At 69.5% G+C, this 114,468-nt stretch carries 106 protein-coding genes and 2 pseudogenes (1 of these 108 running past the window's edge); 61 read left to right on the forward strand and 47 right to left on the reverse strand.

Annotated elements, in window-relative coordinates; translation table 11 throughout:
- Positions 1-278, reverse strand: a 278-nt coding sequence (locus tag C8D87_RS48110) for a hypothetical protein (RefSeq protein WP_233442399.1), incomplete at its 3' end; no start/stop codon positions are given.
- Between the two features lie 714 nt (positions 279-992).
- Between C8D87_RS48110 and arc the strand changes: the two genes are divergently transcribed.
- A complete protein-coding gene (gene arc / locus C8D87_RS32400; RefSeq protein WP_109640238.1) occupies positions 993-2,789 on the forward strand; it encodes a proteasome ATPase in 1,797 nt (598 codons plus the stop codon).
- Positions 2,790-2,841: 52 nt separating this feature from the next.
- Here the strand turns inward: arc and C8D87_RS32405 are convergent, their stop codons facing one another.
- Positions 2,842-3,468 carry a response regulator gene (locus C8D87_RS32405; protein ID WP_112229528.1) on the reverse strand — a complete coding sequence of 209 codons (627 nt, stop codon included), beginning with the start codon at positions 3,466-3,468 and terminating at the stop codon, positions 2,842-2,844.
- The gene (locus C8D87_RS32410; RefSeq protein ID WP_112229529.1) at positions 3,465-4,532 is read right to left on the reverse strand and encodes a sensor histidine kinase; all 1,068 of its coding nucleotides are present in this window, start codon (positions 4,530-4,532) and stop codon (positions 3,465-3,467) included. Before C8D87_RS32410 ends, C8D87_RS32405 begins: the two co-directional genes overlap by 4 nt.
- A gap of 111 nt (positions 4,533-4,643) precedes the next feature.
- Between C8D87_RS32410 and C8D87_RS32415 the strand changes: the two genes are divergently transcribed.
- From C8D87_RS32415 to C8D87_RS32435, 5 genes are all read left to right on the forward strand, one after another.
- Complete coding sequence (locus C8D87_RS32415) at positions 4,644-5,345, forward strand: ABC transporter ATP-binding protein (protein WP_112229530.1); 702 nt, start codon at positions 4,644-4,646, stop codon at positions 5,343-5,345.
- Positions 5,342-6,097: an ABC transporter permease gene (locus C8D87_RS32420; protein WP_112229531.1), complete on the forward strand. Its 756-nt coding sequence runs from the start codon at positions 5,342-5,344 to the stop codon at positions 6,095-6,097. Before C8D87_RS32415 ends, C8D87_RS32420 begins: the two co-directional genes overlap by 4 nt.
- Positions 6,098-6,194: 97 nt before the next feature.
- Entirely contained in the window at positions 6,195-7,244 is a 1,050-nt protein-coding gene (locus C8D87_RS32425; protein WP_109640233.1) for a glycoside hydrolase family 5 protein, read from the forward strand.
- 159 nt (positions 7,245-7,403) lie between these two features.
- The gene (locus C8D87_RS32430) at positions 7,404-8,438 is read left to right on the forward strand and encodes a glycoside hydrolase family 5 protein (protein WP_112229532.1); all 1,035 of its coding nucleotides are present in this window, start codon (positions 7,404-7,406) and stop codon (positions 8,436-8,438) included.
- Between the two features lie 15 nt (positions 8,439-8,453).
- On the forward strand, positions 8,454-9,332 hold the full coding sequence (locus C8D87_RS32435) for an aldo/keto reductase (protein WP_112229533.1): 879 nt from the start codon (positions 8,454-8,456) through the stop codon (positions 9,330-9,332).
- Here C8D87_RS32435 and C8D87_RS32440 read toward each other — a convergent pair.
- The gene (locus C8D87_RS32440; protein WP_112229534.1) at positions 9,319-9,816 is read right to left on the reverse strand and encodes an NUDIX domain-containing protein; all 498 of its coding nucleotides are present in this window, start codon (positions 9,814-9,816) and stop codon (positions 9,319-9,321) included. The two genes, C8D87_RS32435 and C8D87_RS32440, sit on opposite strands and share 14 nt — an antisense overlap.
- A gap of 107 nt (positions 9,817-9,923) precedes the next feature.
- Between C8D87_RS32440 and C8D87_RS32445 the strand changes: the two genes are divergently transcribed.
- The 5 genes from C8D87_RS32445 to prcA all read left to right on the forward strand — a co-directional run bounded on the left by C8D87_RS32445 (position 9,924) and on the right by prcA (position 15,857).
- Positions 9,924-12,317 carry an FtsX-like permease family protein gene (locus C8D87_RS32445; RefSeq protein WP_112229535.1) on the forward strand — a complete coding sequence of 798 codons (2,394 nt, stop codon included), beginning with the start codon at positions 9,924-9,926 and terminating at the stop codon, positions 12,315-12,317.
- 72 nt (positions 12,318-12,389) lie between these two features.
- A complete protein-coding gene (dop, locus tag C8D87_RS32450) occupies positions 12,390-13,883 on the forward strand; it encodes a depupylase/deamidase Dop (protein ID WP_109640228.1) in 1,494 nt (497 codons plus the stop codon).
- Positions 13,884-13,962: 79 nt separating this feature from the next.
- Positions 13,963-14,157, forward strand: a complete 195-nt coding sequence (locus tag C8D87_RS32455; RefSeq protein ID WP_109640227.1) for a ubiquitin-like protein Pup — start codon at positions 13,963-13,965, stop codon at positions 14,155-14,157.
- A gap of 49 nt (positions 14,158-14,206) precedes the next feature.
- Positions 14,207-15,055, forward strand: coding sequence for a proteasome subunit beta (gene prcB / locus C8D87_RS32460; RefSeq protein WP_109640226.1), 849 nt, complete (start codon positions 14,207-14,209; stop codon positions 15,053-15,055).
- Between the two features lie 34 nt (positions 15,056-15,089).
- A complete protein-coding gene (prcA, locus tag C8D87_RS32465) occupies positions 15,090-15,857 on the forward strand; it encodes a proteasome subunit alpha (RefSeq protein ID WP_112229536.1) in 768 nt (255 codons plus the stop codon).
- Between the two features lie 232 nt (positions 15,858-16,089).
- On the opposite strand, the gene C8D87_RS32470 is transcribed toward prcA, so the two are convergent.
- The 4 genes from C8D87_RS32470 to C8D87_RS32485 are packed head-to-tail and all read right to left on the reverse strand — an operon-like array spanning position 16,090 to position 20,611.
- Complete coding sequence (locus tag C8D87_RS32470; RefSeq protein WP_112229537.1) at positions 16,090-16,722, reverse strand: alpha/beta fold hydrolase; 633 nt, start codon at positions 16,720-16,722, stop codon at positions 16,090-16,092.
- A 9-nt stretch (positions 16,723-16,731) separates the two neighbouring features.
- Positions 16,732-19,368 (reverse strand): FtsX-like permease family protein, encoded by a 2,637-nt coding sequence (locus C8D87_RS32475; protein ID WP_112229538.1) that lies wholly within the window; start codon positions 19,366-19,368, stop codon positions 16,732-16,734.
- A complete protein-coding gene (locus tag C8D87_RS32480) occupies positions 19,365-20,069 on the reverse strand; it encodes an ABC transporter ATP-binding protein (RefSeq protein ID WP_109640222.1) in 705 nt (234 codons plus the stop codon). Before C8D87_RS32480 ends, C8D87_RS32475 begins: the two co-directional genes overlap by 4 nt.
- Positions 20,066-20,611, reverse strand: a complete 546-nt coding sequence (locus C8D87_RS32485; RefSeq protein WP_112229539.1) for a PadR family transcriptional regulator — start codon at positions 20,609-20,611, stop codon at positions 20,066-20,068. The genes C8D87_RS32480 and C8D87_RS32485 overlap by 4 nt, the downstream gene beginning before the upstream one ends.
- 192 nt (positions 20,612-20,803) lie before the next feature.
- Here C8D87_RS32485 and C8D87_RS32490 point away from each other — a divergent pair, with 192 nt between their 5' ends.
- A complete protein-coding gene (locus C8D87_RS32490) occupies positions 20,804-21,355 on the forward strand; it encodes a GNAT family N-acetyltransferase (RefSeq protein ID WP_215732553.1) in 552 nt (183 codons plus the stop codon).
- Here the strand turns inward: C8D87_RS32490 and C8D87_RS32495 are convergent.
- Positions 21,352-21,960: a maleylpyruvate isomerase family mycothiol-dependent enzyme gene (locus C8D87_RS32495; RefSeq protein ID WP_112229541.1), complete on the reverse strand. Its 609-nt coding sequence runs from the start codon at positions 21,958-21,960 to the stop codon at positions 21,352-21,354. The two genes, C8D87_RS32490 and C8D87_RS32495, sit on opposite strands and share 4 nt — an antisense overlap.
- Positions 21,961-22,038: 78 nt before the next feature.
- On the opposite strand from C8D87_RS32495, the gene C8D87_RS32500 reads away from it, so the two are divergent.
- Entirely contained in the window at positions 22,039-22,458 is a 420-nt protein-coding gene (locus C8D87_RS32500; RefSeq protein ID WP_112229542.1) for a MarR family winged helix-turn-helix transcriptional regulator, read from the forward strand.
- 73 nt (positions 22,459-22,531) lie between these two features.
- On the opposite strand, the gene C8D87_RS32505 is transcribed toward C8D87_RS32500, so the two are convergent.
- From C8D87_RS32505 to C8D87_RS32520, 4 genes are read right to left on the reverse strand one after another with little or no spacing between them, the layout of a single operon-like run.
- Positions 22,532-24,064 carry a glycerol-3-phosphate dehydrogenase/oxidase gene (locus tag C8D87_RS32505; RefSeq protein WP_112229543.1) on the reverse strand — a complete coding sequence of 511 codons (1,533 nt, stop codon included), beginning with the start codon at positions 24,062-24,064 and terminating at the stop codon, positions 22,532-22,534.
- Positions 24,057-25,526, reverse strand: coding sequence for a glycerol kinase GlpK (gene glpK, locus C8D87_RS32510; protein WP_325049738.1), 1,470 nt, complete (start codon positions 25,524-25,526; stop codon positions 24,057-24,059). Before glpK ends, C8D87_RS32505 begins: the two co-directional genes overlap by 8 nt.
- A gap of 50 nt (positions 25,527-25,576) precedes the next feature.
- Entirely contained in the window at positions 25,577-26,332 is a 756-nt protein-coding gene (locus C8D87_RS32515) for an IclR family transcriptional regulator (protein WP_109640215.1), read from the reverse strand.
- Between the two features lie 41 nt (positions 26,333-26,373).
- The gene (locus C8D87_RS32520) at positions 26,374-27,738 is read right to left on the reverse strand and encodes a bifunctional phosphatase PAP2/diacylglycerol kinase family protein (protein ID WP_112229650.1); all 1,365 of its coding nucleotides are present in this window, start codon (positions 27,736-27,738) and stop codon (positions 26,374-26,376) included.
- A gap of 116 nt (positions 27,739-27,854) precedes the next feature.
- Between C8D87_RS32520 and pafA the strand changes: the two genes are divergently transcribed.
- The 10 genes from pafA to htpG all read left to right on the forward strand — a co-directional run bounded on the left by pafA (position 27,855) and on the right by htpG (position 37,598).
- Positions 27,855-29,213: a Pup--protein ligase gene (gene pafA / locus C8D87_RS32525; protein ID WP_109640214.1), complete on the forward strand. Its 1,359-nt coding sequence runs from the start codon at positions 27,855-27,857 to the stop codon at positions 29,211-29,213.
- Between the two features lie 146 nt (positions 29,214-29,359).
- Positions 29,360-30,361 carry a WD40/YVTN/BNR-like repeat-containing protein gene (locus C8D87_RS32530; protein WP_112229545.1) on the forward strand — a complete coding sequence of 334 codons (1,002 nt, stop codon included), beginning with the start codon at positions 29,360-29,362 and terminating at the stop codon, positions 30,359-30,361.
- Positions 30,362-30,400: 39 nt separating this feature from the next.
- Positions 30,401-31,246, forward strand: coding sequence for an alpha/beta fold hydrolase (locus C8D87_RS32535; protein WP_109640212.1), 846 nt, complete (start codon positions 30,401-30,403; stop codon positions 31,244-31,246).
- Positions 31,247-31,306: 60 nt separating this feature from the next.
- The gene (locus C8D87_RS32540; protein WP_109640375.1) at positions 31,307-32,272 is read left to right on the forward strand and encodes a helix-turn-helix transcriptional regulator; all 966 of its coding nucleotides are present in this window, start codon (positions 31,307-31,309) and stop codon (positions 32,270-32,272) included.
- Positions 32,269-33,249 (forward strand): helix-turn-helix transcriptional regulator, encoded by a 981-nt coding sequence (locus tag C8D87_RS32545; protein WP_112229546.1) that lies wholly within the window; start codon positions 32,269-32,271, stop codon positions 33,247-33,249. Before C8D87_RS32540 ends, C8D87_RS32545 begins: the two co-directional genes overlap by 4 nt.
- 9 nt (positions 33,250-33,258) lie before the next feature.
- Positions 33,259-33,462: a bacteriophage holin gene (locus tag C8D87_RS32550; RefSeq protein WP_112229651.1), complete on the forward strand. Its 204-nt coding sequence runs from the start codon at positions 33,259-33,261 to the stop codon at positions 33,460-33,462.
- 61 nt (positions 33,463-33,523) lie between these two features.
- Entirely contained in the window at positions 33,524-33,829 is a 306-nt protein-coding gene (gene tatA, locus C8D87_RS32555; RefSeq protein WP_112229547.1) for a Sec-independent protein translocase subunit TatA, read from the forward strand.
- Positions 33,830-33,941: 112 nt separating this feature from the next.
- The gene (gene tatC / locus C8D87_RS32560) at positions 33,942-34,856 is read left to right on the forward strand and encodes a twin-arginine translocase subunit TatC (protein WP_112229652.1); all 915 of its coding nucleotides are present in this window, start codon (positions 33,942-33,944) and stop codon (positions 34,854-34,856) included.
- Positions 34,853-35,713 carry a diacylglycerol kinase family protein gene (locus C8D87_RS32565; protein ID WP_112229548.1) on the forward strand — a complete coding sequence of 287 codons (861 nt, stop codon included), beginning with the start codon at positions 34,853-34,855 and terminating at the stop codon, positions 35,711-35,713. The genes tatC and C8D87_RS32565 overlap by 4 nt, the downstream gene beginning before the upstream one ends.
- A gap of 43 nt (positions 35,714-35,756) precedes the next feature.
- A complete protein-coding gene (gene htpG / locus C8D87_RS32570) occupies positions 35,757-37,598 on the forward strand; it encodes a molecular chaperone HtpG (RefSeq protein WP_112229549.1) in 1,842 nt (613 codons plus the stop codon).
- Positions 37,599-37,853: 255 nt separating this feature from the next.
- Here the strand turns inward: htpG and C8D87_RS32575 are convergent, their stop codons facing one another.
- A complete protein-coding gene (locus tag C8D87_RS32575) occupies positions 37,854-38,240 on the reverse strand; it encodes a hypothetical protein (RefSeq protein ID WP_112229550.1) in 387 nt (128 codons plus the stop codon).
- A gap of 400 nt (positions 38,241-38,640) precedes the next feature.
- On the opposite strand from C8D87_RS32575, the gene C8D87_RS32580 reads away from it, so the two are divergent.
- The 3 genes from C8D87_RS32580 (at position 38,641) to C8D87_RS32590 (ending at position 43,464) form a co-directional block, all read left to right on the forward strand.
- Complete coding sequence (locus C8D87_RS32580; RefSeq protein WP_112229551.1) at positions 38,641-41,379, forward strand: DEAD/DEAH box helicase; 2,739 nt, start codon at positions 38,641-38,643, stop codon at positions 41,377-41,379.
- A 108-nt stretch (positions 41,380-41,487) separates the two neighbouring features.
- Complete coding sequence (locus C8D87_RS32585; protein WP_109640205.1) at positions 41,488-42,165, forward strand: DUF4333 domain-containing protein; 678 nt, start codon at positions 41,488-41,490, stop codon at positions 42,163-42,165.
- A gap of 129 nt (positions 42,166-42,294) precedes the next feature.
- Positions 42,295-43,464, forward strand: a complete 1,170-nt coding sequence (locus tag C8D87_RS32590; protein ID WP_170166660.1) for a GNAT family N-acetyltransferase — start codon at positions 42,295-42,297, stop codon at positions 43,462-43,464.
- Here the strand turns inward: C8D87_RS32590 and C8D87_RS32595 are convergent.
- Complete coding sequence (locus C8D87_RS32595) at positions 43,461-44,405, reverse strand: 5'-3' exonuclease (RefSeq protein ID WP_109640202.1); 945 nt, start codon at positions 44,403-44,405, stop codon at positions 43,461-43,463. The two genes, C8D87_RS32590 and C8D87_RS32595, sit on opposite strands and share 4 nt — an antisense overlap.
- Positions 44,406-44,433: 28 nt before the next feature.
- Between C8D87_RS32595 and C8D87_RS32600 the strand changes: the two genes are divergently transcribed.
- Entirely contained in the window at positions 44,434-45,555 is a 1,122-nt protein-coding gene (locus tag C8D87_RS32600) for a M24 family metallopeptidase (RefSeq protein ID WP_112229553.1), read from the forward strand.
- Positions 45,552-45,998 (forward strand): Lrp/AsnC family transcriptional regulator, encoded by a 447-nt coding sequence (locus C8D87_RS32605; RefSeq protein ID WP_109640200.1) that lies wholly within the window; start codon positions 45,552-45,554, stop codon positions 45,996-45,998. The genes C8D87_RS32600 and C8D87_RS32605 overlap by 4 nt, the downstream gene beginning before the upstream one ends.
- Positions 45,999-46,002: 4 nt before the next feature.
- On the opposite strand, the gene C8D87_RS32610 is transcribed toward C8D87_RS32605, so the two are convergent.
- Positions 46,003-46,566, reverse strand: coding sequence for a hypothetical protein (locus C8D87_RS32610; protein ID WP_233440080.1), 564 nt, complete (start codon positions 46,564-46,566; stop codon positions 46,003-46,005).
- A gap of 27 nt (positions 46,567-46,593) precedes the next feature.
- Between C8D87_RS32610 and C8D87_RS32615 the strand changes: the two genes are divergently transcribed.
- Positions 46,594-47,061 (forward strand): winged helix-turn-helix transcriptional regulator, encoded by a 468-nt coding sequence (locus C8D87_RS32615; protein WP_233440079.1) that lies wholly within the window; start codon positions 46,594-46,596, stop codon positions 47,059-47,061.
- On the opposite strand, the gene C8D87_RS32620 is transcribed toward C8D87_RS32615, so the two are convergent.
- Genes C8D87_RS32620 through C8D87_RS32670 form a run of 11 tightly spaced genes read right to left on the reverse strand, consistent with a single transcriptional unit; the run spans position 46,988 to position 57,099 of the window.
- Positions 46,988-47,608, reverse strand: coding sequence for an ATP-binding cassette domain-containing protein (locus tag C8D87_RS32620; RefSeq protein ID WP_233440078.1), 621 nt, complete (start codon positions 47,606-47,608; stop codon positions 46,988-46,990). The genes C8D87_RS32615 and C8D87_RS32620 overlap by 74 nt on opposite strands.
- On the reverse strand, positions 47,584-48,183 hold the full coding sequence (locus C8D87_RS32625; protein ID WP_233442400.1) for an ABC transporter ATP-binding protein: 600 nt from the start codon (positions 48,181-48,183) through the stop codon (positions 47,584-47,586). Before C8D87_RS32625 ends, C8D87_RS32620 begins: the two co-directional genes overlap by 25 nt.
- Positions 48,180-50,624: an ABC transporter permease gene (locus tag C8D87_RS32630; protein WP_146771935.1), complete on the reverse strand. Its 2,445-nt coding sequence runs from the start codon at positions 50,622-50,624 to the stop codon at positions 48,180-48,182. The genes C8D87_RS32625 and C8D87_RS32630 overlap by 4 nt, the downstream gene beginning before the upstream one ends.
- Before the next feature lie 39 nt (positions 50,625-50,663).
- Entirely contained in the window at positions 50,664-51,305 is a 642-nt protein-coding gene (locus C8D87_RS32635) for a VOC family protein (RefSeq protein WP_109640197.1), read from the reverse strand.
- Complete coding sequence (locus C8D87_RS32640) at positions 51,306-52,172, reverse strand: hypothetical protein (RefSeq protein WP_109640196.1); 867 nt, start codon at positions 52,170-52,172, stop codon at positions 51,306-51,308.
- A gap of 17 nt (positions 52,173-52,189) precedes the next feature.
- The gene (locus tag C8D87_RS32645) at positions 52,190-53,182 is read right to left on the reverse strand and encodes a proline racemase family protein (protein ID WP_109640195.1); all 993 of its coding nucleotides are present in this window, start codon (positions 53,180-53,182) and stop codon (positions 52,190-52,192) included.
- Positions 53,179-54,072, reverse strand: a complete 894-nt coding sequence (locus C8D87_RS32650) for a dihydrodipicolinate synthase family protein (RefSeq protein WP_109640194.1) — start codon at positions 54,070-54,072, stop codon at positions 53,179-53,181. The genes C8D87_RS32645 and C8D87_RS32650 overlap by 4 nt, the downstream gene beginning before the upstream one ends.
- Positions 54,069-55,259 (reverse strand): NAD(P)/FAD-dependent oxidoreductase, encoded by a 1,191-nt coding sequence (locus C8D87_RS32655; protein WP_109640193.1) that lies wholly within the window; start codon positions 55,257-55,259, stop codon positions 54,069-54,071. The genes C8D87_RS32650 and C8D87_RS32655 overlap by 4 nt, the downstream gene beginning before the upstream one ends.
- Positions 55,256-55,450, reverse strand: coding sequence for a 2Fe-2S iron-sulfur cluster-binding protein (locus tag C8D87_RS32660; RefSeq protein WP_109640192.1), 195 nt, complete (start codon positions 55,448-55,450; stop codon positions 55,256-55,258). The genes C8D87_RS32655 and C8D87_RS32660 overlap by 4 nt, the downstream gene beginning before the upstream one ends.
- Complete coding sequence (locus C8D87_RS32665; protein WP_112229654.1) at positions 55,447-56,526, reverse strand: NAD(P)/FAD-dependent oxidoreductase; 1,080 nt, start codon at positions 56,524-56,526, stop codon at positions 55,447-55,449. Before C8D87_RS32665 ends, C8D87_RS32660 begins: the two co-directional genes overlap by 4 nt.
- Positions 56,527-56,553: 27 nt before the next feature.
- The gene (locus C8D87_RS32670; RefSeq protein ID WP_109640191.1) at positions 56,554-57,099 is read right to left on the reverse strand and encodes a helix-turn-helix domain-containing protein; all 546 of its coding nucleotides are present in this window, start codon (positions 57,097-57,099) and stop codon (positions 56,554-56,556) included.
- A 30-nt stretch (positions 57,100-57,129) separates the two neighbouring features.
- Here C8D87_RS32670 and C8D87_RS32675 point away from each other — a divergent pair, with 30 nt between their 5' ends.
- Positions 57,130-57,516 carry a hypothetical protein gene (locus C8D87_RS32675; protein ID WP_109640190.1) on the forward strand — a complete coding sequence of 129 codons (387 nt, stop codon included), beginning with the start codon at positions 57,130-57,132 and terminating at the stop codon, positions 57,514-57,516.
- A gap of 32 nt (positions 57,517-57,548) precedes the next feature.
- Here C8D87_RS32675 and C8D87_RS32680 read toward each other — a convergent pair whose 3' ends face one another.
- A complete protein-coding gene (locus C8D87_RS32680) occupies positions 57,549-58,418 on the reverse strand; it encodes a DUF4231 domain-containing protein (RefSeq protein WP_112229555.1) in 870 nt (289 codons plus the stop codon).
- A gap of 256 nt (positions 58,419-58,674) precedes the next feature.
- On the opposite strand from C8D87_RS32680, the gene C8D87_RS32685 reads away from it, so the two are divergent.
- Genes C8D87_RS32685 through C8D87_RS32705 form a run of 5 tightly spaced genes read left to right on the forward strand, consistent with a single transcriptional unit; the run spans position 58,675 to position 65,294 of the window.
- Positions 58,675-61,554: an alpha-L-fucosidase gene (locus C8D87_RS32685; RefSeq protein ID WP_112229655.1), complete on the forward strand. Its 2,880-nt coding sequence runs from the start codon at positions 58,675-58,677 to the stop codon at positions 61,552-61,554.
- A gap of 45 nt (positions 61,555-61,599) precedes the next feature.
- On the forward strand, positions 61,600-62,550 hold the full coding sequence (locus C8D87_RS48115; RefSeq protein ID WP_112229556.1) for an ankyrin repeat domain-containing protein: 951 nt from the start codon (positions 61,600-61,602) through the stop codon (positions 62,548-62,550).
- Positions 62,511-63,503, forward strand: coding sequence for an ankyrin repeat domain-containing protein (locus C8D87_RS48120; protein ID WP_233442401.1), 993 nt, complete (start codon positions 62,511-62,513; stop codon positions 63,501-63,503). The genes C8D87_RS48115 and C8D87_RS48120 overlap by 40 nt, the downstream gene beginning before the upstream one ends.
- Positions 63,500-64,456 carry an ankyrin repeat domain-containing protein gene (locus C8D87_RS32700; protein ID WP_112229558.1) on the forward strand — a complete coding sequence of 319 codons (957 nt, stop codon included), beginning with the start codon at positions 63,500-63,502 and terminating at the stop codon, positions 64,454-64,456. Before C8D87_RS48120 ends, C8D87_RS32700 begins: the two co-directional genes overlap by 4 nt.
- 7 nt (positions 64,457-64,463) lie before the next feature.
- Positions 64,464-65,294: an oxygenase MpaB family protein gene (locus C8D87_RS32705; protein ID WP_112229559.1), complete on the forward strand. Its 831-nt coding sequence runs from the start codon at positions 64,464-64,466 to the stop codon at positions 65,292-65,294.
- On the opposite strand, the gene C8D87_RS32710 is transcribed toward C8D87_RS32705, so the two are convergent.
- Positions 65,284-66,048, reverse strand: coding sequence for an alpha/beta fold hydrolase (locus C8D87_RS32710; protein WP_112229560.1), 765 nt, complete (start codon positions 66,046-66,048; stop codon positions 65,284-65,286). The two genes, C8D87_RS32705 and C8D87_RS32710, sit on opposite strands and share 11 nt — an antisense overlap.
- A gap of 96 nt (positions 66,049-66,144) precedes the next feature.
- On the opposite strand from C8D87_RS32710, the gene C8D87_RS32715 reads away from it, so the two are divergent.
- The 3 genes from C8D87_RS32715 (at position 66,145) to C8D87_RS32725 (ending at position 69,068) form a co-directional block, all read left to right on the forward strand.
- Positions 66,145-67,623 carry a chitinase gene (locus C8D87_RS32715; RefSeq protein ID WP_112229561.1) on the forward strand — a complete coding sequence of 493 codons (1,479 nt, stop codon included), beginning with the start codon at positions 66,145-66,147 and terminating at the stop codon, positions 67,621-67,623.
- 376 nt (positions 67,624-67,999) lie between these two features.
- Positions 68,000-68,587 (forward strand): hypothetical protein, encoded by a 588-nt coding sequence (locus tag C8D87_RS32720; protein ID WP_112229562.1) that lies wholly within the window; start codon positions 68,000-68,002, stop codon positions 68,585-68,587.
- A 127-nt stretch (positions 68,588-68,714) separates the two neighbouring features.
- Positions 68,715-69,068 (forward strand): FG-GAP repeat domain-containing protein, encoded by a 354-nt coding sequence (locus C8D87_RS32725; RefSeq protein ID WP_112229563.1) that lies wholly within the window; start codon positions 68,715-68,717, stop codon positions 69,066-69,068.
- 53 nt (positions 69,069-69,121) lie between these two features.
- Here the strand turns inward: C8D87_RS32725 and C8D87_RS32730 are convergent, their stop codons facing one another.
- Positions 69,122-69,763, reverse strand: a complete 642-nt coding sequence (locus C8D87_RS32730; protein WP_112229564.1) for a thiaminase II/PqqC family protein — start codon at positions 69,761-69,763, stop codon at positions 69,122-69,124.
- A gap of 69 nt (positions 69,764-69,832) precedes the next feature.
- Between C8D87_RS32730 and C8D87_RS32735 the strand changes: the two genes are divergently transcribed.
- Positions 69,833-70,174: a DUF6204 family protein gene (locus C8D87_RS32735; protein WP_112229565.1), complete on the forward strand. Its 342-nt coding sequence runs from the start codon at positions 69,833-69,835 to the stop codon at positions 70,172-70,174.
- On the opposite strand, the gene C8D87_RS32740 is transcribed toward C8D87_RS32735, so the two are convergent.
- Both C8D87_RS32740 and C8D87_RS32745 read right to left on the reverse strand, forming a co-directional pair.
- The gene (locus C8D87_RS32740) at positions 70,149-71,402 is read right to left on the reverse strand and encodes an amidase (protein ID WP_112229566.1); all 1,254 of its coding nucleotides are present in this window, start codon (positions 71,400-71,402) and stop codon (positions 70,149-70,151) included. The genes C8D87_RS32735 and C8D87_RS32740 overlap by 26 nt on opposite strands.
- 80 nt (positions 71,403-71,482) lie before the next feature.
- Complete coding sequence (locus tag C8D87_RS32745; protein ID WP_411711473.1) at positions 71,483-73,615, reverse strand: RICIN domain-containing protein; 2,133 nt, start codon at positions 73,613-73,615, stop codon at positions 71,483-71,485.
- Positions 73,616-73,691: 76 nt separating this feature from the next.
- On the opposite strand from C8D87_RS32745, the gene C8D87_RS32750 reads away from it, so the two are divergent.
- The 3 genes from C8D87_RS32750 (at position 73,692) to C8D87_RS32760 (ending at position 75,398) form a co-directional block, all read left to right on the forward strand.
- Positions 73,692-74,222, forward strand: a complete 531-nt coding sequence (locus C8D87_RS32750) for an ArsR/SmtB family transcription factor (protein WP_112229567.1) — start codon at positions 73,692-73,694, stop codon at positions 74,220-74,222.
- A complete protein-coding gene (locus tag C8D87_RS32755) occupies positions 74,212-74,775 on the forward strand; it encodes an SRPBCC family protein (protein ID WP_146231771.1) in 564 nt (187 codons plus the stop codon). Before C8D87_RS32750 ends, C8D87_RS32755 begins: the two co-directional genes overlap by 11 nt.
- Positions 74,776-74,933: 158 nt before the next feature.
- Positions 74,934-75,398 carry a CAP domain-containing protein gene (locus C8D87_RS32760; protein ID WP_215732554.1) on the forward strand — a complete coding sequence of 155 codons (465 nt, stop codon included), beginning with the start codon at positions 74,934-74,936 and terminating at the stop codon, positions 75,396-75,398.
- A 25-nt stretch (positions 75,399-75,423) separates the two neighbouring features.
- Here the strand turns inward: C8D87_RS32760 and C8D87_RS32765 are convergent, their stop codons facing one another.
- Positions 75,424-76,626: an FAD-binding protein gene (locus tag C8D87_RS32765; protein ID WP_112229568.1), complete on the reverse strand. Its 1,203-nt coding sequence runs from the start codon at positions 76,624-76,626 to the stop codon at positions 75,424-75,426.
- Positions 76,627-76,722: 96 nt separating this feature from the next.
- Between C8D87_RS32765 and C8D87_RS32770 the strand changes: the two genes are divergently transcribed.
- From C8D87_RS32770 to C8D87_RS32775, 3 genes are read left to right on the forward strand one after another with little or no spacing between them, the layout of a single operon-like run.
- Positions 76,723-77,496, forward strand: coding sequence for a methyltransferase family protein (locus C8D87_RS32770; protein ID WP_267899898.1), 774 nt, complete (start codon positions 76,723-76,725; stop codon positions 77,494-77,496).
- Positions 77,433-77,708: a methyltransferase gene (locus C8D87_RS48730; protein WP_267899900.1), complete on the forward strand. Its 276-nt coding sequence runs from the start codon at positions 77,433-77,435 to the stop codon at positions 77,706-77,708. The genes C8D87_RS32770 and C8D87_RS48730 overlap by 64 nt, the downstream gene beginning before the upstream one ends.
- A gap of 35 nt (positions 77,709-77,743) precedes the next feature.
- Positions 77,744-79,078, forward strand: coding sequence for a hypothetical protein (locus C8D87_RS32775; protein WP_112229569.1), 1,335 nt, complete (start codon positions 77,744-77,746; stop codon positions 79,076-79,078).
- Here the strand turns inward: C8D87_RS32775 and C8D87_RS32780 are convergent.
- Both C8D87_RS32780 and C8D87_RS32785 read right to left on the reverse strand, forming a co-directional pair.
- Positions 79,068-79,850 (reverse strand): siderophore-interacting protein, encoded by a 783-nt coding sequence (locus C8D87_RS32780; protein WP_215732555.1) that lies wholly within the window; start codon positions 79,848-79,850, stop codon positions 79,068-79,070. The genes C8D87_RS32775 and C8D87_RS32780 overlap by 11 nt on opposite strands.
- Complete coding sequence (locus C8D87_RS32785; protein WP_112229570.1) at positions 79,847-82,105, reverse strand: ATP-binding cassette domain-containing protein; 2,259 nt, start codon at positions 82,103-82,105, stop codon at positions 79,847-79,849. The genes C8D87_RS32780 and C8D87_RS32785 overlap by 4 nt, the downstream gene beginning before the upstream one ends.
- Positions 82,106-82,182: 77 nt before the next feature.
- On the opposite strand from C8D87_RS32785, the gene C8D87_RS32790 reads away from it, so the two are divergent.
- The 4 genes from C8D87_RS32790 (at position 82,183) to C8D87_RS32805 (ending at position 86,110) form a co-directional block, all read left to right on the forward strand.
- On the forward strand, positions 82,183-82,956 hold the full coding sequence (locus C8D87_RS32790) for a TetR/AcrR family transcriptional regulator C-terminal domain-containing protein (protein ID WP_112229571.1): 774 nt from the start codon (positions 82,183-82,185) through the stop codon (positions 82,954-82,956).
- Positions 82,957-83,002: 46 nt separating this feature from the next.
- On the forward strand, positions 83,003-83,389 hold the full coding sequence (locus C8D87_RS32795; protein ID WP_146771936.1) for a hypothetical protein: 387 nt from the start codon (positions 83,003-83,005) through the stop codon (positions 83,387-83,389).
- Positions 83,390-83,435: 46 nt separating this feature from the next.
- Entirely contained in the window at positions 83,436-84,488 is a 1,053-nt protein-coding gene (locus tag C8D87_RS32800; protein ID WP_112229573.1) for an alpha/beta hydrolase, read from the forward strand.
- A gap of 74 nt (positions 84,489-84,562) precedes the next feature.
- Positions 84,563-86,110 carry an outer membrane protein assembly factor BamB family protein gene (locus tag C8D87_RS32805; RefSeq protein ID WP_112229574.1) on the forward strand — a complete coding sequence of 516 codons (1,548 nt, stop codon included), beginning with the start codon at positions 84,563-84,565 and terminating at the stop codon, positions 86,108-86,110.
- Here the strand turns inward: C8D87_RS32805 and C8D87_RS32810 are convergent.
- Together C8D87_RS32810 and C8D87_RS32815 are read right to left on the reverse strand one after the other, a co-directional pair.
- Entirely contained in the window at positions 86,090-88,699 is a 2,610-nt protein-coding gene (locus C8D87_RS32810; RefSeq protein ID WP_146771937.1) for an AfsR/SARP family transcriptional regulator, read from the reverse strand. The two genes, C8D87_RS32805 and C8D87_RS32810, sit on opposite strands and share 21 nt — an antisense overlap.
- A 42-nt stretch (positions 88,700-88,741) precedes the next feature.
- On the reverse strand, positions 88,742-89,818 hold the full coding sequence (locus tag C8D87_RS32815) for an epoxide hydrolase family protein (RefSeq protein ID WP_112229576.1): 1,077 nt from the start codon (positions 89,816-89,818) through the stop codon (positions 88,742-88,744).
- A gap of 40 nt (positions 89,819-89,858) precedes the next feature.
- Here C8D87_RS32815 and C8D87_RS32820 point away from each other — a divergent pair, with 40 nt between their 5' ends.
- Together C8D87_RS32820 and C8D87_RS32825 are read left to right on the forward strand one after the other, a co-directional pair.
- Positions 89,859-90,800, forward strand: a complete 942-nt coding sequence (locus tag C8D87_RS32820) for a helix-turn-helix transcriptional regulator (RefSeq protein WP_112229577.1) — start codon at positions 89,859-89,861, stop codon at positions 90,798-90,800.
- Positions 90,801-90,868: 68 nt separating this feature from the next.
- Complete coding sequence (locus C8D87_RS32825; RefSeq protein WP_233442402.1) at positions 90,869-91,516, forward strand: PP2C family protein-serine/threonine phosphatase; 648 nt, start codon at positions 90,869-90,871, stop codon at positions 91,514-91,516.
- Positions 91,517-91,570: 54 nt separating this feature from the next.
- Here C8D87_RS32825 and ku read toward each other — a convergent pair.
- Positions 91,571-92,374: pseudogene (ku, locus tag C8D87_RS32830) on the reverse strand (non-homologous end joining protein Ku); the annotation flags it as partial.
- A gap of 71 nt (positions 92,375-92,445) precedes the next feature.
- Here ku and C8D87_RS32835 point away from each other — a divergent pair.
- A complete protein-coding gene (locus C8D87_RS32835; protein ID WP_109640165.1) occupies positions 92,446-92,967 on the forward strand; it encodes a metallophosphoesterase family protein in 522 nt (173 codons plus the stop codon).
- On the opposite strand, the gene C8D87_RS32840 is transcribed toward C8D87_RS32835, so the two are convergent.
- Genes C8D87_RS32840 through C8D87_RS32855 form a run of 4 tightly spaced genes read right to left on the reverse strand, consistent with a single transcriptional unit; the run spans position 92,859 to position 100,569 of the window.
- Complete coding sequence (locus C8D87_RS32840) at positions 92,859-93,653, reverse strand: alpha/beta fold hydrolase (protein ID WP_109640164.1); 795 nt, start codon at positions 93,651-93,653, stop codon at positions 92,859-92,861. The genes C8D87_RS32835 and C8D87_RS32840 overlap by 109 nt on opposite strands.
- 16 nt (positions 93,654-93,669) lie before the next feature.
- A complete protein-coding gene (locus C8D87_RS48125) occupies positions 93,670-95,136 on the reverse strand; it encodes a glycoside hydrolase family 88 protein (protein WP_233442403.1) in 1,467 nt (488 codons plus the stop codon).
- Entirely contained in the window at positions 95,129-98,011 is a 2,883-nt protein-coding gene (locus C8D87_RS32850; protein ID WP_112229661.1) for a discoidin domain-containing protein, read from the reverse strand. Before C8D87_RS32850 ends, C8D87_RS48125 begins: the two co-directional genes overlap by 8 nt.
- Positions 98,011-100,569, reverse strand: a complete 2,559-nt coding sequence (locus tag C8D87_RS32855; RefSeq protein ID WP_112229579.1) for a glycoside hydrolase family 97 catalytic domain-containing protein — start codon at positions 100,567-100,569, stop codon at positions 98,011-98,013. The genes C8D87_RS32850 and C8D87_RS32855 overlap by 1 nt, the downstream gene beginning before the upstream one ends.
- Positions 100,570-100,688: 119 nt before the next feature.
- Between C8D87_RS32855 and C8D87_RS32860 the strand changes: the two genes are divergently transcribed.
- The 5 genes from C8D87_RS32860 (at position 100,689) to C8D87_RS32880 (ending at position 105,596) form a co-directional block, all read left to right on the forward strand.
- Positions 100,689-100,970: a hypothetical protein gene (locus tag C8D87_RS32860; RefSeq protein WP_112229580.1), complete on the forward strand. Its 282-nt coding sequence runs from the start codon at positions 100,689-100,691 to the stop codon at positions 100,968-100,970.
- A gap of 1 nt (position 100,971) precedes the next feature.
- The gene (locus C8D87_RS32865) at positions 100,972-102,273 is read left to right on the forward strand and encodes a sensor histidine kinase (protein WP_233442404.1); all 1,302 of its coding nucleotides are present in this window, start codon (positions 100,972-100,974) and stop codon (positions 102,271-102,273) included.
- Positions 102,270-102,923 carry a response regulator transcription factor gene (locus tag C8D87_RS32870; RefSeq protein ID WP_109640160.1) on the forward strand — a complete coding sequence of 218 codons (654 nt, stop codon included), beginning with the start codon at positions 102,270-102,272 and terminating at the stop codon, positions 102,921-102,923. The genes C8D87_RS32865 and C8D87_RS32870 overlap by 4 nt, the downstream gene beginning before the upstream one ends.
- A gap of 61 nt (positions 102,924-102,984) precedes the next feature.
- Positions 102,985-104,451, forward strand: a complete 1,467-nt coding sequence (locus C8D87_RS32875) for an SLC13 family permease (RefSeq protein ID WP_170166661.1) — start codon at positions 102,985-102,987, stop codon at positions 104,449-104,451.
- Positions 104,452-104,456: 5 nt separating this feature from the next.
- Positions 104,457-105,596 (forward strand): glycerate kinase family protein, encoded by a 1,140-nt coding sequence (locus tag C8D87_RS32880; protein ID WP_233442405.1) that lies wholly within the window; start codon positions 104,457-104,459, stop codon positions 105,594-105,596.
- Here C8D87_RS32880 and C8D87_RS32885 read toward each other — a convergent pair.
- The gene (locus C8D87_RS32885) at positions 105,586-106,197 is read right to left on the reverse strand and encodes a hypothetical protein (protein ID WP_109640158.1); all 612 of its coding nucleotides are present in this window, start codon (positions 106,195-106,197) and stop codon (positions 105,586-105,588) included. The two genes, C8D87_RS32880 and C8D87_RS32885, sit on opposite strands and share 11 nt — an antisense overlap.
- Before the next feature lie 19 nt (positions 106,198-106,216).
- On the opposite strand from C8D87_RS32885, the gene C8D87_RS46310 reads away from it, so the two are divergent.
- Positions 106,217-106,378 (forward strand): hypothetical protein, encoded by a 162-nt coding sequence (locus tag C8D87_RS46310; RefSeq protein ID WP_170155202.1) that lies wholly within the window; start codon positions 106,217-106,219, stop codon positions 106,376-106,378.
- Here C8D87_RS46310 and C8D87_RS32890 read toward each other — a convergent pair.
- Together C8D87_RS32890 and C8D87_RS32895 are read right to left on the reverse strand one after the other, a co-directional pair.
- Positions 106,375-107,445, reverse strand: a complete 1,071-nt coding sequence (locus tag C8D87_RS32890; protein WP_112229582.1) for a Gmad2 immunoglobulin-like domain-containing protein — start codon at positions 107,443-107,445, stop codon at positions 106,375-106,377. The two genes, C8D87_RS46310 and C8D87_RS32890, sit on opposite strands and share 4 nt — an antisense overlap.
- A 67-nt stretch (positions 107,446-107,512) precedes the next feature.
- Entirely contained in the window at positions 107,513-108,880 is a 1,368-nt protein-coding gene (locus C8D87_RS32895) for an MFS transporter (protein ID WP_233442406.1), read from the reverse strand.
- Between the two features lie 124 nt (positions 108,881-109,004).
- Between C8D87_RS32895 and C8D87_RS32900 the strand changes: the two genes are divergently transcribed.
- The 3 genes and pseudogenes from C8D87_RS32900 to C8D87_RS48130 form a co-directional block, all read left to right on the forward strand.
- Positions 109,005-109,517, forward strand: coding sequence for a TetR/AcrR family transcriptional regulator (locus C8D87_RS32900; RefSeq protein WP_170155201.1), 513 nt, complete (start codon positions 109,005-109,007; stop codon positions 109,515-109,517).
- Positions 109,518-109,654: 137 nt separating this feature from the next.
- The gene (locus C8D87_RS32905; RefSeq protein WP_170166662.1) at positions 109,655-110,533 is read left to right on the forward strand and encodes an ArsR/SmtB family transcription factor; all 879 of its coding nucleotides are present in this window, start codon (positions 109,655-109,657) and stop codon (positions 110,531-110,533) included.
- An 856-nt stretch (positions 110,534-111,389) separates the two neighbouring features.
- Positions 111,390-111,593 (forward strand): annotated as a pseudogene (locus C8D87_RS48130) (BTAD domain-containing putative transcriptional regulator); the annotation flags it as partial.
- Positions 111,594-111,737: 144 nt separating this feature from the next.
- Here C8D87_RS48130 and C8D87_RS32910 read toward each other — a convergent pair.
- Both C8D87_RS32910 and C8D87_RS32915 read right to left on the reverse strand, forming a co-directional pair.
- Complete coding sequence (locus tag C8D87_RS32910; protein WP_112229585.1) at positions 111,738-113,561, reverse strand: hypothetical protein; 1,824 nt, start codon at positions 113,559-113,561, stop codon at positions 111,738-111,740.
- Positions 113,558-114,468: the 3' portion of a VWA domain-containing protein gene (locus C8D87_RS32915; protein ID WP_109640151.1), read on the reverse strand. 193 nt of this gene lie beyond the right edge of the window; the window shows 911 of its 1,104 coding nt (coding positions 194-1,104); its start codon lies off the right edge, out of view; the stop codon is at positions 113,558-113,560. Before C8D87_RS32915 ends, C8D87_RS32910 begins: the two co-directional genes overlap by 4 nt.

The following is a 114,468-nucleotide window of genomic DNA, read 5'->3' on the forward strand; positions in this document are numbered from 1 at the left end:
CCGAACCCGCCGTAGCCGGGCTGCTGGCCGTAGGGACCGGGCTGGCCGTAGCCCTGCTGCGGGAAACCACCGCTCTGCGGCCCCTGCTGACCGAACGGGTCCTGCTGGGGCTGGCCGTACGGACCCGGCTGCTGGCCGTAACCCGGTGGCGGCTGCTGGCCGTATCCGGGCGGCGGCTGCTGGCCGTAACCCGGCTGCTGCGGCGGCTGCTGCCCGTACGGCCCGCCGGGCGGCGGCTGCTGCCCGTAGGGCCCGGGCTGCTGCGGCGGGTAGGTCATCGAAACTCCCCCGATGCGGATGAGGTGATCTTTCGCTGGACATTGTGGTGCTTCGCGGACTAACGCGCGGGCGAATGGGGTCTATCGACACGCACGAGTGGTTATGCACACGATGTGCTGTTGCCATCCGGCAGCGCGAAGGCCGTGTCTGATAACGATTGCGGCAACTCCAGCGGGAATCGACCGCGATGCACTGCGCTGTCGGGGTGGTGCGCCGGTTGCGCCGGCAAGACCACCCGGTTGGCCGCACGGCCTCCGGTCGCACTGGAGCCCCGCCTGAGCGGGTCCTCCGACGAGCACGGGTGGGGTGCGTTGCGGTGCGTGACCACCGATCGGAGCAGCCGGTGGTCCACCTGGTGGGACGACGGCGGGTTGCCGCCCGTCGCCGGGCCGCGAGCCGCACGGGACGTGTTCACGGTCGTCCGAGGGTGGTCGCGGAGCGTGGGGACCGGGTGCCCGCCGAGGTGCTCCCATGACCCTCTCCTCGGACTTCTCGCAGGTCGATCGGCGTGTCGATGGGCGAAACGCCGGTCGGTGCTTCTGGGACGCACCGTAGCGGGTGGGCGGTTCCACCGAACACCGAGATGGAGCAGTTGACCTCTGTTGGAGGCCGGACCGTTGCGTCACACGAGCGAAGATGATGTTGTGAGTGCACGATTTTGTCGGTGATCGCCGGTACCGTAATCGGTACGAACACGGGAGGAGGGTGCCGACATGCAGCACGGTCATCCCGGCAGCCAGCCCGACGAGGGTGGCGAGCTGAACCAGGGCAACAATTCTGCTGAGCTGACAGCGCAGATCAGGTTCCTCGAGGACGAGATCGCGTCGTTGCGTCGCAAGCTGACCGAGTCCCCGCGCCACGTCCGGTTGCTCGAGCAGCGACTGGCCGAGGCGACGGAACGGGTCAGCCAACTGACCGAGCGAAACACGAAGCTCATAGACACCCTCCGCGAAGCACGTAGCCAGCTGCTCGCGCTGCGTGAGGAGGTCGACCGGCTGGCCCAGCCGCCCAGCGGGTACGGCGTCTTCATGGCGCGTTTCGACGACGGGACGGTGGACGTCTTCACCTCCGGCCGCAGGATGCGGGTCGCCGTGTCCCCCGCGGTCGAGCCGGAGAAGCTGTCCTTCGGCCAGTCGGTCCGCCTCAACGAGGCGCTGACCGTCGTCGAGGCAGGCGGGTTCGAGCGGTCGGGTGAGGTCTGCGCGCTGCGGGAGGTGCTCTCCGAAGAGGGAGAGGACCAGATCGCCCGCGCGCTGGTCGTCGGCCACGCGGACGAGGAGAGGGTGGTCTGGCTCGCCCAGCCGCTGCTCGACTCGCCGCTCAAGCCCGGCGACTCGTTGCTGGTCGACTCGAAGGCGGGCTTCGCCTACGAGCGGGTCCCCAAGGCCGAGGTCGAGGATCTCGTGCTCGAAGAGGTCCCGGACATCGACTACAGCGACATCGGCGGCCTGTCCCGGCAGATCGAGCAGATCCGCGACGCCGTGGAGCTGCCCTTCCTGCACGCGGACCTCTTCCGCGAGTACGAGCTGCGCCCGCCCAAGGGCGTGCTGCTCTACGGCCCTCCCGGCTGCGGCAAGACGCTCATCGCCAAGGCGGTGGCGAACTCCCTGGCCAAGAAGGTGCGGGAGATCCGCGGCGAAACCGACAAGCAGGCCAAGTCCTACTTCCTCAACATCAAGGGCCCCGAGCTCCTCAACAAGTTCGTCGGTGAGACCGAGCGGCACATCCGCCTGATCTTCCAGCGGGCTCGTGAGAAGGCGTCAGAGGGCACCCCGGTGATCGTGTTCTTCGACGAGATGGACTCGATCTTCCGCACCCGCGGTTCCGGCGTGTCGTCCGACGTCGAGACGACGATCGTGCCCCAGCTGCTCTCGGAGATCGACGGCGTCGAGGGCCTGGAGAACGTCATCGTCATCGGCGCCTCCAACCGTGAAGACATGATCGACCCGGCGATCCTCCGCCCCGGCCGCCTCGACGTGAAGATCAAGATCGAGCGACCGGACGCCGAGGGCGCGAAGGACATCTTCAACAAGTACCTGACGCCGAACCTCCCGCTGCACGCCGACGACCTCGCCGAGTTCGGCGGGGACCCGAAGGCCTGCATCGAGGGCATGGTGCAGCACACCGTCGAGCGCATGTACGAGGAGTCCGAGGACAACCGGTTCCTGGAGGTCACCTACGCCAACGGTGACAAGGAGGTCCTGTACTTCCGGGACTTCAACTCCGGGGCGATGATCCAGAACATCGTCGACAGGGCCAAGAAGGCGGCGATCAAGTCGCTGCTCGAAACCAAGCAGCCCGGCCTCTCGGTCCGGCACCTGCAGGCGGCCATCATCGACGAGTTCGCCGAGAACGAGGACCTGCCGAACACGACGAACCCCGACGACTGGGCACGCATCTCGGGCAAGAAGGGCGAGCGGATCGTCTACATCCGCACGCTCGTCACCGGGAAGAACCAGGAGGCGGGCCGCGCGATCGACACGGCCACGAACACCGGCACCTACCTGTAGGACCGCTTCACCGAACCGCCCCGGTCACCTCGGCCGGGGCGGTTTCGCGTTCTCAGACCAGGCCGGACTCGTAGGCCGCGATCACCAGCTGCGCCCGGTCACGCGCGTGCAGCTTCGACAGCAGGTTCCCGATGTGCGTTTTCACCGTGCCCGTGCTGACGTGCAGCCGCGCCATGATCTCCGCGTTGGACAGCCCGCGGGCGATCAGCAGCAGGACCTCCTTCTCCCGCTCGGTCAGCACTTCCAGCCCCTTGACCGCCGGCGCGGACGGCTGCCGGACGAACTCCCGGATCAGCCGCCGCGTGACGGTCGGCGACAGCAGCGACTCACCCGCCGCCACCACCCGGATCGCGGCGAGCAGCTCGGCCGGTGGCGTGTCCTTCAACAGGAAACCTGAGGCGCCGGCCCGCAACGCGCCGAACACGTACTCGTCCAGGTCGAACGTCGTCAGCACCAGCACGCGCGGCCCGGACAGCAGCTTCGTGGCCTCGATGCCGTCCATCTCCGGCATGCGGATGTCCATCAGCACGACGTCGGGCTGCAAAGAAGAAGCGAGCGACACCGCTTCGGCTCCGGTGCCGGCCTCGCCCACCACCGTCAGGTCCGGTTCGTTGCCGACCAGCAGGCGGAAGCTCGCGCGCAGCAGGGCCTGGTCGTCGACGATCAGCACACTGGTCATCGGATCGGCAGCTCCGCCGCGACCCGGAAGCCGCCGTCCGCACCAGGGCCCGCGCTGAACGTGCCGTCGTACACCGCCACGCGTTCGCGCATGCCGATCAACCCGTGTCCCACACCCAGCTCCCGAACTCCCGGCCCGTCGTCGGCCACCTCGATGCGCACCGACGCCGGCTCCACCTCCACCAGCACGGTGCAGGAGGCGGGCGCCGCGTGCTTCACCACGTTGGTCAGCGCCTCCTGCACGATCCGGTACGCCGACAGTCCGACCCCTTCCGGCACAACGGAGTCGCCCCGCACGTCCAGCGCGACGCGCACGCCCGCCAGCGACGCCCGGTCGGCGAGATCGGCCAGCCCGTCGAGGCCGGGGGAGGGCGCCAGGTCGGCGTCGGAGCGCAGGACGCCGAGCAGGCCGCGCATCTCGGCCAGGGCGGCCCGGCTCGTCTCGGAGATCACGTTCAACGCCTCGTACGCGTGTTCGGGTGAGCGCACGTGTGCGGCGTTGGCGGCCTGCACGGCGATGAGAGAAAGGTTGTGCGCCACCACGTCGTGCAACTCGCGGGCGATGCGCATGCGTTCGTCGGTCAACGCCTGTTCGGCCCGCTGCGACGACTCGCGCCGCAGGAACGATGTTCGCAGCCGGGTCGTGTAACCCATCACCCACACCGCGCCCATCGCGGCGGTGACGGCGAGCATGTTCTCCGGCTCGCCTCCGCCGACGCCGCCGATCGCGACCACGGCGACCACGAGCCCGGTGAGCGACCACGTCCTGGTGCGTTCGACGGCCACGGTGTAGAGAGCGAAGCACACCGCCCCCACCGGCGCGCCGAGCGCCTGGACGGGCAGCACCTGGCCGATCACCACGGCGACGGTGGCTGCTGTGGTGAGCGTCAGCGCGGACACGGGCCACAGCCTGCGGACGGTGACGGGCAGGGCGATCACGGCGGTGCACGGCACGACCAGCCACCACGGCTTGTCCTGGGTTTCGAGCATCCCGTACGCCACGAGCACCGCGATCACCGCCGCGGCGGCCGCGTCGACCAGGTAGAGGTGCAGTCTTGCGATCACGGGACCGACGGTAACGAGCGGAGGACCCGCACGCCTCGGACCACGGTCCGATTCCGGGGTTCGGCCCGAGGTCCGATCCGCTGACGGCGGCGACAGCCGACTCTCTTCCACATGATCGAGGTGCGGAACCTGACGAAGAGATACGGCGACACGACAGCCGTCGACGGCCTGTCGTTCACCGTCCAACCCGGACTGGTCACGGGTTTCCTGGGGCCCAACGGCGCCGGCAAGTCCACGACGATGCGGATGATCGTGGGACTGGACCGGCCCACCGAGGGTGAGGCGCTGGTCGGCGGCAGGCGGTACCAGGACCTCAGCCGGCCCCTGCGGCACGTCGGAGTGCTGCTCGACCCGGCCGCGGTGCACCACGGCCGCAAGGCGCTCGACCACCTGCGCTGGCTCGCCGCGAGCAACGGGATCGGCGAGCAGCGTGCCGTCGAGCTGCTGGAGCAGGTCGGGCTGGGAGGCGTCCGGCACAAGCGGATCAGGACGTTGTCGCTCGGCATGAAGCAACGCCTGGGCGTCGCGGCGGCGCTCCTGGGCGACCCGCAGGTCCTGATGTTCGACGAACCCGTCAACGGCCTGGACCCCGAAGGCGTGCGCTGGATCCGCGACCTTATGCGCGGACTCGCCAGGGAGGGCAGGACCGTCTTCGTCTCCAGTCACCTGATGAGCGAGATGGCGCTGACCGCCGACCACGTCGTGATCGTCGCAAGAGGACAGCTGGTCAAGGAGACACCGATGGAAGCGTTGACGCGGAACGGGTCCCTGGAGGACGCGTACCTCGAGCTGACCAGCGGGAGGGGACTGTGAAGAACGCGCTCGCCGCGGAGTGGCTGAAACTCCGGACCGTCCGGGCGCCCTTCGGCCTGGTCTCCGCCATCGGTCTGATGGTCGCGTGCGGCGCGCTGCTGTCGTGGCTGATGGTCCAGGACTACGACACGTCGCCGGCCGCTGAGCAGATGAAGTTCGCCTCGGCCGACGCCAGCGTGGTGATCAACCCGGTCGTGCAGTTCTGCGTCGCCGCGCTCGGTGCGCTCGTGGCCACCTCCGACCCGAGGCTGACCGCGCTGACCGCCGTGCCGGACCGGAAACGCCTGCTGGCCGCCAAGACCGTGCTCGTCACCACGGCGGCCGCGGTGATCGGTGCCGCCGCGCTGGCGCTGAGCATCGGCGCGGGCTGGCTGATCACGGGGGACCGGCCGCCGCCGATCGCACCCTGGGACGGGCCGGGTGACGTGCTGCCGTGGTTCGGCGCGGCGGTGCTGTCGATCGTGGTGACCGGCCTGATCGGCCTGGGGCTGGGGCTGGCGCTGCGGTCCACCGCGGTCGCGATCGTCGTGGTCGGCGTCCTGCTGTGGGGTCTGCCGGCGATCACCCCGATGCTGCCGGACCCGTGGAACACGGACGCCTCGGCGGTGATGGTGCCGTACCTGGTGTACGAGGTGGCCGGGATCGTGGAGAACGCGCCGCTGACCCCGCTGGCCGCCGTCACATGTTTGCTCATTTACGTAGTGGTGACGCTCGGTACCGGAACTGTGACTCTTCTGCGACGAGACGCTTGACGCACCCAAACGCTGCCCTTATGGTCATCTATACCTTTAATCGGTAAGGAAACTTACCTAACTAATCCGCCGCCAGCAGTCCGAGAGGAGACGCTGAATGGCTTGGCAGAAGTCTGTGGTGGCGCTCGCCGCGGCAGTCGTGCTCCCGCTGACCGGTGTGATGGCAGGCAGCTCGGTCGCTGCCGCACCCGAGGGTGACGTCTCCGCTGCCGCGCTGCCGCCGGGTTCTACCGCGGCGGTCAACGGCCAGCTGAAGGTCTGCGGTGTGAAGCTGTGCAACCAGGCGGGCCAGCAGGTCCAGCTGCGCGGCATGAGCACGCACGGCATCCAGTGGTACTCCCAGTGCGTCAAGACCGCGTCCCTGGACGCGCTCGCGAACGACTGGAAGGCCGATGTTCTCCGGATCTCGATGTACATCCAGGAGGGTGGCTACGAGACCAACCCTCGCAAGTTCACCGACATGGTGCACGGCTACATCGAGGAGGCGACCAAGCGCGGCATGTACGCGCTGGTCGACTGGCACCAGCTGAACCCCGGCGACCCGAACCACAACACCAGTCGCGCCAAGACCTTCTTCAAGGAGATCGCGGCGCGGCACAAGAACAAGACGAACATCATCTACGACATCGCCAACGAGCCGAACGGCGTGTCGTGGTCCCGGGTGAAGTCCTACGCGGAGGCGGTCATCCCGACCATCCGCGCGGAGGACCCGGACAGCCTGGTGCTCGTGGGCACGCACGGCTGGTCGACGTTCGGCCTGTCCGACGGCAAGGACATCAACGAGGTGAGCCGCAACAAGGTCAACGCCTCGAACCTGATGTACACGTTCCACTTCTACGCCAAGGACCACCGCGACAGCTACCTCAGGGCGCTGGACACGGTGTCGAACCAGGTACCGGTGTTCGTCACGGAGTTCGGCTCGCAGGAGGCGTCGGGTGACGGTCCAAACGACTTCACCATGGCGAACAAGTTCATCAACCTGATGAACTCGAAGAAGATCTCCTGGACCAACTGGAACTTCTCCGACGACCACCGCACGGGCGCGGTGTTCAAGAGCGGTACCTGCTCCGGCAACAGCTTCGCCGGCGAGGGTCCGCTGAAGGACGCCGGCAAGTGGGTGCGCAACCACATCAGGGCAAATCGCTAGACCGACCCCGGCGGGTCACGTGAACGGCGGTCCTTCGGGGCCGCCGTTCGCCGTTGTGCCACTTGCCTTTTGGGACAGTTCGGCGGCGATCCGATTGACGCTCTTCGTGGACGTCCATACCTTTCACAACACCGCCGCCAGTCCGAGAGGGGAAGCTGTATGGCTTGGCAGAGGTCTGTGGCGGCGCTCGGTGTGGCGGTCGCGCTCCCGTTGACCGGTGTGACGACAGCCGGTACCGCTGTTGCCGCGTTGCCGGCGGGTTCGCCCGCGGCGGTCAACGGTCAGCTGAAGGTCTGCGGAGTCCAGCTGTGCAACAAGAACGGCAAGGCCATCCAGTTGCGCGGCATGAGCACGCACGGCATCCAGTGGTTCAACGGCTGCAACAAGTCCCAGTGGTGGGACGCGCTGACGAACGACTGGAAGGCCGACATCGTCCGCGTCGCGATGTACATCGCCGCGAAGGACGGCGGCTACGAGACGAACCCGCGCAAGTTCACGGACCTGATGCACAGCTACATCGAGGAGGCCACCAGGCGCGGCCTCTACGTGCTGGTCGACTGGCATCAGCTCGACCCCGGCGACCCGAACGTCTACACGGCCAAGGCGAAGACGTTCTTCAAGGAGATCGCGGCACGGCACAAGGACAAGACGAACATCATCTACGACATTGCCAACGAGCCGAACGGCGTGTCCTGGTCGAAGATCAAGTCCTACGCCGAGCAGCTGATCCCGGTCATCCGCGCGGAGGACCCGGACAGCCTGATCATCTCGGGCACGAACGGCTGGTCGACGTTCGGGCACTCCGACAAGCAGGATCCGTCGGTGGTGCTGAACAACAAGGTCAACGCCACGAACTTCATGTACTCGTTCCACTTCTACGCGAAGGACCACCGCGACGACTACGTCTCGGTGCTCGACCGCGTGTCCAGCAAGGTCCCGGTGTTCGTCACGGAGTTCGGCACGCAGGAGGCCACCGGCGACGGCCCGAACGACTTCGCCATGACGCAGAAGTTCATCGACCTGATGAAGCGCAAGAAGATCTCCTGGGCGAACTGGAACTTCTCGGATGACAAGCGTTCCGGCGCGGTGTTCCAGCAGGGCACCTGCTCGGGCACGTCGTTCAGCGGCACCGGCAAGCTCAAGCCCGCCGGTGTCTGGGTGCGCGACATCGTGCGCTCCGCCGACCAGTGGTGATCTACCGTTGACGGCATGGCTCACCTCGCGCTCGGTCTCGCCTCGCTCGGTCGTCCCGCCTACATCAACCTGGGGCGTGAAGGCGCGCTGCCGGCCGTGCGCGACGTCGAGTCCATGCGCGCGCAGTGCCACCTGGTCCTCGACACGGCCTATGAGCTGGGCATCAGGTGGGTGGACGCGGCCCGGTCGTACGGGCTGTCGGAGGACTTCCTGTCGTCGTGGTTGCCGGGCCACGACGATGTGACTATCTCCAGCAAGTGGGGTTACGCCTACACGGCGGACTGGCGGCCCGACGCCGAGGTGCACGAGGTCAAGGAGCACTCGCTCGCCCGGTTCACCCAGCAGTGGCAGGAGACTTCGGCGCTCCTGCCACGCGTGGCGCTCTACCAGGTGCACTCGCTCACGGCCGACAGTCCGCTGTTCTCCGATCGCGCCCTGCAGGACGCGATGGTCGAGATCGGGGTGCCGCTGGGCTTCTCGACGTCGGGCCCGCGGCAGGCCGACGCCATCCGCAAGGCGCTGGAACTCGGCATCTTCCGGTCCGTCCAGTCCACTTGGAACGTCCTCGAGACGTCGGCGGGCGAGGCGTTGCGCGAGGCACACGACGCCGGGCTGCGCGTGATCATCAAGGAGGGCGTGGCCAACGGCAGGCTCGTCGTGCAGCCGCCGCAAGCGGTTGCGGCACAGGCGGAAGCGCTGGGCGTCGGGCCGGACGCGGTCGCGCTGGCGGCGATCGTGCGGCAGCCGTGGGTGGACGTCGTGCTGTCCGGTGCGGCGAGCCCGGAGCAGCTCAAGTCCAATGTGGACGCCATGCGGATCGACGTGGACCTGCCGGACCTGGCAGAACCGGCCGAGCAGTACTGGCAGACCCGCGCCGGGCTCAGCTGGAACTGACCTGGCGCAGCCACTCCCTGGCGATCGCCCGGCCGTCCGGCACCAGCGGCCAGCCGGGGTCTTCGATCTTCACGCGCAGCTCGTCGAGGTCCATCCACCCGCCCCAGGCCACCTCCTCGGGCTGGTGGGTGAACGGGCCGTCGGTGCGTGCCTCGTAGACCCACACGTGGTAGCGCGTGCGGTCGTCGACGTACTTGGAGATGAACAGCTTCTTCAGCGGGACCTCTACTCCCAGCTCCTCGCGAAGCTCGCGCTCGGCGGCCTCGCCGGGGTTCTCGCCCGCGTCGATCACGCCGCCGGCGGTGCAGTCGTAGAGGCCGGGGAAGATGTCCTTGGTGTCGGTGCGGCGGTGCACGTAGACACGCGAGCCGTCGACCGACCGCACGATGATGGTCGCGCAGCCGTGCCACAGGTTCTCGGCACGCATGCGTTCCCGCGAGACCGTGCCGATGACGAACCGGTTCTCGTCGTACAGGTTGATCATCCCCGTGTCCTCCTGTGGTCGTACGCGAGCTTGCTACCCCAGTCCGACGCCCGCTGATCGTCTCTCTTCCTACCTTCGTGACCGTCAGACGTCACCGAGGAGGATTCGTGTCCACTTCCCTGCGGCTCGGCGTCGCCGAGTTCCGCGCCCGGCCGGGTCGCGCGCTGCTGCCCGGCGTCGCGCTCGTCGTCGGTGTGGCCTGCCTGCTGGCCGCCCTGGTGCTGAGCGACGCGCTCTCCAGGTCGGTCGACGAGGGCGCACCCCTCACACCGTCCGCCGTGGGGCACGTGGTGGACGTCCAGCCCTCCGAGTACGGCTCCGACACCGTCGAGGCGAACCGCCCGAAGCTCGACGACGCGCTGGTGACCAGGCTTTCCGCGGTCGGCAGGGCAGTGCCGGTACAGGAGGTGCGCGCGGATCTGCTGAACGCCGGCGGCCGGGCGGGGGAGCACCGGGCTGAGGTGCACGTCCAGCAGCCGGATCTGGTGCGCTGGCCGTTGGCCGAGGGCAAGGCGCCGGCCGCCGGCAACGAGGTCGCCGTCGACAAGATCACCGCGTACGAACGCGGCCTCAAGCCCGGGGACAAGATCAACCTCGCCGCCGCGGACGGCAGGCCCTTAGAGGTCACGGTCAGCGGTGTCATGAAGAAGGGCGGGATCGACTCGCGGCCGATCCTGGTCGCGGGCCCCGACCTCGCCCGCAAGCTCGACCCGCGATCGGAGACGCAAGCGGTGTGGGTGATCGGCGGTGCCCGTGACGCCGTCGCGAGTGCGGCCGGTCCGGCGTATCTCGTGCGGGATCCGGCTCCTGACGCCGACAAGGTCGGCAACGACCTGACCTTCATCCTCCTGCCGTTCAGCGTGCTCGCGCTGGCCACGGCGGTGTTCGTGGCGGCGGCGACGTTCCGTGCGGTCTACGCGCAACGTCAGCGCCAGACAGCGCTGCTGCGGTGCATCGGTGCCCAGCGCGGGCCGTTGGTGCGCAGGAGCCTGTTCGAGGCGCTGCTGACCGGTGCGCTGGCCGGTGTCGGCGGTGCGCTGCTGGGCGGGCCGACGGCGTGGCTGCTGGCCAGGACGTTCGACGTCACCGGTGTCTCCGCGCTGTTCGGCGCGGTGCAGCTCAGCCCGGAGCTGCTGCCGTCGCTCGGCTACGTGATCCTCGGAGTTGTCGTTGCCGCGGTATTGAGCGTGATGGCGGCAGTCCGGCCTGCGATCAACGCTGCGCGCGTATCGCCTCTCGCCGCGTTGCGTGAGGCGGAGAACGAGGTGCCGCCGAAGTCCGTCCGGCGCCTGCGGCTGGTGTTCGGTCTGCTGTTCACCGCCGGCGCGGCACTGCTGGCACTGGTGGCGATCGCGGCCAAGGGCACGTCCGGGGCACCGCTCGCCGTCACGTTCTCCGCGATCGCCGCGGTGACCGGCCTGTTCTGGATCCTCGGCCCGGTCACCGTGCCGTTCATCGCGCGGTTGTTCGGCAAGATCGGCGGCACGCAGTGGAAGCTCGCCGGTGCCGAGGTGCGCAGGATGCCGCAGCGGTCCGCGTCGGTGGCGTTGCCGTTGCTGCTGGCCAGCTCCATGGTGACGTTCTTCCTCGTCGTGCTGGGCGGGGCGCAGGACATGGCCGACACGTTCGCCAACGAGGAACGCCCGGACGCGACCGTGGTGGACGCGGGGGAACGGCCGCTGCCGGCCATCCCCGCCCAGCCCGAGGTGGCCGCCAGTGTGGTGCTGCACAAGGCCGAGAACGGGTCCGGCGTCGATCCCGAGCAGTTCAAGGCGTGGCTGAAGGCGCAGAACGTGTCCGGGGGCGAGCAGCTCACGGCCGGTACGGCGCTGGTCCCGCCGCACTGGCAGGACAGGCCGTTCATCGAGAGCGACGGCAAGCAGTACAAGATCGTCGGGACTCTGCCCGGCAGCGTCACCGGCTACGCGACGATCATCGGCGGCCTGACCTCCGGACCGGCCGAGCAGGTGCTGGTCGCGTTGAAGCCGGGGGCCGATCAGGCGCAGTTCCGGGCGAACCTGCAGGCCGCACTGCCGAACAACCCGACGGTCGTCGTGCGGACCGACGCGGACGAGCGTGCGGAGGCGGACCGGTACATGCACCTCGGCACCGTGCTGATGATGGTGCTGCTCGGGCTGTCCGTGGCGGTCGCCGTGACCGGTATCGGCACCGCGCTGACGATCTCGGTCCAGGAACGCCGCAAGGAGCTCGCACTCAGGCGCGCCTTGGGTGTCACCAGGGGCGGACTGCAGGGCGGAGTCATCGCTGAAGCGATCATGTTGGCCCTGGTCGGGGTGATCGGCGGCGGCGTACTCGGGTTCGCCTACGCGGAAGTCGCGATCCTGTCCACCGGGATCGACATGTCGCTGCCCGGCCTGAAGGTCGTGTTGCCGCTGGTCATAGGCGCGGTGGCGGTCGTCGTGCTGGCTGTCCTGGCCGCTTTCGGGCCGTCTCGCGGCGCGTCCCGCATTCGCCCGGCGGCAGGACTGGCGTCCGGGTGAATAGGGTGAGGGGAGCTTCAACGCGAAGCTCCCCTCACGCTGTTGCCGGGGTCAGGTCATAAGGTGTTGCGTATGCGGCGGATCATGGGAACCGAGGTCGAGTACGGCATCGCGGTGCCGGGCGACGCGACCGCGAACCCGGTGCTCACTTCGACACAGGTGGTGCTCGCGTACGCGGCGGCGGCGGACATACCGCGCGCCCGGCGGGCCAGGTGGGACTACGAGGTGGAGTCACCGTTGCGCGACGCGCGCGGGTTCGACCTGGGCAGCCCCGGCGGCCACCCCGCCGACTCCGACGTCGAGGACCTCGGTGCGGCCAACGTCATCCTCACCAACGGCGCGCGGCTCTACGTGGACCACGCGCACCCCGAGTACTCGGCGCCCGAGGTCACCAACGCGCGTGACGCGGTGATCTGGGACAAGGCCGGGGAGCGGGTGATGGAGGAGGCCGCGATGAAGGCCGCCACCGTGCCCGGTCAACCGCGGTTGCAGCTGTACAAGAACAACGTCGACGGCAAGGGCGCGTCGTACGGCACGCACGAGAACTACCTGATGCAGCGGTCGACGCCGTTCACCGCCGTCATCGCCGGCCTCACGCCGTTCTTCGTGTCGCGCCAGGTCATCACCGGTTCCGGCCGCGTGGGCATCGGCCCGTCCGGCGAGGAGGCGGGCTACCAGCTCTCGCAGCGCTCGGACTACATCGAGGTCGAGGTCGGCCTGGAGACGACGCTCAAGCGCGGCATCATCAACACGCGCGACGAGCCGCACGCGGACGCGGACAAGTACCGCCGCCTGCACGTCATCATCGGCGACGCGAACCTCGCCGAGTACTCGACGTACCTCAAGCTCGGCACCACGTCGATCGTGCTCGACATGATCGAGGCCGGGATGCGGTTCGACGACCTGCGCATGGTCGACCCGGTCCGCGCGGTGCACCAGATCAGCCACGACCCGACCCTCAAGACCAAGGTCGAGCTGACCGGCGGCCGCAAGTTCACCGGCCTCGACGTGCAGTTCGCCTACCACGAGCGGGCCGCCGCCTTCATCGAGAAGGAGGGCATCGGCGACCGCGACGTGCTGCGGGTCTGGGGCGAGGTGCTCGACGCGCTCGCCCGCGACCCCGCGGAGTGCGCCGACCGTCTCGACTGGGTGGCCAAGCTGCGGCTGCTCGAGGGCTACCGGCAGCGCGACGGCCTCGCGTGGGGCTCCGCGCGGCTCAACCTGGTCGACCTGCAGTACTCCGACGTCCGGCTGGACAAGGGCCTCTACAACCGCCTGGTCGCGCGCGGCTCGATGAAGCGCCTGGTCAGCGAGGAGGAGGTGCGCGCGGCCATCACCACTCCGCCGGAGGACACGCGTGCGTACTTCCGCGGCCGGTGCCTGGAGCGCTACCCCACCTCGGTGGCGGCCGCATCCTGGGACTCGGTGATCTTTGATCTGGGTCGAGAATCCCTCGTGCGAATCCCGACGCTCGAACCGCTCCGCGGGACGAAAGCGCACGTCGGAGCCCTTCTGGAGGCCTCTGACACCGCCGAGCAACTGGTGGACGCGCTCACTCGCGGGTGATCGTCTACCCGAGTGGCTCAGGATTTTTGTCGGTGCCGCTGGGTAGTGTTCTTGTCAGGCGAGTTAGCGGGAGGCCGAGATGTCCCAGGAACAGAAGCAGCGCCAGGGTGGTGGCGACGGCGACGACGGTGCCGAGGGCGCTGCCGGAGCGGGTCAGGAACGCCGCGAGAAGCTCGGCGAGGACGTGGACGCGATCCTCGACGAGATCGACGACGTGCTCGAGGAGAACGCGGAGGACTTCGTCCGCGCATACGTGCAAAAGGGTGGTCAGTAGGCCTTCGGGGGCCTGTTGACCATTTCGGGGACGGGAGAACAACCAACACATGGACCACAGCTCGACCGGGCGTTACCCGGCCGCGGCGCTGCCTCCGGCGTACCTGACGCCGGGCTCGTCGTCGTTCACGGACTTCTTGCGGGCGCAGGCACCCGAGATGCTGCCTGGCGCACGGAAGCTCCCGGAGGGGACCGTCCAGGCCCCGCACGGGACGACGATCGTCGCGGCCACCTACAAGGGTGGGGTCGTGATCGCCGGTGACCGGCGCGCGACGATGGGCAACGTCATCGCCCAGCGCGACATGAAGAAGGTCTTCGTGACCGACGACCACTCGGCTGTCGGCATCGCGGGCACGGCGGGCATCGCGATCGAGATCGTGCGGCTGTACACGGTCGAACTGCGGCACTACGAGAAGATCGAGGGCGTCTCGCTGTCGCTCGACGGCAAGGCGAACCGCCTCTCGGCGATGATCAGGGGCAACCTCGACGCGGCCATGGCCGGCCTCGCCGTGGTGCCCCTGTTCGCCGGGTACGACACCTCGGCCACGGACTCGGACCGCGCGGGCCGCATCGTGTCCTACGACGTCACCGGCGGCCGCTACGAGGAGTCGCAGGGCTACCAGGCCGTCGGCTCCGGCTCGCTGTTCGCGAAGTCGGCGCTCAAGAAGCTCTACGACCCGGACGCGGACGTCGACGCCGCCATCCGCTCGGTCATCGAGTCGCTGTACGACGCGGCCGACGACGACTCGGCGACGGGCGGCCCGGACCCGGTCCGCAAGCTCTACCCGGTCGTGGTCACGATCAACGGCCCCGACGGCGCCGTCGAGATCCCGGAGTCCCAGGTGGCCACGGTCGCCGACGCGGTCGTCGAAGGCCGCCGGTCCCGCCCTTCAGGCTGAGTCCCCATCAGGTTCGACGTCAGGAGCACCACCCATGACGATGCCGCTGTACGCATCGGCAGAGCAGGTGATGCGCGACCGCTCCGAGTACGCCCGCAAGGGCATCGCCAGGGGTCGCAGCGTCATCGTGCTGAAGTACGCGGACGGCATTCTGTTCGTCGCGGAGAACCCTTCCAGCACCCTGCACAAGGTCTCGGAGATCTACGACCGCATCGGCTTCGCCGCCGTCGGCCGCTACAGCGAGTTCGAGAACCTGCGCCAGGCGGGCATCCGGTTCGCCGACGTGCGCGGCTACCAGAACGACCCGCGTGACGTGACCTCCAGGTCTCTCGCGAACGTCTACGCGACCACCCTCGGCACCTACTTCACCGAGCAGATCAAGCCCTTCGAGGTGGAGATCTGCGTGGCCGAGGTCGGGGACACCGCCGACTCGGACACGTTGTACCGGTTGACGTACGACGGGTCCATTGTGGATGAGCCGCAGTACATCGTGATGGGTGGCACCGTGGACGCCGCCAACACCGCGCTGAAGGAGTCGTTCGCCGACGGGTTGTCGTTGGCGGAGGCTGTGCCGGTCGCGGTGAAGGCTCTGTCCGCCGGCTCGCCCTCCACCGGTAATGGCGGACCGGAGTTGCTGCCCGCCAACAAGCTGGAGATCGCGGTTCTGGAGAGGGCTCGGCCTCGGAGGGCGTTCCGGCGGATTGCCGGGGCGGCTTTGGCTCAGCTCCTGCCTGCGCCCACCAAGGGCGGGAAGCCTGTGGAGGACGTTCAGCTGCCTGGCTCGGAGGACGAGTCGAAGTAGGGTTTTGGTTGTTGCGATGGGCCCTCGGGGGTGTTCCCCCGGGGGCCTTTCGTTTGGGGCGCTTGGGGGTCGTAGGCGGTTGGGGTGCGTAGGCGCTTGGGCGCCAGAGGGGTCAGGTCAAGTCGACGAAAAGCGTGTCGACTTGACCTGACCCCTCTGGCGCGGCCAACGATCTGGCGCGACTCGTGACGGGACCACCGGCGTTGTGTTGGTGGGGCCTCGCCTTCGGGCTTCAGGCTGCGTAGGTGGCCAGCAGGGCTGCCAGTTCTCTCGGCTTGCTCAGCTGAGCGCAGTGGCCCGCGGCCAGCTCCACCGGTTCCACGCCCAGGCGGTCGGCCACCACTCGCCGCATGAACTCCGGCGTGAAGAAGCGGTCCTCTGTGCACAGGACGAAATGCGTTGGCACCGCTGGCATCGCGTCGAGTGGCCACGGCTTCGACATGGCGGTTTCCGACATGTCCCGTTCGCGCTTCTGGGACTCCTCCGCCAGGTGGGGCGGAACGTCGTGCCAGAACTGGTCTTCCAGGCCGCTGTCGGTGTAGCCGGTGTTGGTCCACCAGTCGCCGGGGGCCTCGCCCGGGCGCGGCAGCATCGCCGTCACCAGGACCAGGGCCGAGGCGTTGGTCTCCGCGGCCACCAGTGGAGCCACCAGGCCGCCGAACGAGTGGCCCACGACCACCACGTCCGAAGTGGACGGGAGGGCGTCGACCACGGTCGCCGCCCAGTCCGTCAGGTCCTTCGACTCGTCCTCGGTGGGGAGGTCCGGGGCGATCACGGTGTGGCCCTCGGCTTGCAGCGCCTCTGCTACCAGGTGCCATGACCAGCCCACATCGCCTGCGCCGTGCACTATCGCGAAGGTTGTCACGGGCGCAGCCTATTCGCGGCGCTCGATCGGCAGGCGGGAACGGGTGAAGAGGGCCGCGCCCAGCATTGCCACCGCTGGGACCACCAGCAGGGAGATGGCGATGTTGGGCCAGGGGATGGTCAGCGGGTTCAGGGCTGGTTGGGGCCAGATCTTGGTGTAGCCGACGTTCAGCGCGGCCAGGAGGGCGAGGGCTGAGCCCACGCCTGCCGCTGTGCCGAGGAGGCCGCCGGTGCCCGCGATCACGCCGGCTTGGCTCAGGGACAGGAGTTTGCGGAGGGTGGGGGTGGCGCCCACCGCCGCCAGCGTGGTGAGGTCCCGGCGGCCGTCGGCCGCGGCCAGACCGGTGGCAAGGGCGGCGGCTGCCAGGGTGATGATGCCGGCCACCAGGCCGAGGATGCCGAGGGCCTGCTGGACGTCGGACTCTGTCGGGCGGTCCACGTGCACCTCGTACTCGCCGCCCAGGGTTGCGGTCAGGGCGTCTTGTTCTGCCTCGGTGGGCATTCGGGTCGTGGTGGCGTACACGGTGGACGTCGAGACGTCGAAGCCCAGGGATCTGGCGGTTTCCTCGGTCATCATCGCGATGGGGGCGCGGTCGCGGTTCGGGGTGGCGTGGCCTGGGGCCGGGATGGTGGTGGCTCGGGTGCCGGTGGCGAGGAGGACCTTGTCGTCTGCCAGCAGGTTGGGGTCGTTCACGACGATTTTGCCTTCGCGGAGGGCGTTCTGGGCCGCGGCCACCTCGTCGGGGTGCAGGTGCAGGAGGGTCTTCGCGGCGTCTGGGGTGGCTACCGCCAGGAAGCCGTTCGGGCTGCTGAAGCTGCCGAAGTAGCGGTGGGTGCGGCCCACGCCGGTGCAGCGCTGGTCGGCCCGCGCCGACTGTTGTTCGGCCTCGGTGGGCTCGCGGTCCAGCACGTCCGGGGAGTAGGGGCATTCGCGGTCGACCGGTGGGCGGATGTGGGCGAAGCACGGGCCGCCGTCGCACGCCAGGAGCTTGATCTCGTGGGTTTCGGCGACCGGCATGGTGTTGCGGATGGCGGTGGCCACTGACGGCGGGATGGTGGTGGTGCTGGGCTTGGTGACGTCGTCCGGGCGGTAGACGGTCACGTCGCCCATGTTGCCCGCCAGCTGGGCTGCTTGTTGCTGGGACTGGGAGGTCAGGATGATGCTGACCGCCACCGCGCCGATCACCGCGGCCATGACCGCCGAGATGGCTGGGGCGGCGGCTGTGCGGTTGCGGGAGGCGTCGCGCAGGGCGATGCGGAGGGCCACCGGGAGCCAGCGGCCGGCTTTGGCCAGCAGGCCCAGGAGGGCCGGGGTGCAGAGGACCAGGCCCACCTCGGTGAGGATCAGGGCGATGAGGATGCCGACCACCTGCATCCCGATCGCGCTGACGACGCCCGTGGCCACGCCCGCGGCGATGAGGGTCAGGCCGAGGAACAGCCAGCGGCGCCGGGATCTGGTGATGCCCCTGCGGCCCGCGAGAGCGGTCACGACGTCCTGGCGGGAGGAGATCCAGGCCGGGACCAGGGCCGCCAGTACGCCGGTGACGATGGCGAGCAGGGCGAGGGCGGCGAGGGCGGAGGGGTAGAAGCGCTGGGCGCCGAAGCGTTCTGCCAGGAGCCATTCGATCAGCGGGCGGCTGGCCACGCCGGCCAGTACGCCCAGCAGCACGCCGCCCAGCGCCGCCAGCAGGCCCACGACCACGCCGTCGGCCACGACGATGCGGCGGACGTGGGACGGGGCGCCGCCCACCGCGGAGACGAGGGCCAGGTCGCGTTTGCGGCGGCGGGCGCCCACGGCCAGCGCCGAGCCGGCCAGGAGGGACATCTCGAGCACGGCCAAGCCCGCGACGAGGACGAGGACGTCCGCACTCAGCTCGTGGTCGTCGCGGAACTGCGGATAGAGGTCGGCGGTGGTGGGCGGGTGATGCAGGACGGTGCGGGACAGCACCGCGATGCCGAGTTTGTTGAGCTCCTTGACCTTTGCCCAGTCGATGGGCGTGGTGACCAGCCAGGAGCGGTCGGTTCCCGCGAAGGTGCCGGGCAGCGCCACCAGGGTGGTGTTGTCGAGGCGGTCGGGTTCTTCGATGACGCCCACGACGGTGAACACACGGCCGTCCTCGGTGGTGACGGTGCCGCCCAGCTGGGCGCCGGTGCGGGACATCGCCTTGCGGGACAACGTGATCTCGGTGCCGCTGGCCGCCGGGCGGCCTTCCAGCACCGTGATCAGGCCCTGGGTGAGCGGGTTTGCCAGGTCGAGCTGCCGGACGCCCGCCCGGCCGATGCCCGCTGTCGTGCGGAAGTTGACGCCCCCGCGTTCGACCGGCACGAGCTCGGTGCCGGAGAGCAGGGCTCTCAGGCGCTCTTCCGACGGCTCCTGGCCGTCCGCGTTGCCGATCGGGATGGCCTGATCCCTGGTCGGCTGCTGGATGACCGGGCCGCGGTGAGGCCAGCTGACCAGGGCTTCGGCGGCGCCCATGCGGCGGGACGACTCCTCGGCCGGAGTCAGCGTGGTCGAGTCGTGGACGGTCGCCGCGAACGAGAGTGCGGCGACGGGCACCAGGATCAGGGCCACGACCAGTGCGGTGCGGCCGCGGGACCTGCGGGCCTCGCGGCGGGCGATGCGCAGTGCTGCGCGCCATCCGGTCACGGGGTGCTCAGCAGTTCTTCTGGCTGGTCGCGCTGGGAGACGTCGACGACCACGCCGTCGCGCAGGAAGATCACGCGGTCGGCCCAGGCTGCGTGCCGGGCGTCGTGGGTGACGAGGACGGCGGCGGCTCCGGCGTCCACCTTGGAGCGCAGCAGGCGGAGCACCGCCTCGCCGGTGCGGGAGTCGAGGGCGCCGGTGGGCTCGTCGGCGAGCACGAGGCGGCGTTCGCCGATCAGGGCGCGGGCGATGGCGACGCGTTGCTGCTGGCCGCCGGACATCTCGTCGGGGAAGCGGTCGGCGTAGCCGTCGAGGTCCACTTCGGACAGTGCCTTCTCGGCCTGCTGGCGGGACTTGCGGACGCCGTCGAGGTCGAGGGGGAGTGCGACGTTCTCGGCCGCGGTGAGGCTCGCGATGAGGTTGAGGTCCTGGAAGACGTAGCCGATCCGCTTGCGTCGCCAGGCGGCGAGCTGCTTGCGGGAGAGGGACTGCAGGCTGGTGCCGTCGACGAGGACCTGGCCGCTGGTGGGACTGTCGAGGCCGCCCGCGAGGTTCAGCAGCGTCGACTTGCCGGAGCCGGACGGGCCCATGACCGCGACGAGCTCGCCGGGGCAGACGATGAGGGAGACGCCGTCGAGCGCTTTGACGGCGGTGCCGCCGGTGCCGTGGACGCGGTGGACGTCACGCAGTTCGAGGACGGTCATCTCGGCACCTCGACATCGGCGGGCTCGGGGACGGCCTGGGTCTCGTAGCGCACGAGGCTCGCCTCGCAGTGGTCGAGCCAGCGGAGCTCGGCCTCGGCCTGGAAGATCATCGCGTCGAGCACGAGCAGCCACGGCAGCTCGCCGGGCTGGGTCTTCAGGCGCGTGTACTCCTGCAGCGTGCGCATCGTGGCCGTCCGCTGGGTCATCACGACCTTGGCCACGTCGACGCCGGGGGTGGTGATCGCGAGGGCGAGTTTGATCGCCACCTCGTCGCGCGGGCGGTCGCCGCGTTTCACCGGCGAGGAGAACCACTTCCTGAGCTCGGCGCGGCCCTGCCCGGTGATCTCGTAGGGGCGCTGGCCATCGTTCTCCGGCAGCGCGACCACGAGATCGTCGCGCTCCAGGCGCGACAACGTCGTGTAGACCTGCCCGATGTTCAACGGCCACGTGCCGCCGGTGGCCGAGTCGAACGCCGCCCGCAGCTGGTAGCCGTACATGGGCCCGCGCTCCAGCAGCGCGAGCAGACCGTGTTTGACCGACATGCCTACCGAGTATGCATACCGAGTATGTTCCTGGCAAACGGTGATGACGAAACCCACGTGCGAGCGGGGCTGCGATCAGGAACCCTTGAAATTGCAACGACCGGCGGAAGCGTGTTTGGGGGAGACGTGGTCGGTGCAGTGCGGGGACGAACCGGGCGAGTGAACCTGTTGGGGGCGTCGAGCAGTCCTGCGGTGACGGGCGAGCGGCCGGTGGTCCGGGACTACGACTCGGCGGACGAGCCGTCGTGGCTGCGCTGTCGGGTGCTGGGGTTCCTCGCGACGAGCTACTACGACGACGTGTGGCAGGCCAAACGCCGGGCCGATCTGGAGCTCGTCGCGGTGGACGACGACGTGGTGGTCGGACTGCTCGACGTGTCGGTGCCCGGCGCGGAGGCGACCATCGACAACGTGGTGGTGCACCCCGATCATCAGGGGCGGGGGATCGCGACGGCCCTGCTCGCGGAAGCGTTGCGACGGCTGGAGCGGTGCGGCGTCACGACTCTCGACGCCTGGATCCGCGAGGACAAGCCCGCGCTGGAGTGGTACGCGCGCAACGGGTTCGTGGAGTCCTCGCGCTATCTGCACGTGCACGCGTCCGCCGACGAGGTCGGCACCGTGGTCATCGCGAGGCACGGGCTGACGGCGGCAGGAGCGTTCCTGCACGCCCGGATCGAGCGGGAAACCGAGATGCGGCAACGGTTCGAGCGTGTCCACGTGTGCCGCAGGATGGTGCGCTCGCTCTAGGCGCTGATGCCCGTGAGCTTCGGGATCGCGGCGCTGCGGCCGGCCAGCAACATCACCAGCGCCTCGATCGGGCCGCTGACCTCGGTGCCCTCGCCCGTCGACCAGTCGGCGTCGGTGGCGACGAGCCGGTGCCCGGCCAGCCTGCGGCGCGCGTGGAACGGGAAACCGATCTGCCACAGGTGGTCCGCGGCGACGATGGCGGCCTCGGCCGGCATGTGGCGTTCGATGCCGAGCGGCAGGGCCATGTCCTGCGTGTGCACCATGATGTCCATCAGGCAGTCCTTGAGCTTCTGTCCAGGCGCGAGCTTGTGCACCCCGACGCTGCCGCGCAGGTCCGCGACGATCTCGGCGGTCGGTCTGCGGGCCGAGCGGCGTGCGGTCTGGTCGATCATGCGGTTGAAGCTGCCTCTGGCTCTGGCGAAGTCGCGGATCGCGCCGCCGATGGTGGCGTGCGGCGCGAGCGTCAGGTGGGCGGCCACCTCGCGCACGGTCCAGCCCTCGCACAGCGACGGGTAGGTCCACTCCGCGTCCGACAGGCCGGCGAGCAGCTCCGCCGTCGCCGCGCGTTCGGAGTCGATCGTCTGCCAGATCTGGGTGGTGTCCACTGCGAACCTCCTCTTGATTTAGTTCGAGAGGCTGACTACTTTAATCAGAGTCTCTGACTAAAACAAGGGGAGTCTCCGGTGAACATCGGGTTGCTGCTCTACATCCCGTACCGGGAGCTGGAGAACCGGATCATGGCGGCGGTGACCGCGGCCGGCTACGACGTGACCCTCGCCCAGGCCCGTGTGCTGCAACGGATCGGCCCGGACGGCACGAGGCTGACCGAGCTCGCCGAGGCGGCCCAGGTGACCAAGCAGACCGCCGGGTTCCTGGTGGACCAGCTGGAGAAGGCCGGGTACGTGGAACGGGTGCCCGACCCGACCGACGGCAGGGCGCGGCTGGTCCGGATCACCGAGAAGGCTCAGGGCGCGCTCCCCGTCGCCGGCGAGGAGATGGCCAGGATCGAGGCGGAATGGGAACAGCACATCGGCAAGCGCCGCATGGGCCAGCTGCGCGAGGCGCTGGAGAAGCTGGTGGAGGTCACCGACCCGTACCGCTGAGCAGGGTGGTGCCGGTGGCGTTCCACGAGGCACCCGGACTGGCCGGTCACCTCGTGGAACGCGCCATGGCCCGTCAGGAAGCGAGCAGCTCCGACACGCGCGACCGGACCTCGGGGGAGTCGAGTCCGCGCACCATCACGGTGGTGCGGCGGCGCAGCACGTCGTCCACCTCGGACGCCCACTCGGTGCGGCGGGCGTGCTCGACCTGGGCCCAGATGTCCGGGCCGTCCGGGTGGACGCGCTCCAGCAGCGCCGGGTTCTCCAGGCCCAGGGCGACGACCTCGTGCGACGTCGTGCCGTAGTGGGTGGCGAGGTGACGCACGACGTCGTCGGGCAGCGCGTCCCAGGCGTGGCCGAGCACGGAACCGACGGTGTCGGGCTGGGCGGAGCCGGGCAGCGCCACGCCGTCGAGCGGGCCGTCGAAGGTGCGGCCGAGCTCGGCGTTCACCCTGGACAGGACGGTGGCGCCGATCTTGCGGAACGTCGTCCACTTGCCGCCGGCCACGCTGATCATGCCGCCGGAGCCCGCGGTGATCACGGTCTCGCGCTTGGCGTGCGAGGTGTCACCGGGGCCGCCGGGCAGCACCCGCAGGCCCGCGAACGTGTACGCGATGCGCGTACGGTCGAGGCCGGACACCGCGACACCCGCCTCGGACAGGATCTGGTCGACGTCGGCGTCCGTGCAGGCGACCTTGGCCGGGTCGTCCTCGTACGCCTCGTCGGTGGTACCGAGGAGGAGGTGGCCCTCCCACGGGATCGCGAACGACACGCGCACGTCGTCGACCGGGATCGTCAGCGCGGCCTTCCACTCCGACGAGGTTCGCAGCACCAGGTGCGACCCCTTCGACAACCGGATGGACGGGGCCGCCGACGCGTCTTCCATGCGCCGCAACACGTCCAGCCACGGGCCGGTGGCGTTCACGACGACGCGCGCGTCGACGCCGAACTCGCCCTGGGCGTCGCGCAGGTCGACGCCGGTCACCTTCCCGCCGGTCTTGCGCAGGCCCACGACCGAGATGTGGTTGAGCAGCACGGCACCGGCCTCGGCGGCGGCGCGGGCGGCGGTGATCGCCACACGGCTGTCGTTCATCTGGTGGTCGTAGTACATCGCGGCACCGCGCAAACCGTCGGCGCGCAGGTCAGGCACCCACTCAACAGCCCTGCGCGCCGACAGCACCTTCCCCATGCCGTCGCCGAAGCCCGACAGCGCGGAGTACAGCGTCACGCCCGCACCCAGCACGAAACGGCTGTGCGGGCCTCCCTTGTAGACGGGGACGAGGAACGGCAGCGGGCGCACCAGGTGCGGCGCCAGGCGGTCGCCCAGGGCCCGGCGTTCCTTGTGGTTCTCGTGCACCATCGGCACGGCCGACGGGCCCATCGCGAGGTAGCGCAGGCCGCCGTGGACGAGCTTCGACGAGGCGGACGAGGTGGCGCCCGCGAAGTCACCGCTCTCCACCAGCGCGACACGCAGACCCGAGCGGGCGGCCGCCCACGTCGTCGCGATGCCCAGGATGCCGCCGCCGATCACGACGACGTCGAACTTGCCGTGCTGGAGCTCTTCGCGGGCGCGTGCCCGCTGGGTCAGGCCAAGAGAAAGGTCAGTCATCGTCCTCGTCCATCCACCCGACGGTCCGCTCGACCGCCTTCTTCCACTTCCGGTAGCCCTTGTCGCGGGCGGCCGGTTCCATCGACGGCTCCCATTCGGCCGCCTTGTGCCAGTTCGCCTTCAACGCGGCCGTGTCCGGCCAGTAGCCGACCGCCAGACCGGCCGCGTACGCCGCGCCGAGACACGTCGTCTCCGCGACGATCGGGCGCACCACCGGCACGTCCAGCACGTCCGCCAGGAACTGCATGAGCAGGTTGTTGGCGGTCATGCCGCCGTCGACCCGCAGCGTCGTGAGGTCCACGCCGGAGTCGGCGTTCATCGCGTCCACGACCTCGCGCGTCTGCCACGCGGATGCCTCCAGCACGGCCCGTGCGAGGTGTCCGCGCGAGATGTAGCCCGTCAGGCCCGCGATCACGCCGCGCGCGTCACTTCGCCAGTGGGGTGCGAAAAGCCCGGAGAACGCGGGCACGAAGTACGCGCCGCCGTTGTCGTCGACCGTGCGGGCGAGCGTCTCGATCTCCGCCGCCGACGAGATCAGCCCGACCTTGTCGCGGAACCACTGCACCAGCGCGCCCGTCACCGCGATCGCGCCCTCCAGCGCGTAGGCGGCGGGCTCGTCGCCGATCTTGTAGCCGACGGTGGTGAGGAGCCCGTTGCGCGACCGAACGGGCTGGTCGCCGGTGTTGATCAGCAGGAACGCGCCCGTGCCGTACGTGCACTTGCCTTCGCCGGGTGCGAAACAGGTCTGGCCGAACAGGGCGGCCTGCTGGTCGCCGAGCGCGGACGCGACGGGCACGCCCTCGTAGCTGCCGTAGACCTCGGAGGAGGACCGGATCTGGGGGAGCATCGCGAGCGGGACGTCCATCGCGGACACCAGCTCGGGATCCCAGTCCAGGGTCTCGAGGTTCATCAGCATGGTGCGCGACGCGTTCGTCACATCGGTGACGTGGCGTCCGGTCAGGTTCCAGATGAGCCAGGTGTCCATGGTGCCGAACAGGACCTCGCCGCGGCCGGCCCGTTCGCGCAGGCCCTCGACGTTGTCCAGCAGCCACCGCACCTTCGGGCCGGAGAAGTAGGTCGCGAGCGGCAGCCCGGAGCGTTCGCGGAAGCGGTCCTGGTCGCCGAGCTGCTTGATCACCGCGTCCGTGCGCGTGTCCTGCCAGACGATCGCGTTGTGCACGGGCTCGCCGGTCTCGCGGTCCCAGACCACCGTCGTCTCGCGCTGGTTCGTGATGCCGAACGCGGCGATGTCGGCGTGCGTCAGGGATGCCTGGGCGAGGGCGTCGCGAACGACGGCCTGGACGTTCGTCCAGATCTCGGTCGCGTCGTGCTCCACCCAGCCCGGCCTGGGGAAGATCTGCCGGTGCTCGCGCTGGGCGACCGACACGATCCCGCCTGACTGGTCGAACACGATGCACCGGGACGACGTCGTGCCCTGGTCGATCGCCGCGATGTAGCTCACCGGTAAGCACCTCTCTGTGCCATTCGACATTGTCGAACGGTTTCACCCTACTACCAGGAGAGGCCGCCGAGCTCCCTCGAAACGCTGCGAGCTGCCTCACGTACGTAGGACACGAGTTCGAGGCGCGGCGGCTGATCGGGTGACTCGCACAGCCGCTCGACCGGTCCGGAGATGCCGACCGCGCCGACGACCACGCCGCGCCTGTCCCGGATGGGGGCGGCGATCGACGCCTCGCCCTCGACGAGTTCGTGCAGGTCGTAGGCCCAGTCGCGCTCGCGGACGTCGTCCAGCGCCGTGCTCAGGTCCAAGCCGGTGAGGGTGTGGCGGGTGTAGCGCTGCAGCTCGCCGTCCGGCCACTCGCCGAACGCGACCAGCACCTTGCCGAGCGCGGTGGCGTGCCACGGCAGCAGTGCGCCGGTGTCGACCGTCTGCCGGCTGTTGTCCGGCCGGAACACGTGGTGCACCACGAGCACGTGCTTGCCGTGCATCACGCCGATGCGCACCGCCTCGCGCGCACGCATCGCCAGCGTGTCCGACCAGTTCAGCGCCTTGGCGCGCAGCTCGTTGCCGTCGAGGTAGCTCGTGCCGATCTGGAACAGGGCGGCGCCCAGGCGGTACTTGCCACCCTCGACGTCCTGCTCGACGAACCCGACCTCCTGCAGCGTCCGCAGGATGCCGTGCACCGTCGGCTTGGCCAGGTCCAGCGCGCGGGAGATCTCGCCGACGCTCAGCTGGTGCGCGCCGCCGTGCGCGAGCAGCTTGAGAACCTCCGCCGCGCGCTGAATGGACTGAATGGGTCCGGGCACGGCACGCACTCTAGCTGCGCACGTTCGACAATGTCGAACAGCTACGGCCGATAGATCCCCAGAGCTGCCGACCGTGAACGGAACTTGAAGTGGTTGCCCCTCTCGCGCACCTCACCGTCGGTCGCGATCGAGATCGGCGGGCCGTGGACCTCGACGTTCAACGAGGCGACCTCGAAGTGCTCGTACATGCGCGAGTGCTCCAGGGCCCCGAACAGAGCGCCCAGGAAGAACCTCGTCCGCGAGTACCTCCGGTCCGCACGGACGTACCGCACGTCGAGCAGCCCGTCGTCCAGCCGGGGGCGCATGGTGGGCGCGAAACCCTTCGGCCGGTACGGACCGTTGCCCACGAACAGCAGCCACACGAGGTGCTTGTCGCCGTCGATGGTGATGTCCAGCGGCTTGGCGCGCTGCAGCACGCGGAAGAGCGCCAGCACCGCGGCCGGCCACTTGCCCCAGCGCTTCTCCAGCTTCTCCCGGATCCGCACCATGTCCGGATAGCCACCGAGCGACGCCGTGTTCACGAACCACTGCCCGTTGACCTGCGCCAGATCGACCCGCACGCCCACACCGTCCGCCACCGCCTGAGCCGTGTCGTGCAGCCCCTGAATGCCCACGTCACGCGCGAAGTGGTTCAACGTGCCGGACGGGATGAGCACGAGCGGGAGGTCGCGCTCGGCTGCGATGGCGGCCACGGCGGCCACGGTGCCATCACCACCGGCCACACCCAGCGCCTTCGCGTCCGGCAGCGAGCCGAGCTCCTCGATCGGCACGATCTGCGCCTTCGGCCACTCCTCCGCGATGCGCGGTGACGGGTCCGGCCCGATCCCGGAGTGCGGGTTCACCACGACGACCAGCCCGTCGCCGTCCTGCAGCGACGTCAGGTCGGCGTGCTCGTAGGCCGACGCGGGCTCGTTCACCCCGAGCGGCCACCACCGGCGAGTGAGCAGCGCGGCCCCCGCACCCACCGCCGCACCGGCCGCGACATCGGTCGGCCAATGCACGCCCGTGTGGACGCGTGAATAGGCCACGGCGGCCGCGAGCGGCGCGATCACCGCACCCGCTTTGGGCGATTCCATGGCCACCGCCGTGGCGAAAGCGGCGGCTGACGCGGAGTGACCGGACGGAAACGACGACGACGTCGGCCGGCGTGACAACCGGCGTTCCACCGCGAGCAGATCAGCGGCGGGTCTGCGTCGCGGAAAAAGGGACTTGCCGATCAGGTTCGCGCTGGCAGACGCCCCGGCAATGGCCGCGAGCCCCCTCAGCGCACCCCGCCGGAACGGGCCTTTCCCAGTTGCCAGAACGGCCGCGACGACGAACCACAACAGGCTGTGGTTCGCGGCGCGGGAAAGCCGCTTGAAACCCCGGTCGAGCCTGCTCGGAGGCAGTCTCGCTGAGGAGCTCATGAGCTTCTTGTCGAGAGCGCTGACCCGTTTCCACACCCCACCGACACTAAACCGCAACCGGCGCGCCGCCCGAACGGATCACCCTGGTGCGGCCGGAAGTCGCCTACTGTTGAGGTATGCAGCGGCGGATCTTCGGCATTGAGACAGAGTTCGGGGTGACCTGCACCTTCCACGGGCAGCGGCGTCTCTCCCCGGACGAGGTCGCGCGGTACTTGTTCCGCCGGGTCGTGTCGTGGGGGCGTTCCTCGAACGTCTTCCTGCGCAACGGTTCTCGGCTCTACCTGGACGTCGGCTCACACCCGGAGTACGCCACGGCCGAGTGCGACGACCTGGCCCAGCTCGTCACCCACGACAAGGCCGGCGAGCGGATCCTCGAAGACCTGCTCGTCGACGCCGAGCGCAGGCTGGCCGACGAGGGCATCGGCGGCGACATCTTCCTGTTCAAGAACAACACGGACTCCGCGGGCAACTCCTACGGCTGCCACGAGAACTACCTGGTCGCCAGGGCCGGCGAGTTCTCCCGCATCGCGGACGTGCTGCTGCCGTTCCTGGTCACCCGCCAGCTGATCTGCGGCGCGGGCAAGGTCCTGCAGACCCCGCGCGGCGCCGTGTACTGCCTCTCGCAGCGCGCCGAGCACATCTGGGAGGGCGTGTCGTCCGCGACCACCCGTTCCCGCCCGATCATCAACACCCGCGACGAGCCGCACGCCGACGCCGAGCGCTACCGGCGCCTGCACGTCATCGTCGGCGACTCGAACATGTCCGAGGTGACGACGCTGCTCAAGGTGGGCAGCGCGAACCTGGTGCTCGAGATGATCGAGCAGGGCGTCCAGTTCCGCGACTTCTCGCTGGACAACCCGATCCGCGCCATCCGCGAGATCTCCCACGACCTGACCGGCCGCCGCACGGTCCGCCTCGCGGGCGGCAAGGAAGCCTCCGCGCTCGACATCCAGCGCGAGTACTACGAGAAGGCCGTCGAGCACACGGCCAAGCGCTCGCCGGACCCGATGGCGCAGCGCGTGATCGAGCTGTGGGGCCGCACCCTCGACGCCGTCGAGGCTCAGGACCTCACGAAGATCGACCGCGAGATCGACTGGGCCATCAAGAACCGCCTGATGGAGCGGTACATGGCCAAGCACAACATGGACCTGTCCAACCCGCGCATCGCCCAGCTCGACCTCGCCTACCACGACATCCGCCGCGGCCGTGGTGTGTTCGACCTGCTGCAGCGCAAGGGCCAGGTCGAGCGCGTGACCGACGACGGCGAGATCGAGGCCGCCAAGGACACCCCGCCGCAGACCACCCGCGCGAAGCTGCGTGGCGACTTCATCGCCGCAGCGCAGGCCGCCGGGCGTGACTTCACCGTGGACTGGGTGCATCTGAAGCTGAACGACCAGGCGCAGCGCACGGTGCTGTGCAAGGACCCGTTCCGGGCGGTGGACGAGCGCGTGGAAAGGCTCATCTCGTCGCTCTGATCAGGCGTGATCGACAGCGGCGGGTCCATTCGGGCCCGCCGCTGTCGTCTGTCGCTGACCGCGATGCCGAGCGGCACGCCGCCCGTCAGCAGCGTCACGCCGAACGGAGGGTAGGAAGCGATCACCGTCTGGACCAGAGTGGCCGCATGAGGATCATCGCGGCGGCGCTCGCCGCTTTCCTGGTTCTCCCTGGGGTCGCTTCCGCTGAAGCGCCGTACTGGGAGCTGAAACCGACCGGATCCGACGCCCGCCTGCGTGGGTTGTCCGCAGTGTCAGGTCAGGTCGCGTGGGTCAGCGGCTCAAAAGGCACTGTCCTGCGCACGGTGAACGGTGGCCGGTCGTGGGAGTCCGTCGGGCCGCCCGGCACGGAGGCGCTCGAGTTCCGCGACATCGAGGCGTTCGACGCGCGCAACGCCGTGGCGCTGTCGATCGGTGAAGGTGAGTCGTCCCGGATCTACCGCACGTCCGATGGCGGAAAGACCTGGCAGGAGTCGTTCCGCAACACCGACCCGAAGGCGTTCTACGACTGCGTGGCGTTCTTCGACCGGTTCCGCGGGCTGGCGCTGAGCGACCCGGTCGACGGCAAGTTCCGCGTCCTCAGGACGTGGGACGGCGGGCGTTCGTGGCACGTCAACGACACCAAGGGCATGCCTGACGCGTTGCCGGGGGAGTTCGCGTTCGCGGCGTCCGGGCAGTGCGTGACGACGGCGGGCAACCACGCGTGGATCGCGACCGGCGGCGGCGCGAAGGCACGGGTGCTGGAGTCGCGGGACGGCGGGCGGTCGTGGGAGGCGGCGGAGGTGCCGTTGCCCAGTGGTGCGGCGGCCGGGGTGTTCGCGGTGGCGTTCAAGACGCCGTGGCGGGGTGTGGCGATCGGCGGCGACTACCTGAAGCCGACTGATCCGACGCCCGCGTTCGCGACCAAGGACCGGCGGGGCTGGAAGGCGGGAGCCACGGCACCGATCGGGTACCGGTCCGGCATCGCCTACCGCGGCAACGGGCTGGTGGCGGTCGGGCCGTCGGGCACCGACGTGAGCAAGGACGGCAGGACCTGGAAGGTGGCCGGCACCGGCAGCTTCGACACCGTCGACTGTGTCGGACTCACGTGCTGGGCGGCGGGCGAGAAGGGGCGCGTCGGCAGGAACTGACTGGTTTCCGGGCGCGGGGGACCGGGGTAGTTCTAGCGCGTGTTCGAGGGATTCTCGTTGCGCCGCATCGACGTCGGCGAGGCCGTGCTGCGGGTGAGGACCGGTGGGGCAGGGCCACCGGTCCTCCTCCTGCACGGCCACCCTCGGACTCATACGACGTGGCACCGCGTCGCGCCGTTGCTCGCCACGGACCACACGGTGGTGTGCCCGGATCTGCGCGGCTACGGCGAGTCCAGCAAGCCAGGCGACTACTCGAAACGGGCCATGGCGCGTGACTTCGTGAACCTGATGAGCTCGCTGGGCCACGAGCGGTTCGCCGTCGTCGGGCACGACCGGGGTGCGGCCGCGGCGATCCGGCTCGCGCTCGACCACCCCGGCCGGGTCACGAAGCTCGCCGTGCTCGACGGGTTGCCCATCGGGGCGCACCTGCGGCGGTGCGACGCCCGGTTCGCGCAGGCCTGGTACCACTGGTTCTTCCTGGCGCAGCAGGAGCTCGCCGCCGCGATGATCAACCAGGATCCCGACCTCTTCTACGGCGGGCGGTACCACGACACGCCGCTCGCGATGGGCGTGGAGAACTGGGTGGACTTCCAGCGCGCCATCCACGACCCCGAGACGGTGCTCGCGATGTGCGGTGACTATCGCGCCGGGCTGGAGGTCGATCGCCAGCACGACGACGAGGACCACGCGCGCGGCCGCAAGATCGCGTGTCCTGTGCTGGCGTTGTGGTCGGCGAAGGACGACCTCGGAGACCTCTACGAGAATCTTGAGGACGTGTGGGCCGAGTGGGCCGATGACGTGCAGGTACGTGCCATCGACTGTGGACATCACATGGCCGAGGAAGCGCCCGTGGAGCTGGTACGGGAGTTGCGCGCGCTGCTCTGAACGGACCGTTCACAACAGGTGATGTCAGGGTTTCAAACCACACGGGGTTAGGGTTTGTCCGTGGCCATCGCACGCGCCGAACGCCTTGTCAACCTGGTGCTGTGCCTGCTGTCGACCCGCCAGTACCTGACAGCGGAGCGCATCCGCGCCATCGTCCCGGGCTATCACGAGGCTCCGACGGACGAGGCGTTCTTCCGCATGTTCGAACGCGACAAGTCCGAACTGCGCGACCTCGGCGTGCCGCTGGAGACAGGCAGGCAGTCCAACGTCGAGGGCGCGGAGGACGGGTACCGCATCGCGCGGCGCGACTACGAGCTCGGCGACATCGACCTCGAACCCGACGAGGCGGCCGCCGTGGCGCTGGCCGCCCGGCTCTGGGACTCACCGCAGCTCACGGGCGCGGTGCACGGCGCGTTGATCAAGCTGAGGGCCGCCGGCGTGGACGTCGACCAGGACGCGCCGGCCGCCGTCGAGCCCAAGGTCAGGGCGAACGAGCCCGCGTTCCCGCCGCTGCTGCAGGCGGTCCAGGCGGGGCAGGTCGTGACGTTCGGGTACCGCAAGCCGCCGCCGGGCGGGCAGAAGGAACGAACGGTCGAGCCGTGGGGCGTGGTCGCGTGGCGCGGCAAGTGGTACCTCGTCGGCTGGGACCGCGATCGTGACGACACGCGCTGCTTCCGGCTGTCCCGTGTCGTCGGTCAGGTGCGCACGGTCGGCAAGCCCGGCGTCGTGAAGGTGCCGGAGGGAACCGACCTGATGAGCCTCATCGCGCGCACGGAGGCCGATCCGCACCACACGGCGCCCGCCAAGATCTGGGTCGCCAAGGGCCGGGCTCTGGGGGTGCGCAGGCACGCCAAGATCATCGAGGAACGCGACGGCGGCGACATCGTCGAGATCGACCTGAAGTTCCCCGACTCGGCGGCGAAGTGGCTCGCCGGGTTCGGGCCCGACGTCGTGGTGCTGGAGCCCGAGGTGCTGGCGAAGTCGGTTCGCGACCGCCTGCAGGGTGCACTGGAAGGAGCGCGGTGACCGCGTCGAACGAACGGCTGCCGCGTCTGCTCGCACTCGTGCCGTACCTGCTCAACCGGCCCGCCATCACGATCAAGGAGGCCGCCGCCGACTTCGGCATCACGCCCAAGCAGCTGCGCAAGGACCTCGAGCTGCTGTGGATGTGCGGCCTGCCCGGCTACGGCCCCGGCGACCTCATCGACCTGTCCTTCGAGGGCGAGACGATCACGGTCTCGTTCGACGCGGGCATGAACCGGCCGCTGCGGCTCACCGCGGCCGAGGCGTCGTCGCTGCTCGTGGCGCTGCGGGCGCTGTCGGACACGCCGGGTGTGGTCGACACGGACGCGGTGCAGCGGGCACTGGCCAAGATCGAGTCGGCGGTCGGCAAGGCGCAGCCTGCGGGCATGGTCGTCGGGCTGGGTGCCTTCGAGCGCGAGGAGACCACGGAGATCCGAGCGGCCGTGCAGGACGCCGTGAAGCGCGAACGGGCCGTGCGCATCCGCTACTACTCGCAGTCGCACGACGCGATGAGCGATCGAATCGTCGATCCGATGCGCCTGCTGCTGGTCGAAGGGCGCGGTTACCTCGAAGCATGGTGCCGTTCCGCGCTCGGCGTGCGGTTGTTCCGGCTCGACCGGATCGACGACGTGGAGGTGCTAGACGAGCCCTCGTCGCCTCCGCCGCACGCACGGCTGACGGATACGTCGGAGGGGTTGTTCCAGCCGCGGGACGATCAGAAGATCGCGGTCCTTCTGCTCGAACCGGACGCGCACTGGGTGGCCGAGTACTACCCCGTTGACCACGCCGCGGAGCTCTCCGACGGCCGCACGCGTGTTCTCATGCGCTACGACGACTCGTCCTGGATGGTCCGCCTGCTCCTCGGACTCGGCGGTGACGTGCACGTGGAGCAGCCGGCCGAGCTGGCGGAGGAGGTTGTTCGCCGCGCGGAGGAAGCATTGCGCCGGGCAGATCACCTGTTGTCCACCCAGGACGTATAACGTGTGCTCGTGCCGTACACACCGACCCTGGCGCTGGTCGCGCTCGGACTGATCGTGCTGGCCGCGATCGCACTTCGAGTCATCCGATCCTTGCGTCGACTCGCCAGCGCCCGCACTCTGGTGAGGGACAGGGTCGGCGACAACGTGGGCCTGCTGAAGGCGCGGACGGCCGCGCTGAAGGTGGCGTTCGCGCAACGACGGCCTTCGGGATAGGCCTGCACCAGGGCAAACCCCGTGTACGATCTACGTCGCGGGGCAGACAGGAGGACCAGCAATGCCTAACCTCGGACCCACCGAGCTGATCATCATCGCTGTGGTGATCATCTTGCTGTTCGGTGCGAAGAAGCTTCCTGACATGGCCAGGTCGCTCGGCCGGTCGGCGAAGATCTTCAAGGCCGAGACCAAGGGCCTGCGCGACCCCGACGCCACGGACGACGCGCCCGTCGCGCAGCAGCCCGTGCAGCAGCTCCCGCCGGCCCAGCCGCAGGTCCAGCAGCCCGTTCAGCAGCCTGTTCAGCAGCAGCCGCAGGTCGCGCCGCCCATCGAGCAGACCGCGCAGAACAAGGCCACCAACAACTGACCTTCCGGTCGCAGACTTGTAAGGGACGGTTGGCGAGGTGGCAGGTCCGTTCCGGTGGTTCGCCGAGCGCCGGGAACGCGGCAAGCGCCGTAGGGGCAACCCCGACGGCACGATGTCGCTCAAAGAGCACCTGTACGAGCTGAGGTACCGCCTCGGCCTCGCGATGCTGGTGATCGCCATCGGTGCGATCTTCGGGTTCATCTGGTTCCAGGTGCGGCTCGGACCGATCCCGTCGCTGGGCGACATCCTGACGGGGCCGTACTGCCAGGCCGACCTGGCGCCGTACCGCGCCGACATCACCAAGGACGGCCGCTGCGCGCTGCTGCAGACCGAGCCGTTCGAGATCTTCCTGGTGCAGCTCCAGGTCGGCACGGCGGCGGGTGCGGTGCTGCTCAGCCCGCTGTGGCTGTACCAGATCTGGGCGTTCATCACGCCCGGCCTGTACGCGAAGGAACGCAACTTCGCGCGGGTGTTCGTGGGCATCGGCGCGTTGCTGTTCATCGCCGGCGCGGTGCTCGCCTACCTCGTGGTGCCCGAGGGCCTGAAGGTCCTGCTCGGCTTCGGCAGTGGCAACTGGACCACGGCGCTCACGGGTAGCAAGTACATCAACTTCGTGATCACCATGCTGTTCATCTTCGGCGTGAGCTTCCTGCTCCCGCTGGTCGTGGTGATGCTCAACCGCGCGGGCGTGGTGTCGTACGAGCGGCTGTCGAAGTGGCGGCGCGGCCTGATGATGGGCCTGTTCGTGTTCGCCGCGATCGCGACGCCCGGCACCGACCCGATCTCGATGGTCGTGCTGGCGATCGCGCTGGTGCTGCTGTTCGAGATGGCGATCCAGCTCGCGCGCATCCACGACAAGCGCAAGGCCAAGCTGCGCGCGGCCGAGGGCTGGGACGCGCTCAACGACAACGAGGCGGCGCCGTTCGACTACACGCCGTCCGACGACGACGGCAACACGCCTGGTGAGAAGGTCGAGCCCGCCGCTTCCGAACCCGCGAAGCGCGTGAACTACGACGACGCCACGTGACGCGGGCAGCCCTGCTGGTCTGCCCGGCGTCGGGCAAGGGTCGGGCGGCCCGCATGGCAGGGTCGACCGCCGCCGCGTTGCGCCCCCACGTCTCATCGCTGACGCAGCTGGTCGCGCACGACGCGGAGGGCACGCTGGCGATGGCGTGCGAGGCCGTCGCGTCCGGGGTGGACCTGCTGGTCGTGCTCGGTGGTGACGGTGCCGCTCACCTGGGCATTCAAGCGTGCGCGGGCACGTCGACGGCGCTGGGGATCGTGCCGGCGGGCACCGGCAACGACCTGGCCACCGCGATCGGGTCGGCCTCCGTCGACGACGTGGTGTTCGGGACCCGCAAGAAGCTGGATCTCGGCCGGTTGTCGACCGGGCAGTGGTTCGCGACGGTGCTGTGCGCGGGGTTCGACTCGGCGGTGAACGAGCGGGCGAACGCGATGCGCTGGCCCGCCGGTCCGCGCCGCTACGACCTGGCGATCCTGGCCGAGCTCGCGTCGCTGCGGTCGGCGCCGTTGCTCGTGACGACGGAGAGCGACACGTTCTCGCTGGACGCGACGCTGGTGGCGGTGGGGAACACGCCGAACTACGGCGGCGGGATCCCGGTCTGCCCCGCCGCGGACGCGTCGGACGGGCTGTTCGACGTGACGGTGGTGGAGCACGCCAGCCGGTCGATGCTCATGCGGATGCTGCCGACGTTGCGCACGGGCAGGCACACCGAGCATCCGTCCGTGCGCACGTTCCGCGCGCGTGAGGTGTCGTTGTCCGGTGGCAACGGCTGGATCGCTTACGCCGACGGCGAACGCCAGGAGGCGCTGCCCGTCTCCGTTCGCACGGTTCCAGGCGCTCTCACAGTTGTGGGCCGCTAAATTGTAGGGCTGTTCGTACCGCTTTCTGTTTCGGTGGGGATTCATGGAGACGCTGGAATTTCAGTCCGAGGCGCGTCAGCTGCTGCAGCTGATGATCCACTCGATCTACTCGAACAAGGACACGTTCCTGCGCGAGCTCGTGTCGAACGCCTCGGACGCGCTGGACAAGCTGCGGCTGGAGTCCTTCCGCGACAAGGACATGAAGGTCGACGTCGACGACCTCCACATCGTGATCGAGTCCGACCCGGCCGAGCGCACGCTGACCGTGCGCGACAACGGCATCGGCATGACGCGCGAGGACGTCGTGCGGCTCATCGGCACGATCGCGAAGTCGGGCACCGCGGAGTTCCTGCGCCAGCTCAAGGAACAGCAGTCGTCGTCGTCCGACCTGATCGGCCAGTTCGGCATCGGCTTCTACTCGTCGTTCATGGTGGCGGACAAGGTCACCCTCGTGACGAAGTACCCGCACGCCGAGAAGGGCGTGCGCTGGGAGTCGACCGGCGAGAGCACGTACACGATCGACGACGTCGACGACGCGCCGCAGGGCACCTCGGTCACGCTGCACCTCAAGCCGGCCGACGACGAGGACCGCCTGCCGGACTACACCGAGCCCGCGAAGATCCGCGAGATCGTCAAGCGCTACTCGGACTTCATCACCTGGCCCGTGCGCCTGGGCGGCGAGGAGATCAACTCCCGCAAGGCCCTGTGGGCACGCCCGGCCTCCGAGGTGACGGAGGAGGAGTACGCGGAGTTCTACCGCCACATCAGCCACGACTGGAACGCGCCGCTCGAGACCATCCGCATGCAGGCGGAGGGCACCTTCGAGTACCAGGCTCTGCTGTTCCTGCCGTCGCAGGCGCCGCTCGACCTGTTCATGCGCGACAGCAAGCGCGGCGTCCAGCTCTACGTGAAGCGCGTCTTCATCATGGACGACTGCGCCGAGCTGATGCCGGAGTACCTCCGCTTCGTGAAGGGCGTCGTCGACGCCGCCGACCTCTCGCTGAACGTGTCGCGCGAGATCCTGCAGCAGGACCGCCAGATCCAGCTGATGCGCCGCAGGCTGGTGAAGAAGGTCCTCTCGTCGATTAAGTCGCTGCAGTCCTCGCGCCCTGACGACTACGCCAAGCTGTGGCGCGAGGTCGGCGCGGCTCTGAAGGAGGGCCTGCTCTCCGACTTCGACAACCGCGACGCGATCCTGGAGATCTGCTCGTTCGCCTCGACGCACTCCGCGGACGAGCCGACCACCTTGGCTTCCTACGTCTCGCGGATGAAGGAAGGCCAGGAGCACATCTACTACATGACCGGCGACTCTCGGGTCGCGGTCGAGAAGTCGCCGCACCTGGAAGCGTTGCGCGCCAAGGGGTACGAGGTCCTGATCCTCACCGACCCGATCGACGAGATGTGGGTCGACGCCGTTCCCTCGTTCGACGGCAAGCCGTTCCAGTCGGTCGCCAAGGGACAGGTGGACCTGGAGACCGACGAGGAGAAGTCGGCGAACGAGGCCAAGGCGGCGGAGTTCGCGGACCTGCTCTCCTGGATGGGCTCCGCGCTGTCGGAGGACGTCAAGGAGGTTCGCCTCTCCTCGCGTCTGACGACCTCTCCGGCGTGCGTCGTCGGCGACTCGCACGACATCACTCCCACGCTGGAGAAGATGTACAAGGCGATGGGGCAGGAGCTGCCGAAGATCAAGCGGATCTTGGAGCTCAACCCGTCGCACCCGCTGGTGGAGGGGCTGCACAAGGCGTTTGCCGGTGGGGAGCGGGAGTCGCTCTCGGACACGGCTGAGCTGATCTACGGGCTGGCGTTGCTCGCCGAGGGTGGGGAGCTGGCTGACCCGTCTCGGTTCGTGAAGCTTGTCGCGGATCGGGTGCAGCGGACGTTCTGACCGTCGGGGGCCCGGTTCGCCTCTTGGTGGGCCGGGCTTTCGGCGTTCCAGGGTGGTTGTGCGGGCCTTGACGGGCCGGGCTATTCCATCGCCGGCGTCCGCGGGCACGATGGCACCGCCGGCTCACGCCATTACCGCTTGCCCGATGGTGCATTGCCCTTTACGCCTTGCTTCGCCGCGAAACACGGTTTGCTCGGGCTGTTCACCCGATTGTGTATGCCCTGATCTGTTGGCTTGTCGTGATCTTTCGGTAGGTCAGAACGCGTGAGCGACACCTGACTCCTCTCCACCGACGAGTTGCTGCGCGGCATCGTCGACGAGGTGACGGAATCCGGGTTCGCGAACATTCCGTGATGCAGAATCGCGGGCTTGGATCGGCGTGGTGCCGCGGCTGAGCTGGGTTACAAGGATTTGCTGCACGTGTTGCGGCACGCGGTGCGCGCTGTCGATCGAGCATGTCGCGGTGGTCGCCGAGGTCATGAAGCCCTGCCCGTCGAAGCCGAGGCGCCTGTTGTCGGCTTCGCTCGTGAGTATGAGCCCCGTGCGGTGCGGGCGTTCGGCAAAGAGCTGGCCTACCGGTTGTTCCAGAACATGACCGCGATGGTGAAGCCGAGCGGTAAAGGGCAATGCCACGCCGTCCAACCGGTAATTCCCGGAACCCGAGCGCCCTGCGTGCCCACGTACGCTGGCGATTGGGCTTGACTTTGGGTGCGAGGTGCCGATCGTGTTCGATCGGCCGGGCGCTTTACATGCCCGGCTTTTTCAGGCCGATGAGCGCCTCGCAAGGGCCCCGAGGTCAAGCCTCGATCGCTATCGTCGCGAAGCGGCGATGAAGTGACCTGGCTCGTCAAGGCCTGCGCAACCATGCTGGAACGCGACCCAACCGCATCGGCGAGCCCTCCGCTGGAACCGGAACGCACCAACGCAAACCGACCCGCCGCCAAGGCGAACCTGCAACGCCAACCCTCTCAATAACTTCAGTGTTTACTGAAGTTAATCTATCTCGGCGGCGATTGTCGGTGCGATGTGAAAGCCTGAAGAGGTGTCACGTGCTTCGCGGTCCCCGGCCGAGGCCTACGCCGACTCCCGGCGCAGCGCTCAGCGGCCCAAGCTGACCGACTTCGGCTCCGTCATCTCGTTCGAGCTGGACCCGTTCCAGCGCCAGGCCTGTGAGGCTCTGGAGGACGGTCACGGAGTGCTCGTCTGCGCCCCCACCGGTGCCGGCAAGACGGTGGTGGGGGAGTTCGCCGTGCACCTCGCGCTGAGCGAGGGCCGCAAGTGCTTTTACACCACGCCGATCAAGGCGCTGTCCAACCAGAAGTTCGCCGATCTCACCGCGCGCTACGGGGCGGAGAGCATCGGCCTGCTGACCGGTGACACGAGCGTCAACGGCGGGGCTCCGGTCGTGGTGATGACCACCGAGGTGCTGCGGAACATGCTGTACTCGGGTTCGTCCACTCTGGACGGACTCGCGTACGTCGTCATGGACGAGGTGCACTACCTCGCGGACAGGTTCCGCGGTCCCGTGTGGGAAGAGGTGATCCTGCACCTGCCGGAGCACGTGCAGGTCGTCGGTCTGTCCGCGACGGTCAGCAACGCCGAGGAGTTCGGCGAGTGGCTGGTCGAGGTGCGCGGTGACACGACGGTCGTCGTCGACGAGCACCGGCCCGTGCCGCTGTGGCAGCACATGATGGTGGGCAACCAGATGCTCGACCTGTTCGAGGGCGACGAGACGCACGCGCGGATCAACGCCCAGGTGCTGCGCAAGACCGAGGAGCTGACTCGGTACCACGTGCCGTTCAGCCGCGGGCGCAACCGCAACGGGGGAGGCAGGCCGCCGCGCAACACCGGGTACAAGCCGCCGTCGCGCATCGACATGATCCAGCGGCTCGACGCGGCCGGGCTGCTGCCGGCGATCGTGTTCGTGTTCAGCCGGGCCGGGTGTGACGCGGCTGTGGCTCAGACGGCGCGCGCCGGGCTGCGGCTCAACACGCCGGACGAGACCGAGCAGGTTCGCCTGATCATCGACGAGAAGACGCGGGACCTGCCAGAGGCCGACCTCATGGTGCTCGGGTACTGGGAGTGGCGTGAGGCGCTGGAGCGCGGCATCGCGTCGCACCACGCCGGATTGCTGCCCGCGTTCAAGGAGACGGTCGAGGAGCTGTTCGTCCGCGGGCTGGTCAAGGTCGTGTTCGCGACCGAGACGCTCGCGCTCGGCATCAACATGCCCGCGCGGACCGTGGTGCTCGAGAAGCTCGTCAAGTACAACGGCGAGGCGCACGTCGACCTCACGCCGGGCGAGTACACGCAGCTCACCGGGCGTGCGGGGCGTCGTGGCATCGACATCGAGGGGCACGCGGTCGTCGTCTGGCAGCCCGGGATCGACCCCAAGGCGGTCGGCGGGCTCGCGTCCACGCGCACGTACCCGCTGCGGTCGAGCTTCCGGCCTGGCTACAACATGGCCGTGAACCTCGTGCACCAGCTGGGCGCGTCGGCGGCGCGCGAGATCCTGGAGCAGTCGTTCGCGCAGTTCCAGGCGGACAGGTCTGTCGTCGGGCTGGCGCGCCGGATCGACCGCAACAAGGACGCGCTCGCGGGCTACGCCGAGTCGATGACGTGCCACCTCGGCGACTTCGCGGAGTACGCGTCGCTGCGCCGCCGGGTCGCGGACCGCGAGAAGCAGCTCGCCAAGCAGAACACCAACGCGCGCCGCATCGAAACGGCCAAGTCGCTGGAGCGGCTGCGCAAGGGCGACGTGATCGCGGTGCCGTCCGGGCGCAGGTCCGGGCTCGCCGTCGTCATCGACCCCGGCCTCGAGCCGCTGGGTGAGGCGCGGCCGCTGGTCGTCACCGAGGACCGCTGGTCGGGCCGGCTCACGTCGGCGGACTTCCCGTCGCCGGTCGAGGTGCTGGGCCACATCCGGCTGCCGCGGCAGGTGGACGTGCGTTCGCCCAAGTCGCGGCGCGACCTCGCGTCGTCGATCCGCAACACCGGCATCGCGGTGCCGGCGCGTGGCCGCAAGAAGACCACGGCGGACGACGACCCCGAGCTCGCGACGCTGCGCCGGGCCCTGCGCTCGCACCCGTGCCACGGCTGTGACCAGCGCGAAGACCACGCGCGCTGGGGTGAGCGCTACCACCGGCTGCTGGCCGAGACCGAGCAGCTGGAGCGCAAGGTCGCGGCGACCACGCACTCGCTGGCACGCCAGTTCGACCGCATCCGCGCGTTGCTGCGCGAGCGGGGCTACCTCAGCGAGAACGACGAGGTGACCCAGGACGGCATGCGTCTGACCAGGCTCTACAGCGAGTCGGACCTGCTCGCCGCCGAGTGCCTGCGCAACGGCGTGTGGAAGGGCCTCAAGCCGGAGGAACTCGCGGCCGTCGTGTCGTCGCTGGTCTACGAGGCGCGCCGGGACGGTCCGGTCGAGGCGCGGCTGCCGCAGGGGCCGGTGTCGGACGCCATGCTCACGACGGTGCGGCTGTGGGCGGAGATCGAGGACGACGAGCGCCGCCACAAGCTGGAGCGCATCACCCGGCAGCCCGATCCCGGGTTCGCGTGGCCGGTGTTCCGGTGGGCGCGCGGCGAGTCGCTGGAGAAGGTGCTGAGCGCCGCCGAAGCGGGCGGCAACGAGCTCGGCGCGGGCGACTTCGTCCGTTGGTGCCGTCAGGTGATCGACCTTTTGGACCAGATCCGTGATGTGGTCGGCCGAGCGGATCCGGTCGGCGCCGCCGCGGCGAAGGCTGTCGACGCGCTGCGGCGCGGTGTTGTGGCGATGATGTGACCCGGAGATTGACGCAGGCCTGACAAAGGTTTTGCGAGTCGGAGTGAAGACTGACGTCAACGGTGTGGTTGGATCGCGCCGCAACGTCGTACACACGGAGGTCGACAGATGAGCAGCCCGTACGGACCGTCCGGAGGGAACGATCCGCAGCAGCCCTGGGGCCAGCAGCAGCCGCAGCAGCCCTATGGTGGCGGTTTCCCTCCCGGCACACCGTCCGGCGGCTTCCCGGCTCAGAACCCTTACGGCCCGCCGCAGCCCCAGCCGGGCCAGCAGCAGCCGTACCCCGGTTTCGATCCGTCGCAGCAGCAGACGCAGCAGTACGGCGTGCCCCCGCAGCCCCAGTCGAACCCGTACGGCACGCCCGTGCAGCCGGACCCCTACGGCCAGCAGACCCAGCAGTACCCGGGCCAGCCCAACCCGTACGGGCAGCAGCCGGGCTTCGGCCCGCCGGTTCCGCCGAAGAAGAAGTCCAGCGCGGCCATCTGGGTCGCCGCCGTCATCGTCGTGCTGCTCGTGGGTGGCGTGCTGTTCTGGGGCTTCGTCTCGCCGGCCGGCTTCAAGAAGAAGATCTTCGACAACACCGCCGTGCAGACCGGCATCGTCCAGATCCTGAAGGACGAGTACAAGATCTCCGACGTCGGCAGCGCCACCTGCACCGGTGAGAACGAGGTCAAGCCCAACACCTCGTTCGAGTGCAAGGTCCAGGTCGGCGGCAAGGACAAGAAGGTCAAGATCGTCGTCAAGACCGAGGACGGCGAGTACGAGGTGGGCCAGCCCACCGGCTGATCTCCGCAGCGGCACCACTGAACTCCGTTGACCTCCCCCAAGGACTTCCTGACCTTGGGGGAGGTGCCGTTTCCGGGCGAGCGGAAACTGAGGTGCGCGCGCGGCCGGGCGTGAGCCACCATCGCGGACGTGACCGACATCCGCGTGCTCAGCGACGAAGCGCAGTTCCGGGCCCACGCGACGGTGTTCCGGCGGGCGATGCACTGGGGGCCTCCCTCGGACGACGACTGGAAGGTCGTCCAGCCCTCCTACGAGCCTGATCGCGTGCTCGCGGCCTTCGACCGGGAGGAGATGATCGGCACGACCCAGTCGTACGCCTCCTCTCTAGTGGTGCCCGGTGGCGCCGTCGTGCCGCACGCCGCAGTCTCACGCGTGGGCGTGCGTGCCGACTACACGCGCCGTGGCGTGCTGACCGCCCTGATGCGCGAGCAACTCTCGTCGTTGCCGGACCCGGTGGCCACGCTGCGCGCCTCCGAGGGCCGCATCTACGGCCGTTTCGGCTACGGCCTGGCCGGGCGGTGGCGGACCGTCGAGGTCGACGCCAAGCGTGCGGTGATCCCGGGCGAGATGACAGGCCGCGTGCGGATGCTCGACCAGGACACCGCCGACAAGCTCCTGCCGGAACTGCACGAGGCCCTCGGGCTGTCGCGGCCGGGTCAGATCAGCCGATGGCCTGGCTGGTGGGCGCGGGCACGCGATCGCAAGAGCGTAGCGGAGAACTCGGTCACCGTCGTCCACAGTGGACCGGATGGTGACGACGGTTTCCTGACGTACAAGGTGACCGAGGAGAAGGACTTCAAGCACCGGATGTCCATTGCGGACTTCGAGTGGGCGAACGACGACGCCTGGCGCGACCTGTGGATCTACGTGACGCGACTGGACCTGGTCGACCAGATCGAGGACGACGTGTCGCTCGACGACCCGGTGACGTGGCTGTTCGAGGACCCGCGCGTCGTGCGCACCAAGGACGTGTTCGACGAGATCTGGTTGCGCCTGGTCGACGTGCCCCGCATGCTCCAGGCCCGCACCTACGGAGCCGCCGAGCCGGTCGTGATCGGGGTGCGGGACAGGCTGCTGCCGGCCAACGACGGCTGCTATCGGGTGTCGCCGGACGGTGCCGAGCGCGTCGAGGAGCAGGCCGACCTCACGATCCCGGTCGACCTGCTCGGCGCCGTGTATCTCGGCGACACCACGTTCTCGCAGCTCGCGGCCGCCAAACGGATCTCGGGTACCCGTCTCAGGGACGCCGACGCGTTGTTCGCGGTGGACAGGAAGCCGTACTGCGGGACGTTCTTCTAGGCGCGGCGCTCCATCGCGTTGACCAGGCGCGGCACCGAGCTGCCCAGCCCCCAGCGCTGCGTGAGCTCACGCAGCCGCTCCGGGTCCGCGGGCACGCGCGGCACCGCGTCGTCGCGGTCCAGGACCACGGGGGCGTCCAGCGCGGTGCGCACGACGGTGGGTGCGGCGGCCAGGTAGTCCTCGGCCGCGATCAGGGCGTTGCGGGCCTTGGTGGTGAGCTTGCGGTCCATCGGGTCGGTGACGGCCTTGAGCAACGCCTCCAGCGAGCCGAACTCGGTGATGAGCTTGGCCGCGGTCTTCTCGCCGATACCCGCCACGCCCGGCAGGCCGTCGGAGGGGTCGCCGCGCAGCACGGCCATGTCGGCGTAGGCGGAGCCGGCGTTCTCGACCGGCACCGAGTACTTCGCCGCCAGTTCCTCGGGGCCCAGGACCTCGGCCTTGTTCCAGCCGCGGCCCACGTAGACGACGCGCACTGGGGTGGGCTCGAAGCGGACGACCTGGAACATGTCGCGGTCGCCCGTGACCACCTCGACGGGCGACACGGTTTCGCGGTGGGCGAGTGCGCCGATGACGTCGTCGGCCTCGTAGCCCGCCGCCTCGCCGGTGCAGATGCCCGCGGCGTCGAGGACGTCGAGGATGATCGGGATCTGCGGGGTCAGGGTGTCCGGGACCTCTTCGGAACCGTCGTCCGCGTTCTCGGCGACACGGTGCGCCTTGTAGGACGGCAGGGCCTTCACGCGGAACTCGGGGCGCCAGTCGGCGTCCAGGCACGCGACCAGGCGGCCGGCGCCGCGGTCGGTGATGACGCGGGCGATCGTGTCGACGAACCCGCGCACGGCGTTCACCGGCGTGCCGTCGGGCGCGGTCATCGAGTCCGGCAGCGCGTAGTACGACCGGAAGTAGAGGCTCGCGGAGTCGAGCAGCACCAGGGGAGAGCTCACGAGTGGACAAGCTACTAGGCTTTCGACCATGGCAACGATCACCGGGCCCATCGACGTGTCCGCGCTGCGTGCGCGGCTTGACCGCGCCTCCGCAGCCGCCGAGCAGGCGGGCGTCGACGCCCTGCTCATCTCTCCCGGCTCGGACCTGCGGTACCTGATCGGTGCCGGTGGCGACTCCTTCGAGCGCCTCACCTGCCTCGCGCTGCCCGTGGGCGGCACGCCGACGCTGGTCGTGCCGAAGCTGGAGCAGCCCGGTTACGCGGGCATCCCGACCGACGAGCTGGGCGTCCAGGTCGTCACGTGGGTCGACGGCGAGGACCCGTACGCGCTGGTCAAGGCCGCGATCAAGGGCACGAGGACCGCCGTGGCGGACATGATGCCCGCGCTGCACACCATCAAGCTCGGCCAGGCGATCGGCGGCGCGCAGACCCTCGCCGGGCCCATCATCCGCGAGCTGCGGATGCGCAAGGACGCGAGTGAGATCGCCGCCCTGCGCAAGGCCGGTCAAGCGATCGACCGCGTGCACGCGCGCATGGGTGAGTTCCTGCGTGTCGGTCGCACGGAGAAGGACGTCGCCAAGGACATCGCCGCCGCGATCGTCGAGGAAGGCCACACCTTCGCCGACTTCGTCATCGTCGGCTCCGGGCCCAACGGCGCCTCGCCGCACCACCGCGACTCCGAGCGCGTGATCGAGGCGGGCGACGTCGTCGTCATCGACATCGGTGGCCCGGTCGCCGAGGGCTACAACTCCGACTCGACCCGCAACTACGTGATGGGCGAGCCGAAGCACGACGACGTCCGGGACACCTACGCCGTCCTGCAGGCCGCGCAGCAGGCCGCCGTCGAGGCGGTGAAGCCGGGCGTGACCTGCGAGGAGATCGACGCCGTCGCCCGCGGGATCATCGCCGACGCGGGCTTCGGCGAGTACTTCGTGCACCGCACCGGGCACGGCATCGGCCTCGACGTGCACGAGGAGCCCTACATCGTCAGCGGCAACTCGCTGCCGCTGGAGGCGGGCATGTCGTTCAGCGTCGAGCCCGGCATCTACCTGCCCGGCCGCTGGGGTGCTCGCATCGAGGACATCGTCGTCGCCACCGAGAACGGCGTCGAGTCCTTCAACAACCGACCTCACGAGCTGGTGGTGCTTTGACCCTCGAGCAGATCGACAGAGCGATCCTGAAGGAACTCGCCTCGGACGGCCGGTGCAGCTTCACCGACCTGGCCGAGCGGGTCGGCCTGTCGGTGTCGGCCGTCCACCAGCGCGTGAAGCGGCTGGAGCAGCGCGGCATCGTGAAGGGCTACGCCGCCCGCCTGGACGGCACCGAGATCGGCCTGCCGATGTCGGCGTTCATCTCGCTCTTCCCGATCAACCCCTCCGAGCCGGACGACTACCCGAAGCGCCTCGAGCACCTTCCGGAGATCGAGGCCTGCTACTCGGTGGCGGGTGACGCCTCGTACGTGCTGCGCGTGCGGGTCGCGTCGCCGGTGGCTCTGGAGGAGCTGCTGCAGAAGATCCGGGAGTCGGCGAACGTGTCGACCCGCACGACCGTGGTCCTGTCGACGCCGTACGAGGACCGGCCGCCGGCGGTCTGAGCTATCAGGTCCGGCGGTCGACCGCGATCCAGTTGGTCTCCCAGGACGCACCGCCGTCCTGGGAGAACGCCTGCTCGAACGTCGCCCGGTCCCTGCCCTGCCGGTGGATCAGGAACCGCACCTTGATCGGGCGCCCGCCGAGCTCGTCGTCGCCGTAGAACTCGCCTACGCCGTCGCGGAACCCGCCGTACACCGACGGGGTGAGCAGTCCGTTGCGGATGTTGACGAAGGTCAGGCTCCAGCGCTGCGCCTGCGGCTCGTAGAGGCGCATGCTGAGGCCCTCGATCCGCCCCGTGGGCCCGGCGATCTTCAGCTCGACGACGTTCGCCCGCCGGTCGAGCAGCGGGCGCACGACCGACGTGCCCGCGAAGTGGAGCCATTCGTCCTCGGTCTCCGACAACGGATCGGCGAGCACCCGCACGTCCGAGTGCCAGCTCCCGATCTCCCAGTCGAAGTCCCGCTGACCGTCCGCGACGTCGGCCGACGCCGATCCGGTGAGCGCGAGAAGTGCGAGACACGCGACCAGAATTCGCGTGTGTGGCACGGTGAGCAGCCTGCGCATGTTCATGACTCGACTGTCGACGGAGCGATCACCATGAACAAGAAGGCACCTCCAGGTAACCTAACGCGCCCCAACCCGCTTCCCGGCTGCCCGATGGCGGCGGCGTTCGCGGCGATCGGCGGGAAGTGGAAGCTGACGCTGGTGTACTGGCTCGCCCACGGCGAGTCCCACTTCGCCGGTCTGCGCCGCCGGGGTGCGCCGATCACGCCCAAGGTGCTGGCCGAGCAGCTGCGCGAGCTGGAGGCCGACGGGCTCGTCGAACGCGTGGTGACCGGACCGGTCCCGGCACCCGTCATCTACCGGCTCACGCCCTACGGGACCACCGTCCTGCCCGTCGTGGAGAGCGTCCGGGTGTGGGGCGAGACGCACCTGCAGCGCACCCACGGTGAGACCGCCGTCAACGAGGCGATGGGCTGCGCCCACCCGATCAGCTCTGAACTTGCCCGTCAGCCAGCACCAGTACGCGATCAGCCACCGCATGCACAGCGTCGTGGTGCGTAGCGATCAGCACCGCCGCACCTTCGTCCGCGACCCGCCGCAGCAACCCCACCGCGGCCACCGCGCTCTCGGCGTCCAGGTGGGCCGTGGGCTCGTCGGCGAGCAACGCGGCAGGCCCGGCCACCACCGCACGCGCCAGAGCCGCCCGTTGCTGCTGCCCGAACGACACCTGGCCCGGATACCGCGCCCCCAACGCCCCGATGCCCAGCTCCGCCAGCAGTCCGGGCACCCCGTCGACCGCGCGCCCGGCCAGCCGCAACGGCAGCGCGACGTTCTCCTCCAGCGTCAGCTCGGAAGCGAGCCCCAGCGACTGCGGCAGCACCGCGCAGGCCGACCACGGGGCCGGCCCCGGCAGCACCGAGCCGCGGTCGGGGAAGTCGAAGCCGCACAACAACGACAGCAACGCGGTCTTCCCCGAGCCGGACGGCCCGCTCAACGTCACCAGCTCGCCCGCGGACACCTCCAGGTCCACGCCCCGCAGCACGGAGACGTCGCCGAAGGCCCGGTGCACCCCGGCCGCCCGGATCACGACGCCGCCAGGGGAACGCACAGGTCCGCCAGCTCGACCAGCCGCGGATCGTGTGAGGCCACGACCGCGGGCACGGGCAGGGACGCCAGCGTCTCCAGGACCAGATCGGCTGACCGGACGTCGAGCTGCGAGGTCGGTTCGTCCGCCACCAGGACGGAAGCCCCGCGCGCCAACGCACATGCGAACGCCAGACGTTGTTGCTGCCCGCCGGACAACGCGGCGATCCGCCAGGCGCCCGATCCGCCCAGCCCCAGCCGGTCCAGCAACGACAGGTCGGTGGCCCCGGCCGCGCGCAGGTTCTCGCCGACGGTGAGGTGTGAGATCAGGTTGTCGGCCGGGTTCTGGAAGACGACCGCGATCTCCTTGCGCCGCAACGATCTCAGCTCGGACCACGACAGGGCCGACGTCGGCCGGTCGCGCACGAAGACCTCGCCGGCGGACGGCCGTTCGACCAGGGACAGCACCCGCAGCAGCGTCGACTTGCCCGAGCCGGACGGGCCGGACAGCACGGTGAGGCCGGGCGCGATCGCCAGCGACATGTCCGAGACGGCGCGCACCGGACCGTAGGACACCCCGACGCCACAAGCGCGGATCACCTGAGCAGCTCTCCCATCCGCGCGGTGCGGACACCGCGCAACGCAAGCCACGCCGCCACCACGACGACCAACAGACCGCACAGCACCATCGAACCGAGCAACGGCACCAGGTCGGGCAGCACCGGCGCGGGGGTGAGCCACGGCGCGGGATCCAGCCGCGGCACCGCGAACTCCATGCTCACGAACGACGCCACCGCGCCGATCGCCACCGCCAGCGACGCCAGCGCGCCGACTTCGAGCAGATGGCTGGACCACAACACCGACGGCCGCATGCCCATCCGGGTCGACAGCGCGCCGGACACGGCGTTCTGGCGGCGGCGCACCTCGATGGCCAGCAACAGCGCGACCGCGGCCACCACGGCCAGCACGAAACCTATCGCGGCCACGAAACCGAACGTCCACTCCACGGTCAGGAACGGCAACCCGTCGAGCACGCGAGCCCGGTCCGCGACGTTCGTGTAGTGGACACCCGCCGCCTGCAATGAAGAAGTGAGCGCCGCCAACGGCAACGACGACCACAGGTGCCACGAGCCCACCTGCTCGACGGCGGGCACCGACTCCCGCGCGAGCACGTAGCCCCGCGTGCCGAGCTTCGGGAACACCGGCAGCGACGCCACCGGCTTCACCAGCGGCAGTCCGGGAATCTGGATCTCCTGGTTCGCCGCACGCCCGATCCGCAGAGCGGGAGCGGTGTCGCCGGTCCGGCGCAGCCCGGAAAGCAGCGAGCGCACCGAAGCGGCGTCGTCCACGAGGGCCGCGTCCGTGAACGTGGCGGGGTCCACGACCAACGCGCCCGTGCTCACGCCCACGAGAGTTGTGTTGCCCCGCAACGACGATGGCAGCGCTACCCGTCCGAGCGCGATGTCCTGCGACACCTGCACCGTGCTGTTGGCGCCGACGAACACGCCGGACTTCGAGTCCAATGCCGACTTCTGCGCGCCCGCGACCGCACTGCCCACCGCGATGGTCCCGACCGCCAGCACACCCACCAGCACCACACCGGTCACGGGCCCCACCGCGGCCGCCAGCCGGCGCACCGCCAGCTGGGCGGCCGGAACCCGCCACCACTGCACGCGATGCGACCAGGCGAGCGACCACCGCAGCAGCCTCGTCGCGAGCAATGCCGCCGCCAGCACGACCAGCAGCGGGAACGTCAACGCCGCCACGTCGATCCGCGGCAGCTCGCCGCCTTTCAGCGTCGTGCCCAACCCGTTGCGGGACAGGCGAACCCACGCCAGCACCGCCAGCGCGGCGACGACCAGCTCCCAGGGCACGACCGAGAGCCGCCACGAGCGCGCCCGCCGCTGGAACGTCCGGTGCGCCCGCCAGCACGCCACGAGAACCGTCACCGCCAGCGACGCGGCGACCACAACCAGGACGTGGCCCAGCGCCACCCAGAGCGTCCCAGGGGCCAGCACAACGCCAGGTGCGTACAGCGGCAACAGCAACCGGGCCGTCATCAGGCCGAGCAACCCGCCGGCCACCAACGGCAACCCGAGCTCCAGCACGCCGCGGAACCCGAGCGCGAGCGGACCGGCCCCGCGCACCCACAGCAGCCGCAGCTCGGAATGCCTGCGCTGAGCCCATTGCACGGTCACCGTGCCGACGCCCGCCAGCCCCACGAGCACGCTGATGATCACCAATGGCAGCAGCGCGGACGAGACGTTGCGCTCGGAGGTCCGCGCCGCCGTGATGGCGGAAGTCAGGACGTCCGTCCGCGTCAACGGCAGCCCGAGCGAGGTGACGAGCGCGTTCCCCCTGTCCCGCAGCGCCTCCGCCTCGGCGAGCGTCGACAGCGGCTCGACGGGGAACCGCAGCGACACCGAGGCACCGGACGAGAACTCCTGCGGCAGCGAGGAAAGGTCCGAGACCTGCGGCACCCAGATCACCGACGTGCTGGCACCGTCGCCGCCCAGCGGGTTCGGCACCACGGTCTTCGCCTCCGAACACCACCACCCGGACACCGGATGCGCCAGGTCGGCGTAGATCGCGCTGACCACCAGCGGCGAGCCGGTCAGCCGGTCGCCGATCTTCACGCGCGCCGCCGTGGCGATCGTCTGCGGCACCCAGAGTCCGGTGCCGCCACCTTCGACGACAGTCAGGTGCGACAACGCTTCCGGCCGGTACCCGAACCGTCCGTAGGTCGCGAGGCCGTTGAAGTCAGGACGCCCGATTCGCGTGTAGACAGCACTCAACGGGCTCTGCGAGGACATCGTGACAGCGCTGGCGAGCGGCAGCTGGTCCCCGTCCAGCGAGGGGTGCACGGAATGCGGGCAGATCCGATCCTGCTGGTACGCCAGAGCCGCGCTGCCCGCGGAGGACGAGTGCAGCACGGCCGCGGCCACCACGAAGCCCAGCAGCAACGTCGTCGCGATGCTCACCACCAACGTGAGCGGACTCGACAGCGCCGCTCTGGGCGCGGCTCTCCACGGCACCTGCACCAGCGCACGCTAGCTGGCGTTTCGCGGTTTGGGGAGCCTTCAGGAGGTAACGGAACGCATGACGCCGAACCTGGCTCCGAACGGATCAGCGAGCACGGCGATCCGGCCGACTCCGCCCACCTCGTAGGGCTCGACGGCCACCTCGGCCGCACCGGCGGCGCCGTCCGGGTCGGCGACTTCGAAATACGGCAACCAGTAGGCAGACGAGTCCTCGACGACCGCGCCGAACAACCGTCCCGCACCCGTGCCGGCGGGCCGGCAGAACAGGCCGGGCGCGCCGGGAATCGTCTGGATCTCCCACGCGAAGACCGAGCGGTAGAAGTCCGCCGCGGCCTCGGGGGCGGGGGTGTGCAGCTCGAGCCACGTCAGTGCTCCCGGGGTCGAGACCGCGCCGAGCCCGGCGCCGTCCCTTGCCCGCCACACCCCGAACTCCGCGCCCTGCGGATCGGTCAGCCGGCGGAGCGGGCCGGCCGAACCGGTGTCCGCCACGGCGAAGTGGACGGTCCACGCGCCCGCCCCCAGCGGCACGTGCGCGGCGACCGTGCTGCCGTAGCGGCGGAAGAGGCCGCCGTCGTACTCCCAGCCGAGCACGCGGCCGTAGAACTCGGCGGCGGCAACGACTTCGGGGCTGCCCAGCTCGATCCACGCCGGAGCGCCCGGCACGAAGTCGGTGGTGAGCATCTAGGCCCACTTCCAGCGGATGCCGATCCAGTTCACGGACACGTTCGTCTCGAAGTGGTGCACGGAGTTCGTGTGGTCCAGCGCCAGGTCGATCGTCCGGTGCGGCTCCGCCTCCTGCCAGTCCTGCAGGTACACGTGCGGGTCGGCGGGCAGCGCTGCCGGGTCGAAGTGCACCTCGATCAGGCTCTGCGCGAGGAAGCACCGCACGCCCTGCGCGTGCTCGAAGCTGTCGAGCCGCGTCGGGTCGTGGATGACGAACTCGAACACCCACGTCTCACCCGCCGCCAGCGGCCGGTCGAACAGCAGCTCGTCCACCGTCACGTGCTCGGCCTCGTTGCGCGCGGACCGTCCGGCCCGGCAGTTCCGGATCGGCTCGTGCCGGACTTCGGACATGTGCACGGCGTCGTCACAGAAGTAGTGCGCGTAGAAGCGGTCCACGCCGTCCTGGCGCGCGCGGGCGACCATGCTCACGTGGATGCGTGACGCGTGCCGTTCGGCGTCGACGAAGACCCTGTCGTGGCGGGAGACGATCTCCAGGTCGTTGGTGTTGAAGCCGGGCATCATGCCGGGGACGACGTCCGGCCAGCCGCTCGGGTCCGAGCGTTCCAGGAGGGTGAGCAGCGAGCGGGACGGCACCTCCAGCAGGTCCTCCAGCACCGACACGGCCCTGAGCGACTTCGGCGAGACCGGGCGGACCCGGCCCTGCTGCCAGTCGCTCAGGGTCGACAGCGCCACCGCCACGTCCTGCTGCGCGAGGCGTAGCCGGAGCCGTTCCAGGGTGAGCCCGCGGCGGCGGATGGCCGCGCGCAGGGCCGAGTGGAACGGTCCGATGCGCAGGAGCGCTTCAAGACTTGGTGTCGTCGTCACGGCACCGAGGGTAACGACTAGAGCGAGAACCCCTCCGGGAACGGATCGGTGGCATCGAGGAGGTACTGCCCCATGCCGGTGATCCACGCGCGACCGGCCACAGTGGGCACCACCGCCGTTCGGTCTCCCAGTGGCACTTCCTCCAGCAACCGGCCGATGAACCTGGTCCCGATGAACGACTCGTTGACGAAGTCTGCACCGATTCCGAGCTCACCGCGCGCGTGCAGCTGGGCCATCCGGGCGCAGGTGCCCGTGCCGCACGGGGAACGGTCGAACCAGCCGGGGTGGATCGCCATCGCGTTGCGGGAGTGGGCACCGTCCTGGCCCGGCGCGGTGAACTGGACGTGCTTGCAGCCGCTGATCGCGGCGTCCACCGGGTGCACCGGGCGCTTGACCGCGTTGATCTGCTCCATGATGGACAGTCCGGCGGCCAGGACGCGGTCCTTCTCCGCCCGGTCGAACGGGATGCCGAGCTGCTCCAGCGGGAGGATCGCGTAGAAGTTGCCGCCGTACGCCATGTCGTAGCGCACCTCGCCGAGTCCCGGCACGTCGATCACCGCGTCCAGCTCGTGCGCGTACGCCGGGACGTTGCGGATCGTCACGAGCTTCGTGCGGGTGTCGTAGTCGGCGAGCACCAGCCCGGCCGGGGTGTCGAGGCGGACGGTGGTGACGGGCTCTGTCACCTCGACCATGCCGGTCTCCACCAGCACCGTGGCCACGCCGATCGTGCCGTGGCCGCACATCGGCAGACAGCCGGACACCTCGATGTAGAGCACGCCCCAGTCCGCGTCCGGGCGGGTCGGCGGCTGCAGGATCGCGCCGCTCATCGCCGCGTGGCCGCGCGGCTCGTTGACCAGCAACCGCCGGATGTGGTCGTGGTTCTTGATGAAGTTGAGCCGCTTGTCGGCCATGGTCTCGCCGGAGATCACGCCGACGCCGCCGGTGATCACCCGCGTCGGCATGCCCTCGGTGTGCGAGTCGACCGCGCTGAAGTACTTGGCGAACCTCATGACGTTGCCAGCTTCATGTCAGCCTCGATCTGGGCGCGCTGTTCGGCGGACAGAGGCCCGCGCGGGGGACGGCACGGACCGCCGTAGCGGCCGACGAGGTCCATCGAGTACTTGATCGCCTGGACGAACTCGGTGCGCGAGTCCCAGCGGAACACGGGCACGAGGCGTTCGTACATCGTGCGGGCCTCGGTCAGCTTGCCCGCCAGTGCCAGCTCGAACAGCTCGGTGGACTCGGCCGGGAACACGTTGGGGTAGCCCGCGAACCAGCCCGTGGCGCCCATGAGGAGGCTTTCCAGCACCACGTCGTCGGCGCCGGCCACGACGGTGAGGTGCGGGGCGGCGGCCTTGATCTCCAGCACGCGGCGGACGTCGCCGGAGAACTCCTTCACCGCCACGACGTGCTCGATCTGGCCCAGCTCCGCGATCAGGTCCGGCGTGAGGTCGACCTTCGTGTCGATCGGGTTGTTGTAGACCATGATCGGCAGGCCCGCCTTGGCGACCTCGCGGAAGTGGTGCACGACCTCGCCGCGGTTCGCCCGGTACATCGTGGGCGGCAGGCAGAGCACGCCGTCCGCACCGTCCTCGGCCGCCAGTTCGGCCCAGTGGCGGGCCTGATGCGCACCGACGCCGTGCACGCCGATGACCGCGATACCGCGCCCCTTGACGGCGGCGATGGCGGTCTGGGCGACCTCACGGCGTTCGGCGTCGGTCAGCGACGAGTACTCGCCGAGCGACCCGTTGGGGCCCACGCCGCGGCAGCCGCTCTCGACGACCCACCGGCAGTGCTCGGCGAACTTCTCCAGGTCCGGGCGCAGTCCGGCCGGGGCCTTGGGGTCCTCGGCGTAGGGGAGCGCGGTGGCGACGATGACGCCGTCCAGGCGTTCGGTCATGAGTTCTCCTCCGGGAGTGCGGCGAGTTCACCAAGGGGGATCGGGACCGCGATCACGCGGCGCTGGCCGTCGAACGGAATGCCGGTCAGCTCGGACGCGTTGCGGGCGCAGATCCGGCCCTGGCAACGGCCCATCGCGACGCGGCTGGTGAGCTTGAGCTCGCGCATGCCGGTGGCATCGCCGAGGTCCTCGAGGCTGACCTTCTCGCAACGGCACACGGTGGTGTCGGGGTGCAGCCACGTCTTCCAGCCCGGCTGGATCGCGTGTGCTCGCGCGAGGGCCTGGGCGAACAACCGGCCCTTGCGCACGGCCTCGACCGCTTTCGGCGGCGGTTCCTGGTGGGCCGCGGCGGCTCCGGCGACGACGCCCTCGGCCTCGGCCAGATCCGCGCCGCCGATGCCGGTGACCTCGCCGGCCGCGTAGATGTTCGCGAGCGAGGTCTGCTGGCGTTCGTCGACGTCGAGGAAGTCGTTGGTGCGCTTGGCGTCCGGCACCAGGTCGGTGCGCGGGAGGAAGCCGTAGCCGATGCACACCAGGTCGGCCTGCTCGGTGCGGTGGCTGACCGGGCGCCAGTGGCGGTCGAGCTTCGCGACCGTGACACGGTTGCCGTTCTTGGCGACCACCGCGGTGCGGGTTTCCAGGCGTGACAGCACTTTCCGGTAGCTACCGAGCTCGGCGATCTTGTGCCGGTTCGCCAGCACGGCCCTCGCCTCCCGCACCCAGGCGAGCGGTGAGCTCGCCTCGTAGACACCGACGAGGGTGGCGCCGAGTTCCTGCAGCGCGGTGGCGACGGGCAGCAGGAACGGGCCGGTGCCCGAGACGATCACGCGTTCGGCGAGGGTGACGCCCTGCTTCGCCAAGGCTTGCGCGGCACCTGCGGTGATCACGCCGGGGCCGTCCCAGCCGGGGAAGGGCAGGGGCCGGTCGTAGGCGCCGGTGGCGATGATCAACGCGTCGAAGTGGAGCTGTCGAGGTCCTCGCAGATGGAGGGTCTGGTTCTCGACGAGCCACGCCTCGGTGTTCTTGAGATGCGTGACACCGCTGTGGCTGAACCTGGCTCGCCCCCGCAGGAACTGGCCGCCCGCCTCGGGTTCCGCGTCGACCAGGACGACCTCGGCACCCGCGTCGGCGGCGGTTCTGGCGGCGGCCATCCCGGCGGGGCCCGCACCGACGACCACGATCCTCATGGCTGCGTCCATGTCCGGGTCCTGATCACGTCGCCGTCGCGCAGCTGGTGGCGGCACGCACGGACCTCGGGAACACCGTTGATCTCCGCGACGCAGCCGAAGCACACGCCGATGCCGCAGAAGAACCGTCCCGGCAACAGTTCCGCGACGTGGCCGACCTCGCGTTGGAGGCCGTTGAACGTGACCTTCACACCATCACCTCCGGACGGCTGACGCGGAACGGGTGGGGATCGACGTGCGGGGTGGCGCCGGTGAGCAGCTCGGCGAGCAGGCGCCCGGTGGCGGGAGCCAGACCGACGCCCGCGCCCTCGTGGCCCGTGGCGTGCCAGAGGCCCGGCGTGCGGGGGTCCTCGCCGATGATCGGCAGGTGGTCCGGCGCGTACGGGCGGAAGCCTCCGTACGCGCGCATGACCGGAACGCCGGCCAGCATCGGGAAGAGCGCGATCGCTCTGTGTGCCAACGCTTTCAGCACCCTGCTCTCGATCGTGTCGTCGAACCCCTTGCGCTGGCGGCTCGACCCGATCAGCCCGGTACCGGCCTGCGTCGACTCGACGACGCCGGACGTCTGCAGGTCGGCGTCGCCGCTCGCGACCGCGCCGACGTAGTCCGCGTCGTAGACCTTGTGCCGGATCGCGCCGGGGAGCGGGGTGGTGACCAGGACGACGCCGCGCCGGGGCAGCACGTTGACGCCGAAGTGCCGCGCCCACGGGCCGGTGGCGTTGACGACGGCGCCGCAGCTGATCACGCCGTCGGTCGTGGTCACGCTCCGGCCGTCCGTTGTGGACACCTCGGCGTTGATGATCCTGATGCCGCGCAGCAGGGCTTTCGTGGCCTTGACCGGATTCAGCTGGGCATCTTGCAGGTAGTGGACCGCCGCCGTGATCGCGGGGTTGAGGTGCGGTTCGTGGGTCAGCGCCTCCGCCGCGGTGAGTTCGCAGGCGTCGATGCCCGCCGCCCGTTGCTTCGCGGCGAACGCCTTGAGGGGCTCGGAGGCGTCCGCGGTCGTGGCGACGACCAGCCCGCCCTTCTCCTCCCACTCGGCGTCTTCCGCGAGCTCCGGCCACAGCTCCCGGCTCGCCTTGGCCAGTTCGAGCTCTGGGCCCGGCTCCTTGTCGCTGACCAGGACGTTGCCCTCACCGGCAGAGCTGGTGCCCGCCGCCGGTCCGGCACGGTCGATGACGACGACGTCGAGCCCGCGTGTCTTCAGCGCCTGCGCGCACGCGGCCCCGATGATGCCCGCTCCCACGACCACGACGTCCGGGTTCATCGCCACCTCCGTTCATTAGAATGAACGTTAGTGCTTCGGATACTCCAGCACCAGTACCGAGCTGACTTCTCCGCCGATCGTCTCGTACAGGTGCGGGGCCGAGCCGGGGAAGCACACGTAGTCGCCGGGCCCGAGCTCGTACGGCGCCTCGGTGGGCCCCACCCGCAGCTGACCGCTCGTGACCAGCACGTGTTCCTTGCCCGGGTGACCTTCGCTGGTCTGGGTGGCACCGGGCCGCACGCGCTGGTCGTAGATCTCGATGACTGTGTCGGCGATGTCCATCCGCCGCATGAGCCGCAGGTCGACGGCGTTGCTGCTGAGCACCTCGACGTCCCTGGCTCGCACCAGCACGACGTCCGGCGGGGGCCGTTCGGTCACCAGCTCCGACACGGGCACGTCCAAAGCGTTCGACAAACTGAACACTGTTTCGATCGTGGGGTTGCCGGAGCCGCTCTCCAGCTGGGACAGCGTGCCCTTGGCGATGGACGACCGCCGCGCGAGCTCCGACAGTGACAACCCGCGCTGTTCCCGGAACGCCCTGATGTTGGCGCCAAGCACCTGACCCGCACTCATAGCCAGTGATCGTTGCATAGGCTTGCGCCCATGACTGCGTACACGGAGGCGGAGGGGCAGACCCTCCGCACGGCCGTTTTCGGTGCCATGGTGCTGGTGTCCACGGCGGACCCCGGCTCGGTCGACGAGGAGAGCCACGCCGGCATCAGGGCCACGACCCTGCTCCCGGACGACCTGCGCGCCGTCATCGCCGCCGCCCCGCCCTCGCTGCCCCGCGGGTCGGCGTCCGATGTGGAGGCCGGCGTCCTCGCCGCCCTGAAGGACGCCGTCCGGATCATCCACGCCCACGAACCGCGTGACGTCGAGATCTTCCGCGCCGCCGTGACGGAGATGTGCCGCTCGGTGGCGGGCGCGGACGGCGAGGTGGCCTCGACCGAGAGGGAGATGGTGACCAAGGTCGTCGACGCCCTGGCCTGAGCGCCAACGACGGGGGAGAACGCGACCTGGTCTCAGGCGGCGCTCGGCTGAGACGCCATCCAGGTGGTGTTCTCCTTCCGGAAGGACTCCTCCGCGTCCAGCACCGAGTTCGCCCACTGGTCCTCCGGCACGTCGGCGAGCTGGTCGGACACGTACGCCAGCCCGTTCGCCGCCGTCGAGTACGTCAGCCGCAGCTTCTCGTACTGCCGCAGCCCGAGCCACGCCGCGCCGCTCGCGACGATGGCGGCCATCACCCCTGAGATGTCGACGTCCCAGACGCCGAAGCCCCTGCCCGCGGCCAGCACGATGGCGATCAGCTCGCCGGTCAGCAGCAGGGCGCGGAACCGGTTCGCGCGCTGCTGGTGCTGGTTCGCGCTGTCGGAGTACCACTGCTGCTGGTTGCTGATCCGCTCGTCGAGGTAGGTCTGCCGGCGTTCGTCCAGCGACCTGGTCCGCAGCTCGGCCATCCTGGTCGTCGCCTGGCGGCTCACGCTGTGGAACGTCATGCCCGCGCCGTCGCGCGCCACGATCTCGTTGACCCGCCGCTGGAACAGCTTCCTGGCCTCGGCCAGCGGCATGCTCGCCGGGAACGGGTGGCCGCCCACCGTGAACCGCCACGCGAGCGACTTGATGTTCTCGGCGATCGTGCGGCCCGCGGTCCAGTCGCGTTCCGGGCGGCGGGTCCACAGCATGATCTCCGCGTACAGCGCCGCCATGAAGCCGAGCAGCGCGACCAGCGCCCAGACGTCGAACCGCCCGAGCTTCCAGCTCAGTGCGCCGCCGAGCGCCGCCACCACGGCGCTGACCAGCCGCAACTTGCTCAGCCGGAAGGTCATCCGCTGGCCGCGTCGCGCGATGTCGTCCGCGTCGTGGAAGACGGTCGGGAAGTCCTCCTCGATCATGTGCCTGTCGTATCACGCTTCGGTCCCTGACGGAGGGGCTTGCCCGGACGATGCAAAGGGTGTTCACCCGGACAGCGGCTGGGCGCGATGACCTCGAGCGGTTCGCGAAGCCACCCTCAAGGCCGATCCGGCCGGACAGGTGTGGTAGTGATCCGATGAGTCCTGGCAACGCAGGCGTGATGGAGGCTTGACCCACGTACATCCGGTTGTAATCATCGGATCTCTCGCCGCCGCCCCGACGAGAAAAGCGATGGTCATGGCACTACGACGTTTGTGTGTGGCCGTGGTGGCCGCGCTGCTCGCTGGCCTGGTCACGGTCGCCCTGCCGGTTGCCGCGCAGGCCGAGGTACAACATCCGAGACAGGAGTGGCTGCGCAAGTCCACCGCCGGTCTCTTCCTGCACTGGGGCATGTTCACCGCCCCGAAGCACCTGAACTGCGCCGAGTGGGAGCGCGACGTCACCGGCGGAGGGTGGACCCCCGACTACTGGATCGACGAGGCGCGCAAGCTCGGCGCCTCCTACGTCGTGCTGGCGACGTTCCACTCACGGCTCGGCTACGCGCGGCCGTGGCCGTCGAAGATCCCCGGCAGCTGCGCCACGCAACGCGACCTGCTCGGCGAGCTGGTCAACGCGGGCAAGGCCAAGGACGTCAAGGTCATCCTCTACATGACAGACGACCCGCAGTGGCACAGCGAGCAGGGCGTGCAGATGCTCGACTCAGCGGCCTACTCGGCGCACAAGGGCGAGACCGTCGACCTGACGACGCGCGAGGGCTTCGGCAAGTACAGCTACGACCTCTTCTTCGAGGTCATGAAGAACTACGACGACCTCGCGGGCTTCTGGATCGACAACGACAACGAGTATTGGGAGCGCAACAAGCTCTACGAGCAGATCCGGCAGCTGCGGCCCACCTGGTTGTTGAGCAACAACAACGAGGACACGCCCATCATGGACACGGTCTCGAACGAGCAGAAGACCGGCATGTTCCCGTCCTACGACTACCCGGCGGCGACGTTCACGCCGATGCCGCGCCTGTCCGAGGCCTGCTACAAGCTGCCCAACACCGGCGACTGGTGGTACGACGGCGGCAACCACGCCGTCGACACGCGCCTGAACACCGGCCGCTACATCACCAACGCGGGCTCCTCGATCAAGTCGCTCATGGCCGAGACGCCGATGGTGAACGGCCGCATGCCCGCGCAGCAGGAGGCGTACAACAACTTCATGTCCACCTGGGTGCCGCCGATCCGCGAGTCGATCCAGGGTGTCGAGGGCGCCGGGTACATGTACGGCGGCATGCAGCCGGGGTTCTGGAACGACGGCGCGCACGGCGTGATCACCATCAACCCGGCCACGGGCAAGCAGTACGTGCACGTGGTGACGCGGCCGCGTGCCGACTTCGTCCGCCTGCGGGACAACGGGTACCGGGTCACCGGTGTGAAGGACCTGCGGACGGGTGAGCGGATGCGGTTCTCGCAGTCCGCCGGGCACCTGACGATCGAGGGCATCACGAAGTGGGACGAGTACGACACCGTGTTCGCGGTGGAAACCAGTGGCCGGCAAGGGTTCCACACCGGCGTCAAGGCGTTCGCGACGTCCTCCAAGGACGGTTTCCCGGCATCGAACCTGACCGATGGCAGCTTCGAGAAGTACTGGGACGCAGGCGCGGCTCAGCCCGTTTCGATCTCGCTGGACCTGGGACGGCGCAAGGAGGCCTCGTTCCTCGCGATCAACCAGCGCGAATCGTCCCCCACGCACGCCCGCGTGTCGTTCGGCCGGCCGGAGGACTCGTCGCGAATCAAGGACTACCAGCTGACGGCTTCTGACGACGGCCGCAACTGGTGGCACGTCCGCAGTGGCGCACTGCCCTCCGCGCGCGGCACGCAGTTCATCGACATCGGCTCGACGAACGCTCGCTGGCTGCGCCTGACGGTGCTGGGCACGTGGGGCGGGCCGCAGGCACCGGTCTACTTCAAGGAACTCAAGATCGACGAGATCCGCGTCGGCCACAGCTACCCGCGGTCTCTCTCCGGCGGTGCGCTGGAGGCCGAGAACGCGTCGCGGTCCGGTGCGGTGCGCGTTGAGCCCTGCGAGGCCTGTTCGGGCGCGCGTCAGGTGACCGGGCTCGGCGGCGGAGAGCGCAACGCCGTGACCTATCGCGATGTTTCCGTTGCGACGGCCGGTACCTACAACCTGCAGCTGTCGTTGACGTCTGCCGCCGCTTCGTCCGTCTCGGTGTCGGTGAACGGTGCGGCGCCGGTGGCCGTCGCGGTGCCCGCGGATCGGTCCGACGTGCCGGACCCGACATCGATCGCCGTGCCGTTGAACGCGGGCCGCAACACGGTCCGGGTGTTCGGCACGGGCAAGGCGCTCGGCCTGGACCGGATCTCGGTGGGCGGACTGCCGCCTTCGAACTACACGCCGAAGACGACGCTGACCGTGCAACCCCATGGCGTGCAATGGGTCGCGCCAGGCCAGCAGTCCGTGAAGATCACGGCACGGCTGCGCCTGGACGCCGACGACCAGATCGACAACGTGTCGCTGGCGCCCGTGGTTCCCGCCGGGTGGACGCTGACCGGTGCGCCCGCTGTGCGGTCGTCGATGCGGCTGGCCGGTGTGCTGGAAGGCGTCTGGACCGCCGTGTCTCCCGCCGGGCAGGACGTGGGCTCGGTCAGCATCCCGGTGACCGCGTCGTTCCAGCTGCTGGGCTCCGACCGCAGGGTGTCGGGTGCGGTGCCGGTGCGGACTCGTCCCGCGGACCGCGTGTTCGTGCGCGAGGCGGAGGACTCGGCGAACTCGTTCGGCAGCACCGGGTTGACCGGGTGCGGGGCGTGCTCGGGCGGGGAGAAGGTGCGCAACATCGGCGGCGGCCCGGACGCGTCGGTGACCTTCCCGAACATCAACGTGCCCGCGGGCACCTACAGGTTGTTCATCCAGTTCACGGTGAACGGGCCGCGGTCGTACTTCGTCTCCGTGAACGGCGGCGCGCCGGTCGAGGTCAAGCTGAACGGGGTCGGCAACAACACCCCGTACGTGGCCGGGATTCCGGTGACGCTGAACGCCGGGCCGAACACGATCAAGTTCGGCAACGACGGTGCCGGGGCGCCTGACCTCGACCAGATCGCGCTCGGCTGATCCTCCTGCGCACGGCACCCCGCCACTCGGTAGGGTGCCGTGCTCATGGGGGCGGAACACGAGGGATGGCAAGGTTTCCAGCACACCGGGTGGGACAGTCTGGAAGCGGTGCGCGAACGGCTCGACGCCGGGGCCGACCCGAACGTCGGCTGGTACTGGATGCCACCGCTGCACGACGCGGCCGAGAACGGCACGCCCGAGGTGGTGGCCGAGCTGGCCGCCCGCGTCGACGACGTCGACGTGCTCGTGGACGGCCGCTCGGCGCTGTGGCGGGCGGTGCACGCCGGCAAGCCCGGCAACGCCCAGGCGCTGCTGGACGCTGGCGCGGATCCGGTGCGCCCCATGATGTCCGGCTGGTCGCCTGCCCGGCTGAGCCTGGTGACCGGGAACGTCATCCCGTCCGGCGAGGTGCTCACCGAGCAGGAGCGGGCGTTGATCGCCGATCGCGACCGGATGATCGCCGCGATCGGCGACTTCCCGGAGTACGACGGTTTCAGCATCGCCTGCGTCGGCGGGATCGACGCGGCGGAGGCGACCCGCAGGCTGAATGCGTACGTCGTGCCGGACGACGAGCTGCCGGACCTCGGCGACTGGTACGAGGAGCCGTTCGAGGACGACACCGAGCTGGCCATGGGCGTGACGGACGTGCCGGGCGGCTGCGTCGTGGTCCAGCCCTGGTACTTCAACGCGTCCAGCACGGACGTGATGCGCCGGCTGTCCGCGGGCACGGTCGCGTACGGCATGTACGCGAACCCCAAGAGCGGCGACCAGGGCAGCAGCCACCGCGACGGCGAGATCGTCGGATGGGACCTGCATCCGGGAGGTGCTCCCGCGGAGGACGACGGCACGCTCGGGGTGCTGCTGGCACACCTGTACGACGGTGAGGCCGTTGCCCACTGCTGCGCCTATGCGGGGCTGCGGCCGGTGGACAACAAGGCGTTCACGGAACCGGATCGGTGGCTGCTGCTGCCCGACATCGAGTTCTGGCGCTCGTGATGGAGAGCGAGGGCTGGCGCGGCTTTCCGAGCACCGGCTGGCAGAGCGTGGACGCCGTGCGGCGCCGGCTCGACGCGGGCGCGGACCCGAACACCGGTCCGTTCTGGATGACGCCGCTGCGCTCGGCGGTCGAGTTCGGCACGGCTGAGGTGGTGGCGGAGGTGGCCGCGCGCGTCGACGACGTCGATCAGCTCGACGACGGCCGGAGCGCGCTGTGGCAGGCCGTGTACGAGGGCAAGGCCGACATCGCGCGGGCGTTGCTGGCCGCGGGGGCGGATCCGTCGCGGCCGATGATGTCCGGCTGGTCGCCCGCCCGGCTGAGCCTGGTGACCGGGAACGTCATCCCGTCCGGCGAGGTGCTGACCGACGAGGAGGAGCGGGCGGTCCGCGAGTGCGGCAGGCTCACCCTCGCCCTGAAGGGGTTCCGGCACTACGACGGCTACAGCATCGCGTGCGTCGCCGGTATCGACGCCGAGGAGGCGACGCGCAGGCTGAACGCGACAGTGGTGCCCACGGCCGAGGTCCCACCCGAGGTTCCGGCAGGGGACTGGTGGCCCGCTCCGTTCGGCGAGGACACCGAGCGCGCCCTCAGCGTCACGGACGTTCCCGGCGGGTGTGTTCTGGTGCAGCCCTGGTACTTCAACGCTCAGACGCCGGTGGTGATGAAACTGCTGTCGGCGGGGACGGTCGCGTACGGCATGTACGCGAACCCCAAGAGCGGCAACCAGGGCAACATCCATCGCGACGGCCAGACCGTCGGGCGGGACCTGCATCCCGGAGGCGGCCCGGGCGAGCGGGACAGCACCTTCGAGGTGCTCCTGGCGCATCTCTACGCACACAAAGCCGTCGCCTACTGCTGTGCCTACGTGGGCCTGAGGCCGAAGAACGACAAGGCGTTCACCGATCCGGATCGGTGGCTGCTTCTGCCCGACATCGACTTCTGGCGCTCATGACGGACGGCTGGCGCGGTTTTCCGAGCACCGGCTGGCAGAGCGCGAACGCCGTGCGGCGCAGGCTCGACGCGGGCGCCGACCCGGACGGCGGCGTCCACGGGACGACGCCGCTGCACCTGGCGGTGGAGCACGGCACGGCGGAGGCGGTCGAGGAACTGGCTGCCCGCGCCCGGCACGTCGACGCGATCAACCGCGGCCGGACGCCGTTGTGGCAGGCCGTGCAGGAGGGCAAGCCCGGCCTCGCTCGGGTGTTGCTGGCGGCGGGCGCCGATCCGTCGCGGCCGATGATGTCCGGCTGGTCGCCCGCCCGGTTGAGCCTGGCGACGGACCACGTCATCCCGTCCGGCGAGGTGCTGAACGAGCAGGAACAGGCGGCGGTCGATGTGCGCGACGGCCTCCTCGCGGCGGAGGAAGGGTTTCCGCACTACGACAACTACACCGTCGTGTGTGTGGCGGACATCGACGCGGCCGAGGCGATCCGCAGGCTGAACGCCGCTGTGGTCCCCGCGGCCGAGGTACCGGACACCGTGCCGGCGGGGGACTGGTTCCCCGCGCCGTTCGGCGAGGACACGGACTTCACCCTCAGCGTCACCGGCGTGCCCGGCGGGTGCGTGCTGGTGCAGCCGTGGCACTTCAACCTGCAGCTGTCCGAGTTCATGGAACGGCTGTCGGCGGGGACGGTCGCGTACGGCATGTACGCCAACCCCAGCAGCGGCAAGCAGGGGTGCGTCTACCGCAACGGCAGGGCGGTCGACGGAGACCTGCATCCCGGCGGCGGTCCGAACGAGCACACCGACACCGACGCGTACCTGGTGCTGCTGGCGCACCTCTACGAGGATCACGCGGTGGCGTACTGCTGCGCGTTCGCGGGCGTGCGGCCGCCGGACAACAAGGCGTTCACTGAGCCGGACCAGTGGATTCGTCTTCCCGGCCTCAGCAACGGTCGCGCATGATGGGCAGATGCTGGAGGCACTGCGGCGTCAGCTGAGTGACGGCCTGTTCGAGAAGGTCGCGGGTCCCGAGCGCGAGAAGCACGCGCGGCGGATCCACGACGCGCCCGGTCCGCGCCTGTTCGCCGAAGACCGGCCGATCCGGCACGTGCACGCCGATCACGCCATGTTCATCGGCGGGCTGCGGGCGTTGCTGCTGCAGTCGCTGCACCCGCTGGCGATGGCGGCGGTCGCGCAGCACTCCGACTACCGCACCGATCCGTGGGGACGGTTGCAGCGCACCAGCCTGTTCGTCGGGGTGACCACCTATGGAACGGTCGAGGACGCGCACAAGGCGATCGAACGGCTGGGCCGCGTGCACGCGCACATCCACGGCACCGCGCCGGACGGCCGTGAGTACCGCGCCGACGACCCGCACCTGCTGGGCTGGGTGCACGTGGCCGAGGTCGACAGCTTCCTGCGTTGCCACCAGAAGTACGGCGAGCAGCCGCTCGACGACTACGACGGGTACGTCGCCGACATGGCGGTGATCGCGGACGCGATGGGCATCCCGGACCCGCCGCGCACGACCGCTGAGCTCGAAGCGCGGCTGAACGCCTACCGGCCCGAGCTCAAAGGCACCCGCGAGGCCAGGGAGGCGGCACGGTTCCTGCTGCTCAAAGCGCCTCTGCCGGTACTGGCGATAGGCCCGTACGCGATCCTCTCGGCGAACGCGGTGGCCAGCCTGCCGATGTGGGCGCGGATGCCGTTGCGGCTGCCGTACCTGCCGATCGCCGAGGCCACCGGCGTGCGGTTCGCGGGCCATGCGTTGATGCGCGGCCTGCGGTGGGTCACGGGCTGAGGAAGTCCATCACCAGCGGCGTCGCGATGTCGCGGAACTCCTCGAAGTAGCCGTGCCGCGCGCCCTCGATGAGGTGCGTGTCCGCGCCCGGGATCCGGGACGCGATGAGCTCGGCGTTGGCCGTCGGGTTGAAGACGTCCTCGGTCCCGTGCACCACCAGCGTCGGCGCGGTGATCGACGGCAGCACGTCCCACGCGTCGTGCTCGCCGCTCGCGAACAGGTGCAGCTTGCGCGCGTACGGCGGCATCCGCGGGTCGCCGAGTGTGTTGTACGGGCCGCTGTAGGCAGGCGTGTACATCAGGTCGATCAACGCCTGGCGCGCCTTCTTCTGGTCGACCTGCGCCAACGACCTGCGCACCTCGGCACTGCGTTCGACGGCGTGCGGCCCGCCGGGCGACGTGCAGCCCAGCACCAGCCGGTCGACGCGGCCGCCGTGGGAGGCGGCGATCCACTGCGCGATCCGGCCGCCCATCGACGTGCCGTAGACGTGGGCCCTGCCGATCCCGGCGTCGTCGAGGATCGCGACGCAGTCCGACGCGAAGAGCCGCGTGCTGTACGGGGATTCGGGCTTGTCGCTGGAACCGGTTCCGCGGTGGTCGGTGACGATCGTCGTGAACCGCGCGGCGAACGACGGCAGCACCTGGTTCCACCAGCGCGACGAGTTCGACTGGCCCGCGATCAGCAGCAGGGGAGGCCCCGAGCCCTCGACCGAGTAGTGGAGCGCGGTTCCGTCAGCGGCACGAGCGTGGGGCACGACCGGGCAGTCTAGAACCTTGACTCCGAGGTAGATGGTCTAGTCCAATTCCAGGAGACCCCTGCCGGCCGCCAACGCGTGTGGGATGGAGCAGCCATGTTGTTGTTCGCTCGAATAAGCGCGGTGGCCGCACTGGTGCTCGGCACCGTGATCGTGAGCCTCGCCCCTGCCAGCGCCGCCGGTGTCACGGCGACGTTCTCCAAGCAGTCCTGGGACACCGGGTACACCGCCACGGTGACGATCAAGAACGAGACCAGCGCGGCCATCAGTTCCTGGAAGGTCGAGTTCGACTACCCGGCGTCCACGTCCGTCGGCGCCTACTGGGACTCGCTGCTCACCAAGAGCGGCAACCACTACGCGTTCGTGAACCGCGAATACAACGGCTCCGTCGCGCCCGGCGCCAGCGTCACGTTCGGCTACAACGCTAGCGGCACCGCCGACCCGGTCAACTGCACGATCAACGGCGCGGCCTGCACCGGTGGCACCCCGCCGACGACAACGACGACAACGACGACGACCACCACGACCACCACGACGACGACCGGACCTCCGCCCACCGGCAGCCTGCCGCGCAAGGTGCTCGTCGGCTACCTGCACGCCAGCTTCGCCAACGGCTCCGGGTACATCCGCATGCGGGACGTGCCGGACGAGTGGGACGTCGTCAACCTGTCGTTCGCCGAGCCCACCAGCTCGACCTCGGGTGAGCTGCGGTTCACCCGATGCCCGGTCGCGGAGTGCCCGAACGTCGAGTCCGAGGCCGAGTTCATCGCGGGCATCAGGGCCCAGCAGCTGAAGGGCAAGAAGGTCCTGATCTCCATCGGCGGCCAGAACGGCCAGGTGCGGCTGGAGACCGCGGCGGCGCGCGACGCGTTCGTGCGGTCGGCGTCCGCGATCATCGACAAGTACGGCCTGAACGGTCTCGACGTCGACTTCGAGGGCCACTCGCTGTCGCTGAACGCCGGCGACACCGACTTCAGGAACCCGACCACACCGGTGATCGTCAACCTGATCTCGGCGCTGCGCTCGCTGAAGTCCCGCTACGGAGCCGGCTTCGTGCTGACCATGGCACCGGAGACGTTCTTCGTGCAGGTCGGCTACCAGTTCTACGGCGGCGCGGGCGGCGGTGACGCTCGCACGGGCGCGTACCTGCCGGTGATCGAAGCGATGCGCAACGACCTGACGCTGCTGCACGTCCAGCACTACAACTCGGGCCCGGTGATGGGCCTGGACAACCAGTACCACTTCATGGGCGGCTCGGACTTCCACATCGCGATGGCCGACATGGTGCTCGCCGGGTTCCCGGTGCGCGGTGACACGTCGAAGGTCTTCGCGCCGCTGCGCCAGGAACAGGTGGCGATCGGACTGCCCGCGTCCGTCAACGCGGGCAACGGGTTCACGTCCGTCGCCGATGTCCACACCGCGCTGAACTGCCTGACGAAGGGCACGAACTGCGGCAGCTACAAGCCGAAGGGCGTGTACCCGAACCTGCGCGGCCTCATGACGTGGTCGATCAACTGGGACAAGTTCAACAACTACGAGTTCTCCAAGGCACACCGGGCCTATCTGCCCAGGTAGTTCGCTTTGCGGGTCGCCTGCAGACCATCTGCAGGCGACCTGGAGCGATCTTGCAGACGAGTCGCCCATTGTTGTTCCCAGCGAGGCGGTGCCAGGGACACCGGCCTCGGAACTGGGGAAACAAGAGCGACTGGGGACTCGAAATGACGATTCGCACCGCTGTGGCCGTCGCCGCTGTCTGCGCGGGGCTCCCGGCGTCGCAACCGCCGCGGCCGACGACTTCAACGTCCTGCTGACGTGCGCCGACACCGGCCACAACCAGCAGATGACCCGCCAGGGCGCAGTCCTGGATCGACGAGAAGCTCACCTACAACCAGGGCGGCTGCTACACCAACAGGTTCGGCAACTACCGCAGGACTGCTCCGGTCACGCCTCGATGGCGTGTGGCGCGAGGAGGTCCTTCACCACGAGCGACATCTCCATCATCTCGCACCACACCTCGTGGGCGGAGCTCAAACCCGGTGACGCGCTGAACCGGCCCGGCGAGCACGTCGCGATCTTCGAGCGCTGGGAGGACGCGGCGAAGACCCGCCCGGTCGTGCTCAACCACGGCGGCGACCCGGTCTACGCGCACCGCACCGTGTGGTCCGCCGCCTACGCGCGGACCTACCAGCCGATCCGCTACGACCACATCGTCGACGACGTGCCCACGAACACCAACTCGTCGCTGACCGGTGACAACGCGCAGGAGATCGCGGCGGTCGTGGCCAACGGCGAGGTGATGGCGTGGCGCAACGCCCACGGCCTGTCCGCGGAACGGCCGTGGGACGCCAACGTCGTCATCGCGGCCGGCTTCACCAAGGAGAACCTGCGGTTCGCGGACGTCGACGGTGACGGCGACAAGGACACTCTCGCGGTCCAGGACGACGGCACCGTGAAGGCCTGGCGCAACGCCAAAAGCTGGGCGCCCCGCGGCCGAGCTCTACGACGGCGACAAGCTGATCGCCGACGGGTTCTCCCGTGACAACACGTTCTTCGCCGACCTCAACGGCGACCGGCGTGCCGAGTCATCGCGGTGATGCCCAACGGTGACGTGGTGGCATGGCGCAACGCGACCGGTTTCGCGAACGAGCGTCCGTGGGACGGGTTCGGTGAAGATCGCGACGGGTTTCACCGCGGACAACCTGTTCTTCGCCGACCTCGACAACGACGGCCGTGCCGAGCTCATGACGGTGGCCGGCGACGGACAGGTGCGAACGTGGAAGAACGTGACCGGCTTCGCGGCGTTCCCGTTCGCCGACGAGAAGAAGATCGGTGTCGGCTTCACCAAAGACAACGTGCACTTCGGTGACATCAACGGCGGCGGCCGTGCCGAGATCATCACGGTCCAGGGCGACGGCAAGGTCGTGGCCTGGCAGAACAACCTCGGGTACGCGGACAGCCCGTTCGGTGACTCGAAGGTGATCGCGGAGGGCTTCACGAACGAAGGCCCGCACCTGGTCTGATCGACGCCGAACGAGAGCGGCACCTCACCCGAGGTGCCGCTCCTTCGCGCGGGTCACGCCAGGGTGGACCAGAACTCCAGCTCGTAGGCCTGCAGCAGGCGGCCGTAGCGCCACGCGTGCTTCGGCTGCCAGTTCGCGTCCAGCGCGGCCTGCACCGCCGCGATCGCGCGTTCTTCGAGCTGCGGGGCGGGCGTGGCGAAGAAGTCCACGAACGCGCACGCGTCGTCGTCGAACCCGTAGTGCTCGCGCAGGCCCTTGGCCATGCGGGCGCAGTAGCCGCCCCACGCGGTGAAGTTCGCGAGGATCGCGAGGATCACGTCGGTCGGTTCACCGTTGAGCGCCATCCACGCCTGGAACGCCGGGTAGGCCTGGCAACCGGGGTAGGGCTCGTAACTCTGGAACTCCTTGGCCGACATGCCGGCGGCCTTCGCCAGCGGTTCCAGCATCGGCAGCACGAGCTCCTCGCCGCCCGCCAGCAAGGTGAAGAACGCCCGCGCGTTCGGTTCCTCCGCCTTCGCCGCGAGTGTGAGGAATGTTCGCCAGTCCGACGACACGATGTGGTTCTCTTCCGCGGCGAACGTCGCGATCACGGCGCGCGGCGCCTGACCGGTTTCGATCAGCTTGACCACGAGGTTGTCGTGCTCACCGGGGTGCAGCTCCGTCCGGATGCGCGTGACCAGCTCTTTTGCGTTCATGGGTACGATTCTTCCGCACGGCGGAAATCGTTCGCCAGACCGGCGCGCGTTCGGCCACGATGTCTGCTCGTGGCTGAACACACCTACCGAGTACTCGTCCGCGGCCGGTTCGCCGACCTGACCGATGACCAGCGCGCAACGCTCCGGGAACACCTGAAGGGCTTCGACCTCCTGCGCGACGGAGGGTTCAGCGAGGAGGGCGGGCTGACGTTCGACGAGAAGCTCGACTTCTTCAGCTACCGCGTGATCCTCACCGCTCCCAGTGATCCAAGAGAAGGCAAGCCCGACGAGGCGGGACTGCGGCGCGCGGCCGCGGCCCTCGACGCGCTGGGCGTCGACTTCCGCGGGCTGCGCGCCGCCGTCACCGACATGGACGAGATGAAGATCAACCGACCGAAACGGCTGGCCTGAGCGCCGTTTCGAGCACCGCGGCGGCCTCCAGGGCCAGGTCCTCCCGGTACATCCGGGAGATCACCTGGACGCCGGTCGGCAACCCGTCCCGCAACCCCGTCGGCACCGCCACCGCGGGCACCCCGACGAAACTGGTCGCCTCGCACAGCTTCGTGGCCTCGAAGTACGCGGCCAGCGCCTCGGGGCTGGGACGGTCCTGGTCCGGTTCGAACGACGGGATGGTCGACACGGGCCCGACCAGCACCGGGTACCGGTCGAGCAACCGGGCCCACTCGCGCTGGACGGCCAGGCGGGTGGCGGTGACCGCGAGGAACTCCGCCAGGTCGAGCCCCGGTCGCACCTCCAGCAGATGACGGGCGAAGAGGGCGACGTCCTCACCGGCGAACGCGGCGAACTGCTCGTAGCCGAGCGCGATCGGCGTGGCGATCATCCGCAACGACAGCGTGGCGGCCTCGTCCAGCCGTGGCGGTGACACCGGTTCGACCTCGTAGCCCGCGTCGGCGAGCCGTTGAGCCGCCGCCTCGACGGCCGGGTCGCCCGGCACGAAACCAGCCACCTCAGGAGCTGGTGGACCAGTCGGGGGAACGGGCACCGCGCGGGGATCGGACAGATCGGGACCGCACAGCAGCTCGTGCACCCGACGCAGGTCGGCGACGGTGCGGGCGAGCGGACCCTCGACCGTCATGACCTGGGTGGGAAACGGCGGGTCGGGCTGACCGAAGACCGCGCCCTGCGGATAGCGGCCGTAACTCGGCTTCAGCGCGCAGACGCCGTTCAGGAACGCCGGCAGCCGCAGCGATCCGCCGCTGTCGTTGCCGATCCCGATCTGCACCATGCCCGTCGCGACCGCCACCGCGTCGCCGCCGGAACTGCCGCCCGGCGACTTCGTGGCGTCCCACGGGTTGATGGTGTGCCCCGCCAGCTCGCTGTACGTGTGCATGCCGCGTGCGTTGAGCGTCGGCATGTTCGCGTGCGCGATCGGTGTCGCACCGGCCGCCCGAAGCCGTGCCACGATCGGCGCGTCTTCCGTCTTCATGTTGCCCGTCAACGACTTCATGCCGTGCGTGGTGGCGGCGCCGGCGACGTCGATGTTGGCCTTGACCGAGAACACGACACCGGCGAGCGGGCCTGCCGGCTGCTCGGCCGGCACGTCGAACACCGTGGTCAAGGCGTTGTACACCGGGTTCAAGGTTTCGATGAGCCGCAACTGCTCTGTGAACATCCCCATGCTCCAGTCTATGCGCGGACCGGAGCACGGGGATGTGCGGTCGAAACCCGATCAGTGGAACATTGATCTTCGGGGAAACATCACGGGTAGTTCGCCAGGTAGGCCTCGGTGGAACCGGCGGTCACCCGTCCACCCGAGTTGTTGATGATTCGCTCGATCGTGCCCTTGCCGCCCAACGAGATCGTCACCATGCTGTGGAACCTCACGCCCGGCGTGTTCGGCACCTCGAACGCGCGGTCGGCCACCACGCTCGGGTTGGCGTTGGCGAAGATGTAGCTGCCCAGGCCCCACGCCTCGTGCGTCGTGACGTGGTTGGCGACCTTGTAGGCCGCGTAGCCGCGCGTCGAGCCGTTCATCCACGCCGCCTGGTTCGGCACCTCGTACGGCATCTCGTTCTGGTAGAAGTACGTCCGGCCGCCCTGGCCGTTCCAGATGGTCTGGTACTTCTGGTAGTGCTCGACGAAGAGGCCGTACATCGTCACGTTGTTGCCGTTGACGATCAACCCGGTGTCCGCCGTGTTGAGATCCCAGCCGACGCCGATGGAGTGGTCACCGCGCCACAGCCAGAGGTGGTCGCCGATCACGTCGTGGCTGTTGACCACCAACGAGGTCGTGGCCCGTCCGACGGCCGAACCGCCGATGCGCACGTACAGGTCGTGCACCGACGTCGGGTTGGCCTGGTGACGTGCGGTGCTGCCGGGTGCGCCGATCTGCATCAGCAGCGGTGAGTTGGTCGGGGCCGCGTCGATCAGGAGGCCCGCGATCTTCACTCCGTCCACATCGGCCACATCGAGCGCCATGTTCCCGTTGGTGGGCATGACGGTCGCAAGGCCGAGGCCCATCACGACGGTGTCCGGCCGCGTGACCCGGATCGGCTCGCTCACCTGGTGGATGCCGGGCGTGAGCAGCAGGTGCTTGCCGGCGGCGAGCTGCTGGTTGATCGTCGCGGCGCTCGTGCCCGGCTTGGCGATGTAGAAGTTCGACAGCGGGAGGTTCGTGCCCTGCTGGGTGCCGCTCGCCCACGTGGTGCCGCTGGTGTTGCTGCGCAGCGCCGGCACGAACACGTTGTAGTTGCCGGAGCTGTCGATGTTCAGGAACGGCTTCTCACGCACGACAGGGGTCTGCGCGACGTTGGTGTACGGCGGTTCGGGGAACGACGTCTGCGGGGCGTTGCGGGCGCCGACGAACACCATGTTCCAGTTCTCACCGGTCCACGAGCCCCACTCCGTGTTGCGCGACAGCCACTGCTGCTGTGAACCGGAACGAACCTGGCCCGTGACCACGGAGTCGGCCAGGAAGCCACCGCTGGACCAGCCGCCGTCGTCGAGCTGCATGTTGCCGTAGACCTTCGTGCGGCGCATCGCGGACGCCTGCGAGACCGCCCACGTGTTCGTGCCGCCGGGTGGCCGGACCGCGAGGTTCTCCGCGCCGCGCCAGAAGTTGTGCGTCGCGTTGCCCTGGAACCAGTCGGCCTCGACGTGCACCTGACCGTTGATCGTCACGCCGTCCGGCAGCAGGCCCAGGCCGAGAACCTGGGTGAAGAAGCCGATGTTGACGTCGACGTTGTAGTTGCCCGGCTTGAACATGATCGCGTACCGGCGCGCGTCGTACTGACCTTCTTCCTGCTGCCGGAAGACGTCGTTGAGCCGCGCCTGGATCGTGCTGGCGGGCATCGACGGGTCGAAGATCAGCACGTTCGGGCCGAAGTCCGGCTGGCCCGGGTTCGGCGGCCCGCCGGTGGTGAGGCGGAAGGCCTGGGCGTTGGTGCCGTTGCAGGTGTACTGCACCAACTGGACGTCACCGGTGGAGGCGCCGGGCACGTCGAGGCACTTGCCGCTGTGGCGGCTGACGAACCGGTAGGTGTCCGTGCCGATCTGCTCGGGGCGCCATTGCTGGTTGTTGGCGTTGAAGTTCTGCCACATGTGGATCAGCGCGTTGTCCGCGGTGGACACGTTCGAGACGTCCCAGACAGCGCCTTCGCCGACCGTGAAGTAACCGTCGCTCGTGGGCGTGAACTTCCACGTCTGCCCAGAGCAGGTCTGTTGGCGGAGCTGTGCGCCGTTGGCCGATCCCAGCGATTCGACACACTTTCCGCTGCCGACGTTCGTCACTTGATAAGCGGTTCCGGGCACCACGTCGGCCTGCGCCGCGACCGTCCACACAGGAACGATCGCTGCTGCTGCCAACGCTGCCACCAGCAGGGGGGTTCTCACGGCTCACAGGGTGGGGGCGGTTTGTTGCAACCGTCAACGAACCTAACCGTTTCCGGTCGTGTTCCGGTATTGACAAATGAATTTGTCAAATGAGACCGTGCTGGACGTGGAGCTGTCCCCGTTGCGTCGCTCGCTGCTGGAGCTGTTGAAGTCGCCCGCGTCGGCGACGCAGCTCGCGGCCGCGCTGGACCTGCCGCGCCAGCGGGTCAACTACCACGTGCGAGCGCTGGAGCAGGCAGGACTCGTCGAGCTGGTCGAGGAACGCCAGCGCCGCGGTTGCGTCGAACGCGTGCTGCGCGCCAGGCCGGGCCGCTGCGTGGACGCCGGCGTGCAGGACCAGTTCGCCGCGACGCATCTGGTGTCGGTCGCGTCCGGGGTGGCGCGGGAAGTCGACCGGATGTCGGGTGCGGCCGCCGACGCGGGAAAGCGTTTGCTCACCTTCACGGTGGAGACGACGGTCCGCTTCGGCGCGCCCGGCGAAGTCCACGAGTTCACCAGCGATCTGGCCGAAGCGGTGCGGCAGATCGCCTTGAAGTACGACACCGAGGAAGGCCGCCCGTACCGGGTGGTCGCGCTGGGGCATCCGGGAGTTTCCGATGAGCGATGAGGGCGTGCGGATCGAGATCACCGTGGCCGCGCCGGTCGACGAGGTGTGGCAGTCGTTCCGCGACAAGGAGAAGATCCGGCACTGGCACGGCTGGGACATCCCGGAGCTGGACGCCGAGATCGACCACATCTACTTCCAGAACGTCGAGGAGGACGGCACGACGCTGATCGTCCACGGCCACGACACCTTCGCGCTGACGCCCGTCCCCGAAGGCACGCGCGTCGTGCTCACCCGCGCGCCCAAGGGCACCTCGCCGGAGTGGGACGACTACTACGACGACATCACCGAGGGCTGGATCACGTTCCTGCACCAGCTGAAGTTCGCGCACGAGTACCAGCCGGGTGCCGCGCGCCGCACGGTGTTCTGGGACCGCGAGGTGTCGTTGCCGGTCTCGGGCAAGCCGTTCTTCGAGTCCGCCAACCAGCGCGGGGTCGTGGTGGAGGAGTGGGGGCCCGGTCTGCTGATCACGTGCCCGAAGATGACCATCGCGACCACGTACGGGTTCTCGGACGACGAGCTGGAGGCGTTGCGCCAGAAGGGCGAGACTTCGTAGCCGGTCGTTGGGAACCGCCGAACGAGTCCGTCCGGTGGTCGTGTGGCGTCCGCCGTTCGCGCGTTCTCGATTGCTCCTTTCTCCGGTACGGGTGTGAATCTTGATCACTAGCATTCTCCGGGTCCTGTCCCATTTCGGGAAGTTCAAGGAGAACAGTTTTGTCGCGATTAACCGCGGTGGTGTGCTCGACCCTGATGTTCGCCTGCCTGGTACCGCAGGCGAATGCCGCACCGGACTTCCGGGAAGAGGTGGTCGCGCTCACCAACGCCGAACGTGCCAAGGCCGGCTGTGCCGCTCTCACGCGCAACGACGCGTTGGACCAGGCAGCGCAGGGCCATGGCGCGGACATGGCGGAAAAGAACTACTTCAGCCACACCGGGAAGGACGGAAGCAGCCCGTTCGACCGGATAGCGCGGGCCGGGTATCCGAAGAACACCGGTCAGGCCGAGAACATCGCGGCCGGGTACACGACGCCGAGCGCGGTCGTGGTGGGCTGGATGAACTCCGCCGGGCACAAGAAGAACATGCTGAACTGCTCGTACAAGTCCATCGGCGTGGGTTACGCCCACAACGCCAATGCGCAGTGGCGCCACTACTGGGTGCAGACCTTCGGCACCCGATGACGGCACTCTCCGAGGCGCTACGCCATCACGTGGTGGCGGCCGGCCCGATGTAGCGGGTCAGGAAGTCGTTGCGGAAGACGCCTTTCGGGTCGTGCTCGTTCGCGAGCGCCCGGAAGGCGTCCCACTGCGGGTAGCGCGCGGCCAGCAGCGTCGGCGGCACGGTGAAGAGCTTCCCCCAGTGCGGCCGCGGCGCGATGGCCTCCTCCAGCCTGGGCAGCAGGGCGAGCACCGCCGGCGTGTTCGGCACCCAGGTGAAGTGGATGGCGAGGCTGTCGCGGTCGACGGCCGGGCTCAGCCACTGCGGTTCCGCGGAGATCGTGCGGATCTCGCAGGCCTGCACGAGCGGCGAGATCACCGTGGACATCTCGGCCAGCGCGCGCAGTGCCGTGACGGCACGGGTGCGCGGCACGAAGTACTCGGTTTGCAGCTCCTGCCCGACCGACGGCGTGAACTCCGCCTTGAAGTGAGGGAGGCGCTCGTGCCACGGGCCGGGGACGCCACCCTGCTCGGTGCAGCGCGATGGCGGCTGGCCGGTGACCGGGTGACGCGGCCCGTCGGCCGCGCGACCGGGAAACGTGAACGGCTCGTCGCCCACGCGATGCTTCACCCACAGCGTCGCGCCGCCCTGCCAGTCGACGAACGCGCTGACGCTGTAGGCACCCTCGAAGATCTGCTCGAGCTGAACCAGCAGCGTCGTCCACGCGACGTCTTCGTAGACCGTCTGCGCGACGTCGAACGACGGCACGACGTCCAGTGTCACGCTCGTGACCACGCCCAGGGCACCCATCGACACGGCGGCGCCCGCGGACGTCAGCTCGACAACCGAGCCGTCACCGCGCATGACCTCGACTGACCGCACGGCTCCCGCCAGCGACCGCGCGCCCGAGCCGTGCGTGGCCGTGGCGATGGCGCCGGCGATGGTGATGTGCGGCAGCGAGGGCAGCGTGTGCAGGGCGAGCCCCGCGTCGTGCAGCAGCGGGGCGAGGGCGGCGAGCGTCATGCCCGCGCCGACCCGGACGGTGCGGCCGTCCACCTCGAAGACCTCGGGCATCTGCGCCAGCGAGAGAAGGGTGCCCGTCGTGTCGGCGATCGGGCTGAACGAGTGCCCGGAACCGACGACGTGCACCGCGGGGGAGCCGCGGAGGATCGCGCGCAGGTCGTCGGCCGTGGTCGGCGTGACGGCCTGGGCCGCGCTGAAGGTGACGTTGCCGGCCCAGTTGGTCTTCATACGCACACCGTATGCGTCCGAGCTCGGTTAGTTGTTCTCCCTGTGGCTTCAGTGCAGACAGAAATTTGGTTACCACTGGTGGAAGGGTGAATCCACGTGGGAAACGACAACGACGTGCAGACGCTTCGACGAATGTCCGGGCTGGTCACACCCATGGCGTTGCGGGTCGCGGTGACGCTGGGGCTGCCGGACCGCCTGCGGGCTGGTCCCGCCAGCCCCGACCTCCTGGCCACCGAACTGGACGTCAACCCGAGAGCCCTCGAACTCCTGCTGGGTCACCTCGTCACCCTCGGCATCGTCGAACGCGCCGGCACCGGCTACCGCACCACCGAGTTCGGCGAGCACCTCTGTGCGGACGCTGACAACGGACTGCACAACCTCCTCCGCCAGGACACCGCCGCCGGGCGCGCCGACCTCGCCTTCGTCGACCCCGCCCACAGCATCCGCACCGGCGAGCCCGCCTACCCGCTGCGCTACGGCCGGGACTTCTGGGCCGACCTCGCCGAGCAGCCTCACCTGCGGGACGCGTTCGACCGGCAGATGACCTGGCGCCTCCGGGACCGGATCCCGCAGTTCGTCGCCGCCGTGGACTGGTCGCGGTTCAGGATGATCGTCGACGTCGGCGGTGGGCCCGGCGACCTGCTCGCCGCCGTGCTCGACGCTCATGCCGGGGTGTGCGGGCATCTCGTGGACCTGGAGGTCGGACCGGCGCTGCGGAACTTCAGCCGGCTGGGGGATCGCGCGCGGCGACCGCGGGCAGCTTCTTCGACCCGCTGCCGGAAGCGGACGCCTGCCTGCTCTTCAACATCCTCCACGACTGGGACGACGAGCAGTGCCACCGCGTCCTGGCCCGCTGCGTCGACGCCCTGAACCGCGACGGCCGCGTCATCATTGTCGAATCCATCCGAGGTCTGCGGGTCAGCACTGAGATGGACCTGGTCATGCTGGTGCACTTCGGCGGACAGGAGCGGAGCGTCGCACAGTTCGAGAGGCTGGCAGAAACGCACGGGTTGGTGCTCGACTCGGTGACGGAAGTCGCCGATGAGCGCTGCGTGCTCGAATTCCGGAAACATCCGATCTAAAGTCAGATCGCCGCCGCACGGACGAAGGGACTTCCATGCGTCTAGCAGCGGTCGCGGCGGCCCTGTTGATCGTGTTCACCGGCACCCCGGCGCACGCCGCGCCTGGTGTCAGCGTGCAGGTGGACCCCGCGAGCACGAGTCACGTCGGCAGGGACTTCGCCGGCTTCAGCTACGAGAAGGACCGGGTCGGGGCGCGCATGTTCAACGCCCGCAACGCCGACCTGGTCCGGCTCTTCCGTCTCCTCGGGCCCAGCCTGCTGCGCATCGGCGGCAACCTCGTGGACATGACCACCTGGAACCCGCAGGGCACGGGCGGCAAGGCGAACGAGGCCGCGCCGTCGGACGTCCGGGAGCTGGCGCTGTTCGCCAAGGTCACCGGGTGGAAGGTCGTCTACGGCATCAACCTCAGGACCAACACCCCGGAGAACGCGGCCGACGAAGCGCGGCAGGCGGCCGAGATCCTGGGCAAGGATCTCGTGGCGTTCGAGATCGGCAACGAGCCGAACGTCTACGTCAAGACGTGGCCGGAGTACGAGGCGCTGTTCACGAAGTTCGCCGACGCGATCAGGGCGAAGGTGCCGGGTGCGAAGTTCGACGGTCCCGGCGAGGCCAACAAGACCGCGTGGGCCATGGACTTCGGCCGCACGCAGAAGGACCGCGGCGCCACCATCCTCTCCACGCACCAGTACATCGCGCGCAACGACAAGGCCTCCATCCCGGACATGCTCGCGTCCACCAGGTCGGGGCGGCTGCCCACCGCCTCCGCCGCGATGCAGAAGGCGAGGGAGGCCACCGGGATCGGGCAGTGGCGTGTCACCGAGGCGAACAACTACTACCACGGTGGCGCGGCAGGTGTGAGTGACGTGCAGGCGGCGGCGCTGTGGTCGCTGGACTACATGTCGGACGTCGCGGCGCGGCAGGGTTCCGGCATCAACTTCCACGGTGGCACGTCGGTCCAGTTCCCGCTGCACTACTCGCCGATCAAGTTCGACGGGCTCAATCCCACCGGGGTGCAAGGGGTCTACTACGGTGAGCTGCTCTGGAAGCTGGCCGGGTCCGGTGCCTACCACGCGGCGAGCGTCACCGGCGCGGACGAGGTCACGGCGTGGGGAATCGGCAACAACGTGTTCGTCAACAACAAGAGCGCGTCTGCGGTGACGGCGACGATCACGTTGCCGCGCAAGGCCCGCCACGCAAGCGTTTACGTGCTGACGGCGCCGAAGCTCGACTCGACGGAGATCACCATCGCCGGGTCGAAGGTGGAGAAGAACGCGAAGTTCACGCCCAAGCCCAGGCACATCAGGGTGGCCGGCACGAAGACCGCGGTCGACGTGCCGGCCGGCAGCGCTGTCCTGGTGGTCACTCGCTGAGCGCGGCGATCCGCTCCTGGGCCTCGGCGAGATCCTCGGTGGTCGGCGCGTCGTCCTGGGTCAGCGCGCGCCGCCAGTAACCCGAGAACTCGATGTCCTTCTTGGACACTCCGAGCGACACGAAGTGCCTCCGCAGTGCCCGCACCGCGGAGGCCTCGCCGCCCAGCCACACCCAGGCCGACGACGGCACGTCGGCAGCGGTCACCACCGAGACCAGGTTCTCCCCGGCGCTGCGGTGCACCCACCGCACGCCGGGGACGTCCTGCTCCTCCGCCGGGTCCGCGATCTCGACGAACGCCAGCCGCTGCCGAGAAGCGGGCAGCAGCTCGAGCAACGAGGCGATCGCGGGCAACGCCGTCTCGTCGCCCGCGAACACCAGCAGCTCCGCTGTTCCGAGCGGCCGGGCGTAGTCGGGAGACGGCCCGAACCGGCCGATGACGTCACCGATCTGAGCCGTGGCGGCCCAGCGGGAGGCGGGGCCGTTGTCGCCGTGCAGCACGAAATCCACGGTCAGCACGCCGTCCACAAGAGAGCGCACGGTGAAGCTGCGCATCCACGGCCGTTGCTCCTCGGGAATCGCGAGGTAGGCCTGGTACCAGACGCCGACGTCTGAAGACTCCGACACCAGCGCGGAGCGACCCGGCTTGGGGAACAACAGCTTCAGCTGCTGGTCCGGCCAGGTGCGGACGGAGGCGAGTCCGTCGCCGGTGAACGTCATCCGCACCATGCGCGGGGTCAGCGGCCGCACCGAGGTGACCGTCAGCAGGCTCACGACAGGTACTCCTTGAGGTGCCGGGCGGTGAGGGTGCCGGCCCCGGCGACGAGGTCGGCCGGCGTGCCGGTGAACACGACCCGGCCGCCGTCGTGGCCCGCACCAGGACCCATGTCCACGATCCAGTCGGCGTGCGCCATCACGGCGAGGTGGTGCTCGATCACGACGACCGTGTTGCCGGCGTCGATCAGCTGGTCGAGCAGGCCGAGCAGCTGGTCGACGTCCGCGAGGTGCAGGCCGGACGTGGGCTCGTCCAGCACGTAGGTCGACGCCTTCTCCGCCATGTGGATGGCGAGCTTGAGCCGTTGGCGCTCGCCGCCGGACAGTGTCGTCAGCGGCTGGCCCAGCGACAGGTACGACAGGCCGACGTCGTGCAGGCGGCTCAGCACGGCGTGCGGCTGGCCGGACGGGAAGAACTCGCGCGCCTCGGCGACGGACATGCCGAGGACTTCGCTGATGTTCTTGCCGCGCAACGTGTAGCTCAGCACCTCGGGCGTGAAGCGCTTGCCCTCGCACTTCTCGCAGACCGTCGCGACGCCGGCCATCATCGCCAGGTCGGTGTAGACGAGGCCGATGCCCTTGCAGTGGGTGCACGCGCCCTCGGAGTTCGCGCTGAACAACGCCGCCTTCACGCCGTTGGCCCTGGCGAACGCCGTGCGGACCGAGTCGAGCAGCCCGGTGTAGGTGGCGGGGTTGGACCGGCGCGACCCGCGGATCGGTGACTGGTCGACCGTCACCACGTCCGGTCGCCTGCGCAGCGACCCGTGGATCAGCGACGACTTGCCGGAACCGGCGACACCAGTGACCACGGTCAGCACCCCGAGCGGAATGTCGACCGAGACGTCCTTGAGGTTGTTCTGCCTGGCACCGGAGATCTTCAGAAAACCCTTGGGGGAGCGGAACTCCGGCCGCAGCTTCGCCCGGTGGTCGAGGTGCCTGCCGGTCAGCGTGCCCGAGGCGCGCAGGCCGGCCACGTCACCGGAGTAGCAGACGTGGCCGCCGTTGACGCCAGCGCCGGGGCCGAGGTCGACGACGTGGTCGGCGATCGCGATCGTCTCCGGCTTGTGCTCGACGACGAGCACGGTGTTCCCCTTGTCCCGCAGGCGGAGCAGCAGGTTGTTCATCCGCTGGATGTCGTGCGGGTGCAGGCCGACGGTCGGTTCGTCGAACACGTAGGTGATGTCGGTCAGCGACGATCCCAGGTGCCGCACCATCTTCACGCGCTGCGACTCGCCGCCGGACAGCGTCGCGGACTCGCGGTCGAGGGAGAGATAGCCGAGCCCGATCTCGACCAGCGCGTCCAGGGTGTTGCGCAGCGTCGCGAGCAGTGGCGCGACGGACGGGTCGTCGATCGAGTGGGCGAACTCGGCGAGGTCGCTGATCTGCATCGCGCAGCACTCGGCGATGTTGAGGCCCTTCACCCTGGAGTTGAGCGCGGCCTCGTTCAGTCGCGCGCCGCCGCAGTCCTGGCAGGTCGCGAACGTCACCGCGCGGTCGACGAAGGCACGGACGTGCGGCTGCATCGACTCGCGGTCCTTGGACAGGATCGTCCGCTGCAGCTTCGGGATCAGGCCGTCGTAGGTGACGTTGGTGCCGCCGATGTTCAGCTTCGTCGTCGGTTTGTGCAGGAAGTCGTGAAGTTCCTGCTCGGTGAACTCCGCGATCGGCTTGTCGGGGGAGTAGAGCCCGGAGTTCGCGAGCACCTGCCAGTACCAGGTGCCGACGCCGTAGTTCGGGGCGTCGATCGCGCCCTCGTTCAACGACTTCGAGCGGTCCACGATCGCGTCCACGTCGATGGTGGTGACCTTGCCCAGGCCCTCGCAGGCCGGGCACATGCCCTCCGGCAGGTTGAAGCTGAACGCACCGGACGTTCCCACGTAGGGCTCGCCCAGGCGGCTGAACACGATCCGGAGCATCGTGTGCGCGTCGGTGGCCGTGCCGACGGTCGAGCGGGAGTTCGCGCCCATCCGCTCCTGGTCGACGATGATCGCCGCGCTCAGGTTGTGCAGCGCGTCCACGTCCGGCCGCCCGATCGACGGCATGAACGACTGCAGGAACGCGGTGTAGGTCTCGTTGATCATGCGCTGCGACTCGGCTGCGATCGTGCCGAAGACGAGCGAGGACTTGCCGGAGCCGGACACGCCGGTGAAGACGGTCAGGCGTCGTTTGGGGACGTCGAGCGACACGTCCGCGAGGTTGTTCTCCCTGGCTCCGCGGACCTGGATCACGTCGTGGCTGTCGGCGACAGCGGTCATCAGAACTTCCCCCACTGATTCTTTATGCCGTAAAGTATCGGCCAACGAGGTTACTTTACGCCGTAAGGAGTCGCAAGGTGGTCGTCTACGCGGGTCAGGGAGACCCACGCCGTTCCATCGAGCTGCTCTGGCGCGCGGCGGGCGCGGAGAAACGTCCCGGCCCGAAGCCCGGCCTGAGCGTGGACGCGATCGTCGACGCGGCCATCGCGGTCGCCGACGAAGAGGGCATCGCCTTTTCGATGCGCGCCGTGGGGGAGCGTCTCGGCCGCACCGCCATGGCGCTCTACACGTACGTGCCTGGCAAGAACGAGCTGGTCGACCTCATGTACGACCGCGCGATGGCCGAACTGCCGACGTCCTACCCGCTCGACGACGGCTGGCGCCCCGCCGCGACGCGCTGGGCGCACGACATGTGGGAGTTCTACGGCCGCCACGCGTGGGTGATGCAGGTGTCGCAGGCGCGTCCGGTGCTCGGCCCGCACGAGTTCGCCGTGATCGAGGCCCTGGCCACGATCCTGGTCTCCACCGGGCTGCCCGGTCGCGAGCTGCGCGGCATCGTCGGCGCGATCAACTACTTCGTGCGCGGTGCCGCCCAGACCATCGCCGAGGCCCGCGCCGCGGGTGGCGCGACCGGTGAGGCCGACGAGGAGTGGTGGTACGCGCGGTCCGCCGTGCTCCTGGAGATCGAGCCCGACCTGGAGAAGAAGTTCCCGATGCTGCACCTGCTGGAGCAGGATCGGGAACCGATCGATCCCGAGCTGCCCTATCTCGAGAACGACGCCCTCGAGAACTTCCGCAACGGCCTGCGCGTGCTGCTGGACGGTGTCGAAGGCGCTGTGGCAAAACCGTGACAAAGTCCGGACCTTCGGCGCACATGGGCCCGATGAGATCGTGCTCATGGCAATCGTGCCCAGAGGGATCGGGGCAGTTGTGGCCGCCGTCGCGCTCGCGATGGTGCTGACCGCGCCGAGCACCGCGGCCACCACAGCGGTGCGGGAGCACCGGCCCGCGGTCATGAAGATGGAGTACACGGTCGGCGACCTGAACGCGGTGGTCCACTCGCCGCGCGCACTCGTCGGGACGTTGCCGCTGGTGTTCAGCTTCCGCGGCAACGACGACTACGCGCAGTCGTTGGCGCAGCAGGGGTCCGTGGTCGTGCTGGTGAGCGATCGGATCGCGGTGGACCGCCATCGGGAGCTGTGGCGGCAGCTGAGCGAGGCAGGAGGACCGCTGGTGGAACGGTTCCGCGGGTTCGCCGGCCACTTCTCTGTGGCAGAACCGTGACACGGTCCTCACAAGTCCCCCACATGTGACCGATTTGATCACCGGTATGGCAATCGCGCCCAAGAAGATCGGCACGGCCGCGGCCGTCGTCGCGTTCGCGATGGTGCTGACCGCGCCGTACACCTCTGCTTCCCCGGAACACCGCAACGACGTCAGAAAGGTCGAGTACTCGCTCGGTGATCGGGCCTTCCAGGTGCCCGGCTTTCACGTCGAGCCGGGTGGTCCCGTCGCGGACCTCGAGCTCACCGCCGTCGTGCACGCGCCACGCACGCTCGTCGGCAAAAGGCCGCTGGTGCTGCTCGCGCACGGCTTCTGGAAGCCGTGCCAGAACGAACAATGGGTCTGGCCGTGCCCTCAAGGTGACCCGTTCCCGAGCTACCGCGGGTACGACTACCTGGGGGAGGAGCTGGCGCGGCAGGGTTTTGTGGTCGTGTCGGTGAGCGTGAACGGCGTCAACGCCGGTGAGATGGGCCAACCCGCGGACGTGGCGCGGGCCGCGCTCATGAGCAAGCACCTCGAAATGTGGCGCGACCTGAACGACGGCAAGGGTCCGCTCGCCGGAAGGCTCAAGGGGTTCAAGAACCACGTCGACCTGACCAGCGTCGGCACCCTCGGCCACTCGCGAGGTGGCCGCGGCGCTGTCTACCAGGCGTCGGACAAGCACGTCACCGAGCTCCCGGCCGGTGTGCGGATCAAGGCCGTGCTGCCGCTCGCGCCCGCCGACTACTACGCGCCGGACCCGGAAGCTCCGCAGAACCTCGACTACCGGATCACGAAGATCCCGTTCGCGGTCATGACAGGCAGTTGCGACGGCGCGGTGAACGGCGGCACGTTCGTCGACAACGCCAAGGGCCGCAACCTCGTGCCGATCCACGCGGTCACACCGAAGTACGCCAACCACAACTACTTCAACACCGAGTGGTCCTACGACAACGACAGCCGCTGCCCGGACACCGGCCTGAGCCCTGAGCAGCAACGGAAGGTCGCCACCACCTACATCCCGGCGTTCTTCCGCCAGTACCTGCACGGCCGGCCGAACCCGATCGTCAGCCGGGGCTTTCCGGGTGTCGACGTCGTGACGCATCAACCGATCGGCTAAGCCTCAACACGACTTTGGGCGGTCGCGTCCCCCTTCCGCCACTGCCAGGCTGGAAGGCGGAAGGGGGAAATTCCATGCTCAAGACCACAGCGCTGCTCACCGCGGCGCTAGCAGTCCTGACCGCCGCACCCGCTACGGCGCACGCCAACGGCGACTGGGCCGGGTGGCAGAAGGACCTCAGGGGCTCCCGGCACAACGCCGCGGAGTGGCGCATCAACCAGCACAACGTGGGCAAGCTCAAGCTCAAGTGGGCCATGGCCTACGAGAGGGGCGGGGCCTACATCGTCCGCAGTCAGCCGGCCGTCGTCGGCGACACCATCTACTTCGGCGCCCCGGACGGCAAGTTCTACGCCCGCAACGCGCGCACCGGCAAAGCCAAGTGGGAGTTCACACTCCCACCGGCCAGCCGGTTCGCGTACAACTCCGACGGCCCGACGGTGGCCAACGGCAAGGTGTTCTTCGGCGACAGCAACGGACGGCTCTTCGCGCTCGACCAGCGGACCGGCCGACAGCGTTGGCAGACCCAGATGGACAACACCGTCGCCGCGCAGACGACCAGCTCGCCGATCGTCCACAACGGACTTGTGTACGTGGGCACGTCGAGCAGTGAGAACGTGCTGCCGCGTGACTACGCGTGCTGCACGTTCCGCGGTCACATCGACGCCTACGACATCGACACCGGCGCGCTGGTCTGGCGCCACTACACGGTGCCGGAACCGGTCGAGGTCGGGACGTGGCCCAACGGCGCCAAGCGGTTCGAGCCGTCCGGCGTCGGCGTGTGGAGCTCTCCGGTGATCGACCGCAAGACCGGCACGCTCTACGTCGGCACCGGCCAGAACTACACCGGCAAGGGCGGCGAGTTCGACTCGCTGCTCGCGCTCAACGCCCGCACCGGCGCCGTCAAGTGGACCAACCAGGTCACCGACGCCGACACGTGGCGGTGGGCCTGCAACGAACCGGATCCCGAGGGCTACTGCCCAGGGCTGAAGGACAACACCAACCTCGACTACGACATCGGCGCGACACCGAACCTGTTCGAGGTCAACGGGCGTCAGCTCGTCGGCGTCGGCCAGAAGTCGGGCGTGTACCACGTGTTCGACGCGAGGACGGGGCAGGTCGTGTGGCGCCGGCAGCTGGGTGTGCCGTGGCCCAGCGGTGGCATCGGCGGCATCCAGTGGGGATCGAGCTACGACGGCGAGCGGCTCTACATCGCGACCTACGCCGCCGATCCCGGCAAGCTGTTCGCCGTGGACCCGGCGACGGGCGGCGTGCTGTGGGAGACCCCGGCGCCCGCAGACGGGTGCTCCACGGGCGGTGCGGCCGGTCAGCCCGGCTGCGCTCCGGCGCACGGTGTCCCGGTGTCGAGCACACCCGGCGTGGTGTGGCTGGGCGCGCAGGACGGCAAGTTCCGCGCGTACGACTCGAAGACCGGCAGGATCCTGTGGACCCACGACACGATCCAGGACGTCCGCGGTGTCAACGGCCTGACCGGGCGCGGCGGTGCCATGGCGGGGCCGGGCACGGGCGCGGTGGTGTCGAACGGCATGGTCTACGTGCAGTCGGGCTACGTGTCGGACTACGTGAACCCGCACGGGCACGTGCTACTGGCGTTCGGCTTGTAGCTTCGCAAGCACGGACCCGGCCGGCAGACCGGCTCCGGTGCGCAGGTCGAGAGATCGTTGCCAGGCACGGCGAGCCTGCTCGGCGTCACCCGCAGCCAGATGGGTGTCGCCGAGCTGTTCGTGGGCTTCGGCCTCCAGCCGGAGGTCGCCGCCCAGCCGAAAGTACCTGGAGGACTGGGTGAACGCGTGCGCCGCGCGTTCGTGGTCGCCGAGGCCCTGGTAGCCGGTGCCGAGGTTGTCCCACGTCTCCGCCATGCCGATGACGTGGTCCATCGCCTGCCACATCTTCATGGCGCGCTCGGCGTACTCGACGGCCAGGGCGTACCCACCGATCTTGCCGTAGCCCCATGCGAGTCCGGTCAACGCGTTGGCCTGGCCGTACTCGTCGCCGCACTCCTCGAACAACGCGAGACCGCGCCGCGTGTGCTCGAGCGCCTCGGGGATCCGGTCGTCCGGGCACAGCATCGCGATGTTCAGCAGCACTCCCGCCTGGCCTGCCGGGTTGCCCTCGTACACCTCGAACGCCCGCTCGAGCGCGGCCGTCGACTCGTCGAGCCTGCCCACCCTGGCGAGCCCGCGGCCGAGGTTGATCAGCGTGCGGCCCAGGCCGTCGGTGTCGTCGAGCTGTTCCAGCGCGGCGACGGCGAGTTGTTGTGACGCCAGCAGATCGCGGTAGTGCGCCTGGCGGTCGAGGACGTCCGCGAGCGACCAGCCCATCAGCCACGTCTGCGCCGGGGTGCCGTGCGGCATCGCCGACATCAGCGTCGGGTGCTCGGCCATCAGCCACGCGAACGCATCCTCGTGCGTGCCGAACCGCGTGACCACCACGCCCGGTGCCGGCTGCGGGGTGGCCGGGCGGTGGCGGCTGGGGGTGAACACGACGCCCGCCTCGACCCCCGTCAGCGCGAGGTGGTCGAGCAACCGGTGCAGCGCCTCGTCGCGTTCCCCGGCGTGCGCCAGCTCCGCCGCGTAGTCGCGCAGCAGGTCGTGGCACGTGAACCGGCCCGGTTCGGACTCGTCGAGCAGGTTCGCCCTGGCCAGTTCCGCGAGCAGCGCCTCCGTCTTCGGCAGTCCCAGCCCAGCCAGGGAAGCGGCGCCCGCGAGGCTGATGTCGGAACCCGGCATCAGGCCGAGCAACCCGAACAGGCGCAGTGCGGGAGGGCTGAGCGCCCTGCAGGAGTGGGAGAACACCGAGCGCAGGTCCGCCGTGACGTCATCGTCGTCGGCGAACGCGTCGAGGTCTGCCAGCTCGTCCGCCAGCGCCGCCAGCGGGAACTCGGGCTGCGTCGCCGCCCGTGCTCCGGCGAGCGCGAGCGCCAGCGGCAGACGGGCGCAGCGGCGGACCACGGTGTCGACGGCCTCCGGTTCGGCCTGGGCGCGGTCGTGGCCGATCCGGGCGGTCAGCAGCTCGCGGGCGTCGTCGGGCGGCAGCAGGCCCAGCGGCAGCGAACGTGCCTTGTGCGTCGGCTTGAGGGCGGTCCGGCTGGTGACCACCACGTGCGTGTTCGGGGTGCGCGGCAGCAACGGCTCGATCTGGTCGGCGTCGGTCGCGTTGTCCAGCAGCATCAGCACCCGCTTGTCCGCGAGCGTGTCCCGCAGCAACGCCGCCTGCCCGGCCAGGTCGTGCGGCACCTTCGCGCGCGGCACGTCGAGCGCGGACAGGAACCGCAGCAGCGCGTCACCGGGACTCAGCGCCGCGCCGGACGGCCCGAAGCCGTGCAGGTTCACGTAGAGCTGACCGTCGGGGAACCGTGCCGCGGCCCGGTGTGCCCAGTGCACGGCGAGCGAGGTCTTGCCGACCCCGCCGGTGCCGGTGATCACCACGACGCCGTTCGGTGCCTGGTCCAGCTCCGCGAGCTCCAGCGCCCTGCCGGTGAACGGCTTGGGCGGCGCGGGCAGCTGCCGCGGCGCCGACGCCGCCTGCAGCCGCCGGTGCAGGGTGGTGAGCTGCCGGGACGGTTCGGCGCCCAGCTCGGTCGCGAGGCGCGCCTTGAGCAGCTCGAAGTGCCTGATCGCGTCGGCGGTGCGGCCGCTGCCGTGCAACGCCTCGATCAGCTGGGCGGCGATCCGTTCGTCCAACGGGCGTTCGGCGACGAGCACCTGCAGCTCCGGCACCAGCTTCGCGTGCTCGCCGGAGCTCAGCCGCGCGTCGACGTGGTCGAGCTGTGCGGCCAGCAGCTCTGCGGCGAAGTCCCGCCGCCTCTGCCGCGCCCACGGAGTGTCCAGTGTGGACAGCAGCTCCGCGTCCGCGAGTGCGATCGCCTCCGCGGTCCTGCCGGTGCGCACGAGGTGGCGGAACAGGTGCAGGTCGATCTCCAGCGGATCGACCCGCACCACGTACCCGCCGGCCTCGCGCTCGATCAGGCCGGGCAACGTCTGCCGCAACCTGGTCAGCCACGTCTGCATCATCGCGCGGGCACGGGGCGGTGGCGTGTCACCCAGGACGCGCTCGACCAGTTCGTCGGGCCCGACCACCCTGCCGGCGTCGACGAGCAGCACACCGAGCAGAGCGCCCAGCCGCGTCGGACCGAACTCGGTCGCGCGGCCGTCCACCCACGCCGAGACCCCGCCGAAGACCGTGAACCGCACGTTGATCACCGTAGTCGGGCGTGTTCGGTCCTCGCGAGACCGTCACAAAAGAAAAGCCTCTCGCAGTTCGCGCACCATCAGCTCGGGCACCTCCATCGCGGCGAAGTGACCCCCGCGCTCCATCTCGGTCCACCGCACGATGTTGTGGTTGCGTTCGGCCATTCGCCGGATCGGCACACCCACGTCGTGCGGGAACACCGACACCGAGGTCGGCGTCGGCGACTCCGGCTCCAACTCGCCCCAGGTGTCGTCGCCCTCCTGGTAGTAGCGCGCCGACGAGCCCGCGGTCCGGGTGAACCAGAAGATCGACACGTCGGTCAGCAGCGCGTCCACCGGCACGCCGATCTCCGGATCGCTCCACGTGTGGAAAGCCCACTCGATCCACTCCAGCTGCGCGACCGGGGAGTCGGTCAGCCCGTAGGCGATCGACTGCGGCCGGGTGCACTGCACCGCCACGTACCCGGACTGCTTGAACTCGTACTTGAACGCCTTCTCCACGGACCTGCGCTCGGCCTCCACCTCCATGTCGGCGGTCTCGGCCGTCACTCCCGCGGAGAAGATCTGGTTGACGTGGATCGCGCGCACCTCGTCCCGCATCCCGAGGTAGCGGGTGAGCATGGCGCCGAAGTCGTAGCCGTGCGCGACGTAGCGGTCATATCCCAGGCGCTTCATCAGCTCGGAGAACACGTCGGCGACGCGCGGGATGGTCCAGCCGAGCTCGCGCGTCGGGCCGGAGAACCCGAAGCCGGGCACGGACGGGATCACCAGGTGGAAGTCGCGGCTCAGCGGCTCGATCATCTCCTCGAACGCGAAGCACGTCGACGGCCAGCCGTGCGTGAGCAGCAGCGGTTCGGCGTCCGGGTTCGGGCTCTTCACGTGGACGAAGTGCAGCTGGGCGCCGTCGATCTCGGTGAGGAACTGCGGGATCTTGTTGAGCCGCCGCTCCTGCTCCCGCCAGTCGAAGTCCCGCCAGCGCCGCACCAGCTCCTGCAGGTGGTCCTTCGGGGTGCCCTGGGCCCAGCTCGCGCCCGGTGGCGAGTCCGGCCAGCGGGTCTGGTCGAGGCGGCGGTGCAGGTCATCGATGTCGGACTGCGGGACGTTGATCTCGAACGGTTTCATGCTGACGACGCTATGAGCACTGTAGGACAGATATGGTCCTATAGTGTCTTCTGCTCGTTTGCTGAAGTTGCTCGGGCTGCTGCAGTCGCGCCGTGAGTGGTCCGGTGCGGAGCTCGCGGACCGGCTCGGCGTCACCACCCGCACGGTCCGGCGTGACATCGACAAGCTCCGTGAGCTCGACTACCCGGTGCACGCGTCGATGGGCACGTCCGGCGGCGGCTACCGGCTCGGACCGGGAGCGCGGCTGCCACCGTTGCTGCTGGACGACGACGAGGCGGTGGCCGTGGCCGTCGGGCTGCGAACCGCGAGCGGCATCGAGAACATCGGTGAGACGGCCGTGCGCGCGTTGCTCAAGGTCGAGCAGGTGCTGCCGTCCGCGTTGCGGCACCAGGTGGCGGCCCTGGAGATCGCGACAGTGCCGCACACGGGATCGGCGCCTTCCGTGGACGCGTCGTTGCTGACCTTGGTGGGCACCGCGTGCCGTGACCGGCAGCGGATCCGCTTCTCCTACGTGGGTCACACGGGGGAGGAGTCCCTGCGCGAGGCCGAGCCGCACCGGCTGGTGACGTGGGGTCGTCGCTGGTATCTGGTCGCGTGGGACGTGCTGCGAGGCGACTGGCGGACATTTCGGCTCGATCGGATGAGCGTGCGGACCCCGTTCGGTGCCCGGTTCACGCCGCGTGAGATTCCGGGCGGCGATGCGGGGGCGTTCGTGGCGGCTCGCGTGGCGAACCGGTGGCCAGTGCAGGGCGTGGTGCGACTGAGCGTGCCCGCTTCCCAGGCTTCGGAGTGGCGCAGCTACGGCGAGGTTTTCGCTGTCGACGAAACGTCGTGCGACGTTCGCGTGGGAGGCGAGACGATGGACGACGTGGTGTTCATGCTCGCGAGCATCACCGTCGAGTTCGAGGTCGTCTCCCCGCCGGAGCTGTCGGCAGCGCTGATCCGGGCGGCGGAGCGGTTTCGTCGGGCGGCGAAGTTCTAGAGAATTTCTCAGGGTGCTGACAGCAGACTCCTAAGCACGCGCGGCTCAGTGGAGTCAGGGAGGTCGCCATGCTGATCGATCGCACCATGCCACTCGGTACCGCGCTGACCGTGACCTACGCGTCGGACCGTGGACCGCGCGCGCACAACGCCGACGCGTACGCCACCAACGGCCGCCGCACCTTCGTCGTGGCCGACGGGGTGGGCGACTCCACCGCGGCCGCCGAAGCCGCGCACGCCGCCGCGCAGGCCGCAGCTCTTCTCGCCGACCCGGTTGCCGCTGTCCTGGCCGCGCGTGACGCCCTCCAAGTGCACACGGGGGACGCCGTCATCGTGGTGGCCGTCGCCCGGCCGGACGGGGGCTTCGACGTCGCGTGGGCCGGTGACGCCCGTGCGTACGCGTCGAACGGTGAGGACCTCGTGCAGCTCACGACCGACCACACGGTGGCGGAGTACTTCCGCGAGCGCGGTGTGGTGCCGCAGCCACGGCTGGAGCACGTCGTGACCAACACCGTCCGGCACGCGACGCGGGAGAACATCGGGCGAGCAGGGACGCGGGCTCCGCGGCTCGTTCTCGTGTCGGACGGCGTTTACGGGCCGTTGGGGCACGACGGGATCGAGGCGATCATGGCCGGGCACGCGTCGGCCGACCGGTTGGTGCGGGCGGCGTTGTACGCGGGCGGGACGGACAACGCCACGGCGGTAGTGGTGAGCTAGTGGCGTGGCCCGGGACGTTGCCCGGCAACGTTCCGGGCCACGCCACTAACCGGCCTTCTTCTTGGTGCCGCTCCGCTTCTTCTTGCTCGCCTCGACGCTGCGCTGCAACGCCTCCATGAGGTCCACGACCCCCGTGGCCTCCGGCGGCTCGGCCTCGACGACGATCTCGCGGCCCTTCTGCTTGTCCTTGATGAGCTTGTTGACGCGTTCGGTGTAGGTGTCGCGGTAGTTCTTCGGCCGCCAGTCGTCGGCCATGGACTCGACCAGCGACACCGCCATGTCGAGCTCCTTGCCGCGCGGGGCCCGTCCCTCGGGCGTCACGTCCAGCACGTCCTCCGGCTTGCGGATCTCGTCGGCGAAGAACAACGTGTGCACGGCGAGGATCCCGTTGTCCTCCTTCAGCGCGGTGAGGTACTGCTTGCCGCGCATGACGAACATCGCGATGCCCGCCCGGTTCGTCTTCTTCATCGCCTGCGCCAGCAACAGGTACGGACGCGAGAACTCGGGCTTGGCCGGGCCGAGCCAGTACGTCTTCTGGAAGAAAACCGGGTCGATCTCGTCGAGGTCCACGAACGCCTCGATGTCGAGCGTCCGCGACCGGCCGGGAGCGATGTCGTCGAGCTCCTCGGGCTCCACGATCACGTACTCGCCGTTGTCGACCTCGTGCCCCTTCACGATCTTGTCGTAGGGCACCTCACGCCCAGTGCGCTCGTTGACGCGCTTGTAGCGGATGCGGTCGGAGGTCCCGCGCTGGAACTGGTTGAAGTGCACCGTGTGGTCCTCGGTCGCGCTGTACAGCTCCACCGGGATGCTCACCAGCCCGAAGCTGACCGACCCGCTCCAGATCGCCCGTGCCATGCGCGCGGAATACCCGCTTCCGCCTCGTTCAAACCGCGGGCGGACGTGTGAGCTTGCTACGGTCTGCAGGTGTGAGAGTGGTCGTGCTGTCCGACACCCACGCGCCGCGGTTCTGGAAGCGGTGCCCTCCAGACGTGGCCTCGCACCTGCGGTCCGCCGACCTGATCCTGCACGGCGGTGATGTCTGCGTGGCTCCCGTGCTGGACGAGCTGGCGCAGTACGCGCCGGTGATCGCGGTGTGCGGCAACAACGACGGGCCGGACGTGGTGGCGTGGGGTGCACCGGAGACCGCCGAGTTCGACATCGAGGGCCTGCCGGTAGCGATGATCCACGACAGCGGGCAGAAGGCCGGCCGGCTGGCACGGATGCGCCGCCGGTTCCCCGCTGCCCGGCTCGTCGTCTTCGGTCACTCGCACATCCCGTGGGACGAGGAAGAAGACGGGTTCCGCGTCTTCAACCCCGGTTCTCCCACGGACAAGCGCCGTCAGCCGCACTGCACGATCGGGCTGCTGGACGTTGTGGACGGTGAGCTTGTGAACGCGCGAATCGTGCCGGTCGCCCAGGCCGCGAGCCGCGGGCCGAGCAGCTCGTAGACCTTCGGGTCGAACCCCATGCCGGTGTGCGTGCTGTGCACCTCGACGCAGTCGGCGTACGGGTCCTGACACAGTTGCCAGGGCACGATTCCGTCCGAACGTGAGAAGATCGAGATGGCGGGTACCCGCAGCGGTTCGGCGAGGTCCTTCACGTGCTCTTCGAAGCACGGCCCTCGCATGCAGTCGTCGTCCAGCAACCCGGGAATGCCCGCGGAAGCCAGTCGTGCCAGAAACCTCGCGATGCGCAGCACGTTGGGGTGCGCGCCCAACGGGTCCAGCACGGGACTGCCCAGCATCACCAGGCCGTGCACGAGGTCGGGGCGCCGGGCGGCGGCGAGACGCGCGAGGCCGCCGCCACGGCTCTGGCCGAGCAGCACCACCGGACGTCCAGTGTGCTCGGCGTGCTTCTCGGTGCTGTGCAGGAGCCGTTTCAGCAGCTCCGCGGTGCACCCGACGGTGAACCCGACACCAGAGCTCGCCGGGCGGTAGCCGCGTGCCCGCAGCCACGAGCCGGCGGGCACCAGGCTTGCCTCACCGGCACCGAAACCGGGCACGAGCACGACGCCCAGTCCGTTGCCCTGGCCGGGATCCGCGCTCCGCCACACGGGATGGCGCAGCAGCCTCGGCACGTCCCACAACGCCCTGACCACGCTTTCGCGTGCGGCGGATCGCAATCCGTCGAACATGTCACTGGGTTGCCGACTACTTAGGAGCTAAACCAAGTTCTTCGTTCATGAGCAGGAACGCGCCCAGGCCGTGGAAGTCGTTCACCGCACGGGCTCGGCGCAGGTAGTAGGCCTCGTCGCCCACGCTGGTGCCGACGCTGATGCCCGCGATCGCGGTGCGGCCGTCCGACCCGATGGAGGCCTGGGAGAGCACCCCGCGGTACCCCTTCCGGGCGACCCGGAGGTACGACGGGCTGAGCACACGTTGTTCCACAGCCTGCGAGATCGTGTACGCGTACATGCTCGAACACGAGGTCTCCAGCCAGTTTCCCGCCAGGTCCGGCTTGATCGGCAGCTGGAACCACAGGCCGCTGGGGTCCTGGAAACGCCGGTAGCCGTCCGCGAGGTGCCGGACGATCTCCATCAGCTCGGCGCGGGCCGGGTGGGTGCGCGGTACGTGCCGCAGCACGTCCACTGTGGCCATGCCGAACCATCCGACCGCGCGGCACCACACCTCCGGTGACTGTCCTGTGTGCTCGGAGTAGGCGTGCCGCAGCAGGCCTTCCGGGTTCTTCAGGTGCCGGTAGTAGATGGAGAGCTGCCGGGTCGCGGTGTCGACGTCGCCCGCGCGGGCGAGGAACGGCTGCACCATGAACACGCCGTCCGCCCACAGCTGACCGGTGAACGCGACGTTGTGGATCAGGCCGCCGTCGGACGTGCGCGGGTAGGTGGCGATGCGGTCGCGGATGCGCTGGGCGGCCAGCCGGTAGCGCTCCTCGCCGGTCGCCTGCGCGAGGTCCAGGAAGATGTTGCCCGCCAGCATGCTGTCGAGATCGTTGTAAGGGTTGCCGGTGCTGCCGTCGGCGCGCACCCGTGCGTCACCCCAGGCCTTGAGGTAGTCGAGGTAGCGGCCGGTGCGCCGGTGGACGAGGTACACGCTGTGCAGGAACAACGTGTCGGTGTAGCTCAGGCCGAGCGACGTGGCGGGACGGGTGGCGATCGTCGAGTCCACCACGGCCGTCGACCAGTCACGCGGGCGCGGTGCCTCGACGTCGTTCGCGATGGTCAGCGAGTCGAGGTTCGGGCCGCCCTCTGCAGTCGTGGCGGTGGCGCGGATCGTGTGGGTTCCTTGTGACAGCTGCACTGTGAGTGTCTTCGTCGCCCACGTCGTCCAGGCGCCGGTGCTCCCGAACGGCACGGTGGTGGGCGTGCCGTCGACGGTGATTTCCATCGGCCGGTCGGTCGTTGTGCCGTTGGCGTAGCGGAAGACGAGGTCGTGTTGCCTGGCGTGCGAGGTGTAGGTGGTGAACTCGACGGCGCTGCCGATCACGTTGTCGTAGTTGACGAAACCCGTGCCGGTGTAACCGTCGTGGTTGGACTCGACGACGCCCTGGCTGCGGGTGGCGTGTTCGGCCTCGTACACGGTGGTCGCCGCTTGCGCTGCCGGTGTCGCGAGTGCGGTGATCGTGAGCGCGACCAGCCACACGGCTTTCTTGTCAGCCAACAGGATCTCCTCCGGTCACCGAGAGGCTTCTGAGCGACGCGTGTCCTGGCCGCCATCCGGTCGAGACGGCCACGTACCTGGCGACGGTTGCCTGTCCGTACGTCTTTCCGTCCGTGCTGCAGGTGATGGTGTGCGGCGGGACCGGGCCGTCTGTCCATTTCAGACCGACTCTGATGCCGTACACCGACCCGAGGTCCACGACCATGCGGCCGTCACGGCCTGGCGTCCACGAGGTGTTCTGCCGGCCGTCGACCGCGGCGGCCGGGTCGGTCATGCCGGGCGGCAGGACGGAGTTGGGGAACGTGACCCGGCCCAGCGCGAGGTCGTTCAACGGGAACGGCTTCGCCTGCGGCATGGTCACCGTGCGCTCGGCCTGGCCGAGCACGATCGACATGGTGGTGCCGTCGCGGTGGGTCAGCGTGAACCGGGCGGGGCCGCCGCGGAACGTGACCCGACGGCCGTCGTGCACGATCGCCGTGATGCCCGCGGGGATGTGTCGGGCGGTGAACCACGGTGGCTCGATCCGTGCGGTGGCGGCGGGCAGGGTGAGGGCGTAGCCGGTGCCGTTGGTGGTGGTCAGCTGAGTGCCTCGGTAGAGACGGGTGCCGTGGAGGCGGACGGTGCCGGTGACGTCGGCGTTCGACAGGTTGAAGAGGGTGAGGAAGCCGTCTGCCGTGCTCGCCTGTACTGATGGAGGGCATTGAGGTGCCGGATTCGCGGCGACAGCCCGTAGATCGGCGCGAACGTAACCTTCCACGATCCCTGAAGGGACGCTGATCGTGTCGCCGTGCACGGTTATCGGATCGGCCGCCCGCGCGACGAACCCCGCCCGGCCGTCCACGTCGAGCCAGCCGGCCGTGCTGAGGTCCGGTCGCGGATGCTCGGCCACCGTCGTCCACCCGGCGCCGTCCATCGACGTCTCGACCCGATAGGCGCCCGCCGCCGCGGTCTCCCAGCGCAGCCGCACGCGGCTCACCGTCGTGGCAGCGCCCAGGTCGACCGCGAGCCAGCTGTCGGCACGGCCGCGCTCCGCCCGTGCGACCGCCCAGCGCGTGGCCGGATTGCCGTCCGTGGCCTTGCCCGGTTCCATGCCCGTGTCGAAGGACGACGCCGTGGTCGGCTTTCCGCGCGCGAGATCGCCTTCCACGTCGAAGTCGAACAACGAGTAGCCGTACGTGGGATGCGGACGCACGCCGACCATCCGGACGTGACGTGCGGTCGTGGCTGGGAACGTCAGCTCATCGACTCGGAAGGCCTCGCGCGCGCGAACTGTCACGCGGCCGGAAGCACCGGTGTAGGTGCGGGAACCCGTGAGTCCTGGCATCCCCGTCATCGCCAGGTTGTGCACGTCCACCCGGCCGGGCCGGGGGAGAGCGCACACGATCGTCCCGGTGGGCAGCGTGGCGGTGCCGGCGAACCCGTCCGCGAACGCCAGCAGGCTCGCCGTGCCGTCGAACCCGTCGCGAACCTGTTGGTGCACCACGGCATTGCGCTTGGTGACCGTGGCGGGTGGCAGCAGCATCGGGGTGGTGCCGCTGATCTTGAACAGCCAGTCGTCGTGCGCGGGCTGCCAGGCGAACTTCGTGAACCCGGGTTTGGTCACCGTGCCCGCCCACGCCGCCGCGGACTGGTGGGTCAGCAGTCCGGGGTCGGCGCCGTGGTCGATCGTGATCGCCGCACGTGCGAAGAAGTCAGGAACCGGGGTCACCGGCGGACGGAGTTCGTGCAGCAGGTAGCTGATCGCGAGCTCTGCCCGTGCCTCCGGCTCGTACTTCGCCTCACCGGAGAACTTCGCGAGCCGGTACACCGGCGGATGCGCCTGGTAGGCGAGCAGCCGGGACGCCAGCGCGGCTTCCGCGAAGGCCGCCATCGGGTCGCGCAGCACGGTGGAGCGGAACGCGAGCGGGATGACGTCGCGGCCGTACAGGTGCTCGCGGTCGTCGACCATGGGCATCAACGGCTCGCCCGCGTCGCTCATGGTGGCGAGGATGGTGCGCCACAACAGTTCGCCGTTGGGTTGCTTCGTGAGCACCTCGGGCAGGGGACGACCGGCGAGCAGGAAGTGCACGGCGTTGCGGCCGGACGTGCGCCACAGTTCGGACTGGTAGTGCGGTCCGAACGAGCCGTGGTTCTCCACGATGAACGTGTCGTGGAGGTTCGCCGCGGTGTTCGCCGAGATCGGCACGCCGTCCACTGTGGAGGGATTGGCGAGGTCTGCGGCGGGCAGCCCAGCCTCGTTGCGGCTCCACCGGCCGAACGCCTCCCGCCAGCCGGGTCCGTCGCCGTGCCAGGCCAGTCCCGGCGCGAGCGACTGGGCGTAGACTCCCATCTCCTCCAGCTTGGTGTCGCCGCGGTAGCCGCCGGTCAGGCCGTTCGGCGTCCAGCCGCCCGAGCGCGGGTCGTTGCCGGTGCCGAGCGAGGTCGTGTAGTCGGCCTGGCCGCGCGCGATCGTCTCCACGTCGGCGCGGGTGGCGGCGTCCAGGTCGGGCCAGAGCAGGCGGGCGGCGAGCACGAAGTACGACTGGAACGTGGTGTCCCAGAACAGGGTCTTGCCCCACTCCGTGCCGCCCGCGAGCACGTTGCTCGCGGCGAAGTGCTTGATCGTCGCGAGGGTGTGCTGACGCAGCACGTCCTTCTCGATGCCAGCCAGCGCCGCGTCGTAGTTGCCGCGCGTCAGCAGAACGGCGTTGCCGAGCACGACCGCGAACCCGAAGTCCGTGCGCCGGTAGCGGCCCGCGACCGGGTCGTACTGCGTCTCCGCCCATCTCGTGTGCCTGAGCAGCACCTCGTAGTACGTGTCCTTCAGCTGGGCGAGCGAGATGCTGGGCGCGAGTGTCAGCAGTCCGGTCGCGTAAAGGAACTGTCTGCGATTCATCAGCACTTCAGCGCAGCCTCCGCCCAGTCGGCGTGGTCGAAGTTCCGGCCGTCGCCGCCGTCGGTGACGCGCAGGCTGAGCATCCGGACGTTCGTCACGTCGACGTCGATCGGGATCGCCGCGGCTTTGCCCTTCTGGACACCGCTGTCGTGGATGAGCTTGTCGTCGCCGAACACCTGGAACGCCACCGAACCCGGCTCCCTGGTCTCGTCGTCGAGGCCGATCTTGGCGGTGAAGCGCTCACAGCCGCGGCCGAGGTAGACCGACACCTCGGACGGCGCGTGCACGCCGATTCCCCTGGCGTAGGTGACGCCGCCGATGGACAGCGGATTGCCGTCACCGCCGGAGTTCTCGCCGTTGGAGCGGTCGCGTTCGACCGGGCCCCAGCCGTTGGTCTCGCTCATGAACGGCAGATCGCTGAGGTACGCGCCGTTCGCGGGCACCGGTGGTGGCACGAACGCCCTGACCGCCTGCTCGACGTGCACGCCGTCGCCGAACGTGGCGACCACCGGCACGTCCACCAGCCCGATCGGGCTCTGCGCGCCGACCTGGACCCGCCAGCGACCGGTGATCGACTCGCCCGGCGCCATCCTGCGGCGCTCCACGGTCGCGCCGGACACCGTCCAGCCCTCGGGGGCGGTGGCCGTCAGCGCGACGTCGCGGATCTGCCGGTCGCCGTTGGTGAACGTACCGGTGACCTCGAAGGCCGAGCCCTTCCCGGCGTCGACGGGTGCAGCCGGCGTGACGGTCAGCGTGGTCTTCGGGACCTGGCGGATCGGCTGGTCGCACGTCTGCAGGCCCGGCCGGTTGCGGCAGATGACCGCCGCGAAGCCGCCGTTGCGCCGCACCGGGACGTCGAGGGTGTCGGTGTTGCGCAGCACCTGCCGGTCGCGCACGACGTCGGCCCTGGTCGCCGGGTCACGGACGGTCTCGACCAGCCACTGCCCGCCGCCGAGGAAACCCAGCTGTGCGCGCAGAGTCCGGTCCTGCGTGGCGATGCCGCCGACGAACCACCTGTCGCCGTTGCGGCGGGCGACGACGGCGTGGGTGTCGGGATCGCCGTCGAGGAGCTTCGTCTCGTCCCACACCGTCGGCAGCTGGTCGAGGTAGCGCAACGCCTGCGGATGCCGTTCGTAGGCCTCGGGTTTGTCGGCGAAGTGCGTCCAGCCCGACTCGTACACGACCGGCAGCGCGGTTTCGTGCGCGATCGTCGCCTCCTTGGTGCCGACCTCCAGCGACACCGGCGTGTAGTCCATCGAGCCCGCGACGTTGCGGGTGAAGAACTGCACGGGGTTGTTGGCGGCGGGCGGGAAGTTCTCGGCGCCGCGCACGGCTTCCATGGTGAGCACGTGCGGCCAGGTGCGGGCGAGGCCGTGCGGGATGGTGGAGCCGTGGAAGTTGACCATCAGCCGCAGGTCGGCGGTCTTCCGCAGAACCGCGTCGTACCAGCGGTAACGGTCCTGCGAGTCGGACTCCATGAAGTCGAGCTTCACGCCCTTCGCGCCCCACTGCTTGATCCTGGGCAGCACGGTGTCGCGTTCCTGCGGGGTGTCGAGGTCGCTCCAGCGCAGCCACAGCAGGATCTCCACGCCTCTGGCGCGGGCGTAGCGGATCAGCTCCGGCACCCACTGGGCGCTCCAGCCCTCGTCGACCAGCGCGTACTCCCAGCCATGCCTCGCGGCGAAGTCCACGTACTGCTTCTGCCGCGCGAAGTCGCCAGGGCTGGAGTGCTCGCTCAGCCACGACCACGCGACCTTGCCCGGCCTGATCCAGCTCCTGTCGTTGAACAGCGCGGGGGTGGCCAGGTCGTCGACCAGCGTGGACGTGCTGACGGTCGTCAGGTCGCCGACGATCGCGGTGCGCCACGGCGTGGTGCCCGTCGACTCGACCTGCGGGTCGGCCAGCACGACCTGGAAGCCGGTGCCCGCCTTGCGCAGCCTGCTGCCCGCGTACCGGCCGTCCACATCGGACTCGGTGAGCAGCGCGAAGTCGTCGCCCGTCTGGAAGAGCGACGGGTAGCCGAAGTCGCCGCTGGCCTCGCCCGCCGTCGTGCGGACGCGGTTGGCCTCGTACCAGGCGTTGTAGGGCAGCAGCCAGGCCTTCGAGCCGGGGTTCACGGCGAAGCTGGACGTCTCGGAGGTGACCGTCGCGGCGTTCGGGAGGACGTAGCGGTAGGCGACACCGTCCGGGGCGGCGCGGACGACCAGGTGGAAGCTGCCCGCGGCGTTGCGGAAGCCGAGCTTGGTCTCGGTCATCCGGGTGGAGCGCTGCAGCCGTTTGCCGTGGGGCATCTCGTAGCGCTCTATGACAACGCGGTCAGAGCGGCCGGTGAAGGTCAGGCCTTTGGTGAGATCAGCGGTGGTCGTCGTGATGCCGACGGATGCCGGCTGCAGGACGGTTCTGCCATGTCTCTGCAGGGCCAGCGTAAGATTTCCGCTGGTCAGGGCAACTTTTGCGGTGATCTGGCCTGGACCGGTGACAGTCCAGCCGGTGGGTGCGGCGGTGGCGGGCACGGCGGGCAACAGCAGGGCGAGCACGATCGCGAACAGTCGTGACATCGTTGTCATCTCCCAGGGTGAGACCGCTCTCATCGTGTTGGGGCCGTCCTGTCCCGGTCAAGGGGCTGATATTTATCAGTCGATTTGCGGACAGATGAAGAGATCTTCATCTTGGTCTCATGAGGGACGCGGGTTCGCCGGGCAGGCTCGGTCGCATGCTGCCGTCCGCCCGCACCGGCACGGTCCTCGTGGCCGTGCTCAGCGTGGCGTGCGCTCTGGCGGCCGTGCTGCTCGTGCTGACCGTGGTGCGGCCGGTGCCACCGGAAGTGCGCGCGCCCGACGTCCAGATAGGACGTTCAGTCGCGCCAACGCCTACGCCCGCGCCCGTGCCCACCTACACCCCGACGCCCAGTTCCGTACTGCCGCCGCCACCGCCGCTCGAAGACGACGAGGACGACTGACGTGCCCGCACGCGTGAAGATCATGTGCTGGCTCCTCGGCCTGATGACACTCGTCCTCGCGACCGTCGTGGTCGTGGTGTGGCGGTTCCTGCTCGTGGACGTCGAGGACCGGGTGAACCGCGCGCTGGAGCAGGAGACGACGGAGTTCAGCACCTACGCCGAAACCCACCCCGGCGGCACGCGGACGGTGGCCGAGGCCCACCTGCGCCTGCAGTACCCGGACGAGCACGAGGCGCACTTCGCCGTGTTCCCGGCCGGCAAGGTGCTGGTGCAGCGCTCCGAGGTGACGTACGCGCTGGAGAACGACCGCGCGGTGCTGGGCACGATCACGTCGGCGAGCGCGCCGTGGGGAGTGGCGTCCACCCCGGCCGGCCCGTTCCGCTGGGCGAAGGTGCACGCTACCGCCGGCGGATCAGACATGTGGTTCGTGACCGGCTACTTCGAGGACGGCGTGCTCGCCCCGGTGCACTCGACGTTGCGGGTGCTCGTCCTGGTGTCGCTGGCGGGCCTGCTGATCGCCGCGCTGATCGCGTGGTTCGTCGCGGGCGTGATCCTCGCGCCGGTGCGGATGGTCCGCCAGGCCGCCGCCGAGATCACCGAGGACGACCTGACCCGCCGCATCCCGGTGTCCGGCAACGACGACGTCGCCGCGCTGGCCCAGCAGTTCAACTCGATGCTCGACCGCCTGGAACGCTCCTTCCGGCTGCAGCGCCAGTTCCTCGACGACGCCTCCCACGAACTGCGCACCCCGATCACGATCGTCCGCGGCCACCTGGAACTGCTGGGAGACGACCCGTCCGAACGCGCCGCCGTCGTCCGTCTGTGCACCGACGAGCTCGACCGCATGGCCCGCCTGGTGGAGGACCTGTTGCTGCTGGTGAAGTCCGAACGCCCGGACTTCCTGCGCCCGGTGCCCACCAGCCTCCCCGAGCTGACCAGCGACATCGACGCGAAGCTGCGCGCGCTGGGGGATCGTCGCTGGGTGCTGGAGTCGATCGCGGAGGGCGAGGCGGTGCTCGATCCCCAACGCGTGACCCAGGCTCTCGTGCAGCTCGCCTCCAACGCGGTCAAGCACACCTCTCGCGGCTCCACGATCCATTTCGGGTCCTCTGTGGATGGTGTGGTTTCCTTCTGGGTGGCCGATTCCGGTCCAGGCGTGCGTGACGAGTCGTTGCTGTTCTCCCGTTCGACCGGCTTGGGCCTCCCGATCGTGAAAGCCATCGCGGAAGCCCACGGCGGTCGCGTTCAAGTGCTTTCGGTTCCCGGCGAGGGAGCGACTTTTGTGGTGGAGGTACCGCGATGACCGGCCGGATCCTGATCGTCGAGGACGAGGAACGCATCGCCTCCTTCGTGGAGAAGGGCCTGCGCGCCAACGGTTTCACCACATCGGTCGTGTCGTCCGGTGCGGACGCCCTGTCGTGGGCCGCGTCCTTCGACCTGGTCGTGCTCGACCTCGGCCTGCCCGACATCGACGGCTTCTCGGTGCTGCGTTCGCTGCGCTCACAAGGGGTCGCCACGCCCGTGATCATCCTGACCGCACGCGACTCGGTGCACGACACGGTGGCGGGCTTGTCCGGTGGCGCCGACGACTACATGACCAAACCGTTCCGCTTCGAGGAACTGCTGGCCCGCGTCCGGCTGCGGCTGCGCCCACCCGGTGTGCCCGAGGCCACGGTGCTGTCGTCCGGCTCGCTGTCCCTGGACCTGCGCACCCGCCAGGCCGTGCTGCCGTCCGGCCCGGTCGACCTGACCGCCCGTGAGTTCGCTCTGCTGGAACTGTTCCTGCGGCATCCGGGCCAGGTGCTGGTGCGTGAGCAGATCCTTTCGCACGTGTGGGGCTACGACTTCGATCCGGGGTCCAATGTGGTCGACGTCTACGTTCGTTCGCTGCGCAGGAAAATCGGTGCCTCGCGGGTGGAAACCGTGCGGGGGATGGGGTATCGCCTCGTCTAGATGAAGGCTCTTTCATCGTCGCCTCACCTGTGGATCAGCCTGGCCGCGCACTCTGGTTCCCGTGATTCTGACGTTGGTGGTCTTCGGGGTGGCGGTGCTCCTGTGGGTGTGCACGCCGCTGGACGACACGTTCGTCGCCCTGGCGGCCGTGGCGGCACTGCTGCTGTTCGGCGTCCTGCCCGCCTCCTCGCTGGCCGCTCTGGGCGGCGCCACGACGTGGCTGCTGCTCGCGGCGTTCGTGCTCGCGGCGGGCGTGACGGCATCCGGCCTGACGACCCGCCTGGCGACGTGGCTGGTGGGCCGCGCCCGGACCGTGCGGGGCCTGGCCCACCTGGTGTCGCTCGGTCTGCTGCTGTCGGCGTTCTTCGTGCCCTCGACGTCCGGCCGCGCGGCGCTGGCGCTCCCGGTGTTCGGCGCACTGGCCGAGGGTTTGAAGAACCGCCGCCGGGTCGTGCGCGCGCTTGGCGTGCTGTTCCCGTCGGTGATTCTGCTGACCGCGGTGGCCACGCTGGTGGGGGCGGGTGCGCACCTGATCACGAACTCGCTGCTGGAGACGGCGACCGGGCACGGCATCGGGTTCGGGTGGTGGCTGCTGCTCGGGGTGCCGCTGGCCGTGGTGAGCGCGCATTTGACGGCCGAGATCGTGTTGTGGCTTTTCACCACGCGGGAGGACCGGGCGAGGCCGCTGCAGGTGGAGGTCGCCGCGGAACAGGCCACCGTCGAGATGCGCGTGCCCGCCCTCGTGGGTGCAGCGCGGAGCGAGGGTCCCCTCCCAGGGGTCCCCTGTTCTGATTCTCCCACGCAGCACCGACAATTCCGGACGCTCGAACTCGCGCCGCCGCCTCTGGAGACTCCGGAGCAGCCCCGCGCCGACGGCACATCGGCCGCGAAGTCATGGCGCCGCCGCACCCCCGCCCTCACCCGGCAGGAGTGGACCGCCCTCACCGTCGTCCTCGCAGTCTCCGCCGCCTGGCTCACCGAGCCCTGGCACCACATCCCACCCGAGGTCTCCGCCCTGACCGGCGCCCTCCTCATCACCGCACCCCGTCTCGGCACCACCACCTTCAAAGCAGCCTTCGCCGAGGTGCCGTGGCCCCTCCTGGTCTTCATGGCCGCCACCACCGCGCTCGGCACAGCCCTGATCAAGTCCGGCGCCGCCGACCTCGCCGCCGGCTACCTCGGCGGCGGTTCGGACCTGCGGCTGCTCGCCACCGTCATCGGCGTCAGCCTCGCGGCCCACCTCGTGATCCAGTCGCGGTCGGCCCGGTCGAGCGTCCTCATCCCGATCGTCATCCCGCTGGCGCTCGCGGCCGGCATGAACCCCGCCGCCCTCGCCTTCGCCTCCACCGCGGCGGCCGGCTTCTGCCACACGCTCACGTCGTCCGCGAAACCGGTCGCGCTCTTCTCCGACGCCTACCGGCCCAAGGACCTGCTCAAGCTCTCCGCGGTCCTGGCCCCGGTCACCGGGCTGCTCGTGTTCGCGGCAGCCGTCCTGCTTTGGCCGTACCTCGGCCTACCACTGAAATGAGGTCGATGATGCGTTTTCTCGTTGCTCCCAGCGGTTTCAAGGAATCTCTCGACGCGTGTGCCGTCGCCGACGCCATCGCCGCGGGCATCCACCGGGTCGTGCCGGGCGCGATCGTCGACAAGGCGCCGCTCGTCGACGGCGGAGAGGGCTCGGCCAAGGCGCTCGCCGAGGCGACCGGTGGCACGGTCGTCCCCACGTTCGTGACCGGGCCGATCGGTGAGCCGGTACCGTCGCACTTCGCGTTGCTCGGTGGTCCCGGACCTCGCACGGCCGTGGTGGAGATGGCCGCCGCAGCCGGGCTCAGGCTGGTGCCGAAGGATCATCGCGATCCGGCGAGCACGACCACGTACGGCGTGGGCGAGCTCATCAAGGCCGCGCTCGACCTCGGCGTCGACCGGATCCTCGTCGGCTGCGGCGACTCCGGCACGTCCGACGGAGGCGCGGGTGCGTTGCAGGCGCTGGGTGCCAGTGTCAAGGACGCCAACGGCGACGAGATCGGGCACGGGGGAGCGGCACTGGTCAACGCCCGCACGCTCGATCTGTCCGGAATGGACCCGAGGCTCGACAAGGTCGAGATCACCGTGGCGTGCAACCCGCACAACGTGCTGTGCGGCGAGCGTGGTGTGGCGCGGGTGTTCGGTCCGCAGAAGGGGGCGACGCCGCGGCAGGTCGAGCAGCTCTCTGATGCCCTCGACAACTGGGCGGATCTGCTCGGCGACGTGCGGACCATCGCCGGTGGCGGCGCGTCCGGCGGGCTCGGCGCGGGACTGCACGCGGCGCTGGGCGCGACCCTCGTGCCGCGCTTCGACGTGATCCTCGAACACTCCGATCTGGACGCACGGCTGCCGTTCGCCGACCTCGTCATCACCGCGGAGGGCGCCATCGACGGCCAGACCCCGCACGGCAAGGTGCCGGCCGAGGTGGCGCGCAGGGCGAAGAAGCACGGCAAACCGGTGATCGCGCTGGCCGGCACGATCGGTGCCGACGCCCGCGTCAACCACGACGTCGGCATCGACGCCTACACCAGCATCATCGCCGCGCCCGTCGAGCTGGACGTCGCGATCGCCAGGACCGCCGAGCTCCTCACCGACGCCACCGAACGCACGCTGCGGCTGGTGCTCGTCGGCGCGGCCCTCACACGGTGACCTCGATCTCCTTGCCCAGCTGGGCGCCGCCGAGCAGGTCGAGGTCGTCGCCGCTCCAGAATCGGCCGGGGTCGTACCAGTTCGGCCGGCGGTGGGGCAGCAGTCCCATCTCCGCGTACGTCACCGCCACGATCTCCGCGCAGAACGCGCTCTCCAGCGTAGCGTCCGCCTTGTCCCGCAACGGAATCCGCCCGCGCAGCCAGCGTGACGCGAGCCGCGCGGTCGAGGGGAACGGCGTGCCGTCGAGCCGGGCGACCGCGCGCAGTGCCGCGTCCTCCATCTCGCGCGTCACCGGGTGGTCGAGCTGCCGCAGCCACGCCCGCTGCTTGTACTTGTCGTGCCACGTCACCACGGCGTCGCGCAGGTCGTGCAGCTGGGCGCCGCGCTGGTGCGTGCCGCTCCACATGTCCTTGAGCGACTTGCCGAGCTCGGCGTGCCACATCAACGGCGGCAGGTCGTCCAGCACGATCGCCATGCCCACGTGGTTCACGGGGCTGTTCGTCATCGCCTGGATCGCCCTGTCCGCGGCGCTGCGACCGCGGAACACCCACACGTCACCGGTACGGGTCAGTTCGACGGCTTCGTCCAGGGTTATCGCCATGACCACGTAGCCTAGGCACATGAAGCTCTGGAAGGTGCTCGGCATCGCCGCGTTCGCGGGTGTCGCGGCGAGCGGTGTGCTGGTGGCCCGCGACCAGCGCCGCCGCGCCGCCTACACCCCGGACCAGGTCAGGGAACGTCTTCAGGAACGTCTGGCCGAGGCGTCGAAGACCGCCGGCTAGAACGTCACCCGCACCGCGGTGGTGAGGACGACCTCGCCGTTCGCGGCCGAGTGCTCCTGGAAGAACACCCATCCGGTGCCGCCGGCCGGCCGCGGGAAGGTGATCTCACCGCGGAACGGGGCCGGCGCGTCGCCGCCGCCGCCGGTGACGAAGCTCTTGGCGATCTCGGCCGTGCCGCCGTCCGTCTCGGCCACGACGCGCACCGTCACGTTGCCCTCGAAGACGTGGGCACGTCCGGTCAGGACGAGTGGTGACGACACCGCCTCGCCGGTCTTCGGCGTGTCGACCAGGATGACGTCCGAGCGGGTGCCGGCCACCAGCCACCGGCCACCCGCGCGTGACAGCCCGACCGCCGTCGGCAGTGTCCTCACCGGCTGGGTGCTGTCGTTCGGGGACGGTGGGTAGTACGTCGCCTCGGCGAGGTTGTCACCGGTCCACCGGAACGGCCCTTCGAACGCCGTCCGCATCCCGGCGACCTCGACGAGGAACCGCTTGCCCGCGGCCACCGCGCCCGTCTGGTCGCCCGGCGTGTCCGGGGGAGTGACCTGCAGCCAGTGGTAGAACCCCGCGACGTCGCCGTTGAACGAGTACACGGTGGACCGCACCGTCGGGAACTGCTTGAGCGTCGCGTCCAGCTCGGCCAGCAACGCGGCGCTGCCGGTGCTCGAGCTCGCGTTCGGGATGATCGTGCTGAAGTCCGTGAAGTCGGCGTGCGCCACACCGTCCGTGATCTGCACGCTCTTCAGCGACTTCGCGGTGCCCGGCACGAACATCGACCAGTAGCCCGCTTCGCGTTCGGCCACCGTGGGACCCGCCAGCAACTCGTTCAACGCGGCGGTCGCGACCATCTGGGTCTTCGGCACCGAGCGCGGTACGGCCACGACCGCGGCCGGGTCGCCGCGGTGGAAGTACACGGAGAACGCGGTCTGTTCCGTGACAGGGGCTGTGCCGGGAGGCTGCTGCCGATCGGGCCTCAGCGCGATCAGCACGCCGCCGAGGAGCACGGCCACACCCGTCACCACGCCGATGACCAGCCACAGCTGTCGTCTGCTCCTGAACCAGCTCATCGGCTTCTCCCGTCACACCCCCGAGTGCTGAGACAAGCGTGCGCCCAGACCCGGTGCGAGCGCAGCGTCAGCGCCGTTCCACCGCGGGTTCGGCCGCCTCGCGGTGCTCGGGAACGAGCCGGTAGGCCACGAAGGACGCCACTACGAGCAGCCCGGCCGCGACCAGTGCCGTGCCCTGCATCGCCTCCGTGAACGTGCCCGCGCGAGCCCATGCCGACAGCACGGTGCCGAGCACCGCGATGCCGAGCGCCGCGCCCAGTTCGTACGCCGTCTCCGACACCGCCGACGCCGCACCGGCCTTGTCCGCGGGCACGGCCGACACCACCGCGTCCGTCGTCAGCGTCAGCGCCAGGCCCACCCCGGCACCGACGATCACCAACGCCACCGCGATCGCGCCGTACGCCGCGGAGAACCCGACGATCGCCAGCCCGGCCGCGCTGGCCAGCAGGCCCAGCGCGATCGCCCGGCCCAGGCCGAGCCACCGCACCACCCGCCCGATCACCACGACCACGAGCATGCCCGCGATCCCGAGCGGCAGCTCCCGCAGACCTGCCTCCAGCGGCGAGTGGCCCAGCACGTTCTGGAAGTACTGCGACAGGAAGAACACCAGCCCGGTCAGGGCGAAGATCGCGATCATGCTGGCGCCCACGGCACCGCTGAACGCCGGCCTGCGGAACAGCGCCACGTCGATCATCGGGTGCGCGGACGACTGCTGCCGCCGCACGAACAACCACACCCCGGCCACGCCCACCAGACCCGCCACCAGTGCCGTCCAGGTGGGGCCGACCAGCGCGACTTCCTTGATCGCGTACACCAGTGGCACCACGCCCACCGCCGACAGCAGTGCCGACACCAGGTCGAACGGGCCCGGATCGGGGTCGCGGGACTCCGGCAGCCACCACGCGCCGGACACCAGCAGCAACGCCATCACCGGCAGGTTGATGACGAACACCGAACCCCACCAGAAGTGCTCCAGCAGAATCCCGCCGACCAGCGGGCCCAGTGCGGCACCGGCCGTCGCCATCGCCGCCCACACCGCCACCGCCCGTGTGCGCTCCACGGGGTCGGTGAACAGGTTGCGGATGATCGACAGCGTCGACGGCATGATCGTCGCGCCCGCCACGCCGAGCAGCGCGCGAGCCACGATCAGCCAGCCCGCCGACGGCGCGAAGGCCGCGAGCAGCGACGCCACCCCGAACCCGGCAGCGCCCGTCAGCAGCAGCTTCTTGCGGCCGATCCGGTCGCCGAGCGTGCCCATCGTGACGAGCAGACCGCCGAGCACGAACGAGTAGATGTCGCCGATCCACAGCACCTCGGCCGGCGACGGCCCCAGGTCACGACCGAGCGCCGGAATCGCCAGCGCCAGCACCGTGGCGTCCACCGCGATCAACAACAACGCGAGCGCGAGCACGCCCAGTGCTGCCCACTTCCGCACGAGATCCCCCTTAGCCGACCATCTGGTCTGCAAATCAACGTACCGTCTGGACGGTCGGCTGAGCAACCACTAGGTTGACCTCGTGCCTGGAGAACAACGCAATGCGCCCCGCACTCGCCGTGAAGTGATCGAAGCGGCCGCGCGCGCGTTGATCACGCACGGGCCCGGAGTCAGCCTCGACGCCGTCGCCAGGGAAGCGGGCGTGTCGAAGGGTGGCCTGCTGCACCACTTCCGCACCAAGCAGGCGTTGCTCGTCGGCCTGATCGACGAGTGGTTCGGCCACTACGACGTGATGGTCGAGAGCCTGCTCGAACCGGAGGACACGCCGGGCCGGTGGACCCGCGCGCACATCCGGGCGACGTTCACGACGGACGAGCTGTGGTCTCACCCATCTGTCGTAACGGCGTTGCTCGGCGTCCCGGAACTGCAGCAGCGGTTGGATGTCGCCGCGGCCCGCTGGCGCCAGCAAATCGATTCCGACGGGCTTCATCAACAACGCGCGGACCTGATTTCACGTGCACTCGACGGAGTGACGCTGGCAGATCTCCTGTGGCGCGGTCAGGAGACACCCGAAGAGCGCGAACACACCCGTGACCTGCTGCTGAAGCTCACCGAGCAGACCGGGCCGCTCGTCTGACGTTGTCCACCGATCGTTGTCAAGTGGAACAACGCTGAGACTGGACAACGAGAACTGCGTACCGTCGGAAGTGGTTGCACTCCGGGGGGAAGCAAATGCCGATAGTGTTGTCCGAATCCGTGCCCAAGGGGCGCGGGTTGACGATTCTCTTCGAGTTGGAAGATCTCGCGCGCACCCGGTTCGCGCCGGCGCCGCTGCCGATGTACGAGCTGGTCTTCACGGTGCACGGCGGTAGCTGGGACCGCCTGCTGCTGCCGCAGATCCGCCCGCTCGCCGAGCTGATCAGGCCCGGCCGGTTCATCCCGGACTTCTTCAACTCCGCGCGACCCGACTTCGACGAGGCCGTGCGCCAGGTGCTCGACGTGCCCTCGACGCGGGTGCGCGACCAGATCGCGAGCATGCTGGGCACGACCTCGCCGTGGCTGCGGTCGTTCGCGGCCGGCACTCCGACCTCGCGGCAGGACCTGAGGTCGGCCCTCAACGCGGGTTTCCGCGACCTGCTGGGCAACAACTGGCCGGAGACGCGCCAGGCGTTCGACGCCGAGGTGCGGCTGCGGTCGTCGCAGGCGGTGTCGCGCGGGCTGGGGGATCTGCTCGGCAAACTCCACCCGTCGATCTCGTGGAACTCGCCCGCCCTGCACGTCGAACTGGGCTGGGACACCGAGATCTCGTTGCGCGGCACGGGAATGCTGATCGTGCCGGTGCTGCACGGGCTCACCCGCCCGGCGGTGTCGATGTTCGCCGAACCGCAGCCGCTGCTCTTCTACCCCGCGGCGCCACCGCAGCCGAGCGGCGCCAGCCTCGAACTGGCCCTCGGGCGCACCCGGACGCTGGTGCTGCGGGCGCTGACGTCCGAACGCACCACCACCGAGCTCGCCAGGCACGTGGGCATCAGCCTGCCCACCGCGTCGCAGCACGCCACCGCCCTGCGCACCGCGGGGTTCGTGTCCACCCACCGCAACGGCCGGTCGGTCCGTCACCGCCTGACCAGACGCGGCTGGGAACTGCTCAACTGACCCCCGGGAGGCCCGCATGACCGCGTTGCCGCGGTACCGCACCGACCCGAGCCCTCGCGCGCTGGCCACCCGGCTGCGGGCACTGCTCACCGCCCAGGTCCCCGTCGCCTGCGGTGTCTACGCCGGCCTTTCCGCTCCCGTCGCCACTTCGCCGTTGCACGCGAAGATCACACACGCCATGGCTCAGGCGTTCGTGACGGGCACTTCGGCGGGTGTGCCCCGCTTCGAACCGCCACCGTCCGCACAGCTGCGGCTGCTCACGGCGGCGAGCTGGGGGCGGCTCGACGGAGTCGGCGTGGACATGACGACGTTCCCCGTCGACCTCGCCTCCGAACTGTGGTGGCGGGTGCACGAACGCGCGCTCGGCTCGTTGCGCACGGCCGAACGCCGCGTCGCCTGCGATCTGTTGCTGCGCCTGGGATATCCGCAGCGCGCGGCGTCGGTGATAGGGCTGACCGTGATCGACGCGCACCGGCAGGTGCTCTCGCCGGAGCTCGCCATGGAACAGCTCGCGGTGTTGCGCTGCCACCTCCCGGCGTCCGCGGTCGAAGCGATGGCGTTGCGGGGAGCTCGTTCCGGGTTGCCGGCCGAGACACGGCGCGACCTCGCGCTGTTCGTGGTGTTCCGCAACGCGGCCCGCGGAGCCGACTCCACGTCCCTGCGGGCCGGTGCGGCACTGGCGGTGAAGGCGTCCTCGGAGCTGCCGCACAACGGTTTCACCATGGCGCTCCACCGCGCGCGGCTGTACCGGGCGATCGCCGCGGTTCCCTTCGTCCGGCGCGACATCACCGAGACGCACCGGCTGCTCGGACGCGCGCTGGAATGCCTGACGTCGATCACGCCGGGCTCGGCGGAGATGGACCAGCTGGCGTGGGCGGACGAGGCGTACGCGCTGCACTGCTTCCTCGTGCGGACCCACCTGGCCATCGGCCTGGGACAGCGCGCGGCCGGGTACGCCGACGAGCTCGTCGAGCTCAGTCCCGGCGACCACCGGACGTGGGCGTTGCGCGGCGACGCGCTGGCCGCGTGCGGCCGGCTGGACGACGCGATCGAGGCCTACACGCGTGGTGTGGCACTGGGTGGCTGGGGCGCGGCGCGAGCTGCTCACCTCCGCGGGTTCCTGCTGGACCGGCTCGGGCGGGTGGCCGAAGCCGCCGAGGACTACGTGTTGTCGCGACGCATCGACCCCACAGCGTCGGTCGTGTCAGCGAGCATCGGCCGTCACCAGCAACCTGAGGTGCGCGCGGAGCCAGGTGGCCGCGGCCGGGCCGTCGGCGAACGCCGTGACCTGGGCCGCCGCCGTGCGCAGGCCCGTGCGGTGCAGGTGCGCGGCGACCTCGCGCACGCGGGCGAGCAGGCTGTCCGTGAGGTTGTCCAGTCCTCGATGCGCCGCATCGGCTAACACCAGCAACGCGCCGTCGACCGCCGCGCTCAGCGGATCGGACGTGGTGACGCCCGGCGGCAAGGGTTGCGGCGTGGTGCCGGGCGCCAGGTCCGGCACCACCACGCCCGCGTCGGTGCGCACGGCGAGCGGGTCGACGACCAGCGTGCCGCGGTGCCTGCGGATGGTGCCGGTGATCGTCGTCGGGTTGGCGCGCAACGCGGTCGCAAGCGCGTCGAGCGCGTGTGGCGCCACCGCCCGGTGGGTCGCTTCGAGAACGCATTGGCTGCGGTGGTTCTGGGTGCTGGGTGACGTGTGGTGCAGCGTGGCGGTGAGACGCTGGGCCGCCGGGTCGTAGGCCACCTCCGTCACCTCGCTGACCCGGACCACGCGCACCAGTTCCGCCTCGACCCTCGCCCGCACCTGGCGTGGCGGCAGGTCGGCCAGGTGCGCGGCCGCGGCGTCGTAGTCGTCGATCACCAGCGCCTGCGGCAGATCGTCCCAGGACGTGCCTACCGGGGTGAGCGACGTTTTGGCCACCCTGCTCGTCTTCAGCGTCACCACGCGGCTCGCGCTGCGGGTCGCCGACTCCGACACGACGTTGGCCGCGGCCAGTTTCTGCCCCGTGCGCAGGGGAGTGTCGCGGTGCACCAGCACCACGTCGCCCGACGCGAAGAACACGTCCGCGGTGGTGGCGCTGCGCAGGCGTGCACCCAGCGCCGTCAGCCGGACTCGCCGCAACGGTGTCTCCGCGGGTTCGTCGAAGCCGAGGACCTCGGCGCGCGGGCCGGTCGCGGTGGTCCGCGCGTGCAGCTCGGTCAGCAGCGCGGCGAACCGCTGCGCCTCGTAGTCGGCGCTGCGCCGGCGATAGGCGGTCAGCTGCGCCAGCAGGTCGGTGATCACCGAGGCCGGCCAGTGCAGGCGCTGCGCGGTCAGGTCGCGGTGCAGGCGCTGCCACGCGACGTCCAGCACCTCGCTCGCGTTGGTGGCGCCGTCGAGCAGCAGCTGGTCGAGCAGGTCGGTGACGGCGGTCAGATCCGTCGCGGTGGTGGGAGATCCGCCCACGTCGACCGTGTCGGTGCCGAGTGCGTCGGCCTCGCGGAACGCCCACACCGCGAGCGCCGTCGCCTCGTCGCGGTTGACCGCGTCCGTGTGGACGTAGGACAGGTCGCCGGGCACCAGGAACGTCACCGTGCACGTCGGGAGCTCGGCCTGCGCGGTCCGGTCCTCCGCGGTCGGGCGGCGGAGCCTGGCGCGGTAGCCGGCCTGGAACGCCCGGCGGGCGCGGCGCAGCGTCCGTTCACCCATCAGCGCCGTCAGGTCGTCGTCGGTCACCGCGCCCGGCGACCACAGCTCCGCCGGTGCACCGGCCTCCTGAGTGCGTTGGTACGCCAGGACAACGGCGATGCGATGCCGGCACACGCCCGCCGCGCCACAGCTGCACCGGGCCGCGTCGAGGGGGGTGTTCGGCGGCAGCGTCGTCGTTGTGCCGTCCGGGAACTCGCCCTGGACGGCACCGTCCGGATCGGTGCCGAGCACGGGGACGGCCCCCGCGTCGAGCTCCTTGACGGCACGCTTCACCAGGCCGCGGTTGGCCAGCGCCGCGAGCGCGTCCGGGGTGAGTGCCAGCAGGTCGGGTCTGGTCACGAGAGTTTCTCCGCCACGAATTCCGCGAGTTGGCCCGGGGTCATGGCGCCGACGTGGGCGCCCGCGTTCGCGAGGCGCTGGCCCAGCGCGCGGTCGTAGTCCGGGTTCGCCTCCTCGTCCAGCGCCGCGAGGCACAGCACGTGCGTGCCCTGTTCGCACAGGCCCTTCACCGTGCGGACCAGGTGGTCCGCGTTGCCGCCCTCGTAGAAGTCGCTGATGAGCACGACGATCGCCCGGCGCGGGCTGTCGACGAGGCTCGCCCCGTACACGGTCGCCTTGGCGATGTCCGTGCCGCCGCCGAGCTGCACCTTCATCAGCAGCTCGACCGGGTCGGTCACGTCGGACGTCAGGTCGACCACGTTGGTGTCGAAGGCGACGAGGTGCGTCCTGAGCCCCGGCAGGTTCCACAGGCAGGCCGCGGTGACAGCCGAGTGGATCACCGAGCCGGTCATCGACCCCGACTGGTCGACCAGCAGGATCACCTGCCACTGCTCGACGTGCTTGCGGGTGCGGGAGAAGAACTTCGCGTGCTCGATCGAGAGCTTGCGCTCATCCGGCTGGTAGCGCTGGAGGTTCGCCCTGATCGTGGCCCGGAAGTCGAAGTTGCGCGAGTTGCGGTGGATGCTCGGCCGCCGCGACCTCGTGCCGCTGAACGCCTGCCGCACCTCGGTCCGCAGCTTCTCCATGAGCTGCCTGACGACGGCCTCGACGATCTTGCGCGCCAGCGCGAGCACGGCGGGGTTCATCAGGTGCTTGGTGCGCAGCACCGCCCGCAGCAAGGCCTGGTTCGGCTCGATGCGTTGCAGCACCTCGGGATCCGTGACGACGTCGGTGATCTCGTACCGCTCGACGGCGTCGCGCTCCAGCCGCTCGATCGTCTCCCTGGGGAAGAGCCGGTGCACCTGGT

Source organism: Lentzea atacamensis (genome assembly GCF_003269295.1).
Classification (GTDB): Bacteria; Actinomycetota; Actinomycetes; order Mycobacteriales; family Pseudonocardiaceae; genus Lentzea; species Lentzea atacamensis.

What these genes read in the sequence shown, in the direction of transcription:
- C8D87_RS32720 (WP_112229562.1), top strand. Translation starts at nt 68,000, where the DNA reads ATGGCGTGTGGCGCGAGGAGGTCCTTCACCACGAGCGACATCTCCATC.
- C8D87_RS32855 (WP_112229579.1), bottom strand. Translation starts at nt 100,569, where the DNA reads ATGTCACGACTGTTCGCGATCGTGCTCGCCCTGCTGTTGCCCGCCGTG.
- C8D87_RS32840 (WP_109640164.1), bottom strand. Translation starts at nt 93,653, where the DNA reads ATGTTCGACGGATTGCGATCCGCCGCACGCGAAAGCGTGGTCAGGGCG.
- dop (WP_109640228.1), top strand. Translation starts at nt 12,390, where the DNA reads ATGCGGCGGATCATGGGAACCGAGGTCGAGTACGGCATCGCGGTGCCG.
- C8D87_RS32430 (WP_112229532.1), top strand. Translation starts at nt 7,404, where the DNA reads ATGGCTTGGCAGAGGTCTGTGGCGGCGCTCGGTGTGGCGGTCGCGCTC.
- C8D87_RS48115 (WP_112229556.1), top strand. Translation starts at nt 61,600, where the DNA reads ATGGGGGCGGAACACGAGGGATGGCAAGGTTTCCAGCACACCGGGTGG.
- C8D87_RS32880 (WP_233442405.1), top strand. Translation starts at nt 104,457, where the DNA reads ATGATGCGTTTTCTCGTTGCTCCCAGCGGTTTCAAGGAATCTCTCGAC.
- C8D87_RS32665 (WP_112229654.1), bottom strand. Translation starts at nt 56,526, where the DNA reads ATGAACCCGGACGTCGTGGTCGTGGGAGCGGGCATCATCGGGGCCGCG.
- C8D87_RS32675 (WP_109640190.1), top strand. Translation starts at nt 57,130, where the DNA reads ATGACTGCGTACACGGAGGCGGAGGGGCAGACCCTCCGCACGGCCGTT.
- C8D87_RS32825 (WP_233442402.1), top strand. Translation starts at nt 90,869, where the DNA reads ATGCTGATCGATCGCACCATGCCACTCGGTACCGCGCTGACCGTGACC.
- C8D87_RS32615 (WP_233440079.1), top strand. Translation starts at nt 46,594, where the DNA reads ATGAACAAGAAGGCACCTCCAGGTAACCTAACGCGCCCCAACCCGCTT.
- C8D87_RS32585 (WP_109640205.1), top strand. Translation starts at nt 41,488, where the DNA reads ATGAGCAGCCCGTACGGACCGTCCGGAGGGAACGATCCGCAGCAGCCC.
- C8D87_RS32740 (WP_112229566.1), bottom strand. Translation starts at nt 71,402, where the DNA reads ATGGGGATGTTCACAGAGCAGTTGCGGCTCATCGAAACCTTGAACCCG.
- C8D87_RS32645 (WP_109640195.1), bottom strand. Translation starts at nt 53,182, where the DNA reads ATGAGGTTCGCCAAGTACTTCAGCGCGGTCGACTCGCACACCGAGGGC.
- C8D87_RS32530 (WP_112229545.1), top strand. Translation starts at nt 29,360, where the DNA reads ATGAGGATCATCGCGGCGGCGCTCGCCGCTTTCCTGGTTCTCCCTGGG.
- C8D87_RS32850 (WP_112229661.1), bottom strand. Translation starts at nt 98,011, where the DNA reads ATGAATCGCAGACAGTTCCTTTACGCGACCGGACTGCTGACACTCGCG.
- C8D87_RS32785 (WP_112229570.1), bottom strand. Translation starts at nt 82,105, where the DNA reads ATGACCGCTGTCGCCGACAGCCACGACGTGATCCAGGTCCGCGGAGCC.
- C8D87_RS32435 (WP_112229533.1), top strand. Translation starts at nt 8,454, where the DNA reads ATGGCTCACCTCGCGCTCGGTCTCGCCTCGCTCGGTCGTCCCGCCTAC.
- prcA (WP_112229536.1), top strand. Translation starts at nt 15,090, where the DNA reads ATGACGATGCCGCTGTACGCATCGGCAGAGCAGGTGATGCGCGACCGC.
- C8D87_RS32520 (WP_112229650.1), bottom strand. Translation starts at nt 27,738, where the DNA reads ATGAGCTCCTCAGCGAGACTGCCTCCGAGCAGGCTCGACCGGGGTTTC.
- C8D87_RS32610 (WP_233440080.1), bottom strand. Translation starts at nt 46,566, where the DNA reads ATGAACATGCGCAGGCTGCTCACCGTGCCACACACGCGAATTCTGGTC.
- C8D87_RS46310 (WP_170155202.1), top strand. Translation starts at nt 106,217, where the DNA reads ATGAAGCTCTGGAAGGTGCTCGGCATCGCCGCGTTCGCGGGTGTCGCG.
- C8D87_RS32715 (WP_112229561.1), top strand. Translation starts at nt 66,145, where the DNA reads ATGTTGTTGTTCGCTCGAATAAGCGCGGTGGCCGCACTGGTGCTCGGC.
- C8D87_RS32685 (WP_112229655.1), top strand. Translation starts at nt 58,675, where the DNA reads ATGGCACTACGACGTTTGTGTGTGGCCGTGGTGGCCGCGCTGCTCGCT.
- C8D87_RS32795 (WP_146771936.1), top strand. Translation starts at nt 83,003, where the DNA reads ATGGCAATCGTGCCCAGAGGGATCGGGGCAGTTGTGGCCGCCGTCGCG.
- htpG (WP_112229549.1), top strand. Translation starts at nt 35,757, where the DNA reads ATGGAGACGCTGGAATTTCAGTCCGAGGCGCGTCAGCTGCTGCAGCTG.
- C8D87_RS32805 (WP_112229574.1), top strand. Translation starts at nt 84,563, where the DNA reads ATGCTCAAGACCACAGCGCTGCTCACCGCGGCGCTAGCAGTCCTGACC.
- C8D87_RS32680 (WP_112229555.1), bottom strand. Translation starts at nt 58,418, where the DNA reads ATGATCGAGGAGGACTTCCCGACCGTCTTCCACGACGCGGACGACATC.
- C8D87_RS32415 (WP_112229530.1), top strand. Translation starts at nt 4,644, where the DNA reads ATGATCGAGGTGCGGAACCTGACGAAGAGATACGGCGACACGACAGCC.
- C8D87_RS32705 (WP_112229559.1), top strand. Translation starts at nt 64,464, where the DNA reads ATGCTGGAGGCACTGCGGCGTCAGCTGAGTGACGGCCTGTTCGAGAAG.
- C8D87_RS32870 (WP_109640160.1), top strand. Translation starts at nt 102,270, where the DNA reads ATGACCGGCCGGATCCTGATCGTCGAGGACGAGGAACGCATCGCCTCC.
- tatC (WP_112229652.1), top strand. Translation starts at nt 33,942, where the DNA reads ATGTCGCTCAAAGAGCACCTGTACGAGCTGAGGTACCGCCTCGGCCTC.
- pafA (WP_109640214.1), top strand. Translation starts at nt 27,855, where the DNA reads ATGCAGCGGCGGATCTTCGGCATTGAGACAGAGTTCGGGGTGACCTGC.
- C8D87_RS32700 (WP_112229558.1), top strand. Translation starts at nt 63,500, where the DNA reads ATGACGGACGGCTGGCGCGGTTTTCCGAGCACCGGCTGGCAGAGCGCG.
- C8D87_RS32815 (WP_112229576.1), bottom strand. Translation starts at nt 89,818, where the DNA reads ATGAAACCGTTCGAGATCAACGTCCCGCAGTCCGACATCGATGACCTG.
- C8D87_RS32755 (WP_146231771.1), top strand. Translation starts at nt 74,212, where the DNA reads ATGAGCGATGAGGGCGTGCGGATCGAGATCACCGTGGCCGCGCCGGTC.
- C8D87_RS32505 (WP_112229543.1), bottom strand. Translation starts at nt 24,064, where the DNA reads ATGACTGACCTTTCTCTTGGCCTGACCCAGCGGGCACGCGCCCGCGAA.
- arc (WP_109640238.1), top strand. Translation starts at nt 993, where the DNA reads ATGCAGCACGGTCATCCCGGCAGCCAGCCCGACGAGGGTGGCGAGCTG.
- prcB (WP_109640226.1), top strand. Translation starts at nt 14,207, where the DNA reads ATGGACCACAGCTCGACCGGGCGTTACCCGGCCGCGGCGCTGCCTCCG.
- C8D87_RS32455 (WP_109640227.1), top strand. Translation starts at nt 13,963, where the DNA reads ATGTCCCAGGAACAGAAGCAGCGCCAGGGTGGTGGCGACGGCGACGAC.
- C8D87_RS32655 (WP_109640193.1), bottom strand. Translation starts at nt 55,259, where the DNA reads ATGAGGATCGTGGTCGTCGGTGCGGGCCCCGCCGGGATGGCCGCCGCC.
- C8D87_RS32670 (WP_109640191.1), bottom strand. Translation starts at nt 57,099, where the DNA reads ATGAGTGCGGGTCAGGTGCTTGGCGCCAACATCAGGGCGTTCCGGGAA.
- C8D87_RS32480 (WP_109640222.1), bottom strand. Translation starts at nt 20,069, where the DNA reads ATGACCGTCCTCGAACTGCGTGACGTCCACCGCGTCCACGGCACCGGC.
- C8D87_RS32600 (WP_112229553.1), top strand. Translation starts at nt 44,434, where the DNA reads ATGGCAACGATCACCGGGCCCATCGACGTGTCCGCGCTGCGTGCGCGG.
- C8D87_RS32425 (WP_109640233.1), top strand. Translation starts at nt 6,195, where the DNA reads ATGGCTTGGCAGAAGTCTGTGGTGGCGCTCGCCGCGGCAGTCGTGCTC.
- C8D87_RS32775 (WP_112229569.1), top strand. Translation starts at nt 77,744, where the DNA reads ATGCGTCTAGCAGCGGTCGCGGCGGCCCTGTTGATCGTGTTCACCGGC.
- C8D87_RS32730 (WP_112229564.1), bottom strand. Translation starts at nt 69,763, where the DNA reads ATGAACGCAAAAGAGCTGGTCACGCGCATCCGGACGGAGCTGCACCCC.
- C8D87_RS32860 (WP_112229580.1), top strand. Translation starts at nt 100,689, where the DNA reads ATGAGGGACGCGGGTTCGCCGGGCAGGCTCGGTCGCATGCTGCCGTCC.
- C8D87_RS32800 (WP_112229573.1), top strand. Translation starts at nt 83,436, where the DNA reads ATGGCAATCGCGCCCAAGAAGATCGGCACGGCCGCGGCCGTCGTCGCG.
- C8D87_RS32650 (WP_109640194.1), bottom strand. Translation starts at nt 54,072, where the DNA reads ATGACCGAACGCCTGGACGGCGTCATCGTCGCCACCGCGCTCCCCTAC.
- C8D87_RS32765 (WP_112229568.1), bottom strand. Translation starts at nt 76,626, where the DNA reads ATGAAGACCAACTGGGCCGGCAACGTCACCTTCAGCGCGGCCCAGGCC.
- C8D87_RS32440 (WP_112229534.1), bottom strand. Translation starts at nt 9,816, where the DNA reads ATGATCAACCTGTACGACGAGAACCGGTTCGTCATCGGCACGGTCTCG.
- C8D87_RS32405 (WP_112229528.1), bottom strand. Translation starts at nt 3,468, where the DNA reads ATGACCAGTGTGCTGATCGTCGACGACCAGGCCCTGCTGCGCGCGAGC.
- C8D87_RS32635 (WP_109640197.1), bottom strand. Translation starts at nt 51,305, where the DNA reads ATGCTCACCACCGACTTCGTGCCGGGCGCTCCGGCGTGGATCGAGCTG.
- C8D87_RS32750 (WP_112229567.1), top strand. Translation starts at nt 73,692, where the DNA reads ATGAATTTGTCAAATGAGACCGTGCTGGACGTGGAGCTGTCCCCGTTG.
- C8D87_RS32885 (WP_109640158.1), bottom strand. Translation starts at nt 106,197, where the DNA reads ATGGCGATAACCCTGGACGAAGCCGTCGAACTGACCCGTACCGGTGAC.
- C8D87_RS32485 (WP_112229539.1), bottom strand. Translation starts at nt 20,611, where the DNA reads ATGTCGGTCAAACACGGTCTGCTCGCGCTGCTGGAGCGCGGGCCCATG.
- tatA (WP_112229547.1), top strand. Translation starts at nt 33,524, where the DNA reads ATGCCTAACCTCGGACCCACCGAGCTGATCATCATCGCTGTGGTGATC.
- C8D87_RS32890 (WP_112229582.1), bottom strand. Translation starts at nt 107,445, where the DNA reads ATGAGCTGGTTCAGGAGCAGACGACAGCTGTGGCTGGTCATCGGCGTG.